The 113,978-nt window shown below is 47.9% G+C and carries 121 protein-coding genes, 1 other RNA gene and 3 other annotated features (1 of these 125 cut by a window edge); of the genes, 21 read left to right on the top strand and 101 right to left on the bottom strand.

Going from position 1 to position 113,978, the window contains the following annotated elements; translation table 11 throughout:
- From hemW to gpr, 5 genes are all read right to left on the bottom strand, one after another.
- Positions 1-569, bottom strand: the start of a protein-coding gene (hemW, locus tag ACXADP_RS07925) for a radical SAM family heme chaperone HemW (protein WP_474971218.1). 571 nt of this gene lie to the left of the window's left edge; only the first 569 of its 1,140 coding nucleotides appear in the window; its start codon is at positions 567-569; its stop codon lies beyond the left edge, outside the window.
- 73 nt (positions 570-642) lie between these two features.
- Complete coding sequence (lepA, locus tag ACXADP_RS07920) at positions 643-2,457, bottom strand: translation elongation factor 4 (RefSeq protein ID WP_474969035.1); 1,815 nt, start codon at positions 2,455-2,457, stop codon at positions 643-645.
- A 93-nt stretch (positions 2,458-2,550) separates the two neighbouring features.
- Complete coding sequence (locus tag ACXADP_RS07915) at positions 2,551-2,871, bottom strand: hypothetical protein (protein ID WP_474969036.1); 321 nt, start codon at positions 2,869-2,871, stop codon at positions 2,551-2,553.
- A gap of 12 nt (positions 2,872-2,883) precedes the next feature.
- On the bottom strand, positions 2,884-4,038 hold the full coding sequence (spoIIP, locus tag ACXADP_RS07910; protein ID WP_474969037.1) for a stage II sporulation protein P: 1,155 nt from the start codon (positions 4,036-4,038) through the stop codon (positions 2,884-2,886).
- An 84-nt stretch (positions 4,039-4,122) separates the two neighbouring features.
- Positions 4,123-5,208, bottom strand: a complete 1,086-nt coding sequence (gpr, locus tag ACXADP_RS07905) for a GPR endopeptidase (protein WP_474969038.1) — start codon at positions 5,206-5,208, stop codon at positions 4,123-4,125.
- A gap of 160 nt (positions 5,209-5,368) precedes the next feature.
- On the opposite strand from gpr, the gene rpsT reads away from it, so the two are divergent.
- A complete protein-coding gene (rpsT, locus tag ACXADP_RS07900) occupies positions 5,369-5,629 on the top strand; it encodes a 30S ribosomal protein S20 (RefSeq protein WP_027955339.1) in 261 nt (86 codons plus the stop codon).
- Between the two features lie 99 nt (positions 5,630-5,728).
- Here rpsT and holA read toward each other — a convergent pair whose 3' ends face one another.
- Positions 5,729-6,757, bottom strand: coding sequence for a DNA polymerase III subunit delta (gene holA / locus ACXADP_RS07895; protein ID WP_474971217.1), 1,029 nt, complete (start codon positions 6,755-6,757; stop codon positions 5,729-5,731).
- A gap of 346 nt (positions 6,758-7,103) precedes the next feature.
- Here holA and ACXADP_RS07890 point away from each other — a divergent pair, with 346 nt between their 5' ends.
- Positions 7,104-7,238 (top strand): YqzM family protein, encoded by a 135-nt coding sequence (locus tag ACXADP_RS07890; RefSeq protein ID WP_027955338.1) that lies wholly within the window; start codon positions 7,104-7,106, stop codon positions 7,236-7,238.
- A gap of 40 nt (positions 7,239-7,278) precedes the next feature.
- Here ACXADP_RS07890 and ACXADP_RS07885 read toward each other — a convergent pair whose 3' ends face one another.
- The 4 genes from ACXADP_RS07885 to ACXADP_RS07870 all read right to left on the bottom strand — a co-directional run bounded on the left by ACXADP_RS07885 (position 7,279) and on the right by ACXADP_RS07870 (position 10,722).
- Positions 7,279-8,907, bottom strand: a complete 1,629-nt coding sequence (locus ACXADP_RS07885) for a DNA internalization-related competence protein ComEC/Rec2 (protein WP_474971216.1) — start codon at positions 8,905-8,907, stop codon at positions 7,279-7,281.
- Positions 8,864-9,451, bottom strand: a complete 588-nt coding sequence (locus tag ACXADP_RS07880) for a ComEC/Rec2 family competence protein (RefSeq protein ID WP_474971215.1) — start codon at positions 9,449-9,451, stop codon at positions 8,864-8,866. The genes ACXADP_RS07885 and ACXADP_RS07880 overlap by 44 nt, the downstream gene beginning before the upstream one ends.
- 86 nt (positions 9,452-9,537) lie before the next feature.
- Positions 9,538-10,095, bottom strand: coding sequence for a ComE operon protein 2 (locus tag ACXADP_RS07875; RefSeq protein ID WP_474969041.1), 558 nt, complete (start codon positions 10,093-10,095; stop codon positions 9,538-9,540).
- Positions 10,096-10,152: 57 nt separating this feature from the next.
- Entirely contained in the window at positions 10,153-10,722 is a 570-nt protein-coding gene (locus ACXADP_RS07870) for a helix-hairpin-helix domain-containing protein (RefSeq protein ID WP_474969042.1), read from the bottom strand.
- Positions 10,723-10,799: 77 nt separating this feature from the next.
- On the opposite strand from ACXADP_RS07870, the gene comER reads away from it, so the two are divergent.
- Positions 10,800-11,609: a late competence protein ComER gene (gene comER / locus ACXADP_RS07865; RefSeq protein WP_474969043.1), complete on the top strand. Its 810-nt coding sequence runs from the start codon at positions 10,800-10,802 to the stop codon at positions 11,607-11,609.
- Between the two features lie 79 nt (positions 11,610-11,688).
- Here the strand turns inward: comER and ACXADP_RS07860 are convergent, their stop codons facing one another.
- Genes ACXADP_RS07860 through ACXADP_RS07825 form a run of 8 tightly spaced genes read right to left on the bottom strand, consistent with a single transcriptional unit; the run spans position 11,689 to position 16,799 of the window.
- Positions 11,689-12,417 carry a class I SAM-dependent DNA methyltransferase gene (locus tag ACXADP_RS07860; RefSeq protein WP_474971214.1) on the bottom strand — a complete coding sequence of 243 codons (729 nt, stop codon included), beginning with the start codon at positions 12,415-12,417 and terminating at the stop codon, positions 11,689-11,691.
- 1 nt (position 12,418) lies between these two features.
- On the bottom strand, positions 12,419-12,772 hold the full coding sequence (gene rsfS, locus ACXADP_RS07855; RefSeq protein WP_027955332.1) for a ribosome silencing factor: 354 nt from the start codon (positions 12,770-12,772) through the stop codon (positions 12,419-12,421).
- 47 nt (positions 12,773-12,819) lie between these two features.
- Entirely contained in the window at positions 12,820-13,380 is a 561-nt protein-coding gene (gene yqeK / locus ACXADP_RS07850) for a bis(5'-nucleosyl)-tetraphosphatase (symmetrical) YqeK (protein WP_474969045.1), read from the bottom strand.
- Positions 13,364-13,936 (bottom strand): nicotinate-nucleotide adenylyltransferase, encoded by a 573-nt coding sequence (locus ACXADP_RS07845; protein WP_474969046.1) that lies wholly within the window; start codon positions 13,934-13,936, stop codon positions 13,364-13,366. The genes yqeK and ACXADP_RS07845 overlap by 17 nt, the downstream gene beginning before the upstream one ends.
- A gap of 14 nt (positions 13,937-13,950) precedes the next feature.
- Positions 13,951-14,241, bottom strand: coding sequence for a ribosome assembly RNA-binding protein YhbY (gene yhbY, locus ACXADP_RS07840; RefSeq protein ID WP_474969047.1), 291 nt, complete (start codon positions 14,239-14,241; stop codon positions 13,951-13,953).
- A gap of 1 nt (position 14,242) precedes the next feature.
- Positions 14,243-15,079, bottom strand: coding sequence for a shikimate dehydrogenase (gene aroE, locus ACXADP_RS07835; RefSeq protein ID WP_474971213.1), 837 nt, complete (start codon positions 15,077-15,079; stop codon positions 14,243-14,245).
- An 11-nt stretch (positions 15,080-15,090) separates the two neighbouring features.
- Complete coding sequence (yqeH, locus tag ACXADP_RS07830; RefSeq protein WP_474969049.1) at positions 15,091-16,191, bottom strand: ribosome biogenesis GTPase YqeH; 1,101 nt, start codon at positions 16,189-16,191, stop codon at positions 15,091-15,093.
- Positions 16,191-16,799 (bottom strand): YqeG family HAD IIIA-type phosphatase, encoded by a 609-nt coding sequence (locus ACXADP_RS07825; RefSeq protein WP_474970420.1) that lies wholly within the window; start codon positions 16,797-16,799, stop codon positions 16,191-16,193. The genes yqeH and ACXADP_RS07825 overlap by 1 nt, the downstream gene beginning before the upstream one ends.
- Before the next feature lie 235 nt (positions 16,800-17,034).
- Here ACXADP_RS07825 and sda (ACXADP_RS07820) point away from each other — a divergent pair, with 235 nt between their 5' ends.
- The 8 genes from sda (ACXADP_RS07820) (at position 17,035) to sigK (ending at position 23,693) form a co-directional block, all read left to right on the top strand.
- Positions 17,035-17,202 (top strand): sporulation histidine kinase inhibitor Sda, encoded by a 168-nt coding sequence (gene sda, locus ACXADP_RS07820; protein ID WP_474969050.1) that lies wholly within the window; start codon positions 17,035-17,037, stop codon positions 17,200-17,202.
- A gap of 258 nt (positions 17,203-17,460) precedes the next feature.
- Positions 17,461-19,797: a Na+/H+ antiporter subunit A gene (locus tag ACXADP_RS07815; RefSeq protein ID WP_474971212.1), complete on the top strand. Its 2,337-nt coding sequence runs from the start codon at positions 17,461-17,463 to the stop codon at positions 19,795-19,797.
- Between the two features lie 2 nt (positions 19,798-19,799).
- On the top strand, positions 19,800-20,138 hold the full coding sequence (locus ACXADP_RS07810) for a Na(+)/H(+) antiporter subunit C (protein WP_027955324.1): 339 nt from the start codon (positions 19,800-19,802) through the stop codon (positions 20,136-20,138).
- Positions 20,131-21,615 carry a Na+/H+ antiporter subunit D gene (locus tag ACXADP_RS07805; RefSeq protein ID WP_474971211.1) on the top strand — a complete coding sequence of 495 codons (1,485 nt, stop codon included), beginning with the start codon at positions 20,131-20,133 and terminating at the stop codon, positions 21,613-21,615. The genes ACXADP_RS07810 and ACXADP_RS07805 overlap by 8 nt, the downstream gene beginning before the upstream one ends.
- Positions 21,616-21,621: 6 nt before the next feature.
- Positions 21,622-22,098, top strand: coding sequence for a Na+/H+ antiporter subunit E (locus ACXADP_RS07800; RefSeq protein WP_474969053.1), 477 nt, complete (start codon positions 21,622-21,624; stop codon positions 22,096-22,098).
- Positions 22,099-22,410, top strand: coding sequence for a Na(+)/H(+) antiporter subunit F1 (locus ACXADP_RS07795; RefSeq protein ID WP_474969054.1), 312 nt, complete (start codon positions 22,099-22,101; stop codon positions 22,408-22,410).
- Positions 22,391-22,777, top strand: coding sequence for a monovalent cation/H(+) antiporter subunit G (mnhG, locus tag ACXADP_RS07790; protein WP_474969055.1), 387 nt, complete (start codon positions 22,391-22,393; stop codon positions 22,775-22,777). Before ACXADP_RS07795 ends, mnhG begins: the two co-directional genes overlap by 20 nt.
- A gap of 202 nt (positions 22,778-22,979) precedes the next feature.
- Positions 22,980-23,693 carry an RNA polymerase sporulation sigma factor SigK gene (gene sigK, locus ACXADP_RS07785; RefSeq protein ID WP_027955319.1) on the top strand — a complete coding sequence of 238 codons (714 nt, stop codon included), beginning with the start codon at positions 22,980-22,982 and terminating at the stop codon, positions 23,691-23,693.
- Between the two features lie 42 nt (positions 23,694-23,735).
- Here the strand turns inward: sigK and ACXADP_RS07780 are convergent, their stop codons facing one another.
- From ACXADP_RS07780 to ACXADP_RS07685, 20 genes are all read right to left on the bottom strand, one after another.
- The gene (locus ACXADP_RS07780) at positions 23,736-23,963 is read right to left on the bottom strand and encodes a YrhC family protein (RefSeq protein ID WP_474969056.1); all 228 of its coding nucleotides are present in this window, start codon (positions 23,961-23,963) and stop codon (positions 23,736-23,738) included.
- A 66-nt stretch (positions 23,964-24,029) separates the two neighbouring features.
- Positions 24,030-24,719 carry a 5'-methylthioadenosine/S-adenosylhomocysteine nucleosidase gene (gene mtnN / locus ACXADP_RS07775; protein ID WP_474969057.1) on the bottom strand — a complete coding sequence of 230 codons (690 nt, stop codon included), beginning with the start codon at positions 24,717-24,719 and terminating at the stop codon, positions 24,030-24,032.
- A 16-nt stretch (positions 24,720-24,735) separates the two neighbouring features.
- Positions 24,736-25,407: a YrrS family protein gene (locus ACXADP_RS07770; RefSeq protein ID WP_474969058.1), complete on the bottom strand. Its 672-nt coding sequence runs from the start codon at positions 25,405-25,407 to the stop codon at positions 24,736-24,738.
- Between the two features lie 157 nt (positions 25,408-25,564).
- Positions 25,565-26,041: a transcription elongation factor GreA gene (greA, locus tag ACXADP_RS07765; protein WP_027955316.1), complete on the bottom strand. Its 477-nt coding sequence runs from the start codon at positions 26,039-26,041 to the stop codon at positions 25,565-25,567.
- Positions 26,042-26,203: 162 nt separating this feature from the next.
- Positions 26,204-26,857 (bottom strand): uridine kinase, encoded by a 654-nt coding sequence (gene udk, locus ACXADP_RS07760; protein WP_474969059.1) that lies wholly within the window; start codon positions 26,855-26,857, stop codon positions 26,204-26,206.
- Between the two features lie 34 nt (positions 26,858-26,891).
- Complete coding sequence (locus ACXADP_RS07755; protein WP_474969060.1) at positions 26,892-27,533, bottom strand: O-methyltransferase; 642 nt, start codon at positions 27,531-27,533, stop codon at positions 26,892-26,894.
- A 248-nt stretch (positions 27,534-27,781) separates the two neighbouring features.
- Positions 27,782-28,906, bottom strand: coding sequence for an endolytic transglycosylase MltG (gene mltG / locus ACXADP_RS07750; protein ID WP_474969061.1), 1,125 nt, complete (start codon positions 28,904-28,906; stop codon positions 27,782-27,784).
- A gap of 188 nt (positions 28,907-29,094) precedes the next feature.
- Positions 29,095-29,379: a DUF1292 domain-containing protein gene (locus tag ACXADP_RS07745; RefSeq protein ID WP_474969062.1), complete on the bottom strand. Its 285-nt coding sequence runs from the start codon at positions 29,377-29,379 to the stop codon at positions 29,095-29,097.
- Positions 29,380-29,392: 13 nt separating this feature from the next.
- On the bottom strand, positions 29,393-29,809 hold the full coding sequence (gene ruvX / locus ACXADP_RS07740) for a Holliday junction resolvase RuvX (RefSeq protein ID WP_474969063.1): 417 nt from the start codon (positions 29,807-29,809) through the stop codon (positions 29,393-29,395).
- Complete coding sequence (locus ACXADP_RS07735; RefSeq protein ID WP_027955310.1) at positions 29,806-30,078, bottom strand: IreB family regulatory phosphoprotein; 273 nt, start codon at positions 30,076-30,078, stop codon at positions 29,806-29,808. The genes ruvX and ACXADP_RS07735 overlap by 4 nt, the downstream gene beginning before the upstream one ends.
- Before the next feature lie 63 nt (positions 30,079-30,141).
- Positions 30,142-32,778 (bottom strand): alanine--tRNA ligase, encoded by a 2,637-nt coding sequence (gene alaS / locus ACXADP_RS07730; protein WP_474971210.1) that lies wholly within the window; start codon positions 32,776-32,778, stop codon positions 30,142-30,144.
- Positions 32,779-33,111: 333 nt separating this feature from the next.
- Positions 33,112-34,179 (bottom strand): AI-2E family transporter, encoded by a 1,068-nt coding sequence (locus ACXADP_RS07725; protein WP_474969065.1) that lies wholly within the window; start codon positions 34,177-34,179, stop codon positions 33,112-33,114.
- Between the two features lie 6 nt (positions 34,180-34,185).
- Positions 34,186-34,362, bottom strand: a complete 177-nt coding sequence (locus ACXADP_RS07720) for a hypothetical protein (protein WP_169516199.1) — start codon at positions 34,360-34,362, stop codon at positions 34,186-34,188.
- A gap of 48 nt (positions 34,363-34,410) precedes the next feature.
- Positions 34,411-35,232: a sugar phosphate isomerase/epimerase family protein gene (locus ACXADP_RS07715; RefSeq protein ID WP_474971209.1), complete on the bottom strand. Its 822-nt coding sequence runs from the start codon at positions 35,230-35,232 to the stop codon at positions 34,411-34,413.
- A 13-nt stretch (positions 35,233-35,245) separates the two neighbouring features.
- On the bottom strand, positions 35,246-37,576 hold the full coding sequence (gene recD2 / locus ACXADP_RS07710; protein WP_474971208.1) for an SF1B family DNA helicase RecD2: 2,331 nt from the start codon (positions 37,574-37,576) through the stop codon (positions 35,246-35,248).
- A gap of 21 nt (positions 37,577-37,597) precedes the next feature.
- On the bottom strand, positions 37,598-38,257 hold the full coding sequence (locus ACXADP_RS07705; protein ID WP_474969069.1) for a tetratricopeptide repeat protein: 660 nt from the start codon (positions 38,255-38,257) through the stop codon (positions 37,598-37,600).
- Positions 38,258-38,343: 86 nt separating this feature from the next.
- Positions 38,344-39,456, bottom strand: a complete 1,113-nt coding sequence (gene mnmA, locus ACXADP_RS07700) for a tRNA 2-thiouridine(34) synthase MnmA (RefSeq protein WP_474971207.1) — start codon at positions 39,454-39,456, stop codon at positions 38,344-38,346.
- 20 nt (positions 39,457-39,476) lie between these two features.
- The gene (locus ACXADP_RS07695; protein ID WP_474971206.1) at positions 39,477-40,616 is read right to left on the bottom strand and encodes a cysteine desulfurase family protein; all 1,140 of its coding nucleotides are present in this window, start codon (positions 40,614-40,616) and stop codon (positions 39,477-39,479) included.
- An 18-nt stretch (positions 40,617-40,634) separates the two neighbouring features.
- Positions 40,635-41,054, bottom strand: coding sequence for a cysteine metabolism transcriptional regulator CymR (gene cymR, locus ACXADP_RS07690; RefSeq protein ID WP_027955302.1), 420 nt, complete (start codon positions 41,052-41,054; stop codon positions 40,635-40,637).
- Positions 41,008-41,691 (bottom strand): YczE/YyaS/YitT family protein, encoded by a 684-nt coding sequence (locus ACXADP_RS07685; RefSeq protein WP_474971205.1) that lies wholly within the window; start codon positions 41,689-41,691, stop codon positions 41,008-41,010. Before ACXADP_RS07685 ends, cymR begins: the two co-directional genes overlap by 47 nt.
- Before the next feature lie 118 nt (positions 41,692-41,809).
- Between ACXADP_RS07685 and ACXADP_RS07680 the strand changes: the two genes are divergently transcribed.
- The gene (locus ACXADP_RS07680) at positions 41,810-43,084 is read left to right on the top strand and encodes a replication-associated recombination protein A (protein ID WP_027955300.1); all 1,275 of its coding nucleotides are present in this window, start codon (positions 41,810-41,812) and stop codon (positions 43,082-43,084) included.
- Positions 43,085-43,167: 83 nt separating this feature from the next.
- Positions 43,168-43,827, top strand: coding sequence for an RsfA family transcriptional regulator (locus tag ACXADP_RS07675; RefSeq protein ID WP_474971204.1), 660 nt, complete (start codon positions 43,168-43,170; stop codon positions 43,825-43,827).
- Between the two features lie 51 nt (positions 43,828-43,878).
- Here the strand turns inward: ACXADP_RS07675 and ssrS are convergent.
- The 3 genes from ssrS to hisS form a co-directional block, all read right to left on the bottom strand.
- Positions 43,879-44,071: non-coding RNA, 6S RNA (gene ssrS / locus ACXADP_RS07670), on the bottom strand.
- A 66-nt stretch (positions 44,072-44,137) separates the two neighbouring features.
- Positions 44,138-45,919, bottom strand: a complete 1,782-nt coding sequence (aspS, locus tag ACXADP_RS07665; protein ID WP_474971203.1) for an aspartate--tRNA ligase — start codon at positions 45,917-45,919, stop codon at positions 44,138-44,140.
- Position 45,920: 1 nt separating this feature from the next.
- Positions 45,921-47,201 carry a histidine--tRNA ligase gene (gene hisS / locus ACXADP_RS07660; protein WP_474971202.1) on the bottom strand — a complete coding sequence of 427 codons (1,281 nt, stop codon included), beginning with the start codon at positions 47,199-47,201 and terminating at the stop codon, positions 45,921-45,923.
- A gap of 66 nt (positions 47,202-47,267) precedes the next feature.
- Positions 47,268-47,488, bottom strand: a binding site (T-box leader).
- A 161-nt stretch (positions 47,489-47,649) separates the two neighbouring features.
- Here hisS and ACXADP_RS07655 point away from each other — a divergent pair.
- Entirely contained in the window at positions 47,650-49,164 is a 1,515-nt protein-coding gene (locus ACXADP_RS07655) for an SH3 domain-containing protein (protein ID WP_474971201.1), read from the top strand.
- A gap of 56 nt (positions 49,165-49,220) precedes the next feature.
- Here ACXADP_RS07655 and dtd read toward each other — a convergent pair whose 3' ends face one another.
- The 7 genes from dtd to ACXADP_RS07620 form a co-directional block, all read right to left on the bottom strand.
- Positions 49,221-49,667: a D-aminoacyl-tRNA deacylase gene (gene dtd, locus ACXADP_RS07650; RefSeq protein WP_474969077.1), complete on the bottom strand. Its 447-nt coding sequence runs from the start codon at positions 49,665-49,667 to the stop codon at positions 49,221-49,223.
- Positions 49,668-49,682: 15 nt separating this feature from the next.
- A complete protein-coding gene (locus tag ACXADP_RS07645; RefSeq protein WP_474969078.1) occupies positions 49,683-51,887 on the bottom strand; it encodes a RelA/SpoT family protein in 2,205 nt (734 codons plus the stop codon).
- A gap of 136 nt (positions 51,888-52,023) precedes the next feature.
- The gene (locus tag ACXADP_RS07640) at positions 52,024-52,536 is read right to left on the bottom strand and encodes an adenine phosphoribosyltransferase (RefSeq protein ID WP_027955293.1); all 513 of its coding nucleotides are present in this window, start codon (positions 52,534-52,536) and stop codon (positions 52,024-52,026) included.
- Positions 52,526-54,859, bottom strand: a complete 2,334-nt coding sequence (gene recJ / locus ACXADP_RS07635; RefSeq protein ID WP_474971200.1) for a single-stranded-DNA-specific exonuclease RecJ — start codon at positions 54,857-54,859, stop codon at positions 52,526-52,528. The genes ACXADP_RS07640 and recJ overlap by 11 nt, the downstream gene beginning before the upstream one ends.
- A 56-nt stretch (positions 54,860-54,915) precedes the next feature.
- Positions 54,916-55,236: a LapA family protein gene (locus ACXADP_RS07630; RefSeq protein ID WP_474971199.1), complete on the bottom strand. Its 321-nt coding sequence runs from the start codon at positions 55,234-55,236 to the stop codon at positions 54,916-54,918.
- Between the two features lie 126 nt (positions 55,237-55,362).
- Positions 55,363-57,645 carry a protein translocase subunit SecDF gene (secDF, locus tag ACXADP_RS07625; protein WP_474971198.1) on the bottom strand — a complete coding sequence of 761 codons (2,283 nt, stop codon included), beginning with the start codon at positions 57,643-57,645 and terminating at the stop codon, positions 55,363-55,365.
- Between the two features lie 138 nt (positions 57,646-57,783).
- The gene (locus ACXADP_RS07620; RefSeq protein WP_474969082.1) at positions 57,784-58,077 is read right to left on the bottom strand and encodes a post-transcriptional regulator; all 294 of its coding nucleotides are present in this window, start codon (positions 58,075-58,077) and stop codon (positions 57,784-57,786) included.
- 113 nt (positions 58,078-58,190) lie between these two features.
- On the opposite strand from ACXADP_RS07620, the gene spoVB reads away from it, so the two are divergent.
- Entirely contained in the window at positions 58,191-59,747 is a 1,557-nt protein-coding gene (gene spoVB / locus ACXADP_RS07615) for a stage V sporulation protein B (protein ID WP_474971197.1), read from the top strand.
- Positions 59,748-59,990: 243 nt separating this feature from the next.
- On the opposite strand, the gene ACXADP_RS07610 is transcribed toward spoVB, so the two are convergent.
- Together ACXADP_RS07610 and ACXADP_RS07605 are read right to left on the bottom strand one after the other, a co-directional pair.
- Positions 59,991-60,647 (bottom strand): DUF421 domain-containing protein, encoded by a 657-nt coding sequence (locus tag ACXADP_RS07610; RefSeq protein ID WP_474969084.1) that lies wholly within the window; start codon positions 60,645-60,647, stop codon positions 59,991-59,993.
- A 55-nt stretch (positions 60,648-60,702) separates the two neighbouring features.
- A complete protein-coding gene (locus ACXADP_RS07605; protein ID WP_474971196.1) occupies positions 60,703-61,992 on the bottom strand; it encodes an ArsB/NhaD family transporter in 1,290 nt (429 codons plus the stop codon).
- A gap of 124 nt (positions 61,993-62,116) precedes the next feature.
- Here ACXADP_RS07605 and ACXADP_RS07600 point away from each other — a divergent pair, with 124 nt between their 5' ends.
- Positions 62,117-62,500, top strand: coding sequence for a TIGR04086 family membrane protein (locus ACXADP_RS07600; protein ID WP_027955285.1), 384 nt, complete (start codon positions 62,117-62,119; stop codon positions 62,498-62,500).
- Between the two features lie 37 nt (positions 62,501-62,537).
- On the opposite strand, the gene yajC is transcribed toward ACXADP_RS07600, so the two are convergent.
- The 34 genes from yajC to ACXADP_RS07430 all read right to left on the bottom strand — a co-directional run bounded on the left by yajC (position 62,538) and on the right by ACXADP_RS07430 (position 93,073).
- Complete coding sequence (gene yajC / locus ACXADP_RS07595) at positions 62,538-62,798, bottom strand: preprotein translocase subunit YajC (RefSeq protein ID WP_027955284.1); 261 nt, start codon at positions 62,796-62,798, stop codon at positions 62,538-62,540.
- Positions 62,799-62,814: 16 nt separating this feature from the next.
- A complete protein-coding gene (gene tgt / locus ACXADP_RS07590; RefSeq protein WP_474969086.1) occupies positions 62,815-63,951 on the bottom strand; it encodes a tRNA guanosine(34) transglycosylase Tgt in 1,137 nt (378 codons plus the stop codon).
- A gap of 33 nt (positions 63,952-63,984) precedes the next feature.
- Complete coding sequence (gene queA, locus ACXADP_RS07585; RefSeq protein ID WP_474971195.1) at positions 63,985-65,010, bottom strand: tRNA preQ1(34) S-adenosylmethionine ribosyltransferase-isomerase QueA; 1,026 nt, start codon at positions 65,008-65,010, stop codon at positions 63,985-63,987.
- Positions 65,011-65,073: 63 nt separating this feature from the next.
- Positions 65,074-65,271, bottom strand: a complete 198-nt coding sequence (locus tag ACXADP_RS07580) for a DUF2905 domain-containing protein (RefSeq protein WP_027955281.1) — start codon at positions 65,269-65,271, stop codon at positions 65,074-65,076.
- A complete protein-coding gene (gene ruvB / locus ACXADP_RS07575) occupies positions 65,268-66,269 on the bottom strand; it encodes a Holliday junction branch migration DNA helicase RuvB (protein ID WP_474969088.1) in 1,002 nt (333 codons plus the stop codon). The genes ACXADP_RS07580 and ruvB overlap by 4 nt, the downstream gene beginning before the upstream one ends.
- Positions 66,270-66,287: 18 nt before the next feature.
- Positions 66,288-66,905: a Holliday junction branch migration protein RuvA gene (gene ruvA / locus ACXADP_RS07570; protein ID WP_474971194.1), complete on the bottom strand. Its 618-nt coding sequence runs from the start codon at positions 66,903-66,905 to the stop codon at positions 66,288-66,290.
- Between the two features lie 162 nt (positions 66,906-67,067).
- A complete protein-coding gene (locus tag ACXADP_RS07565; protein WP_474969090.1) occupies positions 67,068-67,646 on the bottom strand; it encodes a BofC C-terminal domain-containing protein in 579 nt (192 codons plus the stop codon).
- 71 nt (positions 67,647-67,717) lie between these two features.
- Positions 67,718-68,470 carry a YebC/PmpR family DNA-binding transcriptional regulator gene (locus ACXADP_RS07560; RefSeq protein WP_474969091.1) on the bottom strand — a complete coding sequence of 251 codons (753 nt, stop codon included), beginning with the start codon at positions 68,468-68,470 and terminating at the stop codon, positions 67,718-67,720.
- Between the two features lie 76 nt (positions 68,471-68,546).
- Positions 68,547-69,098: a YhcN/YlaJ family sporulation lipoprotein gene (locus ACXADP_RS07555; RefSeq protein ID WP_474971193.1), complete on the bottom strand. Its 552-nt coding sequence runs from the start codon at positions 69,096-69,098 to the stop codon at positions 68,547-68,549.
- Positions 69,099-69,167: 69 nt separating this feature from the next.
- Entirely contained in the window at positions 69,168-69,905 is a 738-nt protein-coding gene (gene nadE, locus ACXADP_RS07550; RefSeq protein WP_474971192.1) for an NAD(+) synthase, read from the bottom strand.
- A 35-nt stretch (positions 69,906-69,940) separates the two neighbouring features.
- A complete protein-coding gene (locus tag ACXADP_RS07545) occupies positions 69,941-70,900 on the bottom strand; it encodes a phosphotransferase (protein ID WP_474971191.1) in 960 nt (319 codons plus the stop codon).
- A complete protein-coding gene (gene safA, locus ACXADP_RS07540) occupies positions 70,890-71,903 on the bottom strand; it encodes a SafA/ExsA family spore coat assembly protein (RefSeq protein ID WP_474971190.1) in 1,014 nt (337 codons plus the stop codon). The genes ACXADP_RS07545 and safA overlap by 11 nt, the downstream gene beginning before the upstream one ends.
- A 171-nt stretch (positions 71,904-72,074) precedes the next feature.
- The gene (pheA, locus tag ACXADP_RS07535; protein WP_474971189.1) at positions 72,075-72,950 is read right to left on the bottom strand and encodes a prephenate dehydratase; all 876 of its coding nucleotides are present in this window, start codon (positions 72,948-72,950) and stop codon (positions 72,075-72,077) included.
- Between the two features lie 14 nt (positions 72,951-72,964).
- Entirely contained in the window at positions 72,965-73,414 is a 450-nt protein-coding gene (locus ACXADP_RS07530; RefSeq protein WP_027955271.1) for an ACT domain-containing protein, read from the bottom strand.
- 17 nt (positions 73,415-73,431) lie between these two features.
- Complete coding sequence (gene obgE / locus ACXADP_RS07525; RefSeq protein ID WP_474969096.1) at positions 73,432-74,715, bottom strand: GTPase ObgE; 1,284 nt, start codon at positions 74,713-74,715, stop codon at positions 73,432-73,434.
- A 14-nt stretch (positions 74,716-74,729) separates the two neighbouring features.
- Positions 74,730-75,245 carry a Spo0B domain-containing protein gene (locus ACXADP_RS07520; protein WP_474969097.1) on the bottom strand — a complete coding sequence of 172 codons (516 nt, stop codon included), beginning with the start codon at positions 75,243-75,245 and terminating at the stop codon, positions 74,730-74,732.
- A 186-nt stretch (positions 75,246-75,431) separates the two neighbouring features.
- A complete protein-coding gene (gene rpmA / locus ACXADP_RS07515; RefSeq protein WP_027955268.1) occupies positions 75,432-75,722 on the bottom strand; it encodes a 50S ribosomal protein L27 in 291 nt (96 codons plus the stop codon).
- A 14-nt stretch (positions 75,723-75,736) separates the two neighbouring features.
- Positions 75,737-76,066, bottom strand: a complete 330-nt coding sequence (locus ACXADP_RS07510; RefSeq protein ID WP_474969098.1) for a ribosomal-processing cysteine protease Prp — start codon at positions 76,064-76,066, stop codon at positions 75,737-75,739.
- Positions 76,067-76,078: 12 nt separating this feature from the next.
- Positions 76,079-76,387: a 50S ribosomal protein L21 gene (gene rplU / locus ACXADP_RS07505; protein WP_474969099.1), complete on the bottom strand. Its 309-nt coding sequence runs from the start codon at positions 76,385-76,387 to the stop codon at positions 76,079-76,081.
- 13 nt (positions 76,388-76,400) lie between these two features.
- Positions 76,401-76,471, bottom strand: a sequence feature (ribosomal protein L21 leader region).
- A gap of 35 nt (positions 76,472-76,506) precedes the next feature.
- Positions 76,507-77,931: a ribonuclease E/G gene (locus ACXADP_RS07500; protein WP_474971188.1), complete on the bottom strand. Its 1,425-nt coding sequence runs from the start codon at positions 77,929-77,931 to the stop codon at positions 76,507-76,509.
- A 13-nt stretch (positions 77,932-77,944) separates the two neighbouring features.
- Positions 77,945-78,799 (bottom strand): site-2 protease family protein, encoded by an 855-nt coding sequence (locus ACXADP_RS07495; protein WP_474969101.1) that lies wholly within the window; start codon positions 78,797-78,799, stop codon positions 77,945-77,947.
- A complete protein-coding gene (locus ACXADP_RS07490; protein ID WP_474971187.1) occupies positions 78,786-79,556 on the bottom strand; it encodes a peptidoglycan DD-metalloendopeptidase family protein in 771 nt (256 codons plus the stop codon). Before ACXADP_RS07490 ends, ACXADP_RS07495 begins: the two co-directional genes overlap by 14 nt.
- 193 nt (positions 79,557-79,749) lie before the next feature.
- Positions 79,750-80,547 (bottom strand): septum site-determining protein MinD, encoded by a 798-nt coding sequence (minD, locus tag ACXADP_RS07485; RefSeq protein WP_474969103.1) that lies wholly within the window; start codon positions 80,545-80,547, stop codon positions 79,750-79,752.
- Positions 80,540-81,226: a septum site-determining protein MinC gene (gene minC / locus ACXADP_RS07480; protein WP_474969104.1), complete on the bottom strand. Its 687-nt coding sequence runs from the start codon at positions 81,224-81,226 to the stop codon at positions 80,540-80,542. The genes minD and minC overlap by 8 nt, the downstream gene beginning before the upstream one ends.
- Before the next feature lie 35 nt (positions 81,227-81,261).
- Complete coding sequence (gene mreD / locus ACXADP_RS07475) at positions 81,262-81,789, bottom strand: rod shape-determining protein MreD (RefSeq protein ID WP_474969105.1); 528 nt, start codon at positions 81,787-81,789, stop codon at positions 81,262-81,264.
- The gene (gene mreC / locus ACXADP_RS07470; RefSeq protein WP_474969106.1) at positions 81,786-82,667 is read right to left on the bottom strand and encodes a rod shape-determining protein MreC; all 882 of its coding nucleotides are present in this window, start codon (positions 82,665-82,667) and stop codon (positions 81,786-81,788) included. Before mreC ends, mreD begins: the two co-directional genes overlap by 4 nt.
- Before the next feature lie 11 nt (positions 82,668-82,678).
- A complete protein-coding gene (locus ACXADP_RS07465; RefSeq protein WP_474969107.1) occupies positions 82,679-83,719 on the bottom strand; it encodes a rod shape-determining protein in 1,041 nt (346 codons plus the stop codon).
- A 239-nt stretch (positions 83,720-83,958) separates the two neighbouring features.
- Positions 83,959-84,630 carry a RadC family protein gene (gene radC, locus ACXADP_RS07460; RefSeq protein ID WP_474970422.1) on the bottom strand — a complete coding sequence of 224 codons (672 nt, stop codon included), beginning with the start codon at positions 84,628-84,630 and terminating at the stop codon, positions 83,959-83,961.
- Between the two features lie 59 nt (positions 84,631-84,689).
- On the bottom strand, positions 84,690-85,256 hold the full coding sequence (locus ACXADP_RS07455) for a Maf family protein (RefSeq protein WP_474970423.1): 567 nt from the start codon (positions 85,254-85,256) through the stop codon (positions 84,690-84,692).
- 164 nt (positions 85,257-85,420) lie between these two features.
- Positions 85,421-86,221, bottom strand: a complete 801-nt coding sequence (locus ACXADP_RS07450; protein ID WP_474969108.1) for an SPOR domain-containing protein — start codon at positions 86,219-86,221, stop codon at positions 85,421-85,423.
- A gap of 137 nt (positions 86,222-86,358) precedes the next feature.
- The gene (locus tag ACXADP_RS07445) at positions 86,359-87,114 is read right to left on the bottom strand and encodes a prepilin peptidase (protein WP_474971186.1); all 756 of its coding nucleotides are present in this window, start codon (positions 87,112-87,114) and stop codon (positions 86,359-86,361) included.
- A 154-nt stretch (positions 87,115-87,268) separates the two neighbouring features.
- Positions 87,269-88,999, bottom strand: a complete 1,731-nt coding sequence (locus ACXADP_RS07440; protein ID WP_474971185.1) for a sensor domain-containing diguanylate cyclase — start codon at positions 88,997-88,999, stop codon at positions 87,269-87,271.
- Between the two features lie 92 nt (positions 89,000-89,091).
- Positions 89,092-90,372, bottom strand: a complete 1,281-nt coding sequence (locus ACXADP_RS07435; protein ID WP_474971184.1) for a bifunctional folylpolyglutamate synthase/dihydrofolate synthase — start codon at positions 90,370-90,372, stop codon at positions 89,092-89,094.
- A 58-nt stretch (positions 90,373-90,430) separates the two neighbouring features.
- Positions 90,431-93,073, bottom strand: a complete 2,643-nt coding sequence (locus ACXADP_RS07430) for a valine--tRNA ligase (protein ID WP_474971183.1) — start codon at positions 93,071-93,073, stop codon at positions 90,431-90,433.
- An 88-nt stretch (positions 93,074-93,161) separates the two neighbouring features.
- Positions 93,162-93,383, bottom strand: a binding site (T-box leader).
- Between the two features lie 126 nt (positions 93,384-93,509).
- Between ACXADP_RS07430 and ACXADP_RS07425 the strand changes: the two genes are divergently transcribed.
- A complete protein-coding gene (locus ACXADP_RS07425; protein WP_027955250.1) occupies positions 93,510-93,698 on the top strand; it encodes a hypothetical protein in 189 nt (62 codons plus the stop codon).
- On the opposite strand, the gene ACXADP_RS07420 is transcribed toward ACXADP_RS07425, so the two are convergent.
- From ACXADP_RS07420 to hemA, 7 genes are all read right to left on the bottom strand, one after another.
- On the bottom strand, positions 93,695-94,654 hold the full coding sequence (locus ACXADP_RS07420) for a LysM peptidoglycan-binding domain-containing protein (RefSeq protein ID WP_474971182.1): 960 nt from the start codon (positions 94,652-94,654) through the stop codon (positions 93,695-93,697). The genes ACXADP_RS07425 and ACXADP_RS07420 overlap by 4 nt on opposite strands.
- Positions 94,655-94,827: 173 nt before the next feature.
- The gene (gene hemL, locus ACXADP_RS07415; RefSeq protein ID WP_474969114.1) at positions 94,828-96,114 is read right to left on the bottom strand and encodes a glutamate-1-semialdehyde 2,1-aminomutase; all 1,287 of its coding nucleotides are present in this window, start codon (positions 96,112-96,114) and stop codon (positions 94,828-94,830) included.
- A 17-nt stretch (positions 96,115-96,131) separates the two neighbouring features.
- On the bottom strand, positions 96,132-97,118 hold the full coding sequence (hemB, locus tag ACXADP_RS07410; RefSeq protein ID WP_027955247.1) for a porphobilinogen synthase: 987 nt from the start codon (positions 97,116-97,118) through the stop codon (positions 96,132-96,134).
- A gap of 2 nt (positions 97,119-97,120) precedes the next feature.
- On the bottom strand, positions 97,121-97,897 hold the full coding sequence (locus ACXADP_RS07405; RefSeq protein WP_474969116.1) for a uroporphyrinogen-III synthase: 777 nt from the start codon (positions 97,895-97,897) through the stop codon (positions 97,121-97,123).
- The gene (gene hemC, locus ACXADP_RS07400; RefSeq protein ID WP_474969117.1) at positions 97,897-98,826 is read right to left on the bottom strand and encodes a hydroxymethylbilane synthase; all 930 of its coding nucleotides are present in this window, start codon (positions 98,824-98,826) and stop codon (positions 97,897-97,899) included. The genes ACXADP_RS07405 and hemC overlap by 1 nt, the downstream gene beginning before the upstream one ends.
- A 15-nt stretch (positions 98,827-98,841) precedes the next feature.
- Complete coding sequence (locus ACXADP_RS07395) at positions 98,842-99,660, bottom strand: cytochrome c biogenesis protein (protein ID WP_474969118.1); 819 nt, start codon at positions 99,658-99,660, stop codon at positions 98,842-98,844.
- Positions 99,661-99,673: 13 nt separating this feature from the next.
- A complete protein-coding gene (gene hemA, locus ACXADP_RS07390; protein WP_474969119.1) occupies positions 99,674-101,047 on the bottom strand; it encodes a glutamyl-tRNA reductase in 1,374 nt (457 codons plus the stop codon).
- 256 nt (positions 101,048-101,303) lie between these two features.
- On the opposite strand from hemA, the gene ACXADP_RS07385 reads away from it, so the two are divergent.
- Positions 101,304-101,786, top strand: coding sequence for a LiaI-LiaF-like domain-containing protein (locus ACXADP_RS07385; protein ID WP_474971181.1), 483 nt, complete (start codon positions 101,304-101,306; stop codon positions 101,784-101,786).
- A 55-nt stretch (positions 101,787-101,841) separates the two neighbouring features.
- Here ACXADP_RS07385 and ACXADP_RS07380 read toward each other — a convergent pair whose 3' ends face one another.
- The 8 genes from ACXADP_RS07380 to ACXADP_RS07345 all read right to left on the bottom strand — a co-directional run bounded on the left by ACXADP_RS07380 (position 101,842) and on the right by ACXADP_RS07345 (position 111,587).
- The gene (locus tag ACXADP_RS07380) at positions 101,842-102,564 is read right to left on the bottom strand and encodes an amino acid ABC transporter ATP-binding protein (RefSeq protein WP_474970424.1); all 723 of its coding nucleotides are present in this window, start codon (positions 102,562-102,564) and stop codon (positions 101,842-101,844) included.
- Positions 102,565-102,592: 28 nt separating this feature from the next.
- Positions 102,593-103,258, bottom strand: a complete 666-nt coding sequence (locus ACXADP_RS07375) for an amino acid ABC transporter permease (RefSeq protein ID WP_051254688.1) — start codon at positions 103,256-103,258, stop codon at positions 102,593-102,595.
- 79 nt (positions 103,259-103,337) lie between these two features.
- Positions 103,338-104,171: a transporter substrate-binding domain-containing protein gene (locus ACXADP_RS07370; RefSeq protein ID WP_474971180.1), complete on the bottom strand. Its 834-nt coding sequence runs from the start codon at positions 104,169-104,171 to the stop codon at positions 103,338-103,340.
- A gap of 229 nt (positions 104,172-104,400) precedes the next feature.
- A complete protein-coding gene (gene yihA / locus ACXADP_RS07365; RefSeq protein ID WP_474969122.1) occupies positions 104,401-104,988 on the bottom strand; it encodes a ribosome biogenesis GTP-binding protein YihA/YsxC in 588 nt (195 codons plus the stop codon).
- Complete coding sequence (lon, locus tag ACXADP_RS07360) at positions 104,978-107,308, bottom strand: endopeptidase La (RefSeq protein ID WP_474969123.1); 2,331 nt, start codon at positions 107,306-107,308, stop codon at positions 104,978-104,980. Before lon ends, yihA begins: the two co-directional genes overlap by 11 nt.
- A 259-nt stretch (positions 107,309-107,567) precedes the next feature.
- Complete coding sequence (clpX, locus tag ACXADP_RS07355; protein ID WP_027955236.1) at positions 107,568-108,845, bottom strand: ATP-dependent protease ATP-binding subunit ClpX; 1,278 nt, start codon at positions 108,843-108,845, stop codon at positions 107,568-107,570.
- A gap of 324 nt (positions 108,846-109,169) precedes the next feature.
- Positions 109,170-110,456, bottom strand: coding sequence for a trigger factor (gene tig, locus ACXADP_RS07350; RefSeq protein ID WP_206935372.1), 1,287 nt, complete (start codon positions 110,454-110,456; stop codon positions 109,170-109,172).
- Between the two features lie 150 nt (positions 110,457-110,606).
- On the bottom strand, positions 110,607-111,587 hold the full coding sequence (locus tag ACXADP_RS07345; RefSeq protein ID WP_474969124.1) for a tetratricopeptide repeat protein: 981 nt from the start codon (positions 111,585-111,587) through the stop codon (positions 110,607-110,609).
- Between the two features lie 341 nt (positions 111,588-111,928).
- Between ACXADP_RS07345 and sda (ACXADP_RS07340) the strand changes: the two genes are divergently transcribed.
- Positions 111,929-112,078: a sporulation histidine kinase inhibitor Sda gene (gene sda, locus ACXADP_RS07340; protein WP_277988129.1), complete on the top strand. Its 150-nt coding sequence runs from the start codon at positions 111,929-111,931 to the stop codon at positions 112,076-112,078.
- A 45-nt stretch (positions 112,079-112,123) separates the two neighbouring features.
- Here the strand turns inward: sda (ACXADP_RS07340) and ACXADP_RS07335 are convergent, their stop codons facing one another.
- On the bottom strand, positions 112,124-112,282 hold the full coding sequence (locus ACXADP_RS07335) for a hypothetical protein (RefSeq protein WP_474969125.1): 159 nt from the start codon (positions 112,280-112,282) through the stop codon (positions 112,124-112,126).
- A 93-nt stretch (positions 112,283-112,375) separates the two neighbouring features.
- Complete coding sequence (locus ACXADP_RS07330) at positions 112,376-112,549, bottom strand: hypothetical protein (protein WP_474971179.1); 174 nt, start codon at positions 112,547-112,549, stop codon at positions 112,376-112,378.
- A gap of 123 nt (positions 112,550-112,672) precedes the next feature.
- Between ACXADP_RS07330 and ACXADP_RS07325 the strand changes: the two genes are divergently transcribed.
- Complete coding sequence (locus ACXADP_RS07325) at positions 112,673-113,065, top strand: thiol-disulfide oxidoreductase DCC family protein (protein WP_474971178.1); 393 nt, start codon at positions 112,673-112,675, stop codon at positions 113,063-113,065.
- Between the two features lie 12 nt (positions 113,066-113,077).
- On the top strand, positions 113,078-113,968 hold the full coding sequence (locus ACXADP_RS07320; protein ID WP_027955232.1) for a YitT family protein: 891 nt from the start codon (positions 113,078-113,080) through the stop codon (positions 113,966-113,968).
- Positions 113,969-113,978 lie beyond the last annotated feature (10 nt).

Genomic DNA, 113,978 nt, shown 5'->3' with positions numbered 1-113,978 from the left:
GAATAGGACGAATAGTGAGGCAGACCGAACTGGACCGCTTCATCGACCGTTTTTTCGAAGTCTTCCACCGTCTGGCCGGGAAGAGCATACATTAAATCAATGCTTATATTGGTAAGGCCCGCCTGTACGAGACGGTCAATATTCGTATAGACGTCCTTGACTTTGTGTACGCGTCCGATTTTTTCCAGCATTTCATCATCAAAAACCTGGACACCGAGAGAGATCCGATCCACTCCATACGCTTTCAGCAGACGTACCTTCTCCACGTCAAGGTCCCCCGGGTTCGCTTCGAATGTATATTCTTCGCACGAGGCGGTATCAAAGTGATCATCAATCATCTTCAGCAGCTTTTCCAACTGCTTATGATTGACGGCTGTAGGCGTTCCTCCACCTACAAAGATCGTGCGCACGCGGGCTTTCTCCCCCGGGATGTACGTGTGAATTTCTTTCTCCAATGCTTCTAGATATTCATCAGCCAGCCGTTCATTGTAAAAGAACTTCGTAAAGTCGCAGTAATGGCAGATCTGCTGACAGAATGGAATGTGTATATAAGCGGATGGGATATTCATGGATGTTTCCACCTTTCATAAGGAAAACCGCAAGAGAATAGTCTCCTGCGGTCTTTATAGTAAGTCTGTTCGTTTAGTCTTCGTTCAAATCAAGCACAGACATGAAGGCTTCCTGCGGGACTTCCACAGAGCCTACCATCTTCATGCGCTTCTTCCCTTCCTTCTGCTTCTCAAGCAGTTTACGCTTACGGGAGATATCTCCTCCGTAACATTTGGAAAGGACGTTTTTACGCATCGCCTTGATCGTCGTACGGGCGATGATTTTGTTTCCGATTGCAGCCTGGACCGGAACCTCAAACTGCTGTCTCGGAATGAGTTCTTTTAACTTATCTGCAATCAGCTTTCCACGCTCGTAGGCAAAATCTCTGTGCACGATGAAGGAAAGCGCGTCAATGGTGTCTCCGTTCAGAAGGATATCCATTTTCACAAGGTTGGAAACACGGTAGCCGATGAGTTCATAATCAAAGGAGGCATATCCTTTCGTCTGGGACTTCAAGGAATCGAAGAAGTCGTAGACAATTTCAGACAATGGAATTTCATACACGATGTTGACACGGTTGTCGTCAAGATACTGCATATCCATGAAGTTTCCACGCTTGCGCTGACAGATCTCCATAACCGGACCGACATAATCATTCGGAACCATTATTGTAGCTCTGACAAAAGGCTCCTGCACCTCATCCAATGTCTGGTTATCAGGCATCATGGATGGGTTATCGACATTCATTTCAGAACCGTCTGTCGTCGTAACCTTATAAATCACGCTCGGAGCCGTTGTAATGAGGTCGATTTTATATTCGCGTTCGATCCGTTCCTGGATGATTTCCATGTGCAGCATTCCGAGGAATCCACAGCGGAAACCAAACCCAAGCGCCTGGGAGGTCTCTGCTTCGAACTGCAGGGAGGAATCGTTCAGTTCGAGACGCTCCAGGGCATCACGAAGATCGTTATATTTACTGGCGTCCACCGGATACATCCCACAGAATACCATCGGATTCATACGCTTGTAGCCCGGCAGCGGTTCAGCTGCGGGGTTGGAGGCCAGAGTAATCGTGTCACCCACACGGCTGTCTCCAATGTTTTTAATGGAGGCGGTCAAGTAACCGACATCACCGACTGTCAGTTCTTTTTTATGAGTCGGAGTCGGACGGAAGACACCGAGTTCATTCACTTCAAACTCTTTGCCTGTTGCCATCATTTTTATTTTGTCGCCCATTTTAATAGAGCCCTCGCGGACACAGACATAGGCAACGACACCGCGGTAGGAATCATAAAGGGAATCAAAGATCAACGCTTTCGTCGGATCTTTGACCCCGCCCTCCGGTGCAGGAATGTCGGTCACGATACGCTCCAGAATTTCATCAATGCCGACGCCCTCTTTAGCTGAAGCAAGGATCGCATCGGATGCATCAATACCGATCACGTCTTCGATTTCCTGTTTAATCCGATCAGGATCCGCACCAGGAAGGTCGATTTTGTTAATGACCGGGATGATCTCCAAATCGTTTTCCAACGCCAGATACACGTTCGCCAGTGTCTGGGCTTCGATTCCCTGTGCAGCGTCGACGACGAGGATCGCCCCTTCGCAGGCAGCAAGACTTCGGGAAACCTCATATGTAAAATCGACGTGGCCCGGTGTATCAATCAGGTGAAACGTATAATCCAAACCGTCATTCGCTTCATAATTCAATTGAACGGCGTTCAGTTTAATCGTAATCCCGCGCTCACGTTCCAGATCCATAGCATCAAGGAACTGCTCTTTCATTTCACGCTGGGTTAAGGCTTTTGTTTTTTCTAGGATACGGTCCGCCAATGTCGATTTCCCGTGGTCGATATGGGCAATAATCGAAAAGTTCCGGACCCTCTCCTGTTTGTTTTGTGCTGTCAACTTAAATCACTCCTACTGAATTCGACACAAATATCTAGGTTGATTATAGCAGTAACCCCCGGATTATTCAATGGCATAGAAAAGCAGGACGTGTCATCCTGCCTGTATGATTTCCGAAGCCACGACGATCATAACGTTGAACGTGACCGCCACTCCTTCCCCGATCCCTGCAGCGAGACGGGTAATCCAAGGGACGTCTTCTTCTTGAAAAGAGGGGTGGCAGTCTTTTTCATCCGAGGGAATTTGTTTTGTTGTTTGAGAGGAAGTCTGCTCGCTTGCTGCTTTTTCCTCCTCCACACGTTCCTGATGGACAGGCACGGCCTCATCAAACGTTTCATTGTTCTTCTCAATGCCATACAAAGCGCCGGCAATAAAGACGCCGAACAGGATGATCAGACCGGCCAGTCCCTTCATGATCGTCCCTCCTTATGGTTCTGTCGTTACTTTTTGTTCGTCAAAGTAATAATCACTGAACACTTCAGCCATGATATCCGCTGAACGGTACAATTCATCCAGATTATTATAAACACCACCGAACTCAATAAGTATGGCATTGGGATTGATATCCTGATTGTAGACGCCATCGACGCCTGATCCTTTTTTCGTAATGACTCCGCGGCTGATGCCCGGATACGTTTCCTCCAGCTTGTTATGAAGGGTGGTTGCAAAGGCCAGGTTCTTCTCATAACCAGGATGCTCCGCACCGATGACAAAAGCGAAACGGGCGTAATCCTTTCCATCGATCGTTGTCGTTGTGTGCTCCCTTCCAAGACTGTCCCTGTGAAGATCGAAGAAGTAGGTCAACGAACCGTTGGAGCTTACTGCCTCCTCCACAACCGGACGGACAGCATCATAGGACTGGTAGTACTCCATACCATTCTCACTACGGAGAGCGGCTACATCTGTTTTATCCACCACCGTCCCAACCCCTCTTCTTTCCAGACTCTGTCCTAAGCGGTCGCCCACAAGGGTTATATTCACTTTCCCATCGTACACGGTCGTTTCGTCTGGAAGATGAGGATAAAAGGATTCCGTGTTGTGCGTATGGTAAATATAGACAGAGTCTTCGCCAGCCGGTTCAGCTTCCTGATCTGTACCAGAATCCTGCTGTTCCTCGATGTCCCCTTCTTCTCCACGATCCTCTACTTCAAGCGGTGGCTCTGATTCAATCGGCAGTGTAGAAAAGTCCGTCCCCTGCCCGGCAATAATAATCTGACTGTTGTAGGAAGATAACCCGGGAATCTCTCTGCCAAGCAGGCTTCGCGGGTCATTGGGAGTCAGACTTGTCAGCAATTGAAAAGAGAGGGAGGTGAGACCAGGGATCCGATTTCCCTCTGGATGTGCATCCTTAAACACACGGTTTTCCATTTCAAACAGGTAGATGAAGGATCCGCCTTTCAACTTCGCCGTCCACTCCTGTATCGTATCGGAATACAGCCGGTAGGTCGTTTTCGCACCGGTAAGTACACCGATACCAATGAATAATAGAATCAGGATCGTGACACTCAGAACCACCCACCGGGTCCCGCGCTTTACTATATTTTTGTCCGCCTTCTTCCACTTGTCCGGGTAACGGGACATAAAAAATCCTCCTCTCATACACATCTAGTAAATGGTATGAGAAAGAGGAATTTCATAGAACCGGTCTCTATCATTTTTTCTATTTCAGTATGACTCCAGCCGGCCGTCTTCTACTCCGGAGTGAAGCGCGCCGTTGATACCGGCAGCAATGACACAGGCCATATCCTTGATAAAACTGTCGACTTCTTTCGGAGTGACCATCAAATTGTGACCAAGAGGAGTCAGGACTTCCTTGATCAACTGCTTTTTCTCGTTTGCCTCAAGCTGACCGAACATGCCCATCACCGCCTGGCTTTGTTCGTCGTCAGGATGATCTTCTTCTGTCAGTGTTTTTCTCTCAAATGGATTGAGGGCTGGTGACAATGCGTTGGAGGGACGGTCTTTTTCCCTCCATTCACGTCCAAAGTGCTTGAGAACATAGTCAATCGTATCACTCGTAATGGTAACGGCATCCACAACTGTGGGGACACCTATAGAGATGACAGGAATGCCGTACGTTTCCCGGCTGATTTCCTTTCGTTTGTTTCCGACACCGGATCCTGGATGAATGCCTGTATCCGACAATTGAATGGTCGCATTAATCCGGTTGATGGACCTCGAGGCCAGGGCGTCAATAACGAGGACAAAATCAGGCTTGATCTCCTCGATAATCCCATGGACCATATCACTCGTCTCTATCCCTGTGACCCCCATGACCCCCGGTGTAACGGCAGAAACCGGGCGCCACCCCTCCGCAACGGTTTCTGGGTGCAGTTCAAACAGATGACTGGTCACATAGACATCTTCGGTCACAAGCGGACCAAGGGCATCCGGGGTTACATTATGATTTCCGAGCCCGACAATCAGACCTCTGTCCATATCTTTGATGCCGCACGCTCCCATTAATTTTCTCAATTGAACCGACATCGTTTCTGCCAGGTTTTCCTGGAGTTCCTTATCCTGTTTGCGGATGGCCAGGGATTCCAACGTCACATAGTGCCCTGGTTTTTTACCAATTCTTTCTGCCCCCGCTTCATCTACGGTCACATACGTAATGGTAATATCATTTTTCTTATTTTCATGAACTTCCACCCCGTCGCTGTCTGAGGATGACGGATCATCCTTAACATTCATTTCCTGCGCTTCAAGCGCCAGATCCGTGCGGATGGAGTAGTGTAATCGTTCTTCCATATCGTCAGCCTCCTTATTCAAATGTTCTCCCAAGCAGAAGAAATCTATGCAGATGATCGGATAAGGAATGAGATAAGTATTGAAAACACCTCGCTGCTCTGGTAGAATGTCTCTTGTTCGATATGAATGAGTCTTTTGTTTTTACCTAGGAGGTGAAACCATGCCTAACATTAAATCAGCGAAAAAACGTGTACGTGTAAACGATGATGCCCGCGCTCTTAACGCAGCATTCAAATCTGACATGCGTACGGCGGTTAAACGTGTAGAAAAGCTTGTTGAAGCTAAAGATGTAGAAAACGCGAAAGAAGTGCTTCCTACAGCTGTTAAGAAAATTGACAAAGCTGTTCAACGCGGCGCCCTGCCTCAAAACACAGGAAACCGTAAAAAATCCCGCCTAACTAAATTAGTTAACGCACTATAATTAAATCGTAATTTATGACCAACAGACGATCCTTCTATTGAATGGGTCGTTTTTACATGAAGGAAGCCCCCCGGCCTGCTGCCGGAGGGCTTCTTTGTTTTATATCGTCGCTTTTTCATCAGCCGCCTGCTGTTTAATGTGGATCAACCCGTACAGGAGCATTTCAAAAGCGAGCGCTTTTTCCATTTTCCCCTGCTTCAGATTATAATCCGTCTCCGCAAGTTCATTCATGATTTGGTTCAGTTCCTGGTTCGTGAAAAACCGCTCTCTTTTCAATGCCATTTTTATGACGTAGGGATGTGCTTTAATATACGTTTTCATCTGGTTCTGGGCATAACCCTTTTGTTTAAGCACTTTCGCTTGATTGATGATGCGGAACTGGGAGGAAAGAAGGGCTGTCAGCGCAATCGGCTCTTCGTTGACTTTCTCAAGATCCTTATAAATCCGGATCGCTCTTCCAAGGTCCCTTTCCATCACAGCATCGACGAGTTTGAGTCCGGATGCTTCCGCACTGTGCGAAAGGAGCTGCTCTGCCACTTCTTTCGTAACAACGCCGCCTTCCCCTACATAAAGGGCAAGCTTTTCCATTTCATTCCTCAAAGCCATCAGGTTCGCGCCAATTTCCTGTGTGAACATTTCATAAATATCCTCCGGCACGGTAATATGTAAATCCCGCGCGAGACTTGAAATCCACTTATCCATATTCCATTCTTTCACAGGCTCACAGTGGATGACCTCGCCATGTTTTTTCAATTCCTTGAAAAGCTTTTTCCGTTCGTCCAGTTTTTCATACGGAGCGATGAGGATCAGTGTCGTGTATTCTGCTGGATTTTGTATATAATTCAGCAGCCTATCCACATCATGCTCAAAGGAAAGCTTGTCCGGTTTCGCCTTTAAGAAGACAGGACTGGCAGCGATCACCACTTTCCCATCCCCAAGAAACGGAAAGGTTTCCGCATCTGTGATAACATCCTCGACAGGGATTTCCTCCAGGTCGTACTGGGATACATTAAATTCGCGGTCTTCTTTCTTTAACGCCTGCTTAATGATTTTATCTTTATTCTCTTGTATCAGATACGGCTCTACTCCATATAGTAAGTACACCTGTGATTGATTCAGCTTGGCCATACAGTGGTTGTCCTTTCTTATAAAAAAAGAATACGGCACCCTCCTGAGAGGGAGCTCAGTGTCACTATTTTATTGTCCTTTTCAAGATCTGTCAAAAAGTGACGTGAGCATGCCGTATGAACCATCTATATAAACGCCATTTCAAAAGCCCCGGGTGCTTTTGAAGAGGACGATGTTGTTCGTCTCTTGCGTTTAGTTTGACCGCCTGGGGAAGAATTATCTGTGACAAGTCTTGCTAGCTGTGGCAAACGTATGAATCCAGGATAATTTTAGAAATCCTTTTCACACCATGTAGATTTTTGGCTGTAAATGGACTATACTTAGTAATTGATATAGGAGGGGTAATATGAACGAGTTCAAGAATGATATTCAATCCAAAACGAATGATGTCATTGATTCCGGATTGGGATTTGTCTTCTCATTTGTCTTCTTCTTCATTATTTTCGCAATCGGGGTTGTATTTTCTGTGGTCGGTCAATAATGGTGCAATTCCGGAAGGCTGCTTATGAAGCAGTCTTTTTTTATTTTCTGCTTGCATTATACGGAAGAAAAGTAGAAAACGTTCCATCATCTTCATAAAAATTATAGGTGACAGCCCCGGATTGATCTGTCCGGAGAATGACCGTCTCCTGATCCATCAGTCTTTTCAGTACTTCTTCGTGCGGGTGACCGTAACGATTATCGACGCCTGCAGATATCCATACCACGTCAGCATCCACCCGCTCCAGCCATTCCTCACTTGAAGATGTGTTACTGCCGTGGTGAGCTGCCTTCAAGACATCGGCACGAACAGCCATAGACCCTTGAAGCAGCTGTTTCTCAACGGGGGCTGAGATATCTCCAGCGAACATCCACTTCTTCCCACCAAGATCGAAATCCACCACGAGGGAATTGTCATTCGCATCTCCCTTGTTTTCTGCCGGATGCCGGACACGCATTTCAAGACCGCCGCCCTTCAACAGGTCTCCTGCCTCCACCCTTAGCTGCTCCACCCCTTTATACTGGACAGGATTAAAAGGTGACGTCACCAGACGATTCACATTATGGTGTTGGAGCAGGTATGGAACACTTCCATCATGATCACTATCCTCATGAGTAATGAGAAGGGTATCAACCGTATGGATGCCTCTGGATTTCAAGAAAGGGACAATAATGGTTTCCGCCGTCTCGGCCTTATCTTCCATGAAAACAGGTGGCCCCGCAGCATCAATCATCCATACACCTTTCCTGTAAGGCAGTTCAATGATAAAGCTGTCCCCCTGACCAACATCGAGCATTGTCACAGTCCCTTTCGATGACAAGTAAGGAAGGGAAGCATAAACCATAAGCACACCCACACACGCAGCGCCGAACAAAAGAGTCTTCCCATGTTGTTCTCTGCACCAATGAAGCATCATCCTGACAAACAAGACCATAAACACAAGGATCGCTGAAACAGCCAGTTCCCCAATGACCCAGGGAAAGTCCAGCAAACCTCCCACTTCCATAACTGTTGAAAGGACACGCTGGTGAAGATCAGAAAATATCGAGGAAAACCTATAAGTGACAGAACCAGGAAAAATGAGCACAGCAAGAAACAAAAGGAAGGACACCGGAATGACGAAGAAGGAAAAATAGGGGACCACCGCCACATTTACGAAAAGGGACAGGGGTTGAAATTCGTAAAAATAGTGGATTTGAAGAGGGAGGATGGCCAGCAGACAGATGAGACTGATGATCATCGTCTGCTGCCAAAGACCAGATGCCTTCTTCAACACAGGTGCAGAAAGGATAAGGCTGAAGGTGACAAGGAAGGAAAATTGAAAGCCCACCTGATGCAGGTAATCAGGATTCCAAACGAGCAGGAAACCTGCTGTCCAGGCAATGACATCCGACAATGGGATCCGGCGGTTAAACATCGAAGTGACAAGGACGATCAGGGCCATAGCACAAGCCCGTATGACCGATGGCGCGGCGCCGGCGAGGATTGTATATGATGGGAGAAAGATGAACAGAAAGATGCGGGCCTGCCTTTTTGTTGCCAGGCCGGACCGGTAAAGAGAGACATAGACTCCTCCGGCCAGCAGTCCGGCGTGCAGTCCTGAAATAGCGAGGATATGAGAAAGGTTATACGCTTGAAACCACTTGATGATATCTTCGGGGGACAGCATCTTTCTCTCCAAAGACCAGCGCTTTCACCCAGCCGTACGATTCAGGATCCAACTGACGCTGGACCTTTTTCAGAAGATGTGTCCGCCATTCATACAGATAACTGAACCGGGACCTTCCCTCGCACGCTGTATCTGAGTGATCCTGCACCACCATCTCCGCAAGGACACCCTGCGTGTACATATACGCCGCATAATCAAATGCACCCGGGTTCCGGGCAGAATCAAACGGGCCTGTCACACCGGAAACCGTGCAGACAGATCCATGGTGGAACACAGGTACCTGCTCATCAGGATCACTTTTCAAAATACGGACCTGCCTTTTGATGCCGTCTGCATCTTTCATAAGGAACTGCACAGCATAGGAGGTTTCCTTCACTTCTGAATCAATAACACCGGTCCATGATTCACTGCTTTCTTTTTGTGTCAGAGGAGACTGAGGGGCAAGGTAGATAAAACCAGCAGCGAGGAGCATACAAAGGAGAAGAAATTGATGGAGATGGGTGCGGTAACCGAAAAGGACAACGGATATCAAAACCGCAAACACATAAACGGCATCCTCTTCCAGGGAGGCCAGAACCCCGCCCGATGCAAAAGCAAGGACGGGGAGGTGCCACCGGCCGGTACAGGCGTTCATTTTTCGTGAAGGGAGAAGTAATGGCCGGCTAATTCCCTTAACTGTTCCACTTCAGGATCCCGGGACTCTTCCAGTTTCTCAATAAGCCGGCCGACAAGGTCCCGCTGCTCCGTCTGCATGGGAGGAATTTCCAGTGGTACCTTTTTCATCCGGACACCGGCCTGTTGGAAAAGCTCGACAGCATATGGATCATTTTTATAATCCTCCCCATAATAAACCGCTCTAATTCCCGCCTGTATTAATGCCTTCGTACAGTGGACGCAGGGGAAGTGAGTAACATAGACCTCCGCCCCGTCTGCAGCTACGCCAAATTTTGAACACTGAAGCAGTGCATTCATTTCAGCATGAATCGTCCGGACACAATGGCCGCCTACGACATAGCATCCTTCATCAATACAATGCACTCCGCCGCTCACACTCCCGTTATAACCGCCGGCTATCATACGCTTATCCCGGACAATGACAGCTCCTACGGCAAGCCTCTGACAGGTGCTTCTGGATTTCAACAGGTAACTCTGTGCCATAAAATATTGGTTCCACGTGATTCGTTCCATCTATGTATCCCCCTGTTTTTTCATTAAGTTTACTTGCTGTATGTCCTACCGTCAACGTTATGGAACAGCGATATATTCCTTCAGCTGGTCTAATGTTTTCTCTCCGATTCCGGGTACATCGAGCAGTTCCTCGACAGATCCAAACGGACCATGCTCTTCCCTGTATTTGATGATACTTTCGGCTTTTGACGGCCCGATGCCGTTCAATGTCTGGATTTCCTCCATAGAAGCCTGATTCACCCTTATTCTGGCCGTATCCATACTTGATGACTGGGAAGTGTCTTCCCCCTCTGCAGCCGCCTCTGTCACGAGCACAACCATTTCATCCTGCAGGACCTGGGCGAGGTTGACGCTCCGAGGGTCAGCCTCCTTCGTCATTCCCCCTGCCTTCGCGATGACATCATCCACCCTTGCCCCACCCTTCATGGAGTAAACGCCCGGACGTAAGACCTCTCCTTTTACGTCGACCACAATTTCATCACTGGAAACCTCCCCTTCAGCCATGACCTGGACCTGCTCTTCTTCAGTAACAACCGTGTTTTCGACATCTGCATCCGGCTGTACCTGCCTGTAAACGAGTACAAGCAGAAGAACAACCATTCCTATCCATCCGTATCGTTTGATCATGAATCGTCCGCCCTTCTTTCATAAAACTTTACTCTCGGAATACTATTGTATAGGTAACCATTAAGGGAGGGATTCCAATGAGATGGGGAATCATCGGAACCGGAAATATGGGGAGCATGCTTACAACATCACTGATCAAAAGCGGAGCCGTGCGCAGCGATCAATTAACGATTTACAATAGAACAAAAACAAAGGCGGAAGCGTTAAAAGAAGAATTGGGGTCAATTACTGTCGCCGATACGATTCTGGAAACGCAGCAGAACAGCGATATCCTTTTCATTTGTGTGAAACCGCATCACTATAAGGAGATACTCGACCAACTCAAAGGAAAGTGGAAAAAAGATCAATGTCTTGTTTCCATCACCTCTCCGATCGCTGTGGACCAGCTTGAGAAAGCTGTGCCCTGTGAAGTCGCCCGGGTGGTGCCGTCCATAACGAACCACGCTCTTGCCGGCGTCAGCTTAATGACTTTCGGAGAAAAAACGAGCGAAACCTACCAATCGGCCCTTCATAAGGCCTTCTCTCACATATCGACTCCGGTGGAAATTGAAGAAGAATATATCCGGGCAGCCTCTGACATCGTATCCTGCGGCCCGGCATTCATCAGTTTTCTGCTGAGTCAATGGATCAAAGCGGCCGGAGATGTCGCCGGCATGCCAAAGGAAAAGGCTGCGGTCTTAACAGAAAATATGATGACAGGACTTGGAGAACTGCTTTCAAGGCGGGTTATGACATTGGAAGAACTCATGGAGAAAGTGACTGTCAAAGGCGGGGTGACCGGCGAGGGCCTTCAGGCTCTGGAGGATCATATCGGGCCATTATTCCAGAAGATGTTCGAAGCCACACAGAGGAAACATCAGGAGGATAAAAAACACATTCACTTGTAATTTTATTATTCGACATTACTTGACGAATTCCTGCCGGATAGGATAAAAAAAGAGTCCGATTTTCCAATCGGACTCTTCCCTATTTTGTACAAGCAATCAACCAGCGGTCTCCTTCAGCACCGGGTTCTGTACTAAAGTCTGCATAGACTCCCCGGAAGCTGAAGCCGGCGGCCTCCAGCCACGCTTTAAGATCGTGAAGCTCAAACCCCTGTTGGTAATGAACCTCATCAAATCGGTGATAACTGGAACCTTCCTCGATAAAGAAGGTCAAGTCGTGAACGATGCTGTTGTCCTTTTCACCGGGATCACAAAACCATACATAGGACAAATCATCATACACCTCTGCGAAGGTGGAACCACTCAGGTCCCTCTGAATATGCTCTATAGAGTGAACGTCAAATAAAAACAGCCCGCCCTTTTCCAGAGAAGTATAAATACTGGTGAACGCCGCTTTTACCTGCCCTGGTTCCTGCAGATAGTTAAAAACATCACAATAACTGATGACCGCATCAAAAGCCATAGGAAGTTCAAGCTCGGTCATATCCTGTTTCAACCATTGGATGGAGGAACGGGGATTTTTCTGCTGGGCGACAGCAAGCATCTCCTCCGACAAGTCCACACCTGTCATTTGAAATCCTTCCTGATCCAGTCTATGAGTGATCTCACCTGTCCCGCAGCCGACATCAAGAATCCTGCTCCCAGTCACATTGTGGTGCTGCATTTGATTTCTGGTGAATGTCACCCAGCTGCTGTATGGAGCGTCTTCCATCAGACGATCGTACACCCGTGCCATGTCCTTGTAACTCATATTAGTTTTCCAAGCCCTCAACGAACACCGTGTCTGCGTCTCCCCAGAGTCTTTCCAGGTTGTAATAATGACGTTCATCTTTATGGAAGATGTGACACACGACACCGTTCAGATCAATCAACACCCAGCGGGCCTGCTCAAAACCTTCCATACGTTTCACTTCCATACCATTCTCTTCAGCCTGAGCCTTTACTTCTCTGGCAATAGCCTGTACCTGTCTTTCATTGGATCCTTCACAAATCACGAAGTAATCCGCGATTAACGATACATCCGCCATATCCAATACGACGATATCCTGAGCTCTTTTTTCATCACAGGCCTGTGCGGCCAGTGTTACTAATTCTCTGCTTTCCATGAGTTTCCTCCCTTATTCATCCTATATCTCTTTGGGTCTCTTTCTGATTATAATAAATCATTATAGGCATGAAACGTGTCCGGATAAACGGTCCTTCCCTTGCCGACCAAAAATACAATGGTGTTTTTTAATGCAAGGAGACAGGCTTGATCCAAATCCGTTTCCGCCGTTTTACGGACTTCATCAACTCCGGGGAAGTTCCGACCGGGTTCAATGTAATCCGCTAAAAATACAACTTTATCCAAAAGGCTCATCTGTTTCTTTCCTGTCGTATGACAGGATACTGCACTGGAAACCTCGGGATCTGTCAAATGAATTTCCTGTTCCAGCATCAGGGCTCCAACAGGGCCGTGCCAAAGCTCATGATGATAATCAAGAAGATCTTTAGGCAGACGTCTGTCGCTTTCAATCCAACGCCTCATCAAGCCCCTGTCCTTGTACTTGGCATAATCATGGAGGGCACCGGCAAGGGCTGCCTTTTTTACATCAGCGCCAAAGCGCTCAGCGAGGATGACTGCCTCATCAGCGACTCTGACAGTGTGGTCAAAACGCTCTTGTTTAAGAAAAGGTTTGACGTACTCCAACGCTTGTTCACGAGTCATTTCCATAGAGGTGATGCTCCTTTATATAAGAATTCACCGCTTCCGGTACGAGGTAACGGACACCTTTTCCATCTTTAAGTTTTTCCCTGATCATGGTGGAGGAAACATCGACACCGGGGATCTCTACATAATGAACACCGGCTTCCGGATTCCACTCATACCCCGGCCGCTTCACTCCGACAAAATCCACAATGGTTTTCAGTTCATTTATTTTATACCATTGCGGCAGATTTTGTACCATATCTCCACCTATGATAAAGAAAAAATGGTGATCCGGGTATTCGTTATTCAAAAGTGTCAGCGTGTCATAGGTATAAGACGTTCCCTTTCGAACAAGTTCGATATCACACAAACGAAAATCCGGATGACCGGCAATCGCCCGTTCTACCATCTCCAGACGAAGGTCAGCATCTGTCTGTGATTCTTTTTTATGAGGGGGGATATAGGACGGCATAAACCAGACTTCATCCAGCCCCATATCCTCCCGGCAGTATTCAGCCATTAACAAATGTCCATAATGGGGTGGATCAAACGTTCCGCCGAGGATGCCGATTTTTTTCATAAGGGCATCCTGCTTTACGGCAGCTCAATCTGCTTATTTTCTTTAGATTCTTTATACAGGATGATCGTGCTTCCGATCACTTGTACGATATGGGCATCTGTAGCATCTACAATTTCTTCTGCTACAGATGCGGGTTCTTCCAGACAGTTCTGCAGAATGCTGACCTTGATCAATTCACGCTTTTCAAGGGCCTCATTGATCTGTGTCGTCATATTTTCATTGACCCCTGCTTTACCAACCTGAAAAATCGGCTGCACCTGGTGGGAAGCCGCACGCAAATGCTTTTTCTGTTTACTTGTTAACATGTTATTCCCCTTTCAACTTTCGTTCGAACTTTTCAAGGAGCGGATGCGCTTCAGGATGAAGATCCGTCCAGATTTGGAAGGCATAAACCGCCTGCTGCAGCAGCATTTCATGGCCAAAATGCAGACGGGCTCCTTTTTCTTCCGCTTCTTTTAAGAAGCTCGTCATCACCGGCCGGTAGACAATATCACTGACCACCGCACCTTCCTTGATATTTTGAAGCGGCATAATGGATGTATCATCATTCGGGCTCATGCCTACCGTGGTGGTTTGGATAATTAAATCATATCCCCCGGCTGCTTGTTCAGCTTCCTCAATGGTAACTGCTCTGGCAGCGTGGTCACCACCGGTTTCAGTAATCATAGCCTCCGCTCTGCTGATCGTCCGGTTCGCTACATCGACCTTAACCTCTGCCTGGTCCATCAGCGCGGCAAAGATCCCTCTGGCCGCTCCTCCGCTTCCAAGAAGCAGAACGTTGATTTTCTGATGAAAAAGATCTGGAAAACGTGCCTGAAGCGAATGCAGAAACCCTGTTCCATCTGTATTATAGCCGATCCAGCCATCAGATGTCCGCTTGACTGTATTCACAGCACCCAGCTGCTCGGCACTCGCGTCGATTCCGTCAAGATATGGAATGATCTTCTCCTTATAAGGAACCGTCACGTTGAAACCATCCAGCTGCTGTTTTTTGATCTGATCGATCTGCTCATCGAAATCTTCCGGTGTGATTTCGAACAGGTGATATTTTCCTTCAACCCCCGTCTGTTCCATCAATTGTTCATGAATCCATGGAGACAGCGAGTGTCCGACCGGAAATCCTGCCAAGCCGAATGTAAACAAAAAATCTCCCCCTAAATGAGTGATGAACGAAGGGATACTTTCACACCTTCCGGCACGTGAGCCGTTACTGTGACATCTCCTTCTGGAACAGTGATCCATCCCAGTCCCGAAAATACGATATCTGTCTTAGGCTCCGTAATTTTCAACGTCTGGGCTTTCAAAGGAGGCAGCTTCTCTTTTGTATCCTGATCCGGTGGTGTTAGAAGCTCCCCTAAATGATTTTTATACAAGTCATCGGCTTTTTCCATTTTCGTCCGGTGAATGTGGAGTTCATTGGAGAAATAACCGATAAAGGACGAACGCTCCCCTTTTTCAAAATCAAGCCTGGCCAGTCCACCGATAAACAGAGTCTGTTGTTCATTCAGCTGATAGACCTTCGGCTTCACTTCTTTGCGGGGTGTAATCAATTTCAAGTCTTTATCCGACACGTAGTGGGCCATCTGATGACGGTGGATCACCCCGGGTGTATCGAACATAGAACTCTGCTCATCCAGCGGGATATCGATGAATCCAAGAGTCGTTCCCGGGAAGTAAGAAGTCGTAATCGCATCCTTCACTCCTGATGTGTTGGAAATGAGGGTGTTGATGAACGTTGATTTTCCTACGTTCGTCGTCCCTACTACATAAACATCTTTTCCGTTACGGTAATCCTCTACGGCTCTTGATAATTCTTCGACACCCTGGTTTTTTTCAGCAGAAATCAGGAACACATCCTCGACTTCCAAACCATTTTCCCTGGCGGATCGCTTCAGCCAGTGCTTCACCTTGTTATGGTTCACTGACTTTGGCAGCACGTCCATCTTATTCCCTACAAGAAGAACAGGATTATTCCCGGTCAGTCGTTTCAAACCTGGAATAAAACTTCCATTGAAATCAAAAATATCAATCAGCTGGATGACAAGGCTTTTCGTCCCATTGATCTGATTGAGCATCTCCAGGAAATCATCATCCTGATACGGCACATCCTGCACCTCGTTATAATGTTTCAGCCGGAAGCACCGCTTGCAAATGATGTCCTCCCGATTTAAAGCGGAAGCGGGGGCGTAACCCGGTTGTTCAGGGTTTGTTGTCTGTATGTCCGCTCCGCATCCCTGGCATTGAATCTCTGCCATTATCCATCTCTCCTCTGCCATGTAATTTTCCCTTTTCTTCTCATCCAGTTTAAAATCCGCCGCTCAATCTTCCGGTTAAAACGGGTAACAAATCCGTCTGTTTCGACGATCGGTACGACGAGAATGGTATGGTAACCTGCAGAGTTGCCTCCAAGAACATCTGTGAGAAGCTGGTCACCGATAACAGCAACCTCGTTCTTATTTAAATTCATCTGCTTTCGTGCTTTCTTGAACGCTTTGGACAGGGGCTTCCGGGCGCTGTGAATAAAAGTGGCATCCAAAGGCTCCGAAAACAATTTCACACGCGCTTCATTATTGTTTGAAGCGATGGTCACCTGAATTCCATGACTGTTCATCTTTTTAAACCATGCCTGAATTTCTTCGGTAGCATCAGGAACATCCCAGGCTACCAGCGTATTATCCAGATCTGTGATAACACCTTTGATTCCTTTGTCCTTGAGTTCCTGTGGATCTATATCAAATACACTTGGAACGTGTTCATCAGGCAGAAAATTATTTAACATCAACTCACTCCATCTCTTATACAACGGCAAAATCTCCTTCACCATCATATACAAAATTTCATTATGTTTCAAAAGGTCTTCCATTAAGAACAAAATTCGTTCGACATTTACCGACAAAACCGGGCTGTGGATAAGTTTATACACATTTTCCACACAGTAACTTCTTTGTTATCACTAAACCTAGATGGTTTTTTCAATTAGTTATCTACATTTTCTTGTAGATAACTTCTATATTGTGGCAAATTTCGGGTCATGGTAAGGTAAACATACATTCAAAGACGGACGTTGAGAGATTAAGAAAACGGGAGGTGACTGTCACATGAGTGACAGCGGTATGAAGCAATTATCGGATTCCCTGCTTATACAATCTTACCACAAAGCTATTGAACTCAATCTTTCCGAAGAATTTGTCGAACAGATCAGTAATGAAATCAAAAAAAGAGCCATTCAGAACCAATTGGAAAAAACGATTCCCCGCGTCGGGTAGATAAAATAAACAAGCTTCATCGTAAACATTCGTTTCTCTCTGGAGAATGAATGTTTTTTTGTGTTTTTTTATTTTTATTATTGATGTGTCTCTTCTTATTTATAAGGAAAGACTAAAATAAGTCTACAACATGCTGCTGCTGGTATGCTACAGTTGAATAATGACCGTTTTTTTGATTACAATTGAATGGATACAAGGCTGTCATCATCCCTATACGAACCAAATAGATGAAACATAGCCAAAGGAGGAATTATCCGCATGCTGGTGGCCGTATTACTGCCTTTTATTCTTGCTGTTTTCATTCCATTCTTAAGCAGATGGAAAGAAAAGCTGCACCCGGGCTTTTTTGTAACACTTGTGCCTGTGGTCATTTTTATTTACTTTGTACGTCATATCGGAACAGGTTTTGAACCTGTCGTCCAGGAATACTCATGGATTCCCTCGCTTGGGATCAACATGGTTTTCCACCTGGATGGCCTGAGTCTGCTGTTTGTTCTTCTTATCAGTGGAATCGGTGCCTTAGTGGCTTTCTACTCGATTTACTATCTACATAAATCTGAGCAGCTGGGCCATTTCTACGTGTATTTTCTTATTTTCATGGGATCGATGCTCGGTGTCGTTCTCTCCGACAACGTATTTGCCCTGTACAGCTTCTGGGAATTTACGTCATTGTCTTCTTTCCTGTTAATCGGTTTTTGGAATTATAAACAGGAATCTCGGTATGGTGCACTTAAATCCATGCTGATCACCGTGTTCGGGGGCTTGAGCCTGCTGGGTGCGTTGATTTACATGAGTGTGTTAACGAATACAACAAGTATCCGAGCAATGATTGATCAGCAGCAGCTGGTTTTAAACAGTGAATACTTCCCGCTGATTTTAAGTCTGCTTCTCTTAGGGGCTTTCACGAAATCCGCACAGTTTCCTTTCCACATCTGGCTCCCTGATGCCATGGAGGCACCGACGCCTGTCAGTGCTTATCTTCACTCAGCAACCATGGTTAAAGCAGGGATTTATTTAGTTGCCAGGTACTCTCCGATGTTATCTTCCAGTGAATGGTTCTTCATTATTGTGTCCACAGCTGGGATTGTTACATTATGCTGGGGATCTTATATGGCTGTCCGTCAGACAGACTTGAAAGGAATTCTCGCCTTTTCCACCATCAGTCAATTGGGAATGATTATGGCGATGCTCGGTTTCGGAACGAAAGCCGCCGTGTTTGGCGCAGTATTCCATATTTTGAACCACGCTACCTTTAAAGGGAGCCTCTTCATGGTTGCCGGAATCATTGACCATGAAACAGGGACAAGGGATATCCGCCGTCTTGGCGGCTTGATGACTTATCTGCCGATCACAGCGACGCTGGCTGTTTTTGCCTCATTCTCTATGGCCGGTGTCCCGCTGCCGTTCCTAAACGGCTTCTATAGTAAAGAAATGTTCTTTGAATCTTCCCTTCACCTGGAAGCATCAGCCGCTGGTTTCTCTGGTTTTATGATGAGTGTGATTCCTTACCTGGCTGTTCTGGGAAGCATTTTCACATTCGTCTATTCCATGTATTTCTTCTTCGGCACCTTCCGAGGACGTGCGAAGATTGATCAGCTTCCGAAAAAACCACACGAGGCTCCAATCGGAATGCTTGTATCTCCGATAATTCTGGTCGCTGGTGTGATCATTATCGGTTTATTCCCGTTCCTTGTGAACGGATCGTTCATCGCCCATGCGGCGGAGGCCGTTAAAGGCACAACCCTTGATGAAAAACATATTACATTCTGGCACGGTATTATCCCGCCGTTTGTCATGTCCTTAACCGTTGTGGTTTTCGGTGCAATCCTGGCCATATCAAGGAAGGTTTGGTCACCGGTGTACAATTTCCTGCCTGGACGTTTGAATCTGAACAAGTTTTATGATGGGCTTGTCGATCGGACAGAGAGGTATTCCGGAGTCATCACCAAAGGATATATGAACGGATCGCTCGGGCGCTATGTCCGCTTGATTCTTGCGGCCATCTTAATCGTCAGCTTTGCCTTTATGGCTCTGACCGGCGGATTTACCGTGGATACGTCCAACTTATCCAGAATCACCGCACCTGAAATTGCTGTAGCTGTCACTATGGTCTTGGCAGCCATCGGTACAGCCCTGACCAACAACCGGATCGCGGCCATTTTAATTCTGGGAGTCGTTGGATACGGACTTTCCATGCTGTTCGTCCTTTACAGGGCTCCTGACCTGGCCTTGACTCAGCTCATCGTGGAAACCGTAACAGTAGCTCTATTCCTGCTTGTGTTCTATCACCTTCCTAAGCTGAAGAAGAAAAATCAGCCGATGAGCACGCAGGTTCTTAACGTGATTATCTCTGTCGGCTTCGGGGCACTCATGACAATGGTTGCCATCTCTGCCCACAGCAGTAAATGGTTTGATTCCATCGCCGAATACTTCGTTAAGAACTCCTATAAGCTTGGAGGCGGAGATAACATCGTCAACGTCATTCTTGTTGACTTCCGTGGTCTCGATACGTTGTTTGAAATCGTCGTTCTCGGAATCGCCGCCATGGCCATTTACGGATTAATCCGATTAAAGAAACCGAAGGAGGATGAATAACAATGGAATTCATTATGGCTGTATTAGCCGGTATTTTATTCACCACCGGCGTGTATAACCTCCTTCAAAAACAATTGCTGAGAATCATTATTGGAACGGGGCTCATTTCCCATGGAGCCCACTTGTTCATTCTTACAATGGGAGAGCTGAAACGGGGGGCACCCCCGGTTCTGACAGAAGGAATCGAGAAGTACACAGATCCGCTCCCACAGGCTTTGATTTTGACGTCCATTGTTATCAGCTTTGGGGTCACCAGCCTTCTGCTGGTCCTTGCCTATCGTGCCGCTAAAATCAATGGTACGGATAATATGGAGCAACTGAGGGGTAACGACTATGAGTAATTTAGCTATACTGCCGATTCTGCTGCCGCTTTTGGCAGGAATCATAACTGCCTTTATACACAAGAAAACAAAACTGGTCCGCTCCTTTTCCCAGATTACAGCGGTGATCAACCTGATTGTGGTTGGGTACGTCTTTATGACCATCCGCAGTCAGGGGACCATCGTCCTTGAGGTCGGAAGCTGGGAAGCACCGTTCGGAATTGTTCTTGTCGGTGATTTATTAGCAGCCGTCCTCGTTCTGACCACCAATATCATTGGTGTGGCGGCCGTATTTTTCGCTCCGAAGTCTTTAACAGAAAAAGAAGAGTCCTTCTATTTTTACAGCTTTTTCTTCCTGCTGATTGCAGGAGTCAGTGGAGCCTTCCTTACCGGAGACTTATTCAACCTCTTCGTTTTCTTTGAAGTTCTATTGATGGCTTCGTACGGATTGATCGTTCTCGGGAATGGAAAAGCCCAGCTTCGGGAATCGATTAAGTACGTCTTAATCAACCTGTTTTCTTCCATGCTGTTTGTTACAACGATCAGCTTTCTCTACTCTGTTGTGGGAACCGTCAACATGGCGCAGATTGCCCAGCGTGTGCAGGAAGTCGAACAGCAGGGGATCTTAACAACCATTGGCATTCTGCTGTTTTTCGTTTTTGCTACAAAAGCAGCCGTATTCCCGCTGTACTACTGGCTTCCAAGACCTTATTCAGCACCGAATGCCGTCGTTTCTGCACTCTTTGGAGCGCTGCTGACGAAGGTCGGAATCTACTCTATCCTGCGGACCTTCACACTTATGTTCAATCAGCAGGTGGATATGACGCATACCTTGTTCATCTACCTCGCCGCACTGACAATGATCTTCGGTGTGATCGGCGCTTTATCCACGTACAACGTGAAGCTGATTGTTGCGTATAACATCATTCCAGCTGTCGGGTTCATGCTGATGGGGATCGGGATCTTCTCTGAAGTTTCTCTAAGTGGTACGGTGTATTACCTTATTCATGACATGATTATTAAAGCCGCCCTCTTCATCCTGGCCGGTGCCACGGTATATGTGGCCGGCACATCGGATTTAAGAAAAATGGGTGGCTTGATCCACCACTATCCTTTACTCGGCTGGATGATGTTCCTTGCTTCTCTTGTTCTGGCCGGAATACCTCCGTTCAGCGGATTTATCGGCAAGCTGCAGTTGATCCGGGGAGCTGTTGGGCAGGAAGAAGTTATGATAGTCATTGTGGCGTTGATGTCGAGTCTGTTGATTCTATTCTCGATGATTCGTATTTTCATCAGAGGATTCTGGGGAGACAAGACCGATATCCCTCGGCCGGATCGGAAAGAAAAAGGCAGCCGTATGGTTTACCCGGCTGTATTTCTATTAACGCTTTCCGTGCTGTTAGGCGTTGGCGCTGAATGGTTCTTCCCCGTAGTGGAGTCCATCGCCCAATACTTAATGGATCCGGAAATCTACATTGATTCTGTATTAAAGGAGTAGAAGCCGATGCCATTACAAATTGTACTGAACATCATTATCGCCATCATGTGGATGTTCCTGAGTGAAAGTTACACATTCACCTCTTTTCTTGTCGGCTATATTCTCGGGATTATTCTTCTGTTTCTCTTACGTCGTTTCGTCCCTGATTCCTTTTACATGAAACGGACGTGGAAGTTTGTCCAGCTGATTCTCCTGTTTGTACGGGAGCTGATCCTGTCCAACCTGGATATACTGAAATATGTGTACAAACCGAAGCAGGATATGCAGCCGGGGATTTTCGCCCTTCCCATTGATGTAAAAACGAATTTTGAAATTACGCTGCTTGCCAACCTGATTACATTGACCCCTGGAACGCTGTCTGTTGTAGTCAGTGAGGACCATACAAAGATTTATATTCATGCGATGGATATTCCCGACGTACAGGAAAGCATTAATGATATTAAGAATTCATTTGAAAAACAAATCATGGAGGTGACACGTTAAATGGAGGCTGTTTTAGATACAACACAGACACTGATTGAAACTTCAGCCATCATCGCCATTGTAGCGGTTGCTGCATCTGTCATCCTTCTTCTTTACAGAGCGATTCTCGGTCCGACAAACCCGGACCGGGCCGTTGCTCTGGATACCATCGGAATTAATTTAATGGCCCTCGCAGGGCTGATTGCCGTCCTGCTTGTGACAACCAAATTCAATGACGTCGTGCTGCTGATCGGAATTCTCCTGTTTATCGGAACAGTAGCTCTGGCGAAATTCTTAGAAAAGGGTGTTATTATTGAGCGGGACGTGGATTAACCTCATCTTTGATATTGTCATTTGTCTATTCCTGCTGAGCGGTGCCTTTTTCCTTGTTTCAGGGTCCATTGGGATTCTTCGGTTCCCCGATGTCTATACCCGTCTCCATGCGGCTACAAAGAGTTCTACACTCGGAGTGGCCGGCATAATGATCGGTGCATTCCTCTTTCTCTATGTAGAGAATGGAATCGTCAGCGGGAAACTGCTGCTTGGAATCTTCTTTGTCCTTCTGACCGCCCCTGTATCCGGTCATATGATTTCGAGAGCCGCCTACCGGGCCGGCGTGCCCCTATGGGATAAAAGTGTGCAGGATGATTATGCAGAAGATCTGGAAAAGGAACGAAAAAACCAGGCTCAGGATTCATAAAGAATTAAAAAGCGTAGACAAACGTTTTTATACGTCAAAACCCGTGCGAGTTTCAAACACCGCACGGGTTTTTCTTTATCATGAAGATCTTCCTCATCTCCTTCGTTATGCCTTTTATTTTTAATTGCAGACAAGCACGGAGCCCCTTTTCTCTACATACACATGAGATAGGCAGTTGCCTAATTCATGAGGAGGTGCATCCATGAGCAGTCTGATTGCTTCGATCCTTTATTTTTTCAAAGAGTCCCTCTTTTTCATGTCCTATGTAAAAAACCAGGCCTTCCCCAACCCCCTCTCACCGGAAGAAGAAGCCAAGCAGCTCCAGTTGATGGCCGAGGGCAGTCATGAGGCACGGAACAAACTGATCGAACATAACCTCCGTCTTGTGGCACACATCGTCAAGAAGTTCGAGAATACGAAGGAAGATTTCGAGGACTTGATCTCGATTGGTACGATAGGACTGATCAAGGGGATTGAAAGCTACTCGACTGGAAAAGGAACAAAACTGGCCACTTATGCCGCCCGGTGTATCGAAAATGAAATTTTAATGCACCTCAGATCCACGAAGAAAATGAGCAAGGATGTTTCCCTTCAGGATCCGATCGGACACGACAAGGAAGGGAATGAACTCAACCTCCTCGATATTCTGCAGGCAGATGTCACCGACATCGTTGAGGAAATCCAGCTTCACATGGAGCTTGAAAAGATCAAGGATTTTATTAATGTGCTTGATGATCGGGAAAAAGAGGTGATCATCTTCAGATATGGACTGAATCAAACAGAGGAGAAGACACAGAGGGAGATTGCCAAGGAACTTGGGATATCAAGAAGCTATGTCTCCCGTATTGAAAAAAGGGCATTAATGAAGATTTTTCATGAATTTTATAAGCAGAGTAAGCAGGGAGGCCTTTCATAAAAAAAGCTTCATTGACAATAGTCAATGAAGCTTTTTCGGTATTTATTCCCCGACCGACTGCTGTTTCCACTTTTTCATTTTAAGAATCATGAAAAAGGCAGCCGCTGATGAAGCGGATATAACAGGATACATATATAAATGAGCCCGGGATTCATACACATACAGACTGATTAACGCTCCTGCATAAAGATAAGCGCTTAAAATGATGAGTGTCAAAACAAATCTTTGATAGTCTTTTAATTTCACGGATGAAGCTTCTCTTGATGCCAACTCCTCCACCTCCCGATTTCCATCATCGTATCATAATGGAGGTATCAAAAAAGGTGGAAAAGGCTGTCAATCGGCTTCGATCATCGTCATGATCATCTGTGCTGCATTTTCGGCAGCAACAGGTAGAAACTGATCAAAGGAAATGGAAGACTCTTTTCCCGCTATGTCGGATAACGCACGCAGCACGACAAAGGGTGTGCCGTATTTGTAGCAAACCTGAGCGATGGCTGCCGCTTCCATTTCGGCAGCGATCATTTCAGGAAAGCGGTCTCTGACGAAAGCCACCTTCTCCGGATCCTGCATGAAGGAATCACCGGTCGCAATAATCCCTTTGGCCGCACGGGCATTTGTGCTCCCGACCGCCTTCATCGCTTTTTCCACCAGGACAGTGTCCGCCTCATACATCGCCGGCATACCAGGCACCTGGCCGTAGGCGTACTTGAAAGCTGTTACGTCAACATCGTGATGCGTAACAAAGTCAGATACGACAATATCTCCGACTTCCAGGTCTTCAGCGAAACCACCCGCGGATCCGGTATTGATGACACTTTCAATCTCATACTGCTCATGCAGAATGGTTGTCGAAACAGCTGCGTTTACTTTGCCGATTCCTGATTTAAGGAGAACGACTTTCTTCCCTCGCAGCATGCCTTCGATAAACAAGCTCCCAGCCGTTTCTTTTTCTACCTTATCCGTCATTTCCGCCTGCAGGCGTTCGACTTCCTCATCCATTGCTCCAATAATTCCAATCGCCATCATCCATACGTCCTTTCTATCTTTCCACGACTTTTTCGTTTAGTACTTCCAGTTTCACCGGTTTGTATCCTTCGTTGTCCACCCATTGGACATGCACACGAAGATATCCGGTCTTACTTTTATCAGAAACGGTGGCTACAGCTTTTTGCGGGCCGCCATCGTTTCCAATCCACCAATAAATAATATTGTCCTCAGAAAGGTTCACAGCGCTTCTGACAGCTTCCTGAAGCTCTTTGTAGTCCTGTGTACCCTTAATGTACGAAATGCTGTGACTGCCGTTCGTATCCATCTCTGTCGGAATAACCGGCCAGTCCTTAGTTACGACACTTTCTACGTTAGGGTCGTCGCTTTCTTCTATCTGCAGGCCTTCCTCTTCCTTAATCGGCTCCAGTTCTTCAAATCCTTCCAGGGATACGCTTGTTTTGTCAGGATCGGCTTCTTCCTCAGGTTCTTTTTCAGTTTCTTTCTCTTGTTCCTCCTGGGTGCCATCCTTTGTAGTGTCCACCTGCTGTTCTTCCTCCGGATTCTGAGCTTGTCCGGTCTGATCATCTCCGCTAAATAACATCAAAGAAATCAACAGCACTGCAAATATCCCGGCCGCTCCAGCAAGCCACGGAAGTCGTTTGGTCCATTGACGCTTTTTCTCAAAACGCCCGGTACGGGACTCGGATGTATGCTTATCTGCCATGTTCATTTCCTCCTTTGAATACGCCGTACATTATACAATATCCGGCTGTTATGACCAATCCATCCAAGGTCCTCTCTATTTCCCGGGGAATAACAGCTCCCCTTTGGTCTATAAATATAGATGAAGAAAAAGACAGGGGCATCCCCTGTCTTTCGTTCTATTCCACCGTAATAATTTGAACGTCAATCTCTCCACCTGGTGTGGCTACTTTCACTTTATCACCGACAACGTGCCCGATCAGGCTCTGGGCCATCGGAGAATCGTTGGAGATTTTCCCTTCGAAAGGATCAGCTTCTGCACTGCCGACAATGGTATACGTTTCCTCATCTCCATCAGGAAGTTCCTTGAAGGTTACGGATTTACCCATTGTTACCGTGTCAGGATTCTGATTGTCATTCTCAATAATAACGGCATTGCGGATCATATTTTCCACCTGTGTGATACGCGCTTCAACAAAGGCCTGCTCGTCCTTCGCTGCATCATACTCCGAGTTCTCGGAAAGGTCGCCGAAGCCGCGGGCAATCTTAATCCGTTCCACCACTTCTTTACGGCGCTCTGTTTTCAGGTGATGAAGCTCATCTTCGAGCTTCTGTTTTCCTTCTTCTGTCATATAATAACTTTTTTCTTCTGCCATGGTCCGTCTACACTCCTTTAGTACAAGAAAAAATGAGATGTCCTTAATATAGGAAATGAGCAGTACATCTGTACGCTCATTGTAGAGATTTACTATACTTTACCCGAGGACATAAAGTTTTAGAACTACTATTGAAAACTATGCCAGATTTTTGCCAGTATTTCAACTATTTTCTTCGTCTATCAGTAAACCCTTTTCATAGAGAACCGTCTGGATTTTCGAAGCCATCAGATCAATAGCCACGTGGTTCTGTCCACCTTCTGGAATGATGATGTCCGCATACCTTTTCGTAGGTTCTACAAATTGAAGATGCATCGGGCGGACGACATTAATATACTGCTCAATCACCGAATCCAGGGTGCGTCCCCGCTCATTAATGTCTCTCATCATGCGGCGGATAATCCGAACATCAGCATCTGTGTCGACAAACACTTTAATATCCATCATATCACGGAGGCGCTCATCCTCCAAAACAAGGATCCCTTCAACAATGATGACTTCCTTCGGCTCCACGTGGATCGTCTCATCCGAACGGGTATGCATTTTATAATCATACACCGGCTTTTCAACGGATTTCTGGTCGATCAGCTGTTGGAGATGTTCCATCAACAGGTCATTATCAAAAGCAAGAGGATGATCATAGTTCGTTTCAAGTCTCTCCTCAAAAGGGACATCGCTTTGATCCTTATAATAATAATCCTGTTCGATCATCAATAAAGTTTTATCCGTGAAGCGCTGGATAATGGATCTGGTAACACTCGTTTTCCCAGAACCTGTACCACCTGCTACACCAATGACTACCGGTTTATCGTTCATAGTTACGTGGTTCTCCTTTCATCCCATCCGTGAGTCAGCTGTGACTGCTTTTCTTCTTTGTAATGGCAACGCCGTCCCCGATGGGCACAATCGTTGTATCATAATCCGGGTGTTTGACAAGCCATTCGTTGAACTTACGGATTTTACCCGCTATTTTCGCCATCCGTGGACTGGCTTCCCGGTCATCAGCAACATAGCCTTTAAATAGAACGTTATCCGTAATGATGACGCCGTCATCCTTCAGCATCGGGGCATATAAGTGGAAAAATTCCTCATACTTCCCTTTGGCTGCATCAATGAACAGCACATCATACGGGCCTTCTTCACGTGCTTGGTCCCCTGTTTCCAGCGCATCCCCAAAGATGACAGAAACACGGTCCCCGGCCTCTATGTTTTCTATATTTTTCAAGGCTTCCTTATAGCGCCATTCATCTCTTTCAACGGTCGTAATACGGGCTGCAGGATAGGCCTCCAGCATACACAGGGCTGAATAGCCGATGGCTGTCCCGATTTCCAGAATCCGCTCCGGCTTCTGCATACGGATCAGCTGCATAAGGAAGTTCATTCCCAACGGCTCCATAATCGGTATCTTATGTTCTTCAGCGAACGACTCCATATCTTGAAATGATTTGGAAGGCTTCGAGAGCAACGATTGTAGGTAATTCTCCTGCTCCATCCTGCTTCATCCCTTCACATCAAATTTACATCATTTTTACAACCCCATTATTTTAACACAAATCTCTCTGGTAACGCCATTGTTCTTTAGAGCTGCGTTCGTTTACAGAAACTTCAGAACCCTCTCGTTAAAGGGGGGATTACGGATAGCAAGGAAGGATGCTTCTATGTTTTCCTATAAAAGGAACGGGACACTCATGAAAGAATGTCCCGTTCTAAACTGCATTTGCACAGGTAATGCGCAGTCATTTAATTGATGTATTTTTCTTTCAGCTCATTATGCTCTTTCAGCGTATCAGCATAATGAATTTCCCCCTCACTGTCTGCAAGGAAGTACAAATGATTATGCTCTACAGGTTCCACAGCTGCCTGAAGGGAGTTTTGATTGAAGTTGGAAATCGGTCCGACAGGCAGACCCTTCACATGATACGTGTTGTAAGGTGACTCAATCTCCAGATCCTTGTAGTAGACCTTTTCCTGATGCTCGCCTTTCGCATATAGGACCGTAGGATCGGTCTGCAGCATCATATCTTCTTCCAGCCTGTTATAAAAAACACCGGATATTTTCCGGCGGCTCTCTGCGGTCCGTGCTTCATTTTCCAACAGGGAGGCCATGGTCACTAAATCGTGGACATTTTCTATATCATCCAGTTCTTCGATTTGACTATAGTAGGGAGCGACTACTTTCGTTGTCTGGTCCAGCATTTTCCTCACGATTTGATCAATGCTTGGATCCTCGACATACATCGGATAGGTGGCTGCAAATAAGTATCCTTCCAGTGGATAACGGATATCCTCATCAAGGATATCCTCAGTCAGCAGCTGAGGGTAGTCTTCCATCAGCGTTTCCACATAAGAGACATCATTGATTTTGTCCATGAATTCTTCAGCAGTAAAGGAGAATTCTTCTGCGTAAATAGCTGCAATCTGCTCTATATTCTGTCCTTCCGGCACAGTTACAGTAAGAGCGGGATCCTTCACCAGTTTCCCGGATTTCAAAGATTCAATCACCTCATCCAATGTCATGGAGGATGTGAACTGATAGTCTCCAGCTTGAAAACCGGATTCATTTTTGAATTTTGTATAGAAGCGGAAAATCATATCATTTTTGATGATATCGTTCTCTTCAAGGATGGAAGCGATATTGGAAGTAGAGGAACCGAGCGGGATTTCCACATCCACCTGCTTATCATTTCCTGGATCGACAGGTTCGAGTGCGGATTTCACATAAAGGTACCCGGATATTCCTACGATGAGAATCACAAGTGTGAAAACCGTAAGAATGATGGCGACAATTTTTCTCACTTTGCCGGCTTCTTCTATTCTATTTTTCAATTTCTTTTGGTATTGGGATTTAAAGTCAGAATTAGACAACGGACTTCCTCCTTTCATCCGGTACATTATACTATAAGTAGAGAGAATCTTTCTACATATTCCCGGAATTTTCAACAATATTCGAAGAACGCCAGTGACATAGTTCTTCTTCTCAAGGGTATACAAAAACAATCGTCCCCATACAAAAAAGCTGCCGGGAGCTCCCGGCAGCTTTATCGTTTCATGCATTATGTCAGATTTTCATCTGTCAGCGTGTTGAGCATTTCCTCAACCATTTCCCACTCATCATCTGATTCGATCTGATAAAGAGCAAGATCGTCTTCCTCGTTGCCTTTTTCTTCAAAACGGAAAGCAAAGACTTCCACTTCCTCGCCATCCTTTTGTTCAGCTGGAATAACGGCGATATAGGAATGGCCGGTCTTTTCCACATCAAAAGTGAACAAGACTTCAAATAAATGCTCTTCCCCATTTTCATCAGGGATAATAATGCGCTCTTCTTTTTCTAATGCCATACAGACATCCTCCTCATTGTTTTGAATCTAAATAGCTCTGCAAAATCATGACCGCTGCCATTTTATCAATGACTTTCTTTCTTTTTTTCCGGCTCATATCAGCATCAAGCAGCACGCGTTCTGCTGCCATCGTCGTTAACCGCTCATCCCATAGATGGGAAGTGAGCTGAAATTCCTGTTCCAACCAGGAGGCGAAAACCTGGCTGGCTTCTCCGCGCGGGCCGACCGTGCCGTTCATATTTTTCGGAAAGCCGACAACGGCTTCCGTAATCTGATGATCGTCAATGATCTGTTTCAGCTCTTCCCGCGCTGTAGAATAGTCCTGTTCATCCCAGTGAAGTGTTTTAAGGCCCTGGGCTGTCCAGCCTAAGGCATCCGAGATGGCAATGCCTATCGTTTTTTCGCCTACATCCAAACCTATTTTTTTCATTTACTGCCCTCTTTATTCTCATTAATGTAAAATTTGACCAGTTCCTCGATCAGTTCATCACGTTCAATCTTACGGATTAAATTTCTCGCATCCTGATGACGGGGAATGTAGGCAGGATCACCGGAAAGCAGATAGCCGACAATCTGGTTGATCGGATTGTACCCCTTCTCCTGCAGCGCCCCGTAAACAGAAAGCAGTACAGACTGGACATCCTGATCGAAGGGTTCTTCTGAAAAATTAAAACGCATTGTTTTATCCATTGAACTCATTTCGGTCACCTCGCACATAAATGTATTTACTCCATTATATACCTAAATCTCGTTCAGGAAAAACTAAGAGTTTTGACCGGCATACTCTTTGGCGTACTGCAGCGCGTCCGGAATCTTGGAAGCGTCTTTTCCTCCGGCCTGAGCCATATCCGGACGACCGCCTCCTCCGCCGCCGCACAGAGTGGCGGCTTCTTTGATCAATTTGCCGGCATGATAGCCTTCTTCGACCAAATCCTTGGAAACCCCGGCAATCAACTGAACTTTTTCTCCATTTGGAGCAGCCAGTAGAATAATCCCTGAATCGATTTTCTGTTTCAAATCATCCACCATGGTTCTCAATGCGTTCATATCTTTTACATCCACCTGTTTCGCAAGCACATTTACGCCATTCACCTGCTCTACTTCATCGAGAATGCTGGCTGCCTCCATATTGGACAGCTTCGCGCCCAGGGAGTCATTCTCCTTCTGAAGATCCTTCATTTCTTTATAAAGGGTTTCAATGCGTTCCGGCACCTGTTCAGGAGATGTTTTCAATAGAGCTCCGGCCTGCTTCAGGACAGAAGCTTTCTGATTCATATAAAGATACGCATCTTTAGCCGTGACCGCTTCAATCCTGCGTGTCCCTGCCCCGATTCCTGATTCAGATACAATCTTGAACAAGCCGATTTCCGCTGTATTCAGCACGTGACAGCCTCCGCAGAGCTCCAGGCTGTAGTCGCCTACTTGAACGACTCGGACCGTCTCGCCATACTTTTCACCAAAGAGCGCCATCGCTCCTTTGGCTTTAGCTTCCTCAATGGAGTTGATTTCAATGGAAACCGGGATGGACTGCCACACTTTTTCGTTGACGATCGCTTCGATTTTTTCCATTTCCTCATTGGTTACCGCTCCAAAGTGAGAGAAATCAAAACGCAGACGATCTGGAGCGACAAGAGAGCCTGCCTGGTTCACATGCTCACCAAGAACATCTTTCAGGGCCTGATGCAGCAGGTGGGTGGCCGTATGGTTTTTCACAATGAACGAACGGCTTCCCTGGTCGACTTCTGCTGTGACCTGTGCCCCTTTTTCAATCGTTCCTTCCTTCACGAACGCTTCATGCATGTGCTGTCCGTTCGGAGCTTTTTGGACATTCGTCACTTCAAGCACACCGTGATCTGTTTTAATCCAGCCTTTATCGGCCATCTGTCCGCCGCTTTCAGCGTAGAATGGTGTTTCAGACAAGAAAAGATAAACGGTGTCGCCTTCCTCCGCTTTCTCGGCGAAACCTTTGTCTTTAATTAATTCCACCAACGTGGAAGGAATCGTAAGCTGATCATACCCGACAAAAGTACTGTCTACATGGACCTCACCAAGCACACCGTCCTGGACCTGCATGGAATCGGTTTTCTGGCGGGCACTGCGGGCACGTTGCCGCTGTTTCTCCATCTCTTCCTTAAAGCCGGCTTCATCAATGGTAAAGCCTGCTTCAGCTACATACTCTTCTGTCAGTTCTTTCGGGAATCCGTACGTATCATACAGACGGAACACTTCCGTTCCAGGGAAGACAGTGCTTCCTTTTTCCGTTTCCTCTTTCATGATGGTGGAAAGAATTTGAAGACCATCATTCAGTGTTTCGTGGAAACGTTCTTCCTCTGTCTGGATCACGTTCTGAATGAAGGCTTCTTTCTTCTTCACTTCTGGATAGAAATCGACCATGATATTGGAAACTTCAGGTACAAGCTTATACATGAACGGCTTATCAATACCGATCTGTTTAGCAAATCGCACCGCACGACGCAGCAGCCGGCGGAGAACATAGCCGCGTCCTTCGTTTGAAGGCAGAGCCCCATCGCTGACAGCAAACGTGACGGTTCTCATATGGTCCGCGATGACCTTGAAGGAAGAATCTCCTTCGACGCTGCCGCCGTATTTGTGTGAGGTCATTGTCTCTGTCGCTTCGATAATCGGTTTGAACAAGTCTGTTTCAAAGTTCGTCTCTGTTTCCTGGATCACACAGACGATCCGCTCAAGCCCCATCCCTGTATCAATGTTTTTCTTCGGAAGCGGCGTGTAGGTATCATCCGGATTGTGGTTAAACTGGGAGAATACAAGGTTCCAGATTTCCAGGTAACGCTCATTCTCACCGCCTGGATACAATTCAGGATCACCGGCGTCACTGCCGAACGCTTCCCCGCGGTCATAGAAAATTTCCGTGTTGGGTCCACTCGGGCCTTCGCCGATATCCCAGAAGTTTTCTTCAATGCGGATGATACGCTCTTCTGGAAGTCCGATGCTGTCTCTCCAGATTTGGAACGCCTCGTCATCTTCGGGGTGAACAGTTACCGAGAGCTTCTCAGGATCAAAGCCGATCCATTGGTCACTCGTCAGGAATTCCCAGGCCCATGCCATCGCTTCTTTCTTGAAATAATCGCCGATGGAAAAATTACCAAGCATTTCGAAAAACGTATGGTGACGGGCGGTAAAGCCGACATTTTCAATATCGTTGGTACGGATGGATTTCTGGGCATTGACAATTCTCGGGTTATCCGGAATCACGCGGCCATCGAAGTATTTTTTCAATGTCGCTACACCACTGTTGATCCATAACAGCGTCGGATCTTCGTGGGGAACGAGTGATGCGCTGGGTTCTACGCTGTGACCTTTTTCTTTGAAAAAGTCCAGAAACATTTGACGCACGTCAGCAGATGTCAAATTTCTCATAATAAAGCTGCCTCCTTAAGTATATATAGAGAGACCGTAACGAACGAAGAAAAATAAAAACTCCCGCCTCTGCCTTCATCGGCAGGGACGGGAGTTTTTCCGCGGTACCACCCTGGTTACAGGTTCTGCACCTGTCAGCTTGGAATGCCTGTAACGCGGCATAACTACGGCGGGGGTTAACCGCACTCAGGAATAGCGTTCAGCACGATCATGCAGCGTGTTTTACAGCCGGGAACACGCCTCTCTGTCCATGAATAAAGCACCTACTCGTTTCCTTCATCGTTTTCTTCGTTCAAAAAGTCTACGCTAAGCGTAATTATAGGGAAGTGTACTTCATCTGTCAATATGGAGCCTTCCAGCCCGTACTTCATCGATAATCACCTTCAGACACGTCAAAACCGGCACAGCCAGAATCAATCCGGGAATCCCTGCGATCTCCCCTCCCAGTAGAAGGGCGAAGATGATGAACAAAGGGTGGGTGTGGATACTCCGGCCCATAATGTAGGGTGATAATAGGTTCCCTTCAATCACTTGAATCAGGATGACAACGAGAAGGGTAAGGAGCAGGCTGTTCACCGACACGGTTACAGCGACCACAACAGCAGGAACAGCCCCGAGGATCGGACCGAAATACGGGATGATATTGGTGAGGCCCGCAATCAATCCGAGAACGAGCGGATAAGGAAGATCGATCAGCCAAAAACCAATAGCTGCCAGCACACCGACAACAAGACTGATGAGCAGCTGCCCCCGGATGTAGCCGCCAAGCGAGTGATTCAGCTGTACAGCCAGACGCCCGGCTTCCCTGTGCCACGTTCGCGGAAGCAAGGTGAGTAAATACCGTCCGATCATTTTGTAATCCTTCAAAAAATAGAAGGTCATCACAGGAATAACAGCAAGCAGCAGAATCATATTGAAAAGACCGCTGATTCCGGTAAAAACCGTCATCACTTTTTGACTGATCCATCCTTCAAAAGCTTCAAAACGCTGATCCAGTTTTTTATGAATCCCGTCCGGCAGCCGCTCGGTCTGGGCATACCACTCCTTCGTCCAGCCTTGATACGATTCCACAAGAGCTGGAAGATGCTCATTCAAAAGCTTCAATTGATCCAGCAGCCTCGGGATCCCTTTATAAAGTCCATAGCTCGCCAACGTAAAAAAAGCCAGAAAGATGACCAGAATGGCTATAGGCCGGGGAACACCGGTTTCCTCAAGTCCATGGACCAGTGGATGAAGCAGGAGCGAAAGCACGAGGGCCGCAGCAAAAGGGAGAAGAACCTTCCCGATCACTGCCAGCCCCTGCTCATAATAAGGAAAAAGCCAGGCCAGAAGCAGCAGGGACAACAAGGTAATAAAGAAGATGGTTAATCGTTTGAGCCACTTGGAAGAACGCTCACCCATGAAACATCAGGATCCCTGTTGGTAAAAGATATCATTCAGAGAACTGAGACTGCCATCCTCTTCGATCTGGTTGATATTGATTTTCCCATCCTCGACTGAAAGCTCCAGACAGCAGTTCCAACAGTAATACTGTTCACTACCGATTTTTCCCAGGTTTTTATTGTTACAATTCGGGCACCGCATAGGACATACTCCTTTTTTTACCCTTCAGTATGTCCTCATCACGGAAATTCATACCCCGCCGAGCACGTCCTTCACCCAGCGGATTCCTTCGTCCACTTCTTCGGGTGTTGGATTCACGTGCGGCGTATGTTCGAATATGAAGTATTTCCCCCTGCCTTCACCAAGCATCTGCAGCATTGGCTCCATGTCATACGCCCCATTCCATTTCCCTTTGTCCGGATGAAGCGGAATCCAGAAATACTTGTCTTCGATATAACAGACATTGTGAAGGTGTACGACAGACGTAAAAGGCAGGAGAGGCTCCACATACGCGCGCCAATTCTCCCCTGCCGCCATCCGGTAGTCTCCAAGATCGACACAGATATCCAGATCATAACGCTTCCACAGTTCAACAGGAAACCGCCACAGGTATTCCATCCCTTTACCTGAACGGTTCCGGCCGAGCTTGGGCTCACAGACAATTGGCAGAGCATAGGTTTCTTTCAATCTATGTAAAAATTTCAACCCTTCTTCGATTTTTTGAGAAGGGCTGGTTGAGGTTCCCGCAAAATAGGGAAAATGAACAAGCACATAGGCCGCCCCGTGCGCAGCAAGGCGGGCGACTTCCTGCTCAAATGCCTCCCTGGCCTGCTCCGGGTCCACAGCGACATGTTCAATCAAGTCGTACTTGCTCCTTCCCCTGATTAAAGGGGAGTGGATGCCGAAGCTTTCGAGGTGATGATCGTCGGTCATCTGCCTGAACGTCTGATAGGAGGCTTCATCCGGGAATTCACCAATTTCGACATGGTCCAGGCCTCGTTCAAATAAAAAAGAAAGCTGATCCGGATCGGATAATATCGTACTTCCTGACAGTCCTAATCTATGATTCAATGCAATCCCCTTCCTACATAAAGTCATAAGGAGACAGCTGCTCTTCTTCCTCTTCGGGCTGGATCTCAGGTGTGCTCTGTTCCTGCAGCTTGTCTTTAAGTCTTGTATACCGCGTATTCGTATCGGTCGTCCGGACTCCATCTAAAAAGGCGTCTTTGTCCCCGCAGATGATCAGGGACTGTTTGGATCTTGTAATCGCCGTGTAGAGCAGATTTTTACGCAGCATCCGCCGGTAGCTCCTCACGACGGGAAGAATAACGATGGAAAACTCACTGCCCTGCGACTTATGAATCGACGTACAGTAGGCATGCATAATGCTGTTCAATTCCTTCTTAGGATACACAACTTCCTTCCCGTCAAAATCTACGACAACCTGTTCGACACCATCTACGTTTTCCTCCTCGCGGAAAATGGCCGCTACTTCCCCGATATCGCCGTTGTAGACACCATCATCCGGCTGGTTGACAAGTTGGATCACCTTATCCCCTTTACGGTAAGTCACTTCAAAATGCTTTAAATCACGCTTCTGCTTCTTTTGCGGGTTCACTGTCTTCTGGATCGTTTCATTGAGCTTATGGATCCCGACATCGGTCCGGTACATCGGGGCGAGCACCTGGAGCTCCTTCGCATCGATGCCTTTATCCATGGCTTTTTTTACAATGTTCGTTACAAGGTCGGCCAGCTGGTGTTCTTTGGCCGGGATAAAGTTGAAATCATGTTCTTTTTGAAGCGACGCCTGGGTGCACGCATCATTTTTAATCTCATGGGCCAGCTGGATGATTTTGGACCCTTCCTTCTGTCTGTACACTTCGGTCAGTTTGGAAGAAGGCACCTGCTCAGAAGCCAGTAAATCTGCGAGCACCTGTCCGGGACCGACAGAAGGCAGCTGATCTTCATCTCCTACGAGAAGGACCTGCATGTCGTTGGGAATGGCACGGAAAAGCTGGTTGGCCAGCCAGATGTCCACCATTGAAAATTCATCCACGATCAACAGCTTTCCTTCCAATGGATTGTTTCTGTTCCGTTCAAAGGAGTCGTGACCATCCCATCCAAGGAGGCGGTGAATCGTACTCGCCGGCAGTCCCGTCGATTCGGTCATCCGTTTAGCCGCCCGTCCTGTCGGGGCAGCAAGAATGAACGGAAAAGTCTTATCCCCGTTGTAATCCTCCGGGTCCACCGTTTCCTCGTTCAAGGAAGCATACGTATGGATAATTCCTTTAATTACAGTGGTTTTTCCCGTTCCCGGCCCGCCGGTAAGAATCATCAACTTGGAGGTAAGAGCTTTTTCGATGGCATTGAACTGATCTTCCCCGTAGCTCATCGCCTCTTCCTCTTCCAGATCACCGATGATCTTCATCAAGTCCGCCTGCGTGTGTGTGACTTCAACCTCTTCCTCCATGATCCGCTCGATGTGACCGCGGAAGCCGTTCTCTGCAAAATAAAGAGAAGGAAGATAGAGACGGTCATCTTCGATGTAGATGAACTTATCTCCGCCAAGGTGGATGATCTGCTCAGACAGCTGATCGAAAGTGATGGCTGTGTCAGACCCATGGTTCAACAGGCTCTCCACCTGGACAAGACATTCCTCCGTTGGAAGATAGACGTGGCCGGCACTCATGCTTTTCTGCATCACATACAGACACCCGGCCCTTATTCTCGTGGGGTGGTCGTAGGAGAGGTTCTGCATCCGTGCCATCTCGTCCGCCCGGTGGAAACCGAATCCTTCTACGTGAAAGACGAGCTGATAGGGATCCTCTTCAATAATGGAAAGCGTCCGATCCTTGAACGCTTCATAGATTTTCTGAGAAAGCTTCAAACCGAAACCGTACTGGGACAAATGAATCATGACGTGCTCAAATCCCTGATGCTCTTTCAAAGCCTCATAAAGCTGATCCGCCCGTTCCTTCGGCAGTTTCGGAACTTGATCCAGCACTCCCCTGTCCTCGAGAATACGGCTGACCGCTGTTTCACCAAGGGTCTCTACCACCCGTTCGGCGGTTTTTTTACCAATCCCGTGAAACAGGTCACTGGAAAGATATAAGATGAGGCCGTCCTTTGTTTCAGGAAGCACCCGGTTATACATTTCCACTACATACTGCTTCCCGAATTTCTTATGATCTGTGAATGATCCGTGGAAGATATAGGTCTCCCCTTCTTCCAACGGTGAGAAATGCCCTTTGATGACGAGCGTTTTTTCTTCAAAGGCCTCATTCGTCTCCTTCACGTTGATAGAGGCGATGGAAAAATGCTCCGACTCGTTGTGAAAAATCATCCGATTGAGCTCCCCTTTGACATAGGGACGTTCTTCTTCATTCATTTCGCTAAAAAAGGATTGTTGAGTCATATCCATCGTTCTCCTTCGTTCTTACTCGTTTAACGCCTGTTCCACCTGGCTTTTCGCATGAGCGGCGAGCATGTGCTCGGGATTGATCTCCAGTGCCTGTCGGAAATGATCCAGGGCTTTATGGGCATCTTCCTTATGAAGCGCCGCTACGCCCAGGTTATAATGGGCATCACTATGCTGTTCCTCCAATTGTAGCACATGATTCATCACCTTTTCAGACGCATCGATCTGTCCGTTCTGTGCGAGACACAGCCCATACTGGAACTGAACATCCACGTCTTCCGGAGCCAGTTCAGCTGCCCGTAAAAGGTAAGGCAGAGCCAGTTTGACATACTCCTGATGAATGAAGGTCATGCCGAGCATAAAGTGAACATCGGCTTCCTCCAGACCGTTTTTCACAGCAAGAAGGAACTGCTCCTGCGCTTTCGTATATTTTTCCTGCTCATAGTAAGCATTGCCAAGACCATAATAAGCGGTGGCTGCCGTTTCATCGATTTCAATGGCTCGGTTGAAGAAGCGCACGGCCCTTTCATTATCGTTCATATGCATCAAGAGGTTTCCGAAGTTGATATACCCGACCGGCTCTTTCGGATTTTCATCGATGGCTTCTGTGAAAAGCCTCGCTGCCTCTTCATAATTGTGGTTCTGCATTTCCTGGATCCCCTGTTTCAATTTATCCATGTTATCCACTCCTTTTCCAACGTTCATTTTAATACGAATTCCATAAAAAAGTCATGCCCCTCCCAAGATGGACATGACTTTTTTTATTATCCTACATAATTGAGGGCTGTATCCTCTTTCAATACTGTGTCAATGGTGGCACCACCAAGGCAGACATCCCCATCATAGAAAACGACGGCCTGACCAGGAGTGATTGCACGCTCTGGTTCGTGGAATTCCACTTTCCAGTTACCATTTCCGGCCGGATGCACGGTCACACGGCTGTCATCCTGGCGGTAACGGAATTTTGCTGTACACTCGAACGGAGCTTCCGGTGCTTTTCCACTCGTCCAGTTCGCTTCTGAAGCCATCAGACCATCAGAGTAGAGCGCATCATGGTGGAAGCCTTGTCCGACGTAAAGAATGTTAGCTTCTACATTCTTCCCAACGACGAACCATGGATCACCGGCGCCGCCGATTCCAAGCCCTTGGCGCTGTCCAAGCGTATAGTACATCAGACCGTCATGCTGGCCTTTCACTTCTCCATCCAAGGTTTCCATACGTCCCGGCTGTGCAGGGAGAAATTCACTTAAGAACTCTTTGAAGTTCCGCTCCCCGATGAAGCAGATGCCGGTGGAATCTTTCTTCTTGGCTGTTGCCAGATCATTTTCCTCGGCGATGGCACGCACTTCTTTCTTATCGAGGTGCCCGAGCGGGAACATGACTTTAGACAATACATCCTGGGACAGCTGATTCAGGAAGTAGGTTTGGTCTTTGTTGTTATCTTTCCCGCGCAGCATTTCATACTGTCCATCATTTTCACGGACCTGCGCGTAATGGCCGGTAGCCAGGTAATCGGCCCCAAGCGACATGGCGTGATCCATAAACGCTTTGAACTTGATTTCTTTATTACACATGACGTCCGGGTTCGGAGTCCGGCCTTTTTTATATTCATCAAGGAAGTAAGTAAATACTTTATCCCAGTATTGTTTCTCAAAATTCACGGCATAATACGGGATGTCCAGCTGGTTACAGACACGGATCACATCCTCGTAATCCTCTGTTGCTGTACAGACGCCGTTCTCATCTGTATCATCCCAGTTTTTCATAAAAATACCCACAACGTCATACCCCTGCTCTTTGAGCATCAAGGCCGCCACGGAAGAGTCCACTCCTCCACTCATACCGACGACGACGCGCGTGTCTTTCGGTTCTTTCATTATCTTTCACCTTCCTTAAATCAAGCGAGACGCTTGATGATCTGGCTGATCTTCTCAGCCGCTTCTATCACGTCATCCTCATTATTAGCCAAACCAAAACTGAAGCGAATCGAATTTGTCGTTTTCGGATGACCGGTTCCGAACATAGCTGTCAGCACGTGGGAAGGCTCTACAGAACCTGCTGTGCAGGCACTTCCACTCGATGCAGCAATCCCGGACAGGTCGAAATTCGTAAGCAGCGTTTCCACGTTCATTCCTGTAAAACTGATGTTCACAATGGAAGCCGCTGTTGTTTCTTCCTTTCCGTTCACTTCAAACGCTACTTCTTGATCCTTCAATGTCTGGATAAAGCTTCTTTTATAATGAAGATACTTTTCCTGATACGTCGAACGATTGGCTTCCATCACTTCAATCGCCGCCTGAAGCCCCCGAACCGCCGGCACATTTTCTGTACCCGCCCGGCGTTTCCGCTCCTGCTCTCCTCCGTACTGCTGGGAGGAAAGAACGGTACCCTCCTTCACATAAAGGAAGCCGACGCCTTTAGGTCCGTTGATTTTATGACCGGACACAGCAAGAAGATCTACACCGAGTTCCTTCACATCCATCTCCATCAACCCGTAGGCCTGTACGATATCGGAGTGAAAGTAAGCCTGATGGTCTTTTAACAATTCTGCTGTCTCTGCAATCGGCTGGACAGCCCCTGTTTCATTGTTGACCATCATGATTGAAACGAGGATGGTATCCTCCCTTAATGCCTGTTTGATGTCCTCGAGTTGTACGAGGCCGTTTTCATCAACAGGGAGGTAGGTCACATCAAAACCTTCTGTTTCTAAAAATTCGACTGCATGTAATGTAGCATGATGTTCAATCGAAGTGGTAATGATATGACTTCCCTTAGCTTTATTGGCGCGGGCCGTTCCGATGACAGCCAGATTATCCGCCTCCGTACCGCCGCTTGTAAACACAATTTCCTTTTCATCCGCATTCAGACTGGATGCCGCTTTACGACGCGCCTTGTCCAGGATGCTTCTTGCTTTCCTTCCAAACTGATGAACACTGGAAGGATTCCCGAACGTATCCTGATAGACAGGCACCATCGCCTCCACCACGTCTGGATGGACAGGTGTCGTCGCTGCATGATCCAAATAAATGGATTTCATAGAGTTCCCTCCCATGAATCAAATGTAAAACATGTAGGCGTCCTGCGTCTGGTCGTCTACATGATCTTTTAAGTCTTCCAGGGTTGTCGTATCCAGCACATCTTTGACGGCATCCCGTACTCTTTTCCATAAGGCCTGTTTGGCAGGCTCCTCATTTTCTATGCCTTCCACAGGAGTGATCGGTCCCTCAAGGACACGGATGACATCCCCGGCAGTAATTTCGTGCGGGGCTTTGGTCAGCATGTAGCCACCGTAAGCTCCGCGGACACTTTTCACCAAGCTGGCATTCCTTAGTGGAGCAATCAGCTGCTCCAGATAGTGCTCGGACAAATCATTATCCCTGGCAATCTGTTTCAGGGAAATCGGACCGTCCCCGAACTTTCTTGCCAGTTCAATCATAATGGTCAGCCCGTAACGGCCTTTCGTAGATATCTTCATATAGTTCACCCTTCATTATTAAAAACTGCAGCCATCTTTTTGCATGAGGCAGTGTGTATCCTACAAATGTACCCAGGAATAAAGCAATGAATACAGTCCCTGCTCCAACAGGGCCACCCAGAAGAAAACCAAATACAGCAATGATGATTTCTATTCCATTCCGGACATTCGATACCTTCCATCCGGTTTTCTCAGTAATCAACAGCATCAGACTGTCTCTCGGACCTGCTCCAATTTCAGGAGCCACATAGATTCCGATACCAAGAGCAGTGACAAAGATTCCTGACACAAATACAAGAAGCTGCATCCATAACATGTGAGGTTCGGGCAGCAGCCAATTAAAGAAATCAATAAATACACCTATAAAAACCATATTTAAGATGGTCCCGATCTGCGGCCATCTTTTCTGAAGTACAGAACTTACAACGACAATGAAAAGACCGGCGATAATGGACCATGTCCCAACTGTCAGACCCAGCTGCAGGAAAAGGCCGTAGTGAAACACGTCCCATGGACCGATCCCGAAGCCCTTGACCTGCATAGTCATTGAAATGCCCATTCCGAGGATGATCAATCCCATACAAAAAAAGCTCCAGCGAAGCCACAGGGCATGCTTTTTATTCGTGGTCAATTGCACGGCCATCCTCCTCTCTCTATTATACCAAACGCTATTATAGCATGGATGGCAAGTCCCTTGCATTTTATGTGCAATCATTCTACGCTTACATTTATCACCCCTTAAAGGAGAATGAACCATGAGTCAGCAACCTCTTGCCTACCGGATGCGTCCGGAAGATATTCATGAAATCATCGGGCAGTCCCACCTCGTTGATGAGGGAAAAACGATCAACCGAATGGTCAAGGCCGGCCGCCTGGCTTCGATGATCCTGTTCGGACCGCCCGGGACAGGTAAAACATCGATGGCAACGGCCTTAGCCAAGAGTCTACGTATTCCTTTTAAAATGTTGAACGCTGTTACAGATAAGAAAAAAGATATGGAGGCTGCTGTCGAGGAGGCAAAAATGCACGGCCGGCTCGTCCTTATCCTTGATGAAGTGCACCGCCTGGATAAGGCGAAGCAGGATTTTCTGCTTCCCCATCTGGAAAATAACCGGATCACCTTGATCGGTTGTACAACAAGCAACCCTTACCATTCCATCAACCCGGCCATACGCAGCCGCTGTCACCTCTTCGAACTCCAGAAATTGACGATGGATGAAATTAAACAGGCCCTTACCCGTGCGGTAGAAGACGACGGGAAAGGGCTCGGGCATTTATCGATTGAAATCAGCGACGACGCACTCGATCATCTGGCAGGGGCTTCAAACGGAGACCTACGCTCAGCTATGAACGGCTTGGAACTCGCCGCCTTCTCCACACCGGAGAACAACGGAACCATTTCCATTGATCTTGAAGCCGCCGAGGAATGTATGCAGAAAAAAAGCTTTTCCCACGATAAGAATGGAGATGCTCATTACGATGTTTTGTCAGCCTTTCAAAAATCAATCCGGGGCAGCGATGTCAACGCATCCCTGCATTATCTCGGCCGTTTAATCGAAGCAGGTGACCTGGACAGCATCGCCAGAAGACTCGTTGTTATCGCTTATGAGGACATCGGTCTGGCCAATCCACAGGCAGGCCCAAGAGCACTCGCAGCCGTCGAAGCAGCGGAACGGATCGGTTTTCCGGAGGCGCGGATCCCTTTATCGGTAACCGTCACAGAACTCGCCCTGTCACCAAAGTCCAACAGCGCTTATAAAGCACTGGACGCCGCGTTATCTGATATCCGTAAAGGAAAAAGCGGCGATGTTCCCGCTCATTTAAAGGATGCGCATTATAAAGGGGCAGAGGCACTGGGACGTGGAATTGGATATCAATATCCACATAACTATGACAATGCCTGGGTCGATCAGCAGTATCTGCCGGATACATTGAAAAATAAGCGGTATTATGAACCGAAAAAAACCGGAAAATTTGAACAGGCTCTGGAGCAGGTATACAGCAGGATTAATAAACAGCGGACCACCTGAGTATATTCCTGCCTTATGTTGGCTACACTACTACTAAATCTGACAAACTATTACCTTTTCAATTAGATTTAGGAGTGATGAAGATGCCTAAAGTAAGGCAGGATGCCTGGTCTCATGAAGATGATTTACTTTTAGCGGAAACAGTGCTGAGGCACATCAGAGAAGGCAGTACACAACTGAAAGCTTTCGATGAGGTCGGTGATCTGTTGAACCGGACGTCTGCAGCCTGCGGGTTCCGCTGGAATGCTGAAGTCCGCCAGAAGTATGAACAGGCGGTTGAACTGGCTAAAAAACAGCGCAAGGAAAAGAAAAGGAAAGAGGCCAAAGAACAGCAGGCGTATCAGAAACCTCAGCCGGCCGCTTATTACCCGCCTTCTCCTGATCCGGAAGATTTCAGACTTCCAGATCAGGAAACGACAGAACCCGCTCCTCCTTCGATGGCTCTCCAGGAAGAGATCGGCTTGAACGAAGTCATTCAATTCCTTAAGGAGCTTCAGCAGGAATCTTCCGGTCAGACGGATGTTCAGGCCCGCCTCGATGAATTGGAGAAGGAAAATCAATCCCTTTCCGAGCAGAACACGCAGCTTCATAGAAAGCTGGAATCCGTGACAGAAGATTATCAGGCCTTGATTCAAATTATGGACAGAGCCAGAAAAATGGTTATGTTCGATGAATCTGAACAGGAGTACAAGCCGCAGTTCCGCATGGAAAAGAACGGGAATCTCGAAAATATCGCCAGATAAATACAAAAGAGGAGCTCTCTATTCAGAGAGCTCCTCTTTGTGCATAAAAAAACCAATCCCAATCGTGCCGTTGCATCATGAGTTTTGAACCCGCTCCAGGCAGGTGGGTGCCCTGTTCCACATTTCTTGCGTCCTCCCATCAGTGATGGTTATGAGGCGTGCATTCCATGTGGAAACACCAGGCTCCCGTATCAAAAATGTTCGGTCAAAACGTACATTCGAACAACGTACACATCAGGATTGGTTTCTTTAATTTTGTAAATTCATCTTAGCATATTTACATGAGCTTATCAAGAATGAAGATGAAAATTTACTGGTCAGACTTTAATGTTTCCGACGGCTTCAGTTGAAGATGAAGTTCATCCAGCTGAGCTTCACTGACCGCGCCGGGAGCTTCCGTCAATAGATCGGACGCAGAGGCCGTTTTAGGGAACAGAATGGTATCCCTCAAGTTTGTCCGTCCGGCAAGAAGCATGACAAGACGGTCAAGACCAAAGGCAATTCCCCCATGTGGAGGCGTCCCATATTCCAAAGCTTCAAGCAGGAAGCCGAATTGCTCTTCCGCTTCTTCCCTGCTGAATCCAAGCACATCAAACATTTCATTCTGCATTTCTTTTTCATAAATACGAAGGGAGCCTCCACCAAGCTCATATCCGTTAAGCACGATGTCATATGCTTCTGCCATCACATCACGAGGGTTCTTTTTCAATTCCTCCAGATCCCCGCCGGCAGGCATCGTAAACGGGTGGTGAGCTGCGAAATAGCGGCCGGCTTCTTCGTCATATTCAAATAGCGGCCAGTCCGTCACCCATAGGAAATTGAATTTTGTTTCATCAATCAGATCAAGACGGCGGGCTAGCTTTTGACGCAGCGCACCGAGGCTGTCCCAGACAACATCTGTTTTATCTGCAACGAACAGAAGCAGATCCCCGTCTTCAGCCTGAAGCTTCTCACGGATGGCCCCGGCTTCTTCTTCGGCGAAGAATTTAGCAATTGGACCGTTGAATTCCCCGTCCTTCACTTTCAGCCATGCCAGTCCTTTCGCTCCGTACACTTTGACGTCTTCGGTCAGCTTATCAATATCTTTTCTGGAAAAGGCATCCGCCTGTGCCTTCACATTGATGGCGCTGACCTGTCCTCCGGATGCTACTGCACTATGGAAGACTTTGAATCCGGAATCTTTCACAACGTCTGAAAGATTGACCAGTTCAAGTCCGAACCGGGTGTCCGGTTTGTCTGAACCAAATCTTTCCATCGCTTCTGTGTAGGGCATACGTACGAACGGCGTCTCAATATCAAGTCCTTTGACTTCTTTCATGACGCGCTTCATCATACGCTCTGTCATGGCCATGATATCCTCTTTAGTCATAAAGGATGTTTCAATATCCACTTGAGTGAATTCGGGCTGACGGTCGGCACGAAGGTCTTCATCACGGAAACAGCGTGCAATTTGATAATATTTTTCAAAACCTGAAATCATCAGCAGCTGTTTAAATAACTGAGGGGACTGCGGCAGCGCATAAAACTCACCCTCATGTACACGGCTCGGAACAAGGTAGTCACGGGCCCCTTCCGGCGTGCTCTTCGTAAGCATCGGCGTTTCCATATCCAGAAACTCCTCTTCGTTAAGGAAGCTGCGGATGGACTGGGTCGTCTGGTGACGCATTTTGAACGTTTCCTGCATTTCTTTTCTTCTAAGATCAAGATAACGGTATTTCAAGCGGAGGTCCTCAGAAACCTCGGACTGCTCTTCGATCATGAATGGGGGAGTTTTAGCCTTGTTAAGGATCGTCACTTCCTGAGCAGCGACTTCAATTTCCCCAGTTCCAAGATTCGCATTGACCGTCTTAGGATCACGTGCAACCACATGCCCCTTGACTTCCAGGACATACTCACTTCTTACGTCTTCCGCTGTCTTGAGAGCTTCTGCGGATGTTTCAGGGTTGAATACCACCTGTACCAGTCCGGAACGATCGCGCAGATCAATGAAAATTAAACCGCCCAGATCCCGACGCTTCTGCACCCAGCCTTTTAAAGTAACTTCCTGTTCTAGATGTTCTTTGCGGATTGTTCCGCTTTGAGTTCGTGTCATCTTACTTTCCTCCTGCCATCTGTTCTTTCATATATTCAATCACCGAACCAAGTTCGATTTCCTTCTGTTCACCTGTGGCCATTTCCTTCACATTGATGACCCCGTTTTCGAGTTCCTGTTCTCCCAGCACGAGTACGTATTTCGCATTCAACCGATCCGCCGACTTGAACTGGGCTTTCATTTTCTTACCCAGATAATCCTTGTCGACTTGAAGGCCGGCCAGACGCATGGCATCGGCAAGACGGACCGCTTCGACCTGTGCTTCGTCGCCAAGAGCTACGACATAACAGTCCAGGTCCTCATCGACAGGCAGCTCAACACCTTCAGCCTCCAGAGCCATCAGAAGGCGTTCAATGCTCATTGCAAAACCGATGCCGGACGTTTCCGGGCCTCCGACTTCCTGGACAAGCCCTGTGTAACGGCCGCCTCCGCTTAATGTCGTAATCGCACCGAAGCCTTCTGCTTCACTCATGATTTCAAAAGCGGTGTGATTGTAATAATCAAGACCGCGTACAAGATTCGGGTCAATGACATATTCAATACCCATCGCATCCAGGTAACTTTTCACTTTCTCAAAATAATCTTTAGAATAATCATTTAAGTATTCCAGGATGGAAGGAGCCGTTTCCATGGCCGGGTGATCCTTGTCTTTTTTACAATCCAGCACACGCAGCGGATTTTGATCAAGGCGTACCTGACAATCGGAACAAAGCTCTTCACGATGCGGGTCGAAGTGACGGACAAGCGCCGCCCGGTGAGCTTCACGGCTTTCTGCATCCCCAAGACTGTTCAATACCAGCTTCAAGGAGGAGAGGCCGAGTTCCCTGTAGGAATTCAAAGCAAGGGACAGTACTTCTGCATCGATCGCCGGATCGTCGCTTCCGAGTGCTTCAATGCCGAACTGAACGAACTGGCGCATTCTTCCCTGCTGCGGACGCTCATACCGGAACATCGGCCCCAAGTAGAAGTATTTGGACGGCTGGTTCGGCAGGCCGTATATTTTGTTCTGGACGTAAGCACGGACTACAGAGGCGGTGCCTTCCGGACGAAGGGTAATACTGCGCCCCCCACGGTCTTCAAAGGTGTACATTTCCTTTTGTACGATATCTGTGCTGTCGCCTACTCCCCGCTGAAACAATTCTGTGTGTTCAAAAATCGGGGTTCTGATTTCTTTATAATTAAAGCGGCGGCACAAATCCACCAGCTTCTGCTCTACGTACTGCCATTTTTCTGATGTACCCGGCAGGATGTCCTGCGTACCTCTCGGTGCATTGATCGTCATTAAAATTCCTCCTGTCATTTCAACCATTTTTTCCCACAAAAAAATCCGTCCCTTTTCCTGTTACAGAAAAGGGACGGATTTAACCGCGTTGCCACCCTGATTGGAGCTTCCTGCAGCTCCCGCTCAAAACAGTTAACGCCTGTGTACGTCTATGCCTACTCTAAGGATTTCGACATAGAACCTAAGGAATGTCTTTCGCCTGCACGTGACGGGGGGATACTTTCAGCCTATGGTATTCCCTCTCTGTCCGCATGGGTGCTGATTACTTTTTCCCTCAACGGTTTTTTCGTTTCATGTTAGAATTGATTTCTATCATATATTCTCCTTTCCACTTATGTCAAGTTGATGCTTCGATAAAAGTATGAAAAAAATTCACAAACTTTGAAGGATAGAAGAGCCTTTTGTCGAATAGTGAAAGGAGCTTATAGAAACAGGAGGTGGGAAAATATTGAAAAAAGGACTTTTTCTTATTGTCTTTTTATTAGCAGCTTTCAGCATGCTGGAAGCTGAAAGCAGGACGGTGCATGCGGATCAAGCCGTCATTCAGGTGGATTACCTGAACGTAAGAACAGGTCCTGACACAAGCTACAACCGGATCGGCCAGGTGCATGCCAACGAAACGTACACCATCGTCAAGCAGCAGAACAACTGGCTGAAAATCAACTGGAATGGAAAAACCGGGTGGGTGGCTGAATGGCTCACCACTGTAAAGAAGGAAACCTCACAGGCTTCCGGTACGTACTATTCCAAGTATGATTACTTAAGGATCCGCTCTTCGGCGGGACTGGACGGAAAAATCAAAGGGTACTTGATGAAGAATGATGTCGTAACTCCGCAGAAATCCAGCGGTAAATGGGTGTATATCCAGCACGGCAGCATCAAAGGCTGGGTGCATGGGGATTATCTTGCCCAGAAAAAATCATCCACGTCTTCATCCGGGAACTCATCATCCAATGAAAGTTCCGGCAGTCAATCAGTTATTGGAAAAATTGAAGTGGACACACCGGTCCTGAATGTCCGCAGTCAAAATTCAACAAAAGGGACCATCCTGACGCAGATTAAAAAAGGCGAGGTTTATGAATACATAAACGAAAAGGATCGCTGGTACCAGATCAAGTGGGGGAACGGCCGGACAGGCTGGGTGGCCGGCTGGCTCGTCGATCCTGTGAGCGGAAACAGCTCCTCAGGGACGACAGCCGCGGATGCAGCCGTCACTCTGGACTACAACTACACCAATATCCGCAGTGGTCCATCGACAGGATATAAAGTTGTAGGACAGGCTCATAAGGGCGATCAATTTGATGTCATAGCAGAAGAAGGACGCTGGTATAAGATCAAATTCAACGGCAGTACAGCCTATGTTGCCGGATGGATTGTTACAGAAACAACAAAAGGTGCCCAGCACACCAATTATTCTTCAGGATCTTTGAAAGGAAAAACGATCATGCTTGACCCCGGTCACGGCGGGCGTGATTCCGGCGCCGTAGGAAGAGCCGGGAGTTACGAAAGTGATTTGACATTGAGTACCGCTCTTATTTTGAAGAAGCAACTGGAGCAGGCCGGCGCGGACGTCCTGATGACAAGAAGCAGTAATGAATATGTCGCTCTATCAGCGAGAACTTACTATTCCAACGCTTCCAGTGCCGACGCATTCATCAGTCTTCACTACAATAGTGCTCCTTTGTATATTTCAGCAACCGGATTGAATACGTACTATTATCATTCCAAAGACAAAAAACTTGCCTCAGCACTTCAGGCAGGCATGGTCCAAAAAACGGGATTGAGAGACCGCGGAATTAAATACGGCAACTTCCATGTGATCCGCGAGAACCAGAAACCATCTGCACTATTGGAGCTTGGCTTCATTTCAGATGCCCGTGAAGAGCAGACCGTACGTACATCCTCCTACCAGCAGAAAGTCAGCCAGGGGGTTGTCCAGGGACTTATTCAATATTTTAAATAAGCCGGACTTATAACAAAACAAAAACAGCTGCGGGAACGATTCCCGCAGCTGTTTTTTTATCGTTCTTTACTATCCAGAATAAGAGTGACAGGTCCTTCATTCGTTAACTGCACATTCATCATCGCTCCGAAAGAACCGGTTTCCACCTGCACACCCTGATCCATCACCATCTTATTAAAGGACTCATAGAGCTGAGCGGCTGCATCTGGCCGGGCAGCCCCCATAAAGTTCGGCCGGCGGCCTTTACGCGTATCCCCATACAACGTGAACTGGGAGATGGACAGCATCTGCCCTTCGACGTCCTTAAGAGAATGATTCATTTTCCCGTTCTCATCTTCAAAGATCCTCAAATGAGGAATCTTATCTGCTAAATACCGGGCGTCTTCCTCTGTATCTTCATGTGTAACCCCAAGCAGGATTACGAGACCACGCTCGATCCTTCCAACCGTTTCATTTTCAACAGTAACAGAAGCATCAACCGCACGCTGGACAACGGCTTTCATCTTCTATTCCCCTTTTTACTGCATAACACGGCGTACCGTGTATACTTCCTGTATTTGTTTGATCCGTTCTACGATCTTCCTTAGATGATTCGTGTTTTGAATTAAAATCGTAATGTGGATGGTCGCCATTTTATTCCGGTCTGATTTACCCGAAACAGCAGTAATATTGGTTTTCGTTTCATTGACCGCCTGGAGCACTTCGTTCAACAGGCCTCTCCGGTCGTAGCCCCAGATTTCCAAATCGACATGATACTGTTTGGAATCGGTAACCGATGTCTCCCATTTCACCGGTAGAAGACGTGTCTGTGCTTCCTCTGCATGCACGTTCGGACAGTCGGTACGGTGAACCGACACTCCACGCCCTTTGGTAATATAGCCGATGATATCGTCACCAGGTACCGGGTTGCAGCACTTGGAAAGCCGCACTAACAGGTTGTCGACACCTTCCACTCGGACACCGGAATCCTTCTTCCCTTTTCTGGAAGGCTTCTTGATTTCCGTTGTGCTTACATCAGCCAGGGTCTGTTCAAGATCCTGCTCCTTCTGCTTCTGCTTCCTTATCTTCTCCGTAAGTCTGGTCGCAATCTGAGCGGCAGTTATGCCCTGGTACCCAACAGCAGCAAACATATCTTCTTCATTGGCAAAATTGAACTTCTCAGACACTCGGTTCAAGTTGTCCTGCGTATACACATCTTTCGGTTGAAGACCGAAGTTCCGGATTTCGCGCTCCACAAGCTCTTTCCCTTTGGACGTGTTTTCGTCCTTCTGCTGCTTTTTGAAGAACTGCTTGATTTTGTTTTTGGCCTGAGATGTCTGGGCCAGCTTAATCCAGTCTTTCGAAGGGCCGTACGCATGCTTGGACGTCATAATTTCCACAATGTCGCCGGTTTTCAGTTCATAGTCCAGCGGCTCCATTTTTCCGTTGACCTTGGCGCCGATCGTCTGATTCCCCACTTCTGTGTGAATACGGAAAGCAAAGTCTACGGGGACAGAGCCGGAAGGAAGTTCTATGACGTCGCCCTTCGGCGTGAAGACATAGACCATGTCGGAAAAGAGGTCGACTTTCAACGATTCCATAAACTCTTCGGCATCATGGGTTTCACTCTGCCACTCCAGAATCTCACGGAACCATGTCAATTTCTCTTCAAACGATTGTCCGGATACCGTCTGCCTGCCTTCCTTATAAGCCCAGTGAGCGGCAATTCCGTACTCGGCAATTTCATGCATTTCATGGGTGCGGATCTGAACTTCCAGCGGGTCACCTTTCGGGCCGATCACCGTTGTATGAAGGGACTGGTAGAGGTTTGGCTTCGGCATAGCAATGTAATCCTTGAAACGGCCGGGCATCGGTTTCCAACAGGTATGGATGATTCCAAGAACTGCGTAACAGTCCTTTATGCTGTTCACGGTAATTCTAACGGCTAACAAGTCATAGATTTCATTGAACTGCTTGTTCTGAAGCACCATCTTCCGGTAGATGCTGTACAGATGTTTCGGCCTTCCGTTTAAATCAGCACCAATGTTCACATCGTCGAGCTGTCCACGGATTTCATCGATCACTTCTTCGATGTAATGCTCCCTTTCGTTCCGCTTCTGCTTCATCAAGTGAACAATCCGGTAATACTGCTGCGGATTTAAATACCGGAGCGCTGTATCTTCCAGCTCCCACTTAATCGTCGAAATCCCAAGGCGGTGGGCAAGCGGAGCGAAAATCTCCAGCGTTTCATTGGATATTCTCCGCTGTTTTTCAGCTGGAAGGTGCTTCAGTGTTCTCATATTATGCAGGCGGTCAGCCAGCTTAATAAGGATGACACGCATATCCTTCGCCATAGCTACAAACATTTTCCTATGGTTTTCCGCCTGCTGAGCTTCTTTGGACTTGTATTTGATTTTACCTAATTTGGTAACGCCATCGACAAGCATGGAAACCTCTTCATTGAAAGCTTCTTCAATCTGCTCCAGTGTAATATCCGTATCCTCCACGACATCGTGAAGGAATCCCCCTGCAACCGTTTCGGGATCCATTTCCAGATTGACCAGTATCCCTGCAACCTGAATGGGGTGGATAATATAAGGTTCACCGGATTTGCGGAATTGACTGCTGTGCGCTTCTTCTGCAAACGCATAGGCACGGCGGATAAAAGCCAGGTCCGACTCGTTTAAATACTGACTCGCCTGTTCTATGACCTCTTCAGCAGTTAGAACTGTATCTTTCGCCATTCAATCACCCTGATTCCTTTAAGACTTTCTAAAGTTATTTGTCATCATTATCAAAAAAAGCACCCTCTTTGTAAAGTCATACACTTCAAGCGCTTGTAAAACAAAGAGCGCCCTAAAGAAAGGGCACTCTTTTCTATTAATATTGCATCAATGTCAATACGTCATTGTTTTTCAATTTTTCACGGCCATTCAAATACGTAAGTTCAATTAAGAACGCGCATCCGGCTACTTCTCCACCCAGCTGCTCAACAAGGTCGATGGTCGCTTCAATCGTTCCACCGGTAGCAAGCAGGTCATCAACAATCAAAACACGCTGACCAGGCTTGATGGCATCCTTGTGAATAGTCAGGACATCTTTGCCATATTCCAGACCGTAATCCACTTTGATGGTTTCACGAGGGAGTTTCCCTTCCTTACGTACCGGCGCAAAGCCGATTTCAAGAGCATAGGAAACCGGGCATCCTACGATGAAGCCACGCGCTTCCGGACCTACGACAATATCAATTTCCAGCTGTTTCGCGTACTCTACAATTTCATCAACAGCGGACTTGAAGGCAGGACCGTTATCCATCAATGGGGTGATGTCCTTAAACTGGACGCCTTCTTTCGGCCAGTCCTGTACGATTGCAATATGTTCTTTATAATCCATTAACTACTTCCTCCTTGACTTGCTTCGAACGTTGGTTCAGATAGCGGTCGAACCATTCCTTCAATTCTTTATATGTGGAATAATATAGCGTTTGTTCCATTTTCAACTGTTCTTCGCGTTCGATATAAAGCGAAGATTCACGTAAATCTTTTTGAGATGGTTCGGATTCAACCGTTAAAATCCCATCTTTTATTTTAACAAACTGAAGTTCAAAAAACACCTCTGAAATAAATTCCACCATGGATCGGTCCCAGCCTTTTCTTCCGGCCAGAAGATCCGCTTCTTTTTTCATGTCAAAACGGCCGCGCTTCAACAGCATACCATAAAACCATTTGAAGTGGTCCCGTGACGGCCATGTTTTTAGGAAGGTACTCTCTTCCAGGTGATAACAGGCATACACCTTTTTCACTTGGACGGCCTCCAGCATGGATGTCAGTTCTTTCATTTCCCGCGGCAGATCAAGAATCAGAAGGCCGTCCCACGAAGATTCATCGATGACCTGTTCCGGTTTCAGAACGGGGAGGTCGAACGGAGCTGTCTCTTTATCTTGAAAACTAACAGCCCCATACTTTTCCCTGGGAGGGACAGCTATATTTTTTTCAAGATGCCTGGACCCGCGGTGATCAAAAAGCTGCCACTCTGACACGCTGATATCCCTGATCATGACCTGAAGGTTTTTCCGTCCATTCCACTCATTGACACCCAGCTCCCCGACAAAATCAATAACAGCATGCGGTGACAGCTGTGTATACAAATCTCCAAGGCCAAAAGCAATGCCGTCCACTTTTACCTGCTCACCTTGGAATTGAAATTTCAGATGGTTTTTCTTACTTCCTATCAACCGTACTTCTTTAGGGGTATGCTTGAGATGAAACAAAGGCTTAGGGTTACCCATACCGAACGGCCGGAGCTGATCAATTTCCTCAATCTGCTTCAAAGAGACATCGTCCACGGCTACTGTGGTTTCTATGTCAAGCACCTGATGGTAATCGTCTGCAGACAGCTTTTCCCTTGCAATACCGATCAAATCGTCTCTCAAGGCATCCAGCTGATCCAGTTCTACGGTCATTCCCGCTGCCTGGGCATGTCCACCGAAATGAAGGAACCGGTGACGGACTTCCATACAATTGGTAAACATATCAAAGGCATCAATACTACGGGCCGAACCTTTGGCTACCCCTTTTTCGGAATCAATGCCAAGAACGATGGCGGGCCTGTCAAACTGACGGACAAGCTTGGAAGCTACAATACCGAGCACACCCGGGTTCCAGCCTTCCTTGGCTACAACGATGACTTCATCAGCCACGCCTTGTTCATTCACAAACATCTCTTCTGCCTCTTTGGCAATGGCTGCGACGATTTTTTGACGCTCCTGATTCAACTGGTTGATAAAACCGGCTGTTTCCTGAGCCTCTTCCAAACTTTCGGACAACAGAAGGTCAACCGCCGGAGCAGCGTCCTGGAGACGGCCGACAGCGTTGATTCTCGGGCCGATGGTGAAACCAATCGTTTCCTCATCCATCTCCCCTTCAATCGAGCAGACATTACGGAGAGCCTGAATTCCCGGCCTTTTGGACTGGGAGATCGCTTTTAGACCAAAGTAGGAAAGGACACGGTTCTCATCAACAAGAGGGACAAGGTCCGCAATGGTGCCAATGACCACAAGATCAAGAAAATGCTTCGGACATTCTCCTAAAAGAGCGTGAGCGAATTTAAAAGCAACGCCGACGCCTGCCAATTCCTGAAACGGGTAATCCGCCGAGGTTTTCGGATGGACGATGGCAAACGCATCCGGCAGGGTTTCCTGCACTTCGTGGTGATCGGTAATAATTAAATCCAGACCCAGTTCTTTAGCAAACGCCGCCTCTTCGACAGCAGCAATTCCTGTATCGACAGTTATAATGACGCCGTACCCGGAATCGAAGGCAAATTGGAAGGCGTCCTTGTTCGGACCATAACCCTCTGTGAAGCGGTTGGGAATATAAAAGTCGCATTCCACGCCAGCCTCTCTCAGCGCCTCAATCATAAGCGTAGTGGAACTGACCCCGTCTGCATCATAATCGCCGAACACAAGAACAGGCTCCCCGGCTGAGGCAGCCTCTTTCACGCGTGCAACAGCCTTTTCCATCCCTTCCATCAGAAATGGATCATGGAGTTGTTCAAAAGACGGGTGCAGGAAACGCTGTTCCGCTTCCGGCTCAAAAATCCCCCGCTTTTCCAGCAGTTGTTTCGTAAGCGGCGTCAGCCCGCCCGGGCGGCTGCTTCTATCTCCCTGGACCGGATCGTTATATGTAATTTTCCATTTCATCTTACTTTCTATCATAAGTTCACCCCTGACCCATCTATTATACAAGAGCGGGTCAGGGGTAGCAAATGCAATTATGTGATGTTTTCCCTGGAGTCATTCTCTTCACCGGCTTCAGAGGCGGGCTCTGTTTTCTCTCCGGTTTCCTTCTCGAATGCCTGCAGTTTTTCCAGTAAGGAACGTTTCTCTTTTCTTAATCTGAAGTAGCGGACCGCCCCTACAGAGGCTGTAGCAAGACCTCCAAGCAGCACGGAAACGAGAATCACAAGAATTAAGGGAGCCTCCCCGGTTCCGAATAGATAATTGACCTGCACAGACTCGACGTTGATAACCGCGAACACAGCAATCACAACAGCAAAAATAAGAGCTGAAATAATATACGTTTGACCTTTCATAGAGCATCTCTCCTTTTTCATATCCTATTACTAAAAATATACCCGTTCTCCAAACAAACAAAAAGCGGTCTTTCCAACAGGAAAGACCGCTTGATACGGACCACATTCCATTACCCGAAGGAACGGTTACACCTGAGGTCCGTCATTACGCTTTTTCTTCACATAGTTGATCGGCTTATCTTTGATATTTCTGCCGCGCCAGACGAGCCATAGCTGGGACGCAATAAACAGGGACGAATAGGTTCCTGCCAGCAGTCCGATGACAAGGGCGAAAGAGAAATTCGTAATCGATGAGGCACCGAAGACGAGCAGCATAACCGCTGCAAAGATGACCGTAATCACCGTATTGAAACTTCTAGCCAAGGTCTGCATTAAGCTGTCATTCACAATCTTAGCCAGCTCCGTAAAGGACTTGACTTTCTTCTTAAGTTTCAAGTTCTCCCGGATCCGGTCAAACGTAACGATGGTATCGTTGACAGAATAACCGACGATGGTGAGAATGGCTGCGATAATCGTGATATCGAATTCCAGCCTTGTAATGCTGAAGAAGGCGAGAATGAAGAACGCATCATGCAGCAGGGCGATAATGGCGGTAATCGCAAAGAATATTTCAAAACGAATCGTTACATAGATGATGATTCCAATCGAAGCATAAAGAACAGCAAGCGCTGCGTTTTTCGCCAGTTCCTTGGCCACAATCGGAGACACTGTACTGATATTCGGTGTACTGCCGAACTCCTCTTCATAGTACGACTGGATGTCAGCTACTTTATCCTTGCTCAGTTCAGAATCAAACCTCGCAACAGCAATTTCATTGTTATCCCCTGAAATGACCACCTGTTCAGGAGAAACATCAAATTCACTTTCCATTGTCTCCTCCACTTGAGAAGCGGTTATATCCCCGTCCGATAAAATGGAGACACGGGAACCATTGGAGAAATCAATCCCGAGATTGAGTCGGAATACAGACAGCGCAAGAACACCGGCTGCGATCAGGACAATGGAAATCGTGAAGAACAACTTCCGTTTGCCGACAAAGTTAAAGGAACGCTTCATGAAAGTGGCATCCACTTCTCCACCATCTTCGATATTTTGAATCTGCTCCGGTTTGACCCCGAACCAGCGCGGACGTTTATTAAGGAAACGGCTCTTCACCCATAGACTCATAAACAGGCGCGTTCCATACACCGCCGTTACAAAACTCACCAAAATACTGACAATGAGCATCGTAGCGAAGCCTTTCACCGAACTTGTACCGAAAATGAACAGCACGGAGGCCGCAATCAACGTGGTTATGTTCGCATCCATGATGGTGGACAACGAGCGCTTATTCCCTGCTTTGTAGGCAGACATGAGCGACTTGCCTGATTTCAGTTCTTCTTTGATCCGTTCATAAGTAATGATGTTGGCATCGACGGCCATCCCCACACCCAGAATCAAGGCAGCAATTCCCGGCAGGGTTAGAACCCCATTCATCAATTCAAAGACAACTAAGATCAAATAAATATAGACGGACAGCGTCAGCGATGCAATGACACCTGGGAATCGGTAGTAGGCAATCATAAACAGGAAAATAGCGGCTACGCCGATCACTCCTGCGATGATCGTTTTGTTCATCGCCTGTTCCCCGAATTGAGCCCCGACGGAATTGGAATACGTTTCTTCCAGATTCACAGGCAGAGAACCTGCATTCAATACGTCTGCCAGTTGCTGGGCGGACTCAACGGTGAAGTCGCCGCTGATTTGAATGGAATTGCTGCGGATCGGTCCATTCTCGCGGAAGGACGGAGCTGAAATATACTCAGGATCCGCTGATCCGTACTGTTCTGCAAAGGATGTTTCTTCATCGTAATCCAGCCAGATGACAAGCAGGTCGTCCGGATAGGGGGTCGATGGATCATCCGTTGTATTATAAACTTCCTCTGAAACATCGTAAAAATCAGAGGCGCTTTTCACCTTCAAAGTTACGACCGGTTCATTTGTATTTGGATCGAAGGACTGCTGGGCACTTCCTTCCACTAAATCGGATCCATCAAGAAACAGCTTTCCATCTGTACTTCTGAATGTTAATTCCGCTGTCGTGGAAAGCAGTTCCCTTGCCGTCTGCTGGTCCTCCACACCGGCCAGCTGCACACGGATCCGTCCGTTATCTTCAATGGATATGTTGGTTTCACTGATTCCCAGCGTGTTGACACGCTGACTCAGCGATTCCGCCGTGGCTTCCAATACCTGTTCATTCACTTCCTGGTCTTCGTTGAGAGGCTCCACATCATAAAGAATTTCAAAGCCACCCTGCAGATCCAGTCCTAGTTTGATATCTTTTGTAACTCCAGTAATCGTCGTCCCAATCGTAGCTGCCAACAACAGCACCACGATGAAAAAGGCGACAATCCGCCCTCGTTTCACCATTCGCTTCTGCTCCTCCTTTATGTATCCCGGCACGGGGAATGCCCCCGTATGGTTGTACAAAACAGGGTCCGGTCTTTCCCGTCCCTATTCTACTACTTTTTACTTTTTTCGCAACAGCATCCGTGTAAAGCTGTGTTTTTATCCCGATTCTGTCTGGTTGAGTGCTTCAATAGACGCGAGCAGATCATCATTTTGATAAGCTTCAACCGTCAGATAACTTGTGTAGGTATGACTGGATAAATGAAAAATATCCTGAACCACCTGGTGAAGCCTCATTTCCGGCTCCCCTTTCCACACTTTGGACATCAGACAATTCCAGATTTCCGCCTCTGTCGCCCGCGGATAACCAAGCAGTCTGAATTCCTCCGCTTTACTCTTTGTCACAGGAGCTACTTCCTTTTTCCACAATCCGACACGCTTATAAGGTTCCATATCGATACTCCTCACTTCATCATTTCGTAGAATCCGTAGTCATGCCTTGTCCACGATTGAGCATATACTTCATTGTATCGGAATTTCATTTCTTTGAGAAGGCGGATCGAAATATGTCTAAACAAACTTTTCTCCACGGGGCTCTGATTCTCGTTGCCGCCGGATTAATCACGCGGTTCCTCGGCTTTGTGAACCGCATCGTCGTGGCGCGGGTCATGGGTCCGGAAGGCGTCGGGCTTTACATGATGGCCCTTCCAACCTTAATCATGGCGATTACCATCACCCAGTTCGGACTTCCTGTAGCGATTTCCAAACGTGTATCAGAAGCGGAGGCTACAGGGAACGAAGGGAAAATCAAGCGGATTTTGATCGTATCCCTCGCTGTAACTACGACATTAAGCATCGTTTTTACAATCGGTATTTTCATGCTGGCCCCTGTCATAGCTGATCATTTCTTAACGGATGCACGGGCCCTTTCCCCGCTGCTTGCGGTTACACCGATCATACCGATCATTGCTGTTTCCTCTGTCATCCGGGGCTATTTCCAGGGAAGGCAGAACATGAAGCCGCAGGCTGTTTCCCAAGTCATTGAGCAGGTCGTCCGTATCGGATCGGTCATTCTTTTTACGAAGATGCTCTATCCATATGGTGTGCAGTATGCAGCTGCTGGTGCGATGGGAAGCGCGGTCCTTGGAGAATTGGTGTCCCTGTTGTATATGCTCAGGCAGTTCAATATTCATAAAAGCTTCCGGCTGCGAAAATCGTGGAAAAAGAACCTTGGCGAAGGGCGGAAGACATTGAATGAGCTGATGACCATTGCCCTGCCTACGACCGGCAGTCGTTTTATCGGTTCGCTGACTTACTTTTTCGAACCAATCCTTGTCGCTCAGAGTCTGGCCCTTGCCGGTTTTGCAGCTGTAGAATCCACAAAACTTTATGGAGAATTAACCGGTTATGTGCTTCCGCTTCTCTTTCTGCCGACATTTCTTACGCATGCCCTTTCTACAGCACTCGTCCCCTCCATCAGCGAAGCCGCAGCCAAAGGAAATAAGGAAACCATCCGCTACAGGATTATGCAGTCCATCCGTCTGTCGATCGCTTCCGGCGGTTTGATCACGATTGTGTTCATGATTTTCCCTGTCGTGATTTTAACCGCAGTATATGGGACAAGCCATGCTTCTTTCATGCTCCAGTTCATGGCCCCCTTCTTCCTGCTCCATTATATCCAGACGCCTCTCCAGGCCACCCTGCAGGCCCTTGACCTGGCACGTCCAGCTATGTGGAACACCCTTATTGGAGCAGTTGTGAAATTCATCGTCCTTGTCGCCCTTACCTCCCGTCCTGAATTTGGTATACACGGAGCGGCCGCGGCCATCTGTGTCGGGGTGGTCATTGTCACCCTGCTTCATCTTCAAGTCCTTGTGAAATACAACGTCCTACGCTTTCCTTTTCTATTGTTCTTTAAATTTTTCATCGTCATCGGAACGACCGGTATCGTCGGTTTTATTTGGAAAAACAACTGGCTCCATGAAACCCGGCCGCTTTCGCAGCTGCTCATTATGGGCGGCGGGCTTGCCATCCTCTACCTGTTTCTGACGTATGTGTTCCAGCTGATTCGAAATGAAGAATGGAAAATGATCCCCTGGAAGAAAATCCTGCCAAAAAAATAAGAACCTGCGTCTCCTGGAGCGGTATGGACTCTTGCCCCCGTTCCATGTTCACTTAATAGTAATCAGGTAACCCTGCCGGCTATAGAGGAGCATTAAACCATTTTGAAAAGAAAAGAGGAGGATCTTCTGTTCAACAGAAGATCCTCCTCTTTTCTTTTCAGCTTACGTTTGTTTCCAATCGTGCCCATGGCATCCTTTCGATGACAGACGGTCCATAAGCAACCAACCTAGAGGCAGCTGGTTTTAATGGAATTCATTCTTTCGATCAAACTGAAGCTCTCCCTGATCATTGATTGTGCAGAGAGAGACCTCCTTCACCTCGGTGAGGCCTTGATGGTGGAGCCGTTCCAACAGCCAGCGTCTGCTTTTTCCGATGATCTTCAGCCCGCTTTTTTGAATCTCTCCGTCTGCAATTAAAACGACTGCATAATCAGAGGTTCCATCTTCCTTTTTCTCAAAGACAGACAATTTTCCTGATGGCTCTAAAACGGCATATGCCACGTCCTGCACTTCATGAACGCCATGCTCACGGAGCTGAAGAAGCAGATCATTGAAGTTATAACGCTGACGCCTCATTTCATATTCATCCACTCTCCCGTGCTTGATGATCACAGAGGGCTTTCCGTCGAACCAGTTTCTGAACGCCTGATTTTTAAGTGACATCCAGGCGCTGCCGATTTGAATCGCCAGGAGGACCGCCATAGGGACAATCGCCTTCCAGATTTCTTCATCCGGCTCTTCGATAAGAAAAACAGCAATCTCAGCCAGCATGATAAATACGACAAGATCCATGACACTCAGCTCTCCGATTTCCCTTTTGCCCATAAACCGGAAAACGAGCAGAATAATCAGATAGGTGATGAGGGTTCGAAAAATTACAGAGATGACAAGCACGTCCATCCACGACCTTTCCTCTTCCGTGCCTTTGTTGTTAACATCACCTATTTTTCAAAATTTATGACAGGAACGGCAGAAGATAGCGGAACCAGATGTACACACTGCAGATCAGCAGGGATACGAGCAGAACAGGGATTCCGTACAAAGAAAACTTCAGAAAAGGAATCGGCTTGTTGTGACTTGCTGCGAGTCCGGCTACAACCACGTTTGCAGAAGCTCCCACCAACGTCCCGTTCCCGCCAAGGCACGCGCCAAGCGCCAGCGCCCACCAAACAGGATCCACGTTCATCATTCCGTAGCCCTGAAGTTCCTGGACGACTGGGATCATAGCTGCCACGAATGGGATGTTATCCACGACCCCTGACAAGATTCCCGCACTCCACAGCATAACCATGGCGGTTACAGGCAGGTCCCCTCCGGAAAGCCAGACCATTCCACGGGCCAGTTCGTCAATGACGCCGACCGTCTCCAGTCCTCCGACAAGCATGAACAGTCCCATGAAGAAGAATAACGTTACCCACTCCACTTCTTGAAACACATGCTCCACGTCGAGCTCTTTTTCAGAGAGAAACAACAGCAGGAGCGCACCGCTGACAGCGATCGTCGTAATATCCATATGGATGAACGGGTGCATCATAAATCCAGTAATGGTCAGAAGCAGGACACCCACCGATTGGAATAGAAGCGGGGTGACCTTCAAATCGGCTTTGGCGTTTCTATCCATCAGCCGCCGGGCCAGTGCTTCATCATAAACGAGTCGTTTGCGGTATAAAAGAATCATGCCGGCCATCATGACGACAAAAATGACAATAACAATGGGACCAAGATGGTACATAAAGGAGACAAAACTGAAATGCTCCACGGCTTGTCCGATCATAATGTTCGGCGGATCCCCGATCAGTGTTGCTGTCCCGCCGATATTGGAACTGAAAATGGTCGTAATCAAATAAGGAAAAGCGGGGAGCTTCAACTCATCGATGAGGGACAGGAGTACAGGAACAAATAAAAGCACCGTTGTCACGTTGTCCAAAAAGGCAGAGCCTACTGCGGTAAAAATGCCGGTGACGATCAACAATGGAACAGGCCGTCCCTGGACGAGCTGGACGAGTCGGACAGCCATGAACGAAAAAATACCGGTTTTCTTTGTAATGGAGACAAGGACCATCATCGAGAACAAGAGGGCGACCGTTTCCCAGTCAATAAAACCGAAAGCATCCTCCCACGCATAAACCTTCGTCATTAATAAAAGGACGCCGCCGGCAACAGCCACGAGTGCCCGGTTCAGTTTCTCTGTCATGATGAGGATGTAACTTGCAGTAAATATGAGAATTGCCAGTACGGTTGACATAGATCTTCCCCTTTTATACGGACTTTTTATATACGTATTCACGGGAAGGCGGAAATATCTGCTTCTATCTCTATGGATTTTGCGCATATAGTGAAAGTGACAAGCTGAATCCAGGAGGGTCGATATGAAGAAAATGATGCAGGGTGTGCTGGGCTACGGGATTGGATCCATCTTTATCCTGATGATTGTTTTTTCCGGGGTACTGGCCGGGTTACTGAAGCTGACAGAAATGGAATACGGCACTTTGAACCAGCTCGCATTAATCGTCGGAATCAGTATTCTGGCATTCGGAGGTGGGGCGGCCGCCTATAAGGGAGAACAGAAAGGATGGCTGGCCGGCGTCTTAACCGGTGCTGTATTTGTAGGGGCGATGGCCTTATTCCAAATCATTTTTGAAAATACAATGGTAACACTGCCGCAGCTCAGCTATTTCGGAGGGCTGATCCTTGCGGCATGGCTGGGGGGAATGATCGGGGTGAACCTGCCTAAAAAAACAGCAAAGCGGTAAAAAATAGAAAACCCCGCTCCATGAGCGGGGTTCTGTATTATTCGCTGGCTTTTTCACGGATGGAGGAACGGTCGAACTTCATCTGCGTTCCATCTTGTACACTGATAACAAGGGTACCTTCGTCAATCGCATGTATTGTACCGTGCATTCCTCCGATAGTAATGATCTTGTCACCTTTCTGTAAATCCGACTGCATCTGCTGCACTTGTTTCTGTTTCTTCTGCTGCGGGCGGATCAATAGGAAATAGAAAATGACAAACATTAGAATAATCGGTAACAGGCCTACTAATGTGTCCATCTATTACTCCCCCTTTCTAAAAGTTCTTTGCATTTGGTTTATTGAAACCATATTGTTCAAAGAATTCTTCTCTAAAATCACCGAGTCGATCTTCTCTAATGGCTTCACGCACTTGCCTCATTAAGTTTAACAGAAAATAAAGATTATGATAAGTCGTAAGTCTAAAACCAAAAGTTTCGTTGGCTTTGACTAAATGACGGATGTACGCCCGGCTGTAATTCCGGCACGTATGGCAGTCACAATTTTCATCAATCGGGCGGAAATCGCGGGCATATTTCGCATTGCGGACAACGAGACGGCCCTGGGAGGTCATCAATGTACCATTTCTGGCAATACGTGTCGGCAAAACACAGTCAAACATGTCAATGCCGCGGATGCTTCCGTCGATCAGGGAATCCGGTGAACCGACGCCCATCAGGTAACGGGGCTTTTCATCCGGAAGAAGCGGTGTCGTAAAGTCGAGCACACGGTTCATGACATCTTTCGGCTCCCCTACAGACAAGCCTCCGATAGCATAGCCGGGGAAGTCCATGGACGTCAGGTCACGGGCGCTCTGCTGACGAAGATCTTCGTATTCCCCGCCCTGGATGATTCCGAACAAGCCTTGATCATGAGGACGCTTGTGACCTTCCAGACATCTCTCTGCCCAGCGGCTCGTCCGTTCTACAGAGTCTTTCATATATTTGTGTTCAGCTGGATACGGCGGGCATTCATCAAAGGCCATCATAATATCCGCGCCAAGAGAGTTTTGAATGTGCATCGCTTTTTCCGGAGAAAGGAACAGCTTCTCTCCACTGATGTGGTTGCGGAAGTGCACCCCCTCTTCTTCGATCTGACGCAGGTCGCTCAAGCTGAACACCTGGAAACCGCCGGAATCCGTTAAAATGGAGCCGTTCCAATTCATAAATTTATGAAGGCCGCCGGCTTCCTCCACAATATCCTCCCCGGGCCTGAGCCACAGGTGGTACGTGTTGGAAAGGATGATCTGAGCCCCCATCCGTTCCAGTTCCTCGGGACTCATCGTCTTCACTGTAGCAAGAGTACCGACAGGCATAAACATCGGGGTTTCGAAAGAGCCATGTGGTGTATGGACTTTTCCGAGGCGCGCGCCTGTCTGCTTACAAGTTTTGATTAATTCATATGTGATTGCCATTTTTCCTATCCTTTCTTCCATAGATCATCCTGATCATTTAATAAACATAGCATCCCCGAAGCTGAAGAAACGATAGCGCTCCTCGACAGCACGGTGATAGGCTTCCATTACGAAGTCACGGCCGGCAAATGCACTCACCAGCATGATGAGCGTGGATTTCGGAAGGTGGAAGTTCGTAATCAGCCCGTCAATGGCCTGAAGCTTCTGCGGGGGATAAATAAAGATATCCGTCCATCCGCTTGCTTCTGTGAACGTTCCGTAGTCCCTCATGATCGTCTCCAGTGTTCTGGTAGATGTTGTACCCACGGAAATGATTCTTCCGCCGTTTTCGCGGACCCTGTTCAGCTGATCGGCGGTTTCACGGCTGAGCTGATAAAATTCCGCATGCATATCATGCTCTTCGATATGATCGACGCTCACCGGGCGGAATGTTCCAAGACCGACGTGCAGTGTCAGGTAGGCAAGCTCCACCCCTTTTTCCTGCAGCTCTTCTAAAAGAGCGTTCGTAAAATGAAGCCCCGCTGTTGGAGCGGCTGCTGAGCCTTCTTCTTTCGCATAGACCGTCTGGTACCGTTCTCTGTCCGACAGCTGCTCTTTAATGTAAGGAGGCAGCGGCATTTCACCAAGAGATTCAAGGACTTCCAGAAAGATGCCTTCGTAGCTGAACTTCACTTTCCGTCCGCCATGCTCCTGGATTTCCGTACATTCAGCCGTAAGCTTTCCGTCCCCGAAGACGATTTTCGTTCCTTCCTTCACCTTTTTCGCTGGTTTCACAAGGACTTCCCATTCATCTTCCTTTGTCTGATGCAGCAGAAGAACTTCGACTTTCCCTCCGCTGTCTTCCTTCACCCCGAACAACCGGGCTGGAAGGACACGTGTGTCGTTCAATACAAGACAGTCCCCGGAATTCAAGTCTTCCGTAATATCAGCAAAGTGCTTATGCTCGATGTTCTCTGTGCTGCGGTCGCAGACCATCAATCGGGAAGAGGAGCGGTCCTCAAGCGGAACCTGCGCAATCAACTCTTCCGGCAGATCGAAATCATACTGCTTAATATCCATACAAATCCCCTATTCTTCCTGAGATAATTCTTCTTTCCTCGTGCCCGATTCCTGCAGGTGCTGCTAAAATCTCCGAATCAAATAAAAAATCAAAGATAAAACAATACTCGCAATAATCGAGGTCATAATCGGAAAATAAAATGTGACATTTCCTTTTTTGAAAGAAAGGTCACCAGGGAGCCTGCCGAACAGACTCCATACGATTCCTATGACAATAAACACAATCCCTATAACAATAAAGATTCTGCCAAACCCCGTCAAGAGCCAGGCACCTCCCTGTTGAAATGGGCATAGGCTTTCGGGGTCACAACCCGGCCGCGCGGTGTGCGCTGGATATAACCGATCTGCAGCAGATACGGTTCGTACACATCTTCGATCGTCTGCGATTCCTCGCCGATCGTCGCTGCAATCGTATCCAGTCCTACAGGGCCGCCCTGAAAGCTGTCCATGATCCCCATCAAAAGTTTGTGGTCAATAAAATCAAGTCCTTCAGCATCGACCTGAAGCATCCTCAGCGCTTCCTGTGTCGTCGCTTTGGAGATGACGGTTTCGCCTTTGACCTGGGCAATATCCCGGACCCGTTTCAGGAGCCGGTTGGCAATCCGGGGGGTCCCGCGTGAACGGCGGGCTACTTCGACAGCTGCATCTTTCTCAATCGATACAGAAAAAATTTCCGCCGTCCGCTCTACAATGGAACAGAGCGCTTTCGTATCGTAATATTCCAGGCGGCTGTGTACACCGAAACGGTCCCGGAGAGGTGCGGACAAGAGCCCCGCCCTCGTCGTTGCTCCTACAAGCGTAAAGGGAGGGAGATCAAGGCGCACCGACCTTGCACTCGGCCCGGTCCCGACGACAATATCAAGACAGAAATCCTCCATCGCTGGATAAAGCACTTCCTCAACAGAACGGGGAAGCCGGTGAATTTCATCAATGAAAAGAACGTCCCCCGGCTCAAGAGAGGATAAAATAGCAGCCAAATCCCCGGCCCGTTCGATGGCAGGCCCCGCTGTGGTCCTGAACTGCACACCCATCTCGTTGGCGATAATCGAAGCGAGCGTCGTTTTCCCAAGTCCCGGAGGGCCGTACAAAAGGGCATGATCAAGCGGTTCTTCCCGCATTTTAGCGGCTTCAATAAAGATGCTCAAGTTATTCTTCACCTGATCCTGTCCGATGTACTGACTTAACCTTTCCGGCCTCAGGCTCAGTTCAAGATCCTGATCGGCCTGCTGCTGCTCACCGGATATCATCCGTTCATCCATGGATATGCCTCCTTTTCTTTATGATTTCATCAACATCTGAAGTCCTTGTCTTACGTAATCATCCACGGTACCCTGCTTGGATTTCTCAAGCTGGGTGCGGACCATCTTCACTTCCTTCTCTGTATATCCAAGCGCCTTCAAGGCTTCAATGGCGTCATCGATCAGCTCACGTTTTTCACGCGACGTCAAATCCTCCTGATAGAACAAGGTTTCTTCGTTCTGCTCATCCGGCAGCCATACAATCAGTTTGCCTTTCAAATCAAGGATCATCTGACGGGCGGTCTTCTTACCGACGCCGGGGAATTTAGTCAGGTACTTTTCGTCTTCCTGCTCAATGGCAGAAACAAACTCCGGTACACTGACCGTCCCGAGAATAGCCAGTGCTCCTTTCGGTCCGATCCCGGATACGTTGAGCAATTGGCCGAACAACTGTTTATCTTCCTTTTTCCTAAATCCATACAAGGATTGATTGTCTTCCCGGATATAGTGGTACGTATGTACTTTCACTTCTTGATTCATCTGTGTTTCAAAATGAAAAGGATTGGCACATAAAATCTCGTAACCGATCCCGCTTACTTCTATCGTGATCGACCCTTCTTCAAGCGTCGTCAGCTGACCTTTGATATAACTTATCATCTGCTGCAACCTCTCCTGCTCTCTAGTCTTAACCCTCTTATTGTAACATAGAACCATATGTTCGCCTATGTACACGCACGGAAAATGAAGGGGGTTAAACCGATGGAAATGGGAGAGTATCCATACCGAAAACAGCCGCAGACAGGCTGCGGCTGTTTGTCCTTACATCTGCTTTTCTTCTGAATACTGGTGGACCACCTGCTCAAAGTGGACGGAGTCCTTAATCTTTATGCCATTCTTCAATACATCGATACGCTTGGACTCCAACGGCTTTACAGGAATCGGCTTGAACGACTCGATGACCTTCCCTTCGTTGGGAATCCCTTGAAAAACGGCCAGTTCGCCGTCCTCATTCAATCCAAAATATCCGTGCTGTTTCGTGAGTGGTGATATATCCTCCACCTGCCGTTGAAAAACAATACGATCCAGCTCCTGATTTTCCACTCTCCAGCCTTCATATGAAGCCCAGAAATCCACCATCGACCAGATTGTTTCCTTTTTGGTTGTTGTTTCCACCACTCCATCGAGGTAGTGCTCCTTCAGGACAATCGTCAACTCCAAAGGTTCAGCCTGAACCAGCGTTTCGACGCTCGGTTCTGATGCTTCTTTTTTCGTCTGTTCCACACTTCTCATCAGGGTGTGGTCCTTCCCTTCCAGAACAGCGGGAGAACAGGAAGCAAGAATCAGACATACGAGAAGCCAGCTGATGATTCCATAGGCGACAGCTTTCACAGCACTCACCCTCCCAAATAAAAATAACTTCTATTTCCAGTTTGTCCAGAAATAGAAGTTATTATCATAGAAAGGCAGAATCAGGACAATTTTTCGAGAACCGCTTCATCGGCATCAAGGTTATGATACACTTCCTGGACGTCATCGTTGTCCTCAAGCATATCAATCAGCTTCAGCATTTTTTCTACGCCCTCTTCATCGAGTTCTGTATAGGTTTCAGGAATCATCGTCACTTCACTTGTAGAAAACGTGTAGCCGCTTTCTTCCAGCGAAGCTTTCACATCAGAAAAGGCTTCCGGCTCTGTATAAATTTCAAAGCTCTCTTCTGTCGTGTCCATTTCCTCAGCACCTGCTTCAATCACTTCCAGCATGACGTCTTCTTCACCTGCATCCGTTGTGGACCGGTCGATGACAAGATAGCCGGAGCGGTTGAACATAAAGGCGACACAGCCGTTTTCACCAAGATTGCCGTCATTTTTACTGAAGGCATGGCGCACTTCCCCGGCGGTACGGTTTTTATTATCCGTCAGCACTTTGACCATTACAGCTACGCCCCCGGGACCGTATCCTTCATAGGTGAACTCTTCATAGTTGACGCCTTCCAGATCCCCGGTGGCCTTTTTAACGGCCCTTTCGATGTTATCCTTCGGCATATTGTTAGACCTTGCTTTATCTACTGCTATCCGGAGGGCAGGATTGGTTTCCTCATCCCCTCCGCCCTGTTTAGCAGCCATGAAAATTTCACGGGCCAGCTTCATAAAGAGTTTTCCTCTTTTGGCATCCTGAGCCCCTTTACGATGCTTGATATTGCTCCATTTTGAATGGCCTGCCATTGGACATTCTCCTCTCCCCAAAACATTTCTATCTTTCACTATACCATAATCAATTTATGGCATAAAAGCAGGAGGTTTACTCCCGATTGAAGAACTCACGAATCCGTTTTTTCACGGAGTCCGGTGCTTCCGCCGCGTTCAAACGGGCATTCAGATCCTTCATGTGATCCCAGTTGTTATTATTGGTATAGATGGTGAGCTTCTTCTCTGTCAGTTCCCCGACTTTCTGCTTGATTTTCTCCGTTACGTCGGTATCTCTCCGATCTGTCGGATTGATCATGACGGCAATATACATCGCATCGTCCGTAGAATAGGCCTGAGCCATCGTGACTTCTTTGATTTCATGAATTTTCTCCACGACGGCCATAGCATCTTCATTGTTGAAATCATTATCATGAGATCGGTTCGTCTCCCCGTAACGGGCGTTGCGAAAATCCTTTTCGGCGGTCCGTTTAAAATAGCTGTCCTTACCGGTCGGAATCCGGCCGCTTCTTTCCGTGTCCTCTACTCCCCCGTAGCTGATCGGCTCATAGATTTCATCAGAGGTTCCCTCCGGCTCACGGGCTTCCTCCGATTGACACGCGCTAAAGAGACAGGCAGCAAGCAGCACTCCAATAATTTTCCACATAAAAACATTCTCCTTTTCCCCTTACTATGGGTAAAGAAGAATGTTTTAGTCTGGCAAATCTCACCAAAGTTACTGCGATGGTGCAGGAGGAAGCTGACGCTTATGGGCGGACCGCTTATGCATCGCTTCGATGATTTTACGGTCTTCTTCAGGAATTTCCTCTCCTTTAAGGTGACGGTCGATCATGGCGTAACTGGTACCCATTTCATTTTCGTCCGTCTGACCTTCCCAAAGTCCTGCACTCGGCTGTTTATGAACGACTTCATTCGGTACTCCTAAGTATTCGGCCATCTCTCTTACTTCACCTTTGGTCAGGTTCGCAAGCGGCACAAGGTCGACACCGCCGTCTCCATATTTCGTAAAGTATCCTGTATACCATTCAGCAGCATTATCTGTTCCCACGACAAGATACTTATGGTTGGTGGCAATCGTATAAAGGGTGCTCATCCGCAGCCTTGCTCTCAGGTTGGCATCCGCAAGTTTCAATTGATCCTCATTCAACTGCCCCGCAGCTTCCAGCTGGGTTTGAATGTTTTTGAACATCACGTTATGCGTTTCCGTCAAATCCACCGTCAAAGCTGGAAGATCACAGGCTTCCACTACAAGGCGGGCATGCTCCTGATCTTCTGACTGGCTCTTGCAGGGCATAATCACACCCAGTGAGCGCTCAGGAAATGCTTTTTTAATCAAGTTGGCTACGACTGCGGAATCAATACCGCCGCTCACTCCGACAAGGAGACCGTCTACATGGGCTTCTTTCACTTTACCCTGAAGCCAGGCTGTTATTTGCTGTACTTTTTCTTCCACCGGATTGTTCATCCTTTCACACATATGATAACTAATCATAGCATATGTTCTGCGTATCGGACAAACTTCTTCCGGCTCTCCCAGGCTTTTTCCAGCTTCCTTATCTGTCGGACGAAGGAGCTTTCCTCCCTTAAGCAGCTTCTGTAGCCGTACAGCCATTCGCGCAGGAGATCAGAAGGCACGAGGACACCTTTCCACCAGATTTCACGTTCTTTCACATGAGGAAAATATTGAACCAGCGTGGATCGTTCAGATTCCACGTGAGGGAGGAAACGCTGGGCAAGCTGGATATGATCATAGACGCGCGGTCCCGTATGCAGGAGATCAAAATCAATCATACGGATGGATTGGTCACGAGTGACGATGAAATTATGATGCGCGACATCCCCGTGGAGCCATTCATGATTATCCCAGGCTCGTTCTTCTATCTCCCCCCACGGACAATCAGAGAAGGCCTCCAGCCTCCGCTCCACGAGCGAAGATATATCCTGAAACATCTGGCGTCTGCCAAAATCCGTAAAAACATCTTTCGTTTCCAAAAACTGCTCCAGCCTCCGCTCCCATTTCACATACAATGGATCTTTCGGGATCGACAGGACCGCGATGCCTTTCGTTGTACGGTGGAATTGATGCAGGATACGGACCGCTTTCTTCCGATCCTGATGCCGGTCAAAGTCTGCATGCCTACCTTCCATCCGTTCAAACAAAGCCCAGTCACAGCCTAATTTCCCCAGCGTGAAGGTTTCCGGACGGAACGGAACCGGGCGGGCGGCTGTCCGGGAAGCATAATTCCAGTGTTCAAAGAAGTCGATCTGCTGCTGTATCACATGAAGCCTCCGATAGCCCTTCAAAATCATCGGTCTTCCTACAAACGATACTTTGTAAACTTTAGGCTTGATGGTACGTTCAAACACGACAGGAAGATTTTCTTCTTTTTGTATCCAATGAAAAAGGCGATCCGTGTATGAATCGCCCTTTTTGTATTCAGCTTTCATCTACATCATCGTCTCTCCAGGGCTGCGGCATCCCCTGACCGGCCTGTTGAGGGTTCCATGGTCCCATCTGAGGGTAAGGACCCCACCCTTGGTATGGCTGCTGTCCCCAGCCTTGCTGAGGATATTGATGGTGCTGAGGGTGCTGCGGGTGCTGCGGATATGGCTGCCCCCAGCCGCCCGGCTGCTGCATACCGCCATAAGGCATCTGCTGCCATGGATGTTGAGGGTGATATGGGTGATGTCCAGGATGATGGCCGCCGTACGCAGGACCATAGCCTTTTACAGAATCACCATCACAGCCGCAGTCCTCATCTGACTGGGCGCCCTGCACCATATCATCATCCGACTCGAAGTCGTCTCCATACATCGGCTGCCCCATTGGATGCTGCATCGGCTGCTGCATGGGATGCGGCATACCACCATATGGCATCGGCATCATAACCGGATAAGGAGGACAGCAGTAGTAATCCGTATGAACCAGTTGAGGCTGCATCGGAGGGCAGTAGGGCTGCTGCATCGGCTGATACTGCTCTCCTTTTACTTCCTCTTTTGGCGACTCCGGTGATTCCGGGGATTCTTCAGGTTTCGGCCCCGGCATTTGAGGAAGGTGGAAGGTTGTATAATAATTCTGCATCTGCTGATCGATACTCGGCATGGTGATCGGCATATTCATATGGATCGGCTGCATGGGCTGCATGGGCTGCATCGGTTTTTCCTTTACCCCTTTAGGCGCAGGCTTTTTCTCATCTTCTTTAATGGAGGGAATAGGCTTTGCCTTTTCCTTATAAGGGGCTGAAGGCATTTCCTTTGCAGGCGCCTGAGCCTTTGGTGCTTCTTTCTTAACAGGCTTTGTACCTTGAGGGACTTTGATTTTCATACCCGGCATAATCATATCAGGATTGGAAAGCTGGGTATTTACGGATTTTAACTCCTCAAAGTCAACCCCATATTTCTTGGCTATGTTCCAGAGTGTATCTCCTTTTTGTACAATGTGAATTCTCACAATTGCAACTCCCTTCCTGTCATTGCTGAGGAACAATAAAACAAAAATAACTTCATAACACTCTATGCAGCACAAGCCGAAAGTTTGATGAAAAAGCCTATAATAATTTCTATAAAATATAAACAAACCCCGGATGTCCCTGCCACAGCAGGGATTCCGGGGTTTTCAGGTTCAAGCTTTATGGACAGGCGCAGGGATGTCGATTTGATAGCTTGGATACGTCCCAATCACCTTCAAGCGGCAGCCAAGGGCTTCCAGCTCCGCCTGTACACCTGGGAACAGCACTTGATCATAGGGCTGATCCACATCTATTAGGAAAAAGTAGTTGCCAAGACCGGTTTTCATTGGTCTCGACTCGATTTTTGATAAGTTCATCTTTCTCCAGGCAAAAGCTGCAAGCACTTGATGCAGGGCACCGACATAATCTTTAGGCAGTGTCACCATGACTGTCGTCTTATGTTTGCTGACAGGATGGTCCTTCACCTTCAACGTCTGCGGGTTCTTCTGGACGACAGCAAATCGTGTGTGGTTGTTATCATAATCATGAATATCCGTATCCAGGAAGGTCAGTCCATTCCCTTCTGCAGCCAGGTGGTTCGCAATAGCCGCCACTCCGTCACGCTCGGCTGCCACAAGCTCGGCTGCTTTAGCCGTCGAAGCTGTATACTCAATCTCAGCGTTCGGATAGTGCTTATGAAGGTATTCGTGACACTGGGCAATGGCGTGGCTGTGGGAATACACCTTACGGATCTCTTCCCCGTTCCTTGCCGGATGTACTAGTAGATGCTGCTTAATAGGTACGGTCAGTTCTGCAATAATAGACTGATCCACCTGATGGGCTAAATAATCGATCGTCAAATGGACGGAGCCTTCAATCGCATTTTCAAGCGGAACAACGGCTGTTCCTATTTCGCCACGCTCCACCGCATCCAGGCAGGATGGAATGGTCTCATAAGCCATGAATGACCCGCCGTCAAATAAAGCATCCACCGCCATTTTTGTAAACGTCCCCTGGGGTCCCAAGTACCCAATCTGCTGTTCCGACATGATTTCCCCTCCAATTAAGCTCCTGAACTTAAAATTTCAACACGATCGACGAAATCGAGTTTATGGAGCTGTTGTAACAATTTCTCGATGCTTTCCTTCATTCCTGACGTATTTAAGGAGAGAGTCACATTGGCCTTGCCCTGAAGTGGGATTGTCTGGTGGATGGTCAGGACGTTACAGCCTGATTCCGCCACCGTCATCAATAAATTCGACAATGTCCCGCTCCGGTCTTCTAAATGGAAGAAAAGAGTGATCATCTGTTCTTTTACCATGGCCTGGAAAGGAAAAACCGCATCCCGGTATTTATAAAACGCACTCCGGGATAATCCCACATGCTTGACCGCTTCATAAATCGAGCCGACTTTGCCTCTTTCCAGCAGCTCCTTAGCCTCAATCGTCTTCATCATCGCTTCCGGGAGAATATCACTACGGACTAAATAAAACGTTTCGTTATAATCCGCCATGACCTCTTCCTCCCTTCTTAATCCACAAATTCGAATTCATAATCCATGAGTCTTACCGTATCGCCATCTTTTGCTCCCCGTTTTCTGAGGGCTTCGTCCACGCCCATGGTGCGCATCTGACGGGCAAAACGATTGATGGACTGGTCCCTGGAGAAGTCTGTCCGTCTGAACAAGGATTCGATTTTCTCTCCATATAACACGTAGGCCCCATCATCGGCCCGCGTCACTTTGAATGGAGCTTCTTCTTTTTCAAACTTATAAAGGACACGTTCATCGACTTCTTCCAGTTCTTCTTCCTGCTTCGGCATTTGATCGAGCTTATCAGCCACTGCATAAAGCAGTTCATCAAGACCGTCACGCGTCACGGTGGAAATCGGATAGATGCCGATTTCCTGATCCCCGAGCTGCTCTTTGAAGAGCTCAAGGTTATCCTCTGCTCCAGGCATATCCATTTTGTTAGCGACAATAAGCTGTGGACGGTTCTTCAACCGCTCATCGTAGGAGGATAGTTCCTGATTGATCGTTACATAATCCTCGTAGGGGTCACGGCCTTCCATAGCCGACATATCAATGACGTGAAGAAGAAGCCGGGTACGTTCTACGTGGCGCAGGAATTGGTGGCCGAGTCCGACCCCTTCGTGAGCTCCTTCAATCAGTCCGGGAAGGTCAGCCATCACAAAACTCCTGTGATCCTGGCTTTCTACGACGCCTAAATTCGGTGCCAGTGTCGTAAAATGGTAATCCGCGATTTTCGGACGTGCTGCGGTGACGACCGAAAGGAATGTAGACTTTCCGACACTTGGAAAACCGACAAGCCCGACATCAGCAAGCAGTTTCAATTCCACCACGACATCCAGTTCTTCCCCTGGTTCGCCATTTTCAGCAATTTCAGGAGCCGGGTTTCTCGGACTTGCGAAACGGGCGTTTCCACGTCCCCCGCGTCCACCTTTGGCGATGACCGCTCTCTGCTTATGTTCCGTCAAATCGGCGATGACTTTATCAGAGTCCGCGCTTTTCACTGTTGTTCCCGGCGGCACACTGATGACAAGCGGCTCGGCGTTTTTTCCGTGCTGCTTCTGATTCATTCCATTTTGTCCCCGCACCGCTTTAAAATGGTGCTGGTACCGGAAGTCCATGAGCGTGTTCAAGCCCTCGTCCACTTCGAAGACCACGTCGCCTCCGTTACCGCCGTCGCCTCCGGCAGGACCTCCTTTTGGTACATATTTTTCACGGCGGTAGGCGACAAGACCATTTCCGCCGTCTCCACCTTTTACAAATACTTTAACCTGATCGACAAACATTTGTATTCACCTCTTCATTCTATTGTCATTTCAATAGAAAGTTCTTTCCTGTCATAAATGGAAGCGACAAACCCTTCATCCTGAAGGGATCCCAGCACGGAATCGGGTTCGGGAAAGCGTCCATCCCATTCCCAGCTTACACCGAGAGCCCCTTGTCCTCCACGATAAAGGGTCACAGTCCCTTCATAAAGTTCATCTTGATCCTTATACTTTTCCATTATTTCCATCATACGCCTGCCATAAGCAGCCAGTGTCTGATCATGACTGGATAAATCAAGCCCCTGCTCCAGCGAATAGGTGAGGCGGAACGACTGGTACGACCAGTTGAACGTGAGAAGCCATAACGAAAATTCAACCGCTTCTGCATTCAACAGCCTGCGTTCTTCCTCCGATTCTGCCTTCACAGTATCCAGCAGATCCATCAGACGATCGTGCTTCCCAAGCGAAGCATACCCTTGAATCAATTGAATTTGATTCATCCAGTCATGACGCTTATGTCTAAGCAGTCCGATGATCTCTTTCTCCTCCATCGTGTCAACTCCCTCGAACACCCATAATAATAAAAAGTATAGCAGAGATTACAGCCGGCAAAAACAGTTCCGGGAAAATTCTGCCGGGGGTTTCCTGACGGTTGCGGAGCCTGGAAAAGCAGATATAAAAAAGCCGCGCTTTGCTTTCTGCAATAAGCGCGGCTTTTGCTGCACGAAATTATTCGTTTACGCTTCCTGTGCTACAGGATAAACGCTGACTTTTTTACGGTTGCGTCCGTAACGTTCGAACTTAACAACACCGTCTACTTTCGCAAACAATGTGTCATCTCCACCACGGCCAACGTTGGCTCCTGGATAGATTTTCGTACCGCGCTGGCGGTAAAGGATAGAACCAGCGGATGCGTGCTGTCCGTCTGCGCGTTTAGCTCCAAGACGCTTGGACTCAGAGTCACGACCGTTCTTTGTACTACCTACACCCTTCTTCTGGGCGAAAAACTGCAAATCAAGACGTAGCATGAGTCTTCACCTCCTTATCGTTGGGATATATGAATATATTGATCGTAATCTTGTTCAATCGTTTGTAAGGAAACCTGCATGCCTTCCAAAAGCGTCTGGGCTTTCGTTTTTACCGGCTCCTGCAGATTGTCGGGGAGTGTGATTTTCAAATAACCACCCTCGCCTCCCTGTACAACATGAGGTTCGAATTCACAAAGGCTTACAATAGCATTGACGGCTCCGAATGAGACAGCTGACACAGCAGCACAGACTAAGTCATGGCCGTAGGGTCCGCTTTCTGCATGACCGGATATTTCAAAACCTGTAATATCCCCTTGTGAGCGAAACATGGATACTTTAATCATCCGGAACGATCCTTACGCGTTGATTTCATCAACGATAAGTTTCGTGTACGGCTGACGGTGACCCTGCTTGCGCTTGTAGTTCTTCTTAGGCTTGTATTTGAAGACAGTCAACTTCTTCTGTAGGCCTTGTTTTTCAACTTTAGCTGTTACAGAAGCACCGTCTACGAATGGAGCACCAACTTTTGTATCGTCTCCACCTACGAATAGAACTTTGTCAAAAGTGACCGTTTCGCCAGCTTCCACGTCCATTTTCTCAACGTAGATTTCCTGACCCTGTTCAACTTTTACCTGCTTACCACCAGTTTCAATAATTGCGTACATACCTGCACCTCCTCAATATACTCAGACTCGCCATTCAGGTACCGTTTCCGGTTTAAAACCTGTTCTGCGCGGTTGTAGCAGCGGGTGCTACTAGAATAACAAAATAATGTTACCACAGATCAAAACAAGTTGTCAACACGTGCATCACGGCTTTCCGCCATTTCTTTAACCATGTCGGAAGACCCTTCAAGCTCTATCTGCCAGCCGTGGATTTGGTCGTCCACTCTGACAAACAGCTCCTGTGGAATTTTACTAGATACAGCCTCAGAAAACAAGCGTTTTTTTATTTTCAGACATGCAGGATGAACAGCCAAAAGGACAGCTTCTGTATCGCCAAGCTCCATCAATGCGCGCTCCAGCTGAAAAACCATCGTCTCATAGGTAAACGTATTTTCTTTCCGGGCCGCAAGAAGGGAGAACGACGGCGCTTCTTCCTTTTTCCTCGTCATCTCCATAAGTCCGAGTTTTGTAAGTCCGTGGACGACGGTGGAGACAGGATCCTTTCTCATCTGCTGCCGCCATATGCGCTCCAGCTTTTTGTTATGATCCGGATGGTTCATGGAAATGAAATCAATCATAATGATTCCGGAAAGATTCCTCAAACGGATCTGCCTTTGAATTTCCTCAACGGCTTTCAGATTCACATCCAGAGCCTGGGCATTGGAAAAAGACCGGCCTTTGAACTGGCTGCTGTTGACGTCGATCACCACCATAGCCTCGGTTTGTTCGATAACGAGGGTTATCCCCTCTTTCGTTTGAACTTCCGGCTGAAGGAGAGCCTTTTGGAGCGTGTGGATCGGTACAGGCAGATGCTTTTCCAAGTCTTTGACCCATTGAACACTGCCGGCCAGGGCCGGCAGACGCTTCTTTACACGGTTCGCTGTCTCGATGTCGTCGATGAGGACCTGATCAATGGAGGAAACCGGGAACCTCCTCAACCACTGGTCCGGCAGAAAATCCTCCTGCCAGATGCACCCCGGTTTCTCCGCCGCGCCATCCACTGTACGCTTCCACTCCTCTTTTAAACGCTGCCATTCTTCCATTAAGGATTCTCTGGATGCATCTTTGGCTCCAGTTCGAACAATCATGCCTTCCGGTTCTTCAAGAATAGGGTGAAATAAAGCCTGGAGGTCCGACTGTTCAGATGGGGACAGCTTTTTGGAGAGCGCCGTTGTTCCGCCATAAGGTCTGTAGACCATATGGGTTCCTGCAAGAGTCACATCCGCGGTTACTTTCGCTCCTTTATCACCGGCAGGGTCCTTCTCGACCTGGACGTACAGACGCTCTCCGACCTTCACCCTGCTTTCGATTTTCCCTTCTCCCCATGGAATCGAATTCCCCCGGAGAAATGCTTTTTTCTCTAAACCGATATCCACAAAGGCCGCCTGCAGGCCTTGATCGATCTGGGCGATCACACCGCAGTAAATAGAGCCCGTGAGCGTACGCGCTCCGGGCCTGTCCATTTTATATTCCTGAACCTTTCCACCCTCTACAAGCAGCCCGGTTCGTTCTGTCGTTTTCGTCTGTATGATCAACGTTCGCATGCCATCCCTCTTTTTAAGCAAATTGGCGGATGTCCTTAAACTTTAAGTACGGCTGCTTATTTTCGAAATAAGCGCGCAGACATTCCTGTTCATCTACTATATAAAAGTGGGGCGCCTGTTTCAATATATACTTCACCCTTCGGTTGGGACGGACGTGTTTCACAGCATCCATGATCCGCATATCCGGAGACACGTGCTGGTATTCCGTCTTCATCCCTTCCCTGTCTTGATAGGCGCAGAAGAGCAGGTAGCGCATATGGCTGAACGCTCGCTTCCTCCATTCCAGAACGTGTTCTGTAATGAGAAAGGCAGTGAGAAGGACGGCTGCAAGCGTCCACCGCTGTTCAAGGAACAACCACCCGGCCGCCGCTGTCAAAATGAGCGCAGAAAAAACAAGCGTCCTTTTCAAGCTCTTTTGGAAGGAGTACATCCGGCAGAAGAAATAGAAGATGAGTTTGCCGCCATCCAGCGGCCATACGGGCAACAGGTTAAAACACAGGATCAAGGTGTTGTAAAACAAGGCCGTCGTTATGAAAGGGTGCGGTCCCGCCCCCATTGCAATGCCGTAAAGAAGAAGATAGATCCAAAGATGCTGAAGGGGCCCTGCAAGGACGACGGCTGCCTGTTCCTTAAACGGGCGGGTGTGGTGCTCCTCACTGACAACCGCTCCGCCGAACAACCAGATTTCAAGCTTTTCCACCCGCCAGTTGAAATGACGGGCCGTCCAAAAATGACCCATTTCATGAATGAAGACGATGGAGAATAAAAGAATAAAATCAAGAATGGCTCCTGTAAGAATAGCTGAGAAAGCCAGCAGAAAGAAAAGAGGGTGGATATGAAGCCAGCCGGCCACCCTAAGATCCTTCATTTACTTTAATCACCTGAACCGGATCCAGGTACGTGTTGTCTTTTTCTATGGCAAAGAAAAATTCAGCCGTTTCTCCCTCTTCTGCTTTCACAGAACCGAGTCCACCCTGAGACTGAACATTTTCATACAAATACACATCGATCTCGGACAAATAGCCGTAGGTCGTTTCCGTGCCATCCTGGTGCTGCAGGACAACCGTCTTTCCTGAGTCGGGGTCATTTCCGGCAAACACGACCGTTCCTTCTCTGACAGCGCGCACTTTGGAATCACTGGCTGTCGTCAAAATGATGCCCTTCCCATCGTTTTGGAAAGGGGTGGTCACTGTTCCGTTCACAGGCATGGCAAGGGGCTCTTCCACCTGCTCTTCTTTCGGTTTCATAACTTGCAGAGGATCCCCAAACCGGTCATTGTACCAGGCCGTAACTTTAGCAAATGGAAACTCATCCGTCATCTGTCCAGCCGCCCAGTCCGCTGGTGCTTTCAAAAGGGCGGCACTGGAATGTGTACCAGCGGCCATGACGGCAAATAACAGTACAGAAAAGAACACCTGCAGGCCGATCCGGCTGCTCCGGCTGTTTTCTGTTGGTTCCCTTGGAGGGCCCCCATCAACATCATTGGTTATCAACGGCGGAAACCCATGGACCTCCTCATCCTGGGGAGGCTGATAAACCGGACCTGTCCGCGGTGCCTGCCGGTCCAGCCTCTTTTTCTTCCGGCCTGCTATATTCCTCCGTACATCTCTTATGTTCTTATTCACACTCAAACCCCTCTCTATGGCCCTTTTTTCTATTATTCTATGGGACAAGGGGTTGGTTTATTAATCCTTTCTCGCTTCAGAAGAGCCGGTGTCGTTACAGCTTCCTTCTCGGTGGGACATGCCTGCATATAAAAAAGCTGTCGAGAGTATTCTCGACAGCTTCCAGGCGCCGTTTGATGACGCCGGTTCGTATTTAGGAGCGCATTCCAAAGAACCGTTTCACTTTAGCCAGCACGCCTTTATCCTCTTCCAGACTCAACAGGGGTACGGTTTCACCCAGAATCCGGCGGGCAATATTTCGATAGGCTAACGACGCTTTAGAGTTCGGCTTCATCGCAACAGGCTCTCCACTGTTGGATGCCTTGATGACGGCTTCATCATCAATGACGATACCGAGAAGATCAATGGACAACACGTTGGCGATTTCATCCACATCCATCATATCCCCATTTTTCATCATATGGTTCCGAATCCGGTTGATGACCAGTTTCGGCGCTTCCAAATCTTCCTGCTCAAGCAGTCCGATAATCCGATCAGCGTCACGAACACTTGATTTTTCCGGCGTTGTAACGACGATGGCTTTATCTGCTCCGGCTACGGCATTTTTATAGCCTTGTTCAATACCAGCGGGGCAGTCAATCACCACATAATCATAGTCCTGCTTCAGTTCCTCTACGATGGCTTTAATGCCTTCCGGCGTGACCTCCGATTTATCAGAGGTCTGTGCTGCCGGCAGCACGTGAAGGCATTCGAAGCGTTTATCTGTAATCAGTGCCTGTTTCGTTTTACAGCGCCCTTTTACGACATCCACAATGTCATAGATAATCCGGTTCTCGAGCCCCATCACAACATCTAAATTCCTGAGACCGATATCAGTATCAACTAAGCAGACTTTTTTGTCCTGCAAGGCCAAAGCGGTCCCCAGATTGGCAGTTGTAGTCGTTTTTCCGACGCCTCCCTTTCCAGAGGTAATGACAATCGCTTCACCCATTGATCATTCTCCTTTCAAAACTTACGAGATTCGGTCTCTTCTTTACAACTTCCTGTAACCGATCAATACGAATCTTCTGAAAGTCCTTATCAATAAACCCGCATTCCATATACACGCCCTCAGACTCATAGTCCGGAGATCGGCTGAGCTGATCGGCAATTCTCAGCTGACTGGGCTGCATATAAGCAGCCGCAATCACAGCAGCCGTATCCCCTTCACAACCGGCGTGGGCAATCCCTTTCAGACGCCCCATGACGAAGATGTTTCCCGTGGCATTCACCTGGCCGCCCGGATTGACATCTCCGACAAGAAGCAGATCACCCTTCACGTCCACGACCTGTCCTGAACGGACGGTTCTGGCTACGGGGGTAATTTCAGTGTTTTCTTTCCAATCCAACGCTTCCTTTTTTGTCAAAACGTCCGATTCGATTTTATCTACAACGAGCTTCTGTTTTTCACGGACAACGGCAGACAGTTCTTCTTTCTGCTCTTCTGTCAAGTAGCGGTTTCCGACTTGAATAATGACCCGGATCATCGGCTCATCTTCCGTGACTCCATTCATGGACAGCTTATCCTGCAGATCCCGGAGGAGCCGATCGAATGAACACTGGTCATCCAATTTCAAGATCAATCCATCTCTCGTTCCTTTAATCATGATTCTCTGACCATTCGCCGACATTGGCAATCACCTCAAGACCTTAGACATTCACTACACTAAACGTTACTGATTTCTTCCGACCAATCATATGCCCTCTCCTTCACGAGCGGATAAAGCAGGGTGAAAAAGATCATATTCGCCGCCAGTGTAGGCAGCAGACGAAGCAGACCATAGTCCACCCAGCTGATTGACGTAATCTGAACGAACGAATACACGATATAAAGAAGGACATCCGCCAGTATGAGGCCGATGACTGCAAGTAAAAAAGCGGCCGGGAAATTGGCATGAACCAATTTTTTCAACCCGTGAACCACATAAATAATCAGGGTGTAGGTGATCATGTACACCCCGAGCACCCCTGTGTATACGACATCAATCAACAAGCCGAAGAGAAGACCGTACCAGACCGCGTGGTACGTATGATCCTTATCGTAAAAAATCGCGATGATAAACAAAAAGATCAATATCCAGTGAGGGGTGATCAGGAGATCCGAATAGACAAGCTTCGCAGGAAGCAGGCTCATTGCCATCCCCTGCATCACAAGAAGGAAAAGGCAGAAAAGCGGGATGACATACCGGCTCATGATTCATCCCCCTCCGCTTCACTGCTTGTATCGATCGTTTCCACTGAACGATCCACCACCATCACGTGGTTGATGTCGAATAAATCAGCAAACGGTTCCACGTACGCGGTTTTTGTCAGACCATACTGATCATTCACCACTTCCTCGACCGTACCAATTCTCAGGTTACTTGGAAAGACACCTCCAAGCCCTGAGGATATAACCGTGTCCCCGGCTTCCAGCTCCTCATCAAGCTTGATGCCTTCAAGGAGAAGACGACCCGATTCATCATCATAACCTTCGATCAACCCGAAGGCTTCTTCCTTATCTTCCCGGACCACCCAGGAGGAAATCTTATTGGAGCGGTCAAATCCGCTCAGCAGCAGTACTGTGGAATGGAAGGCTCCCGCCGATTTAACTTTTCCGACGAGACCGTCACTCGTCATGACCGCCATGTCCTTTTCCACACCATCTTCCCCGCCTTTGTTGATGGTCATCTGCTCAAACCATCGATCCGAGCTTCGGGCGATGACTGTCGCCTGAATCGAGGAATAATCGCTGAGCCCCTCAGACTTCCCGAGGGTATCCTGAAGTTCGTCCACTTCTTTGGTAAGACGCTGATTCTCCTGAATTACACCTTTATATTCAGACAGGCGTGTTTTCAGCACCTGGTTCTGCTCGTATACGTTGAACATGTCCTGTACGTTCTCAACCGTCGTATCTACGAAGCTGACCGGCTTATGAAAAATCGTCTGCATCCATCCGACCGAATCCTGAAGGAATTTTTCAGGTGTGCTGAGAGAATCCCGATCACGGATGGAAAATCCAATTAACGTGACAAGTACTATGAAACCAAGCAATACAATCATCAGTCTTTTTCTGCGGAATAAAGAAGGCATAACCTATTCGTTTACTCCATGTTCGCCCGGCTGGCCACATTGGGCTGTGAGCGGAAGTGATGGATGTATTCCAGGGATTTCCCTGTTCCGATGGCTACGCAGTCAAGCGGTTCGTCCGCTATAAAGACCGGCATATTGGTTTCGTCGCTGATGACTGTATCGATGTTTTTAAGCAGAGCGCCGCCTCCTGTCAGGACAATGCCGCGTTCCATAATGTCCGCAGCAAGTTCAGGCGGGGTTTTCTCCAATGTGTTTTTCACCGTTTCTATAATCGAATCGACCGTATCTTTCATGGCTTCATAAATTTCATCGTTCTTAATCGTAATCGTTTTTGGAAGACCGCTCAAAAGGTCGCGGCCGCGGATATCCATTTCCTCGATATCCTTGACTTCACCGGCGCCGCCAAGCTCCATTTTTACGTCTTCGGCTGTACGCTCACCGATCATCAAGTTATATTTTTTACGCACATGCTGGATGATGTTGTCATCCATTTCGTCCCCGGCTACACGGATGGACTGGCTCGTCACAATCCCGCCTAGGGAAATGATGGCTACTTCCGTCGTTCCGCCGCCGATGTCGACAACCATGCTTCCTGTCGGCTCCCAAACCGGCAGGCCTGCCCCGATAGCCGCAGCAAACGGCTCCGCAATCGGATAGGCTTCCTTGGCACCGGCCTGTTTCGTTGCATCTACAACAGCTCTTTCCTCCACCATGGTAATCCCGGACGGTACACAGACCATAACGTTCGGTTTGCTTGCGAACGAAGAACGGTTTTTCAACGCCTTTTTAATGTAATACTTCATCATCTGCGCCGTCGTATCATAATCAGCAATGACCCCGTCCTTCATCGGGCGGATCACGTTTATGTATCCGGGTGTCCTTCCAATCATATTCCGCGCATCATTTCCTACAGCTTCAATCTCTCCAGTTTGAGAGTTTTTGGCTACGACAGAAGGCTCCCTGACGATAACCCCTTTATTTTTCAAAAATACAAGTGTATTCGCTGTACCCAGGTCAATCCCGAGGTCTTGAGAGAATCCAAAAATCCCCAATACTATCTTCCTTTCTAAGAGCCCGCTTTCCTCAGGCGGGGGTGAGACATCCCCAAAATTGTCTGATTAGAAGAAGCGCCGATTTATAAGAAGATCCTATAAATGGCGCTCATCTTTTTCATCTATTCAATTATACGAAAAAACTACAAAAATAGATAGTGGTACAACAATCCCTATTAAACTTTTTCCAGAAACATACGAAAGCCTTTGGTAAGACCACGAAAAGAAAGCGCGACCATTCATAGATAGCCTTTTTCTTTCAGGCTGATGAATGTACGGTCACCAATAACAATGTGGTCAAGCAGTTCGATGCCGATCATTTTCCCGCATTCTTTCAGTCGCTGGGTGACCTGGATATCTTCCTGGGACGGTGTAGGGTCTCCGGAGGGATGGTTGTGGGCACAGATAATCGAGGCTGCGGAACGTTTCACCGCTTCTTTGTATACTTCTCTAGGGTGGACGATGGATGCATTTAGACTCCCAATGAAGATGGTCTGCCTGTGAAGCACCTGGTTCTTTGTATTTAAGAACAAGCAGATGAAATGCTCCTGCTTTAAATCACGCATTTCCTCCATTATAAAATCCGCTCCGTCTTCAGGGCTCCGGATCATATAGCGTTCCGCCGGCTTCATTTTGTGCATCCGTTTCCCAAGTTCAACCGCCGCCAGAAGCTGCACTGCTTTGGCGGCTCCAATGCCCTTGATGGCCGTAAGCTCCTCAATGGCCGCATCCTTTAGCAGGGTCATCCCTTCAAAATGAACGAGGAGACGATTGGAAAGCTCCATCACGGACTCTTGTTTCGTTCCGCTCCCCAGAAGGATGGCGAGGAGCTCCTGGTTGGACAAGTGGGACGGTCCCAGTTCAATCAACCTCTCACGCGGGCGGTCCTGCTTTGGAACATCTTTAATCATTACGTTTGGCGTTGTCAAAAATTCACACCCTTTCTCAATCCTCCCCAGGGAATAAGCTGTTAATGGATGAAGATGCCAAACGCTCTCAACTCCCGGATGACACGGGCGATGGGGAGGCCGACAACGTTGTAATAATCCCCTTTGATTTCCTCGACGAACAGGCCGCCCTTTCCCTGAATCCCATACCCGCCCGCTTTATCCCAGGGCTCTTCCGTGTTCAGGTAGTGATCAATCTCCTCGTCCGTCAACGTATAAAAACTTACATCCGTCCCCGTTGTAAAGGTTCGTTTCTCCTTCAGGGTCCGCAGGCATACAGCTGTGTACACTTGATGCGTCCGTCCACTCATCCTTTCCAGCATACGACGGGCTTCACTGGTATCAGCAGGCTTACCTAAAAGGTCTCCGTCTATGGATACGACGGTATCTGAAGTCAGCAGCACCTCTTCCTCATTCAATTGGACAGCCGCGCTTTTTTGTTCCGCCAGAAAAGCGGCTGCTTCCTCGGCAGACATGACATGCTCCAGCGTTTCATCAGTATAGGAGGGGCGGATAAGCGGGGAAGCCCCCGCCATTTCCAGCAAGGCTTTCCGACGGGGGGATTGAGAGCCGAGCACAAGCGTCTTCATCACAACAAACATCCTTTCTATCCATGGGGTTACATGTATCATACTAAAAATAACCGGAAATGCAGATGACCGAAACATCCGCCTTTTCGAATTCCCGGATATGAAAAAAGGAAGGGCTGCGTGAGCAAACTTCCTTTTTCCACTCTTCTTTTACAATGAACCGCTTATTCCAGGGATTTTGCGACTTTCAGCCAGTTCAGGTTGTTCTCATCCTGTGACTCCCAGTTTATAAGGGCCTGGCCAAGGGCGGATTCTTCGCCGGCCGCTTTGGCGATTTCCTTCCGTTGGGACTCATCGATTGAACCGAGGGTGTGGGTTTTCATTCCTTCCTGCAGCGCCGGAGGAAGCTCTTTTTCAATGGTCACGACCCACGGTTTCACATAGGTTTCGATACTTTTAGACTTCATCTCTTCTGCCATGTAAGCAGCCTCCTGCTTGGAAGAAGCACTTCCGACAAACAGAAAATACTGCCCATCCCGCTTCCAAATGACTGACGAGATGGACTGGGCGTTCAAACGGCTCTGCCACTCGCCGGCTTTTCCCTCTGTAGAAAAAGCACCGGCCTGGACAATGTATGTATCCAGCGTGGCTGCCGCACTGGCCGGCAGTTGGTTTTCAGACCCGCCTTCTGCCCCCTGTACCTCTCCGGCCGGTGCTTCAGGAGAATGAAGAGTTTCTGTCCCTGCCGTGGTGACATCCGTCAAGGAAACAAACATCCGCAGCAGCACGAAACCAATCCCCAGACTGAGCAGGAGGGCAATCACTGCCGTAGCAAGGACCGGCCGGTAGGATCCAGGGATCCGCCACTTCTTTTTCACAGGAAGTGGATAAACAGGAGTGGCCCGCTTATCTTTTTTCTTATCTTGATCCACAGCCGCCGCCTGTTCATTTTGAGTACGGACCACTTCGTTTTTTGAACCGTTCTCAGGCCGGAATGAAATTGAAATTTTCTTTTTTGAATCCATGGTTATCACTCCTGCAACGTTTGTCCCAACCCTATCACAGAAGAAATAAAAACCATGCTTAATTTTGTCGGGGCCGCTTCGACAATTTCAGCTCATTCATAAGCTCCTCTTCTCTCCTTTACCCCTGCAGTTCGTTGTTATTGAAAGCTTTGCACGTAAAATGCCAGTACAGCGTCACCATAATAAAAACTGATGACGGCCCCGGCCATGATAAACGGGCCGAAAGGGAAAGGCTGACCGCGGCTGATCACCTTGGCAGCCAGCAGAAATGTACTGATCAAAGTTCCTGCTGTCACAGCCAGGAAGAACGTCAAGAGGGTCAACGGGCCCCCGAAAAACAAACCGAGCACGGCCAGCAGTTTCATATCACCTCCCCCCATCCCTCCGCGGCTCAGAACAATGATTATAAGTACAATTGTAAAGCCGGTACAGGCGCCAAGCAGCGAGGCATACCACGGACTCAGAGGAAAAAACAACCGCAGAACGACAAACGCAAAGGCAAAAAACATTAGAAGCCGGTTGGGAATGATCATACACTTCACGTCGCTGACGGTCACGATGACCGCCAATGAAAGCAGGAGGAGAGCCTCCAATACGTCTACCGACCACCCGAATTGACCATAGGCAGACAGAAACAGGACGCCCGTGATCAGCTCTACGGCCGGGTAAACCAGAGAAATGCGTGTTTGACAATGGCGGCACTTCCCTTTGGCGAGCGTGTAGGAAGCGAGAGGAATTAAGTCTCTGGCATGCAGCGTCGTCGAACAAACCGGGCAGGCAGATCTTGATAGGATAAACGGAGTGTTTTGAGGCAGCCGCACCCCAACCACATGAAAGAAAGAGCCTAAGATGGTTCCAGCGAGGAAAAAGTAGAAAGAGAAAAGGATATACATACGCGGATCTCCTTTTTTAAGAAATGAAAAGCTGTTAAAAAAGGAGAGAAGGGAGTTTGATCAGGCGGTGGGTTCAAAAGCAGAGGATCATAAAAATTATAGCCCACATCCCCCGGTTTGTCTCAAGAAAATAAAAAGCCAGTCCAATAAATTTTTATTGGACTGGCTGCATCAAATCTTTATATCCCGCAACTTTGTTTCTCCCTCTCTGTTTCGCTCCGACGTACATCGCCCTGTCCGCCTGACGAATCAAGTCGAGGGGTTCCTCACACGGGTCAGGATAGGAGGCCGCACCGATACTTGCGGTGACTTGTACAGAAACAGGCCCCTCTTGTTTCAAAATATGTTCAACTACGGTAAACGGAGCCTCCGTTATGACCTCTTGGATGTGAAGGGCGAAAGCAAGAGCCGCTTTTTCGTCGAATCCAGGCAGAAGAAAAACAAACTCTTCTCCTCCGTAACGCGCCAGTGTCATGCCCTCCCCGGATGCTTCCTTTAGACGACCGGCGAGTTCAATCAAAATTTCATTTCCGCTTTCGTGCCCATACGTGTCGTTCACCTTTTTGAAGTGATCAATATCCAGGAGGATCAGCGAAACCGGTTCCCGTCCATCTTCCTCATGCTTTAGGAACGACTGCTTCATAAAATCATCGAAGTAGCGGTAATTGTAAACGCCTGTCAGCGCACAGCGCTCACTTTCCGCTTTCGTTTTCTCATAGTGACGTGCATTCTCAATGGCTACACCGAGATAGTTGGCCAAAATGGACAATATGAGAAGCTGAAACTGCAAAAACGCCCGTTTTTGGTTTGAATATACCGTAATCACACCAACCGTCTCGTTATTCCGGACGACCGGGACGGATAAGACACTTTCCGAAGCGTCGGGTATATAAGGACTTTCCAGCGTTCTCCATTCTGTCCGCTTTTTGTAGTAGGCCCCTTTTCCAGCCTGGAGCGTATGCCCACTCACACTCTCCCCTTTTTGCAAGGTAACCGGAGGAAATTCCAACGTGCCCGACCGGTCGAAAAAACGGATCAGTTTCAAACGGCCCCTTTCCTTCACATCAAACACATACAAATGATCCAGCGGAAGAAGGTCCGACATGTGATCGACAAATATGTTCAGCACCTCTGTCACGCTTAGCTCGCCTGTCAATTCATGGCCGATCCGGCTCGCCCGTTTCAAATACTCATTCACCTGACTGCTGTTATGATACATCATCAGCATGCCTGATATGAACACAAAAGGAATACCAACAAAGAAAATCCCACTGATTCCAAATGGGAGGAAAACAACGAAGAGGACAAAACCGATCGGCAGCACAAGCCCCGCTGTCATTACATCCCATAACAACCCTTGATCCAGCCATTTGAACGGCCGTTTATACAGCCATTTGGAGATGGCCGATAGAAAAAGCTGGTTCAACACAATCTGGGAGACGGCATAGGAAACGATAGGAAAAAGGTCATGAAATTCATCCACAGCCTCAGGACCATGTCCGCCGCCGAGCCCTTCATAAAGGAGTGCGGAAAAAACAGAGATCATCAGAAACATAAGCTGGTTGATGGGAATTCTGTACATCGTATGCCTGCTCAGCCTCACTTTGATGAGCAGCGCCCCTAAAGCAATTTGAGAAATGACGATTTCTGCAAACAGCCCGTAATGGAGAAATACGGCGAAAGCTACTCCCTGTGTAAAAAACACCGGGTGGTCTCCGATCCGCAATGGAAACAAAGCCACAATGACCGTAAGCAGCGCAAATATCACCAGGTTGATCCGGCTTCCGGAGACCGCCGGCGTTTCCAAGTTGTAGATCAGTACAAGGCCCAGGGGCCAGATGACCGCCCAGACCAGCCAGACACCAATAATTTTTTCTTTGGACATCGTATCACCTCTGCCTGTAAACGCCGTTCATTATAGTATATTTTACCATATAATATAGAAAAATTTTCTATAAATTCCCACTTTTACAAGCATTACTTAAGAAATGCCCGTACGATAGAGATGAAATAAAGCGAACCGGAGATGACAATAACGTCCTCCTCCCCCGCTTCTGCCATTGCTTCCCGGACTGCCTGCTTATAATCCGCAAAAGCTTCGGTATGGGCCACAGGAGAAAATTCCTGCAAAGCCTCTGAAGATAATGCTCTTGGAAAATCAAAGGTGGTGACATAAAGGTGATCTGTCACTTCCTTCAGCTTCCCTAACATTTTCTCCACCGGTTTATCTTCCAAAGCTGCATAAACCAACAGAATGCGACGGTCTGAATAGTGGCGCATCACTGTTTCCACAAGAGCATCGGTGCCTTCTTCATTATGCGCCCCGTCCACGATCGTCAACGGACAGCAACGGAGCGTTTCAAATCTTGCCGGCCAGAACGTTTTCTCAATGGCTATTCCATACTGTTCCGCTTCCAAAGGTACGCCCCGCTCTCTTAACACCTCCGCTGCCTGGATCGCAAGCGAAGCATTGGTCACCTGATGGGGCCCGAGCAGCGAGCTTTTCCAAACAGGAGAGGTGAAAGGTGGACTCATAAAACGGAAAGTTTCCCTGCCATCACCACTTGCCAGATGATCTGCGTGAAAGTCCTCCCCGTATCTGTACATACGGGCTCCGCACTCTTCCGCTTTTGCGGCAATGACATCAACCGCATCCTGCTGGGAAGCACCAGTGACGAGCGGGACTCCCTGCTTGATGATCCCGGCTTTTTCGCCGGCAATCTCACGGATCGTAGAGCCGAGGATGTTCATATGATCATGACCGACGTTCGTAATAACACTCAAGACAGGATGAATGATATTCGTAGAGTCATACGTCCCGCCAAGCCCTGTTTCCATCAGGACAAAGTCCAGGTCCATCCGTGAAAAATGCAGAAGAGCTGCAGCCGTAATCACTTCAAATTCCGTCGGTTCTCCGAGCGGGGTCTGCTTCAGCTGCTCCGACAATGGACGAATCTGCTCGACAACCTCTGCGAGCTCACGGTCCGCAATCGGACGGCCATCCACACTGATCCGCTCATTGAACGTTTCAATATACGGAGAGGTAAAAGTCCCCACCGCTAAACCCTGTCCCTGCAGAATATGCCTTAAGAAAGAAACTGTCGATCCCTTGCCGTTCGTGCCTGCTATATGAACGGCGGATATCTTCTGTTCTGGATGATCCAGACGCTTCATCATCCATTCCATCCGTTTCAAGGCCGGTTTGATTTTGAATTTTTCCCTGGCGTGTATCCATTGCACCGCTTCTTCGTAATTCATAAGTCTTCCCTCTCTTTAAAAAGAGGAGAGTATTCCGTAGAATACCCTCCTTCTCCTCTTAGGCTTTCAGTTCTTTAATACGCGCTTCGACTTTCGTACGTTTATCAAGATAGTCGGTTTCTTTCTTCCGCTCTTCCTCAACCACGTGCTCAGGGGCTTTACTTACGAAACCTTCATTGGAAAGTTTCTTCTGCACGCGGGTCACTTCCTGATCCCATTTCTTCCACTCGTTTTCAAGACGCTTGATCTCATCCTCGATATTGATGAGGCCTGCGAGCGGCAGGTAAAGTTCCGCACCCGTAACGACGGCAGACATCGCTTTTTCCGGAGCCTGCAGATCGGTGGCAATCGTCAGTTCACTCGGGTTGCAGAATCTCTCTAAATAAGAGCGGTTCTTCTCGAGCTCCTGAACAACATCCTCATCCTTCGCCTGGATCAGAAGCTGAATCTGCTTGGACATCGGTGTGTCTACTTCGGCACGGATGTTACGAACGGAACGAATAATGGAGACAAGGCGTTCCATTTCAGCAACCGCCTGTTCATTGTGGAAATCTTCTTTTACGACAGGCCAGGATGCCTGGGTAATGGATTCCCCTTCATGAGGAAGGTGCTGCCAGATTTCCTCTGTAATGAACGGCATGAATGGATGAAGCATTCTCATTGTCTGATCCAGCGTATAAGCCAGAATCGAACGGGTGGTATGAATACGCTGCTCATCTTCCCCGTACAATGGAAGTTTCGCCATTTCAATATACCAGTCACAGAAATCATCCCAGATGAAGTTATACAAGTGACGTCCGGCTTCCCCGAATTCGTATTTATCAATGTTGGTCGTTACCTGCTCGATCGTCTGGTTGAGTCGTGTGAGAATCCATTGATCCGCAACGGATTTTTCTCCGGATAGATCGATATCCTCAAATTTCAACCCGCCCATGTTCATCAGAGCAAAACGGGAGGCATTCCAGATTTTGTTTGCGAAGTTCCATGTAGACTCCACCTTTTCCCAGTGGAATCGCAGGTCCTGACCTGGAGATGATCCGGTGGACAAGAAGTAACGAAGCGAATCCGCCCCGTATTTCTCTATGACATCCATTGGATCGACGCCGTTTCCTAAGGATTTACTCATTTTACGGCCGTCTGCATCGCGGACAAGACCGTGAATAAGAACATCTTTGAACGGACGCTCGCCGGTGAATTCAAGAGACTGGAAGATCATCCGGCTTACCCAGAACCCGATGATGTCATAGCCGGTTACGAGAACGTTGGTCGGGAAGTAGCGCTTATAGTCACTGCTTCCTTCATCCGGCCAGCCCATCGTTGAAAACGGCCAGAGGGCGGAAGAGAACCACGTATCCAGGACATCATCATCCTGCTTCCAGTTTTCAGGGTCTTTCGGCGCTTCTTTGCCTACGTGAATTTCGCCGGTCTCTTTATGGTACCAGGCCGGAATACGATGGCCCCACCACAATTGTCTGGAAATACACCAGTCACGGGTGTTCTCCATCCAATGCAGATATGGTTTTTCAAAACGGTCCGGAACAAACTGAACGGCTTCGTCTCCGTTTTGAAGGTCGACGGAGGCATCCGCCAGCGGCTTCATATCAACAAACCATTGTGTGGAAAGATAAGGCTCGACTACAGCCCCGCTTCTTTCGGAGTGACCGACGGAATGCATATGATCTTCTATTTCAAACAGGACGCCCTGCTCCTGAAGATCTTTGACAATCTGCTTGCGGCATTCAAAACGGTCCATCCCTTTGTACGCCCCGGCATTTTCATTCATCGTACCGTCTTCATTCATGACCAGCACACGCTCAAGATCGTGGCGGTTCCCGATTTCAAAGTCATTCGGATCGTGAGCCGGCGTAATCTTCACAGCACCTGAACCAAATTCCATGTCGACGTAGTCATCAGCGACAATTTCAATTTCTCTTCCCACAATAGGAAGAACCGCTTTTTTACCAATCAGATGCTTGTAGCGCTCATCTTCCGGGTGAACCGCAATGGCGGTATCCCCAAGCATCGTCTCCGGACGGGTCGTAGCAATTTCGATGGACCCTTCTTCATCCTTCAGCGGGTAGCGCATATGATAAAACGCTCCCTGGACATCCTTATACTCGACTTCGATGTCCGATAAAGCCGTCTGTGTAGCCGGATCCCAGTTGATGATGTATTCCCCTCGGTAAATCAAGCCTTTTTCATATAAAGTAACGAATACTTCCTTAACAGCGTCGGAAAGACCTTCATCAAGCGTGAACCGTTCGCGGGAATAATCTAGGCCGAGGCCGAGCTTTTCCCACTGCGCGCGGATGAACTTCGCATATTCATGCTTCCATTCCCATGCTTTATCAAGGAATTTCTCACGGCCGAGGTCGTGTCGTGAAACCCCCTGTTCACGAAGTTTGGCATCCACCTTCGCCTGTGTAGCGATTCCGGCATGGTCCATCCCGGGCAGCCACAGGACATCATAGCCCTGCATCCGCTTCACACGGGATAAAATATCCTGCAGGGTCGTATCCCATGCGTGGCCGAGGTGAAGCTTTCCTGTAACGTTCGGCGGGGGAATAACGATGGTATACGGTTCTTTGTCCGTATCTCCTTCGGCTTCAAAAAATTTCCCATCCACCCAGTACTGGTACCGGTCCTTTTCGACAGCGGCCGGATCATATTTGGTTGGCATTGAAAGATCCTGTTCACTCATTTCTGATCTTCCTCCTTTAATTGTTATCAGTCATTACACTCTGCAAGGGGTTTACCAGCCGGGAAAATAAAAAAACCCTTTCATCCAGTAAAAGGACGAAAGGGTTTGATTTCCGTGGTACCACCTTATTTCACAGGAGAGACTCCTGCACACTCACAATCATAACGGCTTCGAACCGGCTTCTCCTACTCATGTTCAAAGAAGCTGCATCAAGGGCGACTTTCATAATCAGGGTTCATGGAAAACTTCCACCATTCGTTTTCCTCTCTGGAAGAAATGATTACGTACTACTCCCTATCTAAGCATTTCACGTATAAAGACTATATTACATATTGTATATAGAACATACGTCTTTAGTCAACTGTCTGACAAAAAATATGCAGAAGCCCGCAGACAGGGCCTGCGGGCTTCTATATTTAAGAAACGAGGTGTACAGATGAGCCGAATGTACCGCTACCGGCTGCCACCATGGTGTAAAACGTGGTTGATTGTCATTGAAACCTCTCTGCTTCCGATTGTGATTTTCCAGGCTTTACGTACCATTTTCTGGCCGACGACCTTCGATATTTTCCTTCTCGGACTCGTCATCGGTCTGTGGCTGGCTTTTAAATACAAATGGATTTAATCAGGAATATACACAATCTGTCCAGGGGCTACATCCTCATCACAGCTGTTCACACGCTCCAGCTGTCTGACTGGAACATCATACTTCTCAGCGATGGAAGTCAAAGTCTCCTCCCCCTGGGCAATATACATTTTCATCCGGGTATACGTATCCTCACGGTTCGGGAACAAGTGCTTGAAAATTTGTTTGATGCCATCCATCCCACCAGGGGGCGCCTCCGATTCACTGGACTCTGAGGACTCCTCCACACTGACCTCTCCCCAGTCTGACGTACTGTCGGGAGAAGCCTGGATGTCATGGACAGCTTCCTGCTCTGTTCCAAAAAATTCAGGAAAGCTCTGTGATTTCTTGTAAAACCAACGTCCGTCATCGTCCTGTTCCTGTTCCTCTTGTTCCTGTCCGTTCATCCGGAATACAGGGGCTTCTTTTTCGGGAACCGCCCGCTCGGCTTCCGGCGTTTCCTCCTTGAAGTTGACAGGTCCCGCCTGGACAGGCTCATCGAACGCATCGTCATTGGCCGCTTCATTCCGGGCTTCCTCGACTCCGTTAATCGTGATTTGTGCGTGAAGGCGGAGCTGACGGTCAGCCGGCAGTTCATAATCAAACGTCTCAATGTCAATCAGCACATCATCCAAATTGGAAACACGCTCCAATGGGACCCGAATCTCTACTGGAAAAGCGTGGGAAAAGACGTAGACACCATCATCCTGCGCTTCGACACTATCCATCACCCTTGCTCCCGAAGCTCCCGCAGGCTCCGCTTCGGATTGAGGGCCCGTTGGAATATATTCACCGCCGAGATCAACGGTCCCCTTCAGGCAGACTTCATCTCCGCGGTCTTCAATCGTAATATCTGGCTCTAAAGAAATACCAATCAGCTCTCTTACACCCTGTCCTTCCTGAAACCATATCGATTCATCCAGATAAAAGGAAAATACATTTTGTTTATTCGGCAATCCAGAGTCCCTCCCTAAGGTATTCCTGTTCTCTACTAACACCTTATGCGGAAGATATCGTTATATACATGAATGGGAGGAATCGCCGTAAAACATCCCGCTATCCACCGGTATTCTCCCCCAAAAAAACAGGCAGCCGATGATAACGGCTGCCTGTTTTCTAAAAGGGGCGTTCAGTTAAGTGTTGAAAATACTTTGTTGACTGCCTCAATCGTTTGTTCAATGTCTGCTTCCGTGTGCTTCACGGAAAGGAACATTCCTTCAAATTGGGAAGGTGGAAGATAGACACCTTCCTGAATCATGCCCTGATAGTATCTCTTGAACATATCCAAGTCTGATTGATTAGCCGTTTCAAAGTTATAGACAGGTTCGTTGGTAAAGAAGAAACCGACCATGGAACCTGCGCGGTTGACGGTAAGCGGAATGTCATAGGTTTCGGCCGCCTTTTTATAACCCTCAATCAGTTGATCCACACGTTCACTGATGGAAGCATAGGCTTCCTCTGTCATCGCAGATATCGTCTGATACCCGGCCGTCATGGCTAGCGGGTTCCCTGATAACGTCCCTGCCTGGTAGATATCACCAACCGGCGCGACACGTTCCATGATTTCGCGCTTCCCACCATAGGCACCGACAGGAAGTCCGCCGCCGATCACCTTACCGAGACAAGTCATATCCGGAGTGACACCGAAATGGCCCTGAGCGCTGTGGTAGCCGACACGGAAGCCCGTCATAACTTCATCAAAGATCAGAACCGTCCCATTGTCTTCGGTCAGCTGGCGAAGCTCCTGGAGGAAGCTTTCCTTCGGAGGGACCACACCCATGTTTCCGGATACCGGCTCAATAATGACCGCCGCCAGGTCATCCCCGTACTCTTCAAAGACATATTGGACACTTTTCAGATCGTTGTATGGGACCGTAATCGTGTTTTGGGCTATGGAAGCTGGGACACCCGGTGAATCTGGAAGGCCGAGTGTCGCCACTCCGGATCCAGCCTTAATCAGCAGAGAGTCTCCATGACCATGATAGTTCCCTTCAAATTTAAGGATTTTATCCCGGCCGGTATAACCGCGCGCCACTCTCAGGGCACTCATCGTAGCTTCTGTCCCGGAGTTGACCATACGCAGCATTTCAATAGAAGGGACGCGCTCGCGGACGAGATCAGCCAGTTGGTTTTCAATCTCTGTCGGCGCTCCGAAGCTTGTCCCGTGGGCCGTCACTTTTGTTAAAGCGTCGGTCACCCTTTCATCGGCATGGCCGAGGATCAACGGGCCGTAACTAAGAACATAGTCGATATACTCGTTGCCGTCGACATCAAACAGCCTGGAGCCTTCTCCTTTTTCCATGAAAATCGGATCCATGCCTACGGATTTGAATGCACGAACCGGAGAGTTGACTCCCCCGGGCATCAATTCTACAGCTTCCTGATACGCTTGTTTGGAACGATCAAAGTTTTTCATCGTCAGCACCTTCCTTCTTATGATTGGTCTTCCTTCAGCCAGTCTGCCGCATCTTTAGCGAAGTACGTAATGATCAAATCCGCACCGGCCCGCTTCATAGCGGTCAGCTTTTCAAGGACGATTTCTTTTTCATTGACCCAGCCGTTCTGGGCAGCAGCCTTGATCATGGAATATTCGCCGCTGACGTTATAGGCGACGACAGGCAGGTTGTAACGGTCTTTCACTTCCCGCATGATATCAAGATAAGCCAGTGCCGGTTTGACGATAAGGAAGTCAGCGCCTTCCTCGACGTCAGACTCTGCTTCTCTAAGAGCTTCCAGTCGGTTAGATGGATCCATTTGATAAGCACGGCGGTCTCCAAACTGAGGAGAGCTGTGAGCAGCATCGCGGAATGGACCGTAAAAGGCGGACGCAAACTTCACGGCATAGGACATCACTGGAATATGACTGAAGCCGGCTTCATCAAGTCCCCGGCGGATGGCTGCGACAAAGCCGTCCATCATATTGGACGGAGCAATAATATCCGCACCGGCCTGTGCCTGGGTGACAGCTGTCTGGGTAATGTAGGTTAAGGATTCATCGTTATCGATGTCCCCGTCACGAACGATGCCGCAGTGACCGTGATCGGTATACTGGCACAGGCATGTATCAGCAATGACGGTCAGGGAAGGTACCTCTTCTTTAATCTGGCGGATCGCACGCTGGACGATGCCTTCTTCATTATAAGCTTCACTCCCGACGTCATCCTTATGTCCAGGAACTCCGAAGACGATCACTGAACGGATGCCTCGCGTCACAAGCTCCTCCATTTCGGACGTCAAGTGGTCAAGAGACACTTGATGAACTCCCGGCATGGAAGCTACTGGATTCTTAATATCCCGGCCTTCGACGACAAAAATCGGATAGATCAAATCATCTGTGCGCAGATGTGTTTCTCTTACGAGCGCCCTCATGGATTCCGTGCGGCGCAGTCGACGGTGCCGTTTAAATTGCAGATCTTTCATTCCTATCGATTCCTTTCGTTCTTAAAATAGAAAACCATCTGTTCCACCATGTGTTCTATGGTATACTGCGGCGGAGTGAACACGCAGGTAAACCCTTCCGCCTCCGCTTTCCGGGCCGTCGTCGGTCCGATACAGAAGCAGGGCAGGGACAACCCGTTTTCCCGGCTGCCCTTCGTCACCGCTTTAAAAGCCTGTATGGTGGACGGGCTTGTAAACGTCAAGGCATCCAGGTCCCCGTTCTCCAGCCAGCTGGTAATATTTTTTTGATTACTCGTCAATAACAGCGTATCATAAACGGTCAGCGATTTGAAAAACACGCCACGTTTACGAAAAGCTTCCGGAAGAACGTCCCGGGAACGGTTTCCCCGTATGTATAAAAGCTTTCCCGGATCCGGGTACATTTGAAAAAATTCCTCTTCCATTTTAGCCGCTTGAAAGGATGCAGGCAAAAAATCCGCTTTTCTTCCATACCTCTGCAGCGCACGTTCTGTTTTTGTGCCGATGACAGCTATACGGACCTGATCAGGAAGAACCCGGCCATGCCTATCCAGCCATTTGAAAAAAAACTTCACGGCATTGGAACTGGTTAAAAAAATCCAGGAAAATTCGTGAAGTTCTTCTACTATGTGTTCGTTTTTCTGTTGATCGTTCAATTGAAAAGCGAGAAGCGGGGTATGTTTTGGAACACCGCCCGCTTCCTCAATCCGCTCTTTCAACGGCGCCGCCTGGGATCTGCCTCTAGTAATGAGGATGTTCTTCCCCTGCAGTGGCGCGTCCATTACTGACCATACTCCTCTTTGGCACGATCAACGATCTCCTGTGCCCCCTGGTCTCTTAAAAGATCAGCCGCATGACGCCCGACTTCAATCGGATCCTGTCCGGTTACGGTTTCATGAAGAATCGTTTCGCCGTCCGGTGTCCCGACCAGAGCGGTAAGAACGATATCATCGCCTTTCCGGTAAGCGTACCCGCCGATCGGAACCTGGCATCCGCCATTCAGGTCGTGAAGGAATTTCCGTTCGGCCGCCACTGTCGTCTGCGTATATTCATGATTCAGTTTCATAAGAAAATCACGCAGTTCTTTATCCTCTTCACGGCACTGGATAGCGAGCGCTCCTTGACCGACAGCAGGTACACACACCTCCGGCTCCAAATACTCTGTGACAAGGTTGTCATCCCAGCCCATCCGCTTCAAACCGGCAGCGGCCAGAACGATCGCGTCGTAATCTTCCTCTTTCAACTTTCTAAGGCGCGTGTCAATATTCCCGCGGATCCATTTAATTTCAAGATCCGGACGGACCGCTTTGATCTGAGACCCGCGGCGCAGGCTGCTGGTCCCTACGATGGCACCTTCCGGAAGATCCTTCAAGGCAACGTGACCGTTGGAAACGAACGCATCGCGGTGATCTTCACGGATGGGTACGGAAGCGACCGTCAACCCTTCAGCCACCACAGCCGGCATATCCTTCATACTATGGACAGCCATATCAATGGTACCATCATACATCGCCTGTTCGATCTCTTTGATGAACAAGCCTTTGCCTCCTACTTTAGATAGCGTCACATCTAGGATCTGATCCCCTTTTGTCGTGATCCGCTTGATTTCGAAATCGTAGGATGGATCAATCTGTTTCAGCTGATCGATCACCCATTCCGTCTGAGTGATGGCCAGATTACTCTTTCTAGAGCCGATAATGATTTTCCTCATGCTTGTTCCTCCTCTTTAAAAGTGAAAATTGGATAGGGAGCTGAATAAAAAGAAATTGATAAGTAGAAATAAAAAGGCGGCGGCGTTAAATATGGAAATGGTCCGTCCCTGATACCCTTTAACCACCCGCAGAATGAGATAAATCATATAACCGATCAACACGAGGAAAGAGCCGAGCGTCTTAAAATCATACCAGTAGAACACATCTGTTGAAACATAACCCCAGACAACCCCGAGAATGATGGCAATGAGGAGGAGGGGCACGCCTAAAATGACCGCAATATAAGAAAAATGATCCAGCTTTGTTAAATCACCGAGCCGGAACAATTTGGCATTCCATTTTTTCTTTTTTAACAGCCGGTACTGCAGTAAATACATGATGGAGAAAATAAAGGAAAGCGTGAAAAAGCCATAGGAGATAATCGCCAGGCTGATGTGGATGACGAGAAGCTCATTGACCAGCGCCACCCCTTCCTTCTCCATTACATTCTGAGCCCTTGTGAAAATATGAATAATCATAATCAAAAAACCGACGACATTCGTAAAGAATACGAGAAAATCCATTTTGAACAGCCGGTTGATTAATAGAGAAAACGTGACGAGAATCCACGTATAAAAATATAAGCCGTCATAAACCGTCATGATTGGAAAGTTGTCGTTCATGAAAAACTGGGACAACAGAAAGACGCTTTGCAGAACCCAGACCATACTAAGCAACCAGAAGGCCGCACGGTTGGCCTTCCGGTTTGTCTGGACAAAATCAATAAAATACCCGATCAGGCTGAGTCCATAAAGGAAAAGGATCAGCTCGTACACCCATTTCAACTCAAACATGGAGCCGCCCCCCTCAGGAATGAATCATAGGGCTGATGATGGAAACAGAATGATCGGCCTCTATATGACGCTCATTCGCTGAGCTGTTCTTTTTTTCCTGCTCCTGGACCTCTTTTTCCACCTGCTCTTCAATACCGAAGATCTGGGTGAACAGCTTCAGGGTTTCTTCAGAATCCGGCTGGGCCGCCAGTTCCTTGGCCTGTGAGATCGGTTCTTTTAACATTTGGTTGACGATACTCTTCGTATGCTTGTTCAACACTTTCCGTTCACGGTCGGATAAGTCAGGCATTTTCCGTTCAATGCTTTTCATCGTTTCCGACTGGATATCAAGGGCTTTGGAACGAAGCGCAGAAATCACTGGAACTACACCGATCGTCTGGAGCCACTGCTTGAACTCCACGATTTCCGCTTCCATCATAATCTCGATTTCCTCCGCAGCCTGTCTGCGCATTTCCAGATTGGCATCTACGATTCCCTGAAGGTCATCAATATCATAGAGAAAGACACTTTCCAATGATTCCATCGCTGGATCCAGGTCTCTAGGCACAGCAATATCGACGAAGAAAAGCGGCTTGCCCTTCCGTTTCTTATGAACGGGCTCCATCATTTCCTTCGTAATCACATATTCGGACGCACCTGTAGAACTGATGACGATGTCCGCATCCGCGAGTACCGCTTCCAGTTCATCCATCGTCCGGGCATACCCGTTAAATTGACCGGCAACAGTCCGCGCTTTTTCCAGCGTGCGGTTGATCACAGTCACTTTACGAACACCGGATCCGTGAAGGTTTTTGGCGGCCAGTTCGCCCATTTTTCCAGCACCCAGAATCACAATGTGCTTATGAACGAGGTCACCGAAGATTTTCCGCGCCAGCTCAACAGCTGCATAACTGACCGAGACAGCGTTTTCACCGATTTCCGTGTCACTATGTGCTTTCTTCGCCATGGTGACGGCCTGTCGGAACAGCTGGTTGAAAATAGTTCCCGTCGTGCCTGCATTCTGCGCACGCAGAAACGCCTGCTTCATCTGTCCAAGGATCTGCGTCTCTCCAAGAACCATGGAATCAAGGCCGGAAGTGACGCGCAGCAGATGCTCGACAGCTCCATCTGTTTCATATATCGCAAGGTAAGAGGTGAACGCCTCTTTATCCACTTGAAACCAGTCAGCTAAAAACTGTTTAATATAATACCGTCCTGTATGGATCTGGTCCACGACGGCGAAAATTTCCGTACGGTTGCATGTAGAAATAATCACATTCTCCAGGACACTTTTACGCCCGTTCAACTGGGCCATAGCTTCCTCAAGCTTCTCTTCAGAAAATGTGAGCCTCTCTCGAATTTCCACAGGGGCTGTTTTGTAATTAAGACCGACGGCTATAATGTGCATTTCGTATACCCCCATTACACGTGCAGATTTTCTCCTGTAGTGTAGATTATAACATAAATAACGGAAGATTTTTTGTCCCAATTATGAACAGATCTTGAATCTGTTATGATAGGATGAAATAGAGTTATTCAATCAAATACTTATAATTATTAGATTAGAACGAATCTAATTTATAATTCGTTTGTAATATACCAAATCTACAGGAGAATATCAAGGAACAAACATTATCATTACATAATGACTGGATGTGAGCACATTGAATAAAAACCATACCCTGCTTGGGTTTCTCTTCATTGGACTGGGTGCGTATTTTTTTCTTCGTCATCTCAATATTCCCCACTTGCAGCCGTTTTACTCGTGGCCGTTCCTGCTCGTGCTGGTCGGCGCAGCCTTTTTGTTTCACAGCTATGTGAGTAAAGATACTTCCAGTCTGTTTACAGGAACGATCGTTACTGGTTTCGGGATTCATTTTCTAGCTGTTGATCAGCTGGTTTTCTGGCGCGATCACTGGGGCGTGTACCTCTGTATTGTCGGCGCCGCTTTTCTGCTTCAGTATAGAAAAACAAAAAAAGGACTCATTCCAGCCCTAGTCCTCCTCGGGACAGGAGCTTTTGTCCTTTTTTCCCCCACCATGCCTGCCTGGATGCAGTGGATCAACCAATTCTTCCTATTAGTCGAAAGGTTCTGGCCTCTGGCCTTGATTGCCTTCGGTCTGTACCTTCTTAAAAAGAAAACGTAAGAGAAGCAGAAAAACAAGGCTGTCGATGACATTCATCGACAGCCTTGTTTTTCTTTTACAGGATAGAACTTAAGAAGGCTTGTGTCCGCTCTTCTTTCGGATTTTCGAAAATCTCCTGTGGGGTCCCGCTCTCGACGATCTTTCCATCGTGCATATACACGACTCTGTCGGCCACTTCACGGGCAAATCCCATTTCGTGCGTAACGACGACCATCGTCATCCCTTCCTGAGCAAGGGTCTTCATCGTTTGAAGCACTTCTCCGACAAGCTCCGGATCAAGCGCTGAAGTAGGCTCATCAAACAGCATGATTTCAGGCTTCATCGCCAGGGCGCGGGCGATGGCTACACGCTGCTTCTGTCCACCGGACAAGCGGGACGGGAATACATCCGCCTTATCGCCGAGCCCGACTTTTTCAAGCAGCTGCTTCCCTTCCTCTTCCGCCTGCGCCTTGGAGAGCTTTTTTACCTGCAGCGGAGCTTCCATTACATTCCCGAGCACCGTTTTATGCGGAAACAGATTAAAGTGCTGGAATACCATTCCGACCCGCTGGCGCACTTCGTTCAGGTTATCCTTCTTCGGATTGATTTCTTTCCCCTGAATGTACAGCTCTCCGCCATTTTTCATTTCCAGGAAATTCAGGCAGCGAAGCATCGTACTTTTCCCGGAACCACTGGCCCCGATCAAGACGACGACTTCACTTTCCTTTACTTGAAAGTCAATATCCTTCAAGACGTGCAGGTCTCCAAAATATTTATTTAATTGATTCGCTTCAATCATATAATCAGACAATCGATTTCCTCCTCCATTAATCGCTGGCCGCCAGTTTCTTCTCAACAGCCCCGACAACAAGGGTCAGCAGAAAGACCAGAATCAAATACCATACCGCACTGACAAGCAGCCAGGTCATGTAATCAAAGGTATTCGCCCCCTGAGTGGTGGCGACAGCGAAAATCTCCGATACCCCGATAAATGCAGCCAGGGATGAATCTTTCAACCCAATAATAAACTGATTTCCCAGCGGTGGCAATGCACGCCTGAACGCCTGAGGCAGAATGATCCTGCGCATCGTAAGCGCCTGACTCATTCCGAGGGAGCGCCCTGCTTCCGTCTGTCCTTTTCCTATCGACTGAATTGAACCTCTGAATATTTCAGCAATGTAGGCTCCATTATGGAAGGCAAGACCGAGCGCTACCGACCAGAACCCACTGATCATCCAGATTTCGGTCAGCCCGTAGTAGAAAACAAAAATCTGGACGATCAACGGTGTTCCTCTGACTACATAAATGTAGATATTCGCTATCCATTCCAACACTTTGATATCGGAAATCTTCATAAAAGCAAACATAAGACCGATGAAAATCGCAATAAAAATGGAGACAGCCGTTAAGGCGAGCGTCAGCTGAGCCGCTTCAAAGAACATCCCCCGGCTGCTGATCAATGAATCCCAGAAATGAACAACATTCAAATACATCTGCACCAACTCCTCTGTCATATGAAAAAGAGTACGCGGCTGCGCACTCTTCACCTTCGTTCCTGTCTAACATCACGGTTTATTCAGGAGGCGTTGTGATGTCATCCCCAAAATATTCCTCACTGATTTCAGAAAGGGTACCATTTTCTCGAAGTGTTTCCAGTGCTGCATTGATCTCATCTAGTAATTCTGTGTTTTCCTTCGATACAGCGACGGCCTGCTCGCTGCGTTCAATCATTTCCTTCGCCTCGATATCCAGCCCTTCACCGGAAGCTTCCTTTCCGGTCAAAAAATCGGTAATGACAGCATCGTGACGACCCTTGGACAAAGATTGCAGGGCTACGACATCACTGTCATAGGTCTTGATATTCTCCGTCACTTCTTCTGCATACTGACTGTATGTGGATCCTTTAGAAAGAGCGATTTCTTTGCCTTCCAGATCCTCAAGGGTTTCAATGTCACTGTCTGCACGGGTGAAAATCTGTGCACCTGAGTAATAATAAGGTGTCGAGAAGTCCACCTCCTGTTTACGCTCGTCTGTAATCGTATGGCTGGCGACCGCTGCGTCAAAACGACCGGTTTTCACCCCTTCTACAATACTTGCGAACTTCTGTTTCTGAGGACTTGGTTCAAGTCCCAGTTCCTCTGCAATGGCATTGGCCACGTCAATATCGAAGCCTTCCATCTCTCCATCGGCCCCTGTCATGCTGAAAGGACGGAACTCTCCGGAAGCCGCAAAGGTAAATGTCCCTTCCTCCACCAGCTCGTAATCCGTATTATTTTCTGATGTATCCTCTGAACCACTGTCTCCTTCATCTCCGGAAGCACCATCGTCACTGCTTCCACAAGCAGCAAGGAAAAGCACCAGCACCAGAGTCATGAATAACAGCAGCATCCCATTCATTTTCTTCATCAGCCCTGTATCATCCCTTCTCTGTTTGTCATCTTTCTGTAATATTAAAAGTATATCGATTTATCAAATATTTCCCAAAATTAGTGAGATTCTAAAAATGGGTAAATAGAAGGGTACAGCGGATATAATGCATAAATACTAGATATACCTTATAAATACTCGATATTCCTCCTCTTTAATAGAAAAATACATAAAAAAACCGTTCTCCCATAGGGAGAACGGTCTTCTTTTATACCTGCAGATGAGAGAGCATCGCTTTCCAGGCTTTATCTTTTCCTTCACCTGTTTCGGATGAAAATGGAATAAGGGTATCCTCTTCTTCCATTTCCAGCACCTCCTGAATCATTTTCAGCTGCTTATGGCGCTGCCCTTTTTTAATTTTATCCAGCTTTGTTGCAATAACCATCACCGGCACGTCAAAATGCTTCAAATAGTCATACATCGCCTGGTCATCCTCGGAAGGCTTATGGCGGACGTCAATGATGAGCGCGGTCGCTTTCAGCTGTTCACGCTCAGCAAAATATTCCTCCATCATCGCTCCCCATTTGGCCCGTTCCTTTTTGGAAACTTTCGCATAGCCATAACCGGGCACATCAACGAAATGGAATTTATCATTGATGATATAAAAGTTAAGCGTCTGCGTTTTTCCCGGCTTGGAAGATGTCCGGGCCAGGTTCTTTCGTTGAATCATCTTGTTAATAAACGATGACTTACCGACGTTGGACCGCCCGGCAAGGGCGATCTCCGGAATCGGTTGGTTGGGATACTGTTTCCTGCTCGCCGCACTAATGACGATATCTGCGGTATTAACCTTCATGTGCACCCTCCGCCAATGCCTGATCCAATACTTCATCCAAGTGTTTCACAGGGACGAAGGTCAAGCCTTCTTTAATACTGTCTGGAATATCTTCCAGGTCTTTTTTATTTTCATCAGGAATGATGATTTTCGTCAAGCCCGCCCGGTGCGCACTCAAAGATTTCTCCTTCAAGCCGCCGATTGGAAGCACACGGCCGCGGAGTGTGATTTCACCAGTCATCCCGACTTCCTTGCGGACAGGACGTCCGGTAAGAGCGGATACAAGAGCGGTGGCCATCGTTATCCCCGCTGAAGGGCCGTCTTTCGGTGTCGCTCCTTCAGGTACGTGAATGTGGATATCGTTCTTCTCCACGAATTCCGGATCAATATCAAGTTCAGCCGCGCGTGAACGGATATAACTGAAGGCTGCCTGAGCGGATTCTTTCATGACATCTCCCAATTTACCCGTCAACGTCAAGTTGCCCTTTCCTGGATAGATGGACACTTCAATAGAAAGTGTATCTCCACCTGCTGTCGTATAGGCAAGACCGGTGGCTGTACCAATCTGATCTTCAAGCTCTGCCCGTCCATAACGGAATTTTGGACGGCCGAGAAGTTCCTCAAGCATTTTTTCGGTGACGACGACGCGCTGCTTGTCACCGGCTACGATAATCTTAGCCGCTTTTCGGCACAATCCGGCCAATTCTCTTTCCAATCCCCGGACACCCGCTTCACGGGTATAGCGGCGGATCAGTTTGAGAAGGGCTTCTTCTCTCACCTGCAGCTGGCTTTTCTTCAGGCCATTTTCCTTAATCTGCTTGGGAAGCAGGTGCTCTTTGGCAATCTGCTGTTTCTCCACTTCTGTATAACCGGCAATCGTAATCATTTCCATCCGGTCGCGCAAGGGTCCGGGGATGTTGGCTACGTTGTTCGCCGTAGCTATGAACATAACTTTCGATAAGTCATAGTTTTCTTCAATGAAATGATCACTGAATGTCCCGTTCTGCTCTGGATCGAGCACTTCAAGCATCGCAGAAGAAGGATCTCCCCGAAAATCGCTTGCCATTTTGTCGATTTCATCCAGAAGGAAAACCGGGTTGACGGTTTCCGCCCGCTTCATTCCCTGAATGATCCGACCCGGCATCGCTCCGATATAGGTCCGGCGGTGACCACGGATTTCAGCTTCGTCTCTCACCCCACCAAGAGATACACGGACGAATTTACGGTTGATGGACCGTGCGATGGACTTGGCCAGAGAGGTCTTCCCTACCCCTGGAGGTCCCGCAAGGCATAAAATCGGCCCTTTAATCGTCTGGGTGAGCTTCTGGACAGCCAGATACTCCAGCACCCGTTCCTTCACTTTCTCAAGTCCATAGTGGTCTTCATCCAAAATACCTTCCGCGCGGTTCACATCCAGGTTGTCTTCCGTTTCCTCCGACCAAGGCAGAGAAACGAGCCATTCGATGTAGTTACGGATGACAGAGCTTTCTGCAGAACTCTGAGGTATCTTCTCATAACGGCCAAGCTCTTTAAGAGCCACCTGTTCCACCCGTTCCGGCATGGAAGCCTTGTCGATTTTCTCTTTCAGCTGAGCGACTTCTCCAGTTTTCCCGTCCTTGTCACCAAGTTCATTCTGGATCGCTTTCATCTGTTCGCGGAGATAGTATTCCTTCTGTGTTTTCTCCATCGATTTTTTCACCTGACGGCCGATCTTCTGTTCGATCTGAAGTACTTCCCGTTCATTGCCGATCAGCTCAATCAGCTTATTCAAGCGTTCTTTCACATTGCGGGTTTCCAGCACATCCTGCTTGTCCTTCAATTTAATCGGCAGGTGGGACGAGACGATATCAGCCAGGTGGCTTGGATCATCCGTGTCCGCTACAGTGTTGTACGTTTCCTGTGTCACTTTTTTCGATACTTTCACAAACTTCTCGAATTGTTCGAGCAGCATGCGCATCAATGCTTCTTCTTCGTTTTTATCTTCATGTTCATCTTCAATGATCTCAATAGACGCCCGGTAAAAGTCGCCCTCCTCACTGAATTCATCCATGCCTGCCCGGTGCAGTCCCTCGACGAGCACACGGTTGGTTCCATTCGGAAGCTTCACCATCTGTTTGACGCGGGCTACGGTCCCTACGGAATAAAGGTCTTCATACGCTGGTTCATCAATGTTCACTTCTTTTTGAGAAACAAGGAAAATTTCATTATCATCCATCATGGACTGCTCCAGGGCCTGGACAGATTTCTCCCGGCCGACATCCAGGTGTAACACCATGGACGGGTAGACAAGCAGCCCTCTGAGAGGAAGTAGAGGTATATTGTTTCTTTGTTTGTCTGTCATCTATTTGCACCTCCGATAAATGCGGATACGTAATTTAATCATATAGAAATGTAAGTGGAAAGTAAACGAAACGATACCAGATGGTGCCAACACACATAGCCCCGGCCTCGAGTCAGGCAGGGGACCTTTCCTTATGGTATCCCTATTATAAGCAGAAACTACGGTTTCATGCTTGGATCGTGCCTGTAAAGCCCCTATAAAAAAGCCGTGCTACAGTTATTCGTAGCACGGCTTTTTCAAGGGATAACCCCCTCAGGCGTTACGCACTTTCTTTCGGTGACTGTTTGTTGTCATCCTCTACGGTTCCATCTGTAAGCACAAGCTTCGGACGGCCGTTTTCCGCTTTGACTGTATCTTTCGTGATAATACACTTCTCAATATCATCGCGGGAAGGAAGTTCATACATCACATCAAGCATGATGCCTTCAATTATGGAGCGGAGGCCGCGTGCCCCTGTCTTCCGTTCAATGGCCAGACGGGAAATTTCACGAAGCGCTTCCTCTTCCATTTCCAGCTCAACATGGTCAATTTGAAGCAGCTTCTGATACTGTTTGACAAGAGCGTTTTTCGGTTTTGTAAGAATTTCAACCAATGCTTCCTCATCCAGCTGCTCAAGACTGCCGATTACCGGCAGGCGTCCGATGAATTCCGGAATTAGACCGTAGCTTAGAAGGTCTTCAGGCAGCACTTTCGTCAGAAGATCCTTCTTCTCTGCTTCGTCCGTCACCTGTTCGGAGCCGAATCCGATCACTTTTCTGCCCAGGCGGCGTTTGATAATCTGGTCGATCCCATCGAAGGCCCCACCCACGATAAACAGGACATTCGTCGTGTCAATCTGGATGAATTCTTGATGAGGATGCTTCCGCCCACCTTGTGGAGGAACACTCGCCTGCGTTCCTTCAAGGATTTTAAGAAGCGCCTGCTGGACACCTTCACCGGACACGTCACGTGTAATGGAAGGGTTTTCTGATTTACGTGCTACTTTATCAATTTCATCAATATAGATGATTCCTTTTTCTGCTTTCTCTACATCATAATCAGCAGCCTGGATCAGTTTAAGAAGAATGTTCTCCACATCTTCCCCGACATAACCGGCTTCTGTAAGAGACGTAGCATCTGCAATAGCGAACGGAACATTCAAGATACGTGCAAGGGTCTGGGCAAGCAGTGTCTTACCGCTTCCGGTAGGTCCAAGCATCAGAATGTTACTCTTCGCAAGCTCCACCTCATCATTTTTCACTCCGGCGTTAATACGCTTGTAGTGGTTGTAAACAGCAACGGAAAGGTTCTTTTTCGCCTGATCCTGTCCGATGACATAATCATTCAGAATGTCACGGATTTCCTGAGGTTTCGGAACTTCCTTGAACTCCACCTCTTCTTCGTTGCCAAGCTCCTCTTCCACAATTTCTGTGCACAATTCAATGCATTCATCACATATATATACGCCAGGTCCTGCAACGAGTTTTCGGACTTGTTCCTGACTCTTTCCGCAGAAAGAACATTTCAATTGTCCTTTTTCATCGTTAAATTTAAACATACGTTTCACCCCTTAATAAAATGACGCAATCGTTGCGACTGAAGTTACTGATACGACGCCAACGTTTCGCTTCTTTTGCCCATCATACCAAATAAACTCCAAACACAAAAGCAATACCTTTCAGAGGTGTGCCGTCAATTCCTGCGACACCCTCATTATGTAGATATAAAACGCATAAGTCAAACCTCTGAGCATCTTAAATAGTATATGTAAAAACGCTTGGAAGTATCATTATTTTCCCCACAAACCACCCCGCCTAAACGGTGTTTCCGAAGAAAATATATGAGAAGACAAGGTACCCGGGCACCTTGTCTTCTATCAGTATTATTCAGCTTTGCTGTTTTCGACAAGAACGTCGATGGCTTTGCGGACTTTCAGGTCTTCTTTGATCATGTCCGTGTTCCCGCCAAGCATCTGCGTCAGCTGAGCTACATCTGTCTGGTACATGCCAGCCATGTTTTCCAGTTCAGCATTGACGTCTTCATCGGTTACGCCGACATTTTCCGCCTCGGAAATAGCTTCAAGAGTCAAGTTCGTTTTCACGCGCTTCGAAGCATCTTCTTTCATCTGCTCGCGAAGGGCGTCTTCGTCCTGACCAGTGAACTGGAAGTACATGTCTTTCGTCATGCCCTGCATCTGAAGGCGCTGTTCGAATTCCTGAACCATACGGTCAAGCTCAGTGTCGACCATGGCATCCGGAATTTCAACCTCAGCATTGTCAGAAGCTTTATTTACAAGAGTTTCACGCTTCTGGTTGTCTGCATCAGTTTTCTTCTGATCTTCCAGACGCGTGCGTGTTTTCGTTTTAAGTTCTTCCAGGGATTCGACTTCTTCGTCGACATCTTTCGCGAATTCATCATCAAGTTCTGGAAGTTCTTTGCCTTTGATTTCGTGAACTTTCACTTTGAAAGTAGCCGCTTTACCAGCAAGCTCTTCTGCGTGATATTCTTCAGGGAATGTGACTTCCACTTCTGTTTCTTCGCCGGCCTGCTTACCAACAAGCTGCTCTTCGAAACCAGGGATGAAAGAACCGGAACCTACTTCAAGAGAGTAGTTATCCGCCTGGCCGCCTTCGAAGGCTTCCCCATCAACGAATCCTTCGAAGTCCATAACGACTGTATCGCCGTTCTCAATGGATCCTTCTTCTTTAACAACAAGCTCAGCCTGACGCTCCTGCATCTGCTTCAGTTCGCTGTCTACGTCTTCGTCTGTAACTTCTGTGCTTTCTTCTTCAAAAGTAAGACCTTTGTATTCGCCAAGTTTCACTTCAGGCTTCACCGTTACTTCAGCAGTGAAAATCAGGTCCTGGCCTTTTTCGATCTGCTTCACGTCAACTTCAGGACGGTCAACCGGCTCGATGCCTGCTTCGTCCACGGCGTTAGAGTAAGCTTCCGGAAGGATGATATCAAGAGCATCCTGATACAGAGATTCTACCCCGAAGCGCTGTTCGAACAATTTACGAGGTACTTTCCCTTTACGGAATCCAGGTACCTGTACCTGTTTAACTACTTTTTTAAAGGCAGAATCAAGGGCTTTGTCGAACTCGCCTGCAGGTACTTCAACTGTTAATGTACCTACATTGCCTTCTTGCTTTTCCCATTTTGCTGACATAAAAAATTCCCTCCAACATCTATTCACATTTTCGTCCGGAGACGATGGTTTACTGATTCTATGACTCTGATTACATACGAATCTCTTTTGCAACCATTACATTATAACATAATCCCCGCTGCTTTCAAGGCGTGACTCTCATTGGTTTTTCTAGGAACCGGTCACGAAAACATAATGCTGCTCACACAGTTCAATTTCTGATTTATACCGGTCCACTTCCTCTAAATGGGAATCCGGTTTATAGGGAAGCTGCAGGTATTCATGGCCGAGCTGCTTCAGCGCTTCGACGAGCAGCGGCACTTCCTCTTCATCAGGGAACAGGGGATAACGGACGTAGCAGTAGTGGAACAACAAGTTGTTGACCATCTCATACATCGTTGGATTTTTCTGTTCCACCTGGCCGAGCCTCATCTGGATCTGCTTCATAATATAATCATGCTGAAGCATCGATAAATGGCCGGGCACAATGGTCATTTCCATGCCGAATTTTGTCAAAGCCACTTCTCTATCCACACGTCCATCTCTAAACCATTCCAAAATCGAGGATTTTATCATGGGGTGTACGGCTGGTTCCTGAAGGTACACGATAAACTCCTCCAGATAATCATGGGGGTCCTGTTTCTTTAAGTGATCGAGGGTCTGCCACTGCTTATGTATGTGATCGGTTTCCAAGGCTTCCTTGAAAGCGAGGGATAATTCCTTCCCCTGCTCCTTCCGGCTGTCTTCCAGCAGCTTTCTGCTCACTTCATACATCTGCCACAGCTGTGTACGGCTCTGATGGGGGATGTCCTCGGATTCAAAAACTTCATCGAGCAGGTCGATGATATCGCTGTAACGGCTGCTTTGGAAAAGGATCGTAATGTAGATATGTAAGTAATGGTAATACTGGTCGATCGTTTCCTTCATCTGCTCTTGACACAATTCCTCAGCTTGATCGAACTGACCGAGCTCAATCCAGCTCATCAACAGCCCTGTGATAACATCATGGCCGGCCTGATCATACTCGACAAGTGGTTCAAAGGCTTCCGCCGCTTCCTTGTAGCGCTTTTCCTTCAGAGCCTCCAGTCCCGACTGCTCCAGTCTCGATTTCCATCCAGGAAACATCACAAGGTTTCCTCTTTTATTCTCCATAAGACACCCTTCCCTAAAAAAACGTCCTTGTTTCCTTATTCTTTCCTATCGCTGCTCCGTTCAAACCATCGTTCCAGCTTATTACGCTATATTAAAGCAAATACAATAGAAATACAATGGAAACCCCGTGCCCCACCGCCGCTTTCCGCTATTCCTGTTGTTTAGACACGAACAAACAGAAACGTACACACCTGCATCAATCGTATAGGAGAATAATTTATTTATCGTCCATCAATTCCGCAAAACAGGTCTTTCTACTCATGAATAAACAGATTTTTTTGCTAGAATAAGTAAATGTCAATAAAATAATAACGAATCATACGCTAAGGAGTTGTATCGTTTTGTCACTGCTTGATGATCAAACCTTGCTGGAAACCTATCTGGAGTCTGTAAAGCTTCAGCTGGACGACGAATTTGTTCACTTAGTCACGCAAGAAATTGATAAACGATCCATCCAACTACCAACTGAGAATTCCACACATCTTATATAAATGGACGTAGAAAAAGGCATGCAGTCATCTGCATGCCTTTTTCATTTACTGATTAGAGGCTGTACCTTGTTTCCCGGACATCTTCGCTAAACTCGGAATGACATTCTGCAGTTGTCCGGCCTGACCAGTCATCATGCTGTATGTGGCCGCACCGATACCGATCGAAGCGATAACCGGCAGCCACTGCACATTATTCTTTTCCATCCTGATCACTCCTCAAATCGGTTGGCTTAAAGCCTCTCTTATTGTCTGCCCTCTGCCTCCGACTATGACCGGCAATCTTTTGCGGTTCTGCCTTTAAATCCCTTGCATGAGTCTTCGTATAAGAAACACCGGCCACAGGACAATCCATCCAAGCAGGTAAAACATATATACCGCCTGCTCCTGTTTGTCCTTCAGCACCGGTTCTTTTTTAAAAAAGCAGAAAAACACGCCGATGAACAGATACGTGAAAAGCAGCACATCCACCACTCCTTCCCTCCATAGCGTATGAGAGAAAGAGGGGCTGTGACGCTTTTCCAAAGCAGACGTTTTCTTGAAATTCCTTAGAGGATCCCTGCATAAAATGGTATAATCATACATGAGGTGATACCTATGAGTGCCATCATATTATTCGACGGGGACTGCCATTTCTGCGACAAAAGTGTCCAGTTCATCATTCAACGAGATCCCCGCAGCCGGTTTCAATTTGCATCGCTTCAAAGTGACAAGGGCCGGGAACTGCTTTTGCAGTATAACATCCCCCATGACACCGACAGCCTTGTATTAATCCAGAACGGAAAAGCCCGCCTGGAATCCACCGCCGCTTTGACGATCAGCCGGCAGTTGAAAGGATTCTGGCAGCTTGCGTACTTGTTGATTCTGATCCCAGCACCGCTGCGCAACGCTTTTTACCGGTGGTTTGCATCCAATCGTTACAAATGGTTCGGAAAAAAAGACGACTCCTGCCCGTTACCGACGCCGGATGTCCGGAAACGATTTTTATAAAAATTCATTTAAATGGAGGGACCTGCCATCAGCGGTCAACAAGTCCAGCATCTGAAAATTACGTCCAAAGAGTTTACGAAACGCGCGGTTTTCATCACGCTCGGTGCCATCATTATGGCGGTAGGACTGGAAATTTTTCTCGTTCCGAATCAGGTCATCGATGGCGGAATCGTCGGAATCTCCATTATCCTGTCGCATTTGACGGAATGGAAACTCGGGCTGTTCATCTTCCTATTGAATATCCCCTTTTTCTTTCTTGGATATAACTTGATTGGAAAAACATTTGCCTGGTCAACGGTGTACGGCATTGCCATCCTTTCAACGGCCACAACCGTGCTTCATCCGGTGCCTGCCTTTACCGATGATATTCTGCTTGCGACATTATTCGGGGGATTTATCCTCGGCATCGGTGTAGGAATGGTCATCCGCTACGGAGGATGTCTCGACGGGACAGAAATCTCTGCGATTCTGATCAGCAGCAAAATCCCCTTTTCTGTCGGGGAAATCATTATGTTCATCAACCTGTTCATCCTTGGAAGCGCGGGCTTCGTCTTCGGGTGGGACCGGGCGATGTATTCCCTGCTTGCCTATTTTGTCGCTTATAAAATGATCGACATTACGATTAAAGGACTGGATGAATCGAAGGCTGTACATATCATCAGCGATGAATACGAGAGCATCAGTGAAGCCATCATCCAGCGCCTCGGCCGCGGCGTCACCTTTTTAAAAGGAGAAGGAGCCTTCTCCAATGATGAGAAAAAAGTGATCTTCTGCGTCATCAACCGATTGGAGGAAGCGAAGCTGAAAGCGCTCGTCCAGGAGCACGATGAACAAGCCTTCATGGCCATCGGGGATATTGCCGAAGTGCGGGGCGGACGCTTTAAGAAAAAAGAAATTCATTAAAAAGAGGCGC

The sequence above is a fragment of the Halobacillus sp. AWH4_228 genome (assembly GCF_056158365.1).
Note: the sequence above shows the minus strand (reverse complement) of the source record. Positions and strands in the feature narration are given on the sequence as shown.

Excerpts from the sequence above, each read along its gene's own strand:
- ACXADP_RS07915 (WP_474969036.1), bottom strand. The coding sequence starts at position 2,871 with ATGAAGGGACTGGCCGGTCTGATCATCCTGTTCGGCGTCTTTATTGCC.
- spoIIP (WP_474969037.1), bottom strand. The coding sequence starts at position 4,038 with ATGTCCCGTTACCCGGACAAGTGGAAGAAGGCGGACAAAAATATAGTA.
- gpr (WP_474969038.1), bottom strand. The coding sequence starts at position 5,208 with ATGGAAGAACGATTACACTACTCCATCCGCACGGATCTGGCGCTTGAA.
- rpsT (WP_027955339.1), top strand. The coding sequence starts at position 5,369 with ATGCCTAACATTAAATCAGCGAAAAAACGTGTACGTGTAAACGATGAT.
- holA (WP_474971217.1), bottom strand. The coding sequence starts at position 6,757 with ATGGCCAAGCTGAATCAATCACAGGTGTACTTACTATATGGAGTAGAG.
- ACXADP_RS07890 (WP_027955338.1), top strand. The coding sequence starts at position 7,104 with ATGAACGAGTTCAAGAATGATATTCAATCCAAAACGAATGATGTCATT.
- ACXADP_RS07885 (WP_474971216.1), bottom strand. The coding sequence starts at position 8,907 with ATGCTGTCCCCCGAAGATATCATCAAGTGGTTTCAAGCGTATAACCTT.
- ACXADP_RS07875 (WP_474969041.1), bottom strand. The coding sequence starts at position 10,095 with ATGGAACGAATCACGTGGAACCAATATTTTATGGCACAGAGTTACCTG.
- ACXADP_RS07870 (WP_474969042.1), bottom strand. The coding sequence starts at position 10,722 with ATGATCAAACGATACGGATGGATAGGAATGGTTGTTCTTCTGCTTGTA.
- comER (WP_474969043.1), top strand. The coding sequence starts at position 10,800 with ATGAGATGGGGAATCATCGGAACCGGAAATATGGGGAGCATGCTTACA.
- ACXADP_RS07860 (WP_474971214.1), bottom strand. The coding sequence starts at position 12,417 with ATGAGTTACAAGGACATGGCACGGGTGTACGATCGTCTGATGGAAGAC.
- rsfS (WP_027955332.1), bottom strand. The coding sequence starts at position 12,772 with ATGGAAAGCAGAGAATTAGTAACACTGGCCGCACAGGCCTGTGATGAA.
- yqeK (WP_474969045.1), bottom strand. The coding sequence starts at position 13,380 with ATGGAAATGACTCGTGAACAAGCGTTGGAGTACGTCAAACCTTTTCTT.
- ACXADP_RS07845 (WP_474969046.1), bottom strand. The coding sequence starts at position 13,936 with ATGAAAAAAATCGGCATCCTCGGCGGAACGTTTGATCCACCCCATTAT.
- yhbY (WP_474969047.1), bottom strand. The coding sequence starts at position 14,241 with ATGTTAACAAGTAAACAGAAAAAGCATTTGCGTGCGGCTTCCCACCAG.
- yqeH (WP_474969049.1), bottom strand. The coding sequence starts at position 16,191 with ATGGCAGAGATTCAATGCCAGGGATGCGGAGCGGACATACAGACAACA.
- ACXADP_RS07825 (WP_474970420.1), bottom strand. The coding sequence starts at position 16,799 with ATGGAAGACCTTTTGAAACATAATGAAATTTTGTATATGATGGTGAAG.
- sda (WP_474969050.1), top strand. The coding sequence starts at position 17,035 with ATGAGTGACAGCGGTATGAAGCAATTATCGGATTCCCTGCTTATACAA.
- ACXADP_RS07815 (WP_474971212.1), top strand. The coding sequence starts at position 17,461 with ATGCTGGTGGCCGTATTACTGCCTTTTATTCTTGCTGTTTTCATTCCA.
- ACXADP_RS07810 (WP_027955324.1), top strand. The coding sequence starts at position 19,800 with ATGGAATTCATTATGGCTGTATTAGCCGGTATTTTATTCACCACCGGC.
- ACXADP_RS07805 (WP_474971211.1), top strand. The coding sequence starts at position 20,131 with ATGAGTAATTTAGCTATACTGCCGATTCTGCTGCCGCTTTTGGCAGGA.
- ACXADP_RS07800 (WP_474969053.1), top strand. The coding sequence starts at position 21,622 with ATGCCATTACAAATTGTACTGAACATCATTATCGCCATCATGTGGATG.
- ACXADP_RS07795 (WP_474969054.1), top strand. The coding sequence starts at position 22,099 with ATGGAGGCTGTTTTAGATACAACACAGACACTGATTGAAACTTCAGCC.
- sigK (WP_027955319.1), top strand. The coding sequence starts at position 22,980 with ATGAGCAGTCTGATTGCTTCGATCCTTTATTTTTTCAAAGAGTCCCTC.
- mtnN (WP_474969057.1), bottom strand. The coding sequence starts at position 24,719 with ATGGCGATTGGAATTATTGGAGCAATGGATGAGGAAGTCGAACGCCTG.
- ACXADP_RS07770 (WP_474969058.1), bottom strand. The coding sequence starts at position 25,407 with ATGGCAGATAAGCATACATCCGAGTCCCGTACCGGGCGTTTTGAGAAA.
- greA (WP_027955316.1), bottom strand. The coding sequence starts at position 26,041 with ATGGCAGAAGAAAAAAGTTATTATATGACAGAAGAAGGAAAACAGAAG.
- udk (WP_474969059.1), bottom strand. The coding sequence starts at position 26,857 with ATGAACGATAAACCGGTAGTCATTGGTGTAGCAGGTGGTACAGGTTCT.
- ACXADP_RS07755 (WP_474969060.1), bottom strand. The coding sequence starts at position 27,533 with ATGGAGCAGGAGAATTACCTACAATCGTTGCTCTCGAAGCCTTCCAAA.
- ACXADP_RS07745 (WP_474969062.1), bottom strand. The coding sequence starts at position 29,379 with ATGGCATTAGAAAAAGAAGAGCGCATTATTATCCCTGATGAAAATGGG.
- ruvX (WP_474969063.1), bottom strand. The coding sequence starts at position 29,809 with ATGAAAAAAATAGGTTTGGATGTAGGCGAAAAAACGATAGGCATTGCC.
- ACXADP_RS07735 (WP_027955310.1), bottom strand. The coding sequence starts at position 30,078 with ATGAGTTCAATGGATAAAACAATGCGTTTTAATTTTTCAGAAGAACCC.
- alaS (WP_474971210.1), bottom strand. The coding sequence starts at position 32,778 with ATGAGAAATTTGACATCTGCTGACGTGCGTCAAATGTTTCTGGACTTT.
- ACXADP_RS07725 (WP_474969065.1), bottom strand. The coding sequence starts at position 34,179 with ATGGGTGAGCGTTCTTCCAAGTGGCTCAAACGATTAACCATCTTCTTT.
- ACXADP_RS07720 (WP_169516199.1), bottom strand. The coding sequence starts at position 34,362 with ATGCGGTGCCCGAATTGTAACAATAAAAACCTGGGAAAAATCGGTAGT.
- recD2 (WP_474971208.1), bottom strand. The coding sequence starts at position 37,576 with ATGACTCAACAATCCTTTTTTAGCGAAATGAATGAAGAAGAACGTCCC.
- ACXADP_RS07705 (WP_474969069.1), bottom strand. The coding sequence starts at position 38,257 with ATGGATAAATTGAAACAGGGGATCCAGGAAATGCAGAACCACAATTAT.
- mnmA (WP_474971207.1), bottom strand. The coding sequence starts at position 39,456 with ATGAAAGAACCGAAAGACACGCGCGTCGTCGTCGGTATGAGTGGAGGA.
- ACXADP_RS07695 (WP_474971206.1), bottom strand. The coding sequence starts at position 40,616 with ATGAAATCCATTTATTTGGATCATGCAGCGACGACACCTGTCCATCCA.
- cymR (WP_027955302.1), bottom strand. The coding sequence starts at position 41,054 with ATGAAGATATCTACGAAAGGCCGTTACGGGCTGACCATTATGATTGAA.
- ACXADP_RS07680 (WP_027955300.1), top strand. The coding sequence starts at position 41,810 with ATGAGTCAGCAACCTCTTGCCTACCGGATGCGTCCGGAAGATATTCAT.
- ACXADP_RS07675 (WP_474971204.1), top strand. The coding sequence starts at position 43,168 with ATGCCTAAAGTAAGGCAGGATGCCTGGTCTCATGAAGATGATTTACTT.
- aspS (WP_474971203.1), bottom strand. The coding sequence starts at position 45,919 with ATGACACGAACTCAAAGCGGAACAATCCGCAAAGAACATCTAGAACAG.
- hisS (WP_474971202.1), bottom strand. The coding sequence starts at position 47,201 with ATGACGATCAATGCACCGAGAGGTACGCAGGACATCCTGCCGGGTACA.
- dtd (WP_474969077.1), bottom strand. The coding sequence starts at position 49,667 with ATGAAAGCCGTTGTCCAGCGTGCGGTTGATGCTTCTGTTACTGTTGAA.
- ACXADP_RS07645 (WP_474969078.1), bottom strand. The coding sequence starts at position 51,887 with ATGGCGAAAGATACAGTTCTAACTGCTGAAGAGGTCATAGAACAGGCG.
- ACXADP_RS07640 (WP_027955293.1), bottom strand. The coding sequence starts at position 52,536 with ATGGATTATAAAGAACATATTGCAATCGTACAGGACTGGCCGAAAGAA.
- recJ (WP_474971200.1), bottom strand. The coding sequence starts at position 54,859 with ATGATAGAAAGTAAGATGAAATGGAAAATTACATATAACGATCCGGTC.
- ACXADP_RS07630 (WP_474971199.1), bottom strand. The coding sequence starts at position 55,236 with ATGAAAGGTCAAACGTATATTATTTCAGCTCTTATTTTTGCTGTTGTG.
- secDF (WP_474971198.1), bottom strand. The coding sequence starts at position 57,645 with ATGGTGAAACGAGGGCGGATTGTCGCCTTTTTCATCGTGGTGCTGTTG.
- ACXADP_RS07620 (WP_474969082.1), bottom strand. The coding sequence starts at position 58,077 with ATGGAACCTTATAAGCGTGTCGGATTGTGGAAAAAGGAAGTAGCTCCT.
- spoVB (WP_474971197.1), top strand. The coding sequence starts at position 58,191 with ATGTCTAAACAAACTTTTCTCCACGGGGCTCTGATTCTCGTTGCCGCC.
- ACXADP_RS07610 (WP_474969084.1), bottom strand. The coding sequence starts at position 60,647 with ATGGACGTGCTTGTCATCTCTGTAATTTTTCGAACCCTCATCACCTAT.
- ACXADP_RS07605 (WP_474971196.1), bottom strand. The coding sequence starts at position 61,992 with ATGTCAACCGTACTGGCAATTCTCATATTTACTGCAAGTTACATCCTC.
- ACXADP_RS07600 (WP_027955285.1), top strand. The coding sequence starts at position 62,117 with ATGAAGAAAATGATGCAGGGTGTGCTGGGCTACGGGATTGGATCCATC.
- yajC (WP_027955284.1), bottom strand. The coding sequence starts at position 62,798 with ATGGACACATTAGTAGGCCTGTTACCGATTATTCTAATGTTTGTCATT.
- tgt (WP_474969086.1), bottom strand. The coding sequence starts at position 63,951 with ATGGCAATCACATATGAATTAATCAAAACTTGTAAGCAGACAGGCGCG.
- queA (WP_474971195.1), bottom strand. The coding sequence starts at position 65,010 with ATGGATATTAAGCAGTATGATTTCGATCTGCCGGAAGAGTTGATTGCG.
- ruvB (WP_474969088.1), bottom strand. The coding sequence starts at position 66,269 with ATGGATGAACGGATGATATCCGGTGAGCAGCAGCAGGCCGATCAGGAT.
- ruvA (WP_474971194.1), bottom strand. The coding sequence starts at position 66,905 with ATGATAAGTTATATCAAAGGTCAGCTGACGACGCTTGAAGAAGGGTCG.
- ACXADP_RS07560 (WP_474969091.1), bottom strand. The coding sequence starts at position 68,470 with ATGGCAGGCCATTCAAAATGGAGCAATATCAAGCATCGTAAAGGGGCT.
- ACXADP_RS07555 (WP_474971193.1), bottom strand. The coding sequence starts at position 69,098 with ATGTGGAAAATTATTGGAGTGCTGCTTGCTGCCTGTCTCTTTAGCGCG.
- ACXADP_RS07545 (WP_474971191.1), bottom strand. The coding sequence starts at position 70,900 with ATGAAAGCTGAATACAAAAAGGGCGATTCATACACGGATCGCCTTTTT.
- pheA (WP_474971189.1), bottom strand. The coding sequence starts at position 72,950 with ATGTCGGAACAGCAGATTGGGTACTTGGGACCCCAGGGGACGTTTACA.
- ACXADP_RS07530 (WP_027955271.1), bottom strand. The coding sequence starts at position 73,414 with ATGGCGGATTATAACGAAACGTTTTATTTAGTCCGTAGTGATATTCTC.
- obgE (WP_474969096.1), bottom strand. The coding sequence starts at position 74,715 with ATGTTTGTCGATCAGGTTAAAGTATTTGTAAAAGGTGGAGACGGCGGA.
- ACXADP_RS07520 (WP_474969097.1), bottom strand. The coding sequence starts at position 75,245 with ATGGAGGAGAAAGAGATCATCGGACTGCTTAGACATAAGCGTCATGAC.
- rpmA (WP_027955268.1), bottom strand. The coding sequence starts at position 75,722 with ATGCTACGTCTTGATTTGCAGTTTTTCGCCCAGAAGAAGGGTGTAGGT.
- ACXADP_RS07510 (WP_474969098.1), bottom strand. The coding sequence starts at position 76,066 with ATGATTAAAGTATCCATGTTTCGCTCACAAGGGGATATTACAGGTTTT.
- rplU (WP_474969099.1), bottom strand. The coding sequence starts at position 76,387 with ATGTACGCAATTATTGAAACTGGTGGTAAGCAGGTAAAAGTTGAACAG.
- ACXADP_RS07500 (WP_474971188.1), bottom strand. The coding sequence starts at position 77,931 with ATGCGAACGTTGATCATACAGACGAAAACGACAGAACGAACCGGGCTG.
- ACXADP_RS07495 (WP_474969101.1), bottom strand. The coding sequence starts at position 78,799 with ATGAAGGATCTTAGGGTGGCCGGCTGGCTTCATATCCACCCTCTTTTC.
- minD (WP_474969103.1), bottom strand. The coding sequence starts at position 80,547 with ATGGGTGAAGCGATTGTCATTACCTCTGGAAAGGGAGGCGTCGGAAAA.
- minC (WP_474969104.1), bottom strand. The coding sequence starts at position 81,226 with ATGTCGGCGAATGGTCAGAGAATCATGATTAAAGGAACGAGAGATGGA.
- mreD (WP_474969105.1), bottom strand. The coding sequence starts at position 81,789 with ATGAGCCGGTATGTCATCCCGCTTTTCTGCCTTTTCCTTCTTGTGATG.
- mreC (WP_474969106.1), bottom strand. The coding sequence starts at position 82,667 with ATGCCTTCTTTATTCCGCAGAAAAAGACTGATGATTGTATTGCTTGGT.
- radC (WP_474970422.1), bottom strand. The coding sequence starts at position 84,630 with ATGATTAAAGATGTTCCAAAGCAGGACCGCCCGCGTGAGAGGTTGATT.
- ACXADP_RS07455 (WP_474970423.1), bottom strand. The coding sequence starts at position 85,256 with ATGAAGACGCTTGTGCTCGGCTCTCAATCCCCCCGTCGGAAAGCCTTG.
- ACXADP_RS07450 (WP_474969108.1), bottom strand. The coding sequence starts at position 86,221 with ATGGATTCAAAAAAGAAAATTTCAATTTCATTCCGGCCTGAGAACGGT.
- ACXADP_RS07445 (WP_474971186.1), bottom strand. The coding sequence starts at position 87,114 with ATGTATATCCTTTTCTCTTTCTACTTTTTCCTCGCTGGAACCATCTTA.
- ACXADP_RS07440 (WP_474971185.1), bottom strand. The coding sequence starts at position 88,999 with ATGTCCAAAGAAAAAATTATTGGTGTCTGGCTGGTCTGGGCGGTCATC.
- ACXADP_RS07435 (WP_474971184.1), bottom strand. The coding sequence starts at position 90,372 with ATGAATTACGAAGAAGCGGTGCAATGGATACACGCCAGGGAAAAATTC.
- ACXADP_RS07430 (WP_474971183.1), bottom strand. The coding sequence starts at position 93,073 with ATGAGTGAACAGGATCTTTCAATGCCAACCAAATATGATCCGGCCGCT.
- ACXADP_RS07425 (WP_027955250.1), top strand. The coding sequence starts at position 93,510 with ATGAGCCGAATGTACCGCTACCGGCTGCCACCATGGTGTAAAACGTGG.
- hemL (WP_474969114.1), bottom strand. The coding sequence starts at position 96,114 with ATGAAAAACTTTGATCGTTCCAAACAAGCGTATCAGGAAGCTGTAGAA.
- hemB (WP_027955247.1), bottom strand. The coding sequence starts at position 97,118 with ATGAAAGATCTGCAATTTAAACGGCACCGTCGACTGCGCCGCACGGAA.
- ACXADP_RS07405 (WP_474969116.1), bottom strand. The coding sequence starts at position 97,897 with ATGGACGCGCCACTGCAGGGGAAGAACATCCTCATTACTAGAGGCAGA.
- hemC (WP_474969117.1), bottom strand. The coding sequence starts at position 98,826 with ATGAGGAAAATCATTATCGGCTCTAGAAAGAGTAATCTGGCCATCACT.
- ACXADP_RS07395 (WP_474969118.1), bottom strand. The coding sequence starts at position 99,660 with ATGTTTGAGTTGAAATGGGTGTACGAGCTGATCCTTTTCCTTTATGGA.
- hemA (WP_474969119.1), bottom strand. The coding sequence starts at position 101,047 with ATGCACATTATAGCCGTCGGTCTTAATTACAAAACAGCCCCTGTGGAA.
- ACXADP_RS07380 (WP_474970424.1), bottom strand. The coding sequence starts at position 102,564 with ATGATTGAAGCGAATCAATTAAATAAATATTTTGGAGACCTGCACGTC.
- ACXADP_RS07375 (WP_051254688.1), bottom strand. The coding sequence starts at position 103,258 with ATGTATTTGAATGTTGTTCATTTCTGGGATTCATTGATCAGCAGCCGG.
- ACXADP_RS07370 (WP_474971180.1), bottom strand. The coding sequence starts at position 104,171 with ATGAAGAAAATGAATGGGATGCTGCTGTTATTCATGACTCTGGTGCTG.
- yihA (WP_474969122.1), bottom strand. The coding sequence starts at position 104,988 with ATGAAGGTTAATACCGCAGATATCGTCATTAGTGCGGCGAGCAGGAAA.
- lon (WP_474969123.1), bottom strand. The coding sequence starts at position 107,308 with ATGACAGACAAACAAAGAAACAATATACCTCTACTTCCTCTCAGAGGG.
- clpX (WP_027955236.1), bottom strand. The coding sequence starts at position 108,845 with ATGTTTAAATTTAACGATGAAAAAGGACAATTGAAATGTTCTTTCTGC.
- tig (WP_206935372.1), bottom strand. The coding sequence starts at position 110,456 with ATGTCAGCAAAATGGGAAAAGCAAGAAGGCAATGTAGGTACATTAACA.
- ACXADP_RS07345 (WP_474969124.1), bottom strand. The coding sequence starts at position 111,587 with ATGGAGAATAAAAGAGGAAACCTTGTGATGTTTCCTGGATGGAAATCG.
- ACXADP_RS07335 (WP_474969125.1), bottom strand. The coding sequence starts at position 112,282 with ATGGAAAAGAATAATGTGCAGTGGCTGCCGGTTATCGCTTCGATCGGT.
- ACXADP_RS07325 (WP_474971178.1), top strand. The coding sequence starts at position 112,673 with ATGAGTGCCATCATATTATTCGACGGGGACTGCCATTTCTGCGACAAA.
- ACXADP_RS07320 (WP_027955232.1), top strand. The coding sequence starts at position 113,078 with ATGGAGGGACCTGCCATCAGCGGTCAACAAGTCCAGCATCTGAAAATT.